This window comes from Vibrio cincinnatiensis (assembly GCF_022113815.1).
GTDB lineage: Bacteria > Pseudomonadota > Gammaproteobacteria > Enterobacterales > Vibrionaceae > Vibrio > Vibrio cincinnatiensis_A.
Map to the genome: position 1 here is coordinate 1 of NZ_SGOM01000009.1, position 115343 is coordinate 115343.

109 protein-coding genes and 1 riboswitch (1 of these 110 running past the window's edge) are annotated in these 115343 nt (G+C 44.7%); of the genes, 56 read left to right on the plus strand and 53 right to left on the minus strand.

What is annotated here, in order from left to right; all coding sequences use genetic code 11:
- Window positions 1–348: 348 nt before the first annotated feature.
- Genes hemG through EXA13_RS11905 form a run of 3 tightly spaced genes read right to left on the minus strand, consistent with a single transcriptional unit; the run spans window position 349 to window position 2996 of the window.
- Window positions 349–861, minus strand: coding sequence for a menaquinone-dependent protoporphyrinogen IX dehydrogenase (hemG, locus tag EXA13_RS11895; RefSeq protein WP_238133477.1), 513 nt, complete (start codon window positions 859–861; stop codon window positions 349–351).
- Between the two features lie 22 nt (window positions 862–883).
- The gene (locus EXA13_RS11900) at window positions 884–2341 is read right to left on the minus strand and encodes a TrkH family potassium uptake protein (RefSeq protein ID WP_238133371.1); all 1458 of its coding nucleotides are present in this window, start codon (window positions 2339–2341) and stop codon (window positions 884–886) included.
- A gap of 31 nt (window positions 2342–2372) precedes the next feature.
- The gene (locus tag EXA13_RS11905) at window positions 2373–2996 is read right to left on the minus strand and encodes a YigZ family protein (protein WP_238133372.1); all 624 of its coding nucleotides are present in this window, start codon (window positions 2994–2996) and stop codon (window positions 2373–2375) included.
- A 218-nt stretch (window positions 2997–3214) separates the two neighbouring features.
- On the opposite strand from EXA13_RS11905, the gene fadB reads away from it, so the two are divergent.
- Both fadB and fadA read left to right on the plus strand, forming a co-directional pair.
- A complete protein-coding gene (gene fadB / locus EXA13_RS11910; RefSeq protein ID WP_238133373.1) occupies window positions 3215–5386 on the plus strand; it encodes a fatty acid oxidation complex subunit alpha FadB in 2172 nt (723 codons plus the stop codon).
- A gap of 29 nt (window positions 5387–5415) precedes the next feature.
- Window positions 5416–6579 carry an acetyl-CoA C-acyltransferase FadA gene (fadA, locus tag EXA13_RS11915; protein ID WP_238133374.1) on the plus strand — a complete coding sequence of 388 codons (1164 nt, stop codon included), beginning with the start codon at window positions 5416–5418 and terminating at the stop codon, window positions 6577–6579.
- A 42-nt stretch (window positions 6580–6621) separates the two neighbouring features.
- Here the strand turns inward: fadA and punR are convergent, their stop codons facing one another.
- Window positions 6622–7527 carry a DNA-binding transcriptional activator PunR gene (punR, locus tag EXA13_RS11920; protein WP_238133375.1) on the minus strand — a complete coding sequence of 302 codons (906 nt, stop codon included), beginning with the start codon at window positions 7525–7527 and terminating at the stop codon, window positions 6622–6624.
- A gap of 155 nt (window positions 7528–7682) precedes the next feature.
- On the opposite strand from punR, the gene punC reads away from it, so the two are divergent.
- Window positions 7683–8885: a purine nucleoside transporter PunC gene (punC, locus tag EXA13_RS11925; protein ID WP_238133376.1), complete on the plus strand. Its 1203-nt coding sequence runs from the start codon at window positions 7683–7685 to the stop codon at window positions 8883–8885.
- A 51-nt stretch (window positions 8886–8936) separates the two neighbouring features.
- Here the strand turns inward: punC and glmU are convergent, their stop codons facing one another.
- From glmU to rpmH, 20 genes are all read right to left on the minus strand, one after another.
- On the minus strand, window positions 8937–10295 hold the full coding sequence (gene glmU, locus EXA13_RS11930; RefSeq protein WP_238133377.1) for a bifunctional UDP-N-acetylglucosamine diphosphorylase/glucosamine-1-phosphate N-acetyltransferase GlmU: 1359 nt from the start codon (window positions 10293–10295) through the stop codon (window positions 8937–8939).
- Between the two features lie 142 nt (window positions 10296–10437).
- Window positions 10438–10863 carry a F0F1 ATP synthase subunit epsilon gene (locus EXA13_RS11935; protein ID WP_238133378.1) on the minus strand — a complete coding sequence of 142 codons (426 nt, stop codon included), beginning with the start codon at window positions 10861–10863 and terminating at the stop codon, window positions 10438–10440.
- A gap of 24 nt (window positions 10864–10887) precedes the next feature.
- Window positions 10888–12291 (minus strand): F0F1 ATP synthase subunit beta, encoded by a 1404-nt coding sequence (gene atpD, locus EXA13_RS11940; RefSeq protein WP_238133379.1) that lies wholly within the window; start codon window positions 12289–12291, stop codon window positions 10888–10890.
- A 31-nt stretch (window positions 12292–12322) separates the two neighbouring features.
- On the minus strand, window positions 12323–13186 hold the full coding sequence (atpG, locus tag EXA13_RS11945) for a F0F1 ATP synthase subunit gamma (RefSeq protein ID WP_238133380.1): 864 nt from the start codon (window positions 13184–13186) through the stop codon (window positions 12323–12325).
- A 34-nt stretch (window positions 13187–13220) separates the two neighbouring features.
- A complete protein-coding gene (atpA, locus tag EXA13_RS11950) occupies window positions 13221–14762 on the minus strand; it encodes a F0F1 ATP synthase subunit alpha (protein ID WP_238133381.1) in 1542 nt (513 codons plus the stop codon).
- Window positions 14763–14779: 17 nt separating this feature from the next.
- Complete coding sequence (locus EXA13_RS11955; protein WP_238133382.1) at window positions 14780–15310, minus strand: F0F1 ATP synthase subunit delta; 531 nt, start codon at window positions 15308–15310, stop codon at window positions 14780–14782.
- 14 nt (window positions 15311–15324) lie between these two features.
- Window positions 15325–15795 carry a F0F1 ATP synthase subunit B gene (gene atpF / locus EXA13_RS11960; protein WP_099610295.1) on the minus strand — a complete coding sequence of 157 codons (471 nt, stop codon included), beginning with the start codon at window positions 15793–15795 and terminating at the stop codon, window positions 15325–15327.
- Between the two features lie 70 nt (window positions 15796–15865).
- The gene (gene atpE / locus EXA13_RS11965; protein WP_071178281.1) at window positions 15866–16081 is read right to left on the minus strand and encodes a F0F1 ATP synthase subunit C; all 216 of its coding nucleotides are present in this window, start codon (window positions 16079–16081) and stop codon (window positions 15866–15868) included.
- A gap of 44 nt (window positions 16082–16125) precedes the next feature.
- Window positions 16126–16950, minus strand: coding sequence for a F0F1 ATP synthase subunit A (gene atpB, locus EXA13_RS11970; RefSeq protein WP_238133383.1), 825 nt, complete (start codon window positions 16948–16950; stop codon window positions 16126–16128).
- Window positions 16943–17347, minus strand: a complete 405-nt coding sequence (locus tag EXA13_RS11975) for an ATP synthase subunit I (RefSeq protein WP_238133384.1) — start codon at window positions 17345–17347, stop codon at window positions 16943–16945. Before EXA13_RS11975 ends, atpB begins: the two co-directional genes overlap by 8 nt.
- Window positions 17348–17505: 158 nt before the next feature.
- A complete protein-coding gene (locus EXA13_RS11980; protein WP_238133385.1) occupies window positions 17506–18402 on the minus strand; it encodes a ParB/RepB/Spo0J family partition protein in 897 nt (298 codons plus the stop codon).
- Window positions 18403–18425: 23 nt separating this feature from the next.
- On the minus strand, window positions 18426–19199 hold the full coding sequence (locus EXA13_RS11985; protein ID WP_238133386.1) for a ParA family protein: 774 nt from the start codon (window positions 19197–19199) through the stop codon (window positions 18426–18428).
- A gap of 14 nt (window positions 19200–19213) precedes the next feature.
- Window positions 19214–19846: a 16S rRNA (guanine(527)-N(7))-methyltransferase RsmG gene (gene rsmG / locus EXA13_RS11990; protein ID WP_238133387.1), complete on the minus strand. Its 633-nt coding sequence runs from the start codon at window positions 19844–19846 to the stop codon at window positions 19214–19216.
- A complete protein-coding gene (gene mnmG, locus EXA13_RS11995) occupies window positions 19846–21741 on the minus strand; it encodes a tRNA uridine-5-carboxymethylaminomethyl(34) synthesis enzyme MnmG (RefSeq protein ID WP_238133388.1) in 1896 nt (631 codons plus the stop codon). The genes rsmG and mnmG overlap by 1 nt, the downstream gene beginning before the upstream one ends.
- Window positions 21742–22171: 430 nt before the next feature.
- On the minus strand, window positions 22172–22609 hold the full coding sequence (gene mioC / locus EXA13_RS12000; RefSeq protein ID WP_238133389.1) for an FMN-binding protein MioC: 438 nt from the start codon (window positions 22607–22609) through the stop codon (window positions 22172–22174).
- A gap of 10 nt (window positions 22610–22619) precedes the next feature.
- Window positions 22620–23981, minus strand: coding sequence for a tRNA uridine-5-carboxymethylaminomethyl(34) synthesis GTPase MnmE (gene mnmE / locus EXA13_RS12005; RefSeq protein WP_238133390.1), 1362 nt, complete (start codon window positions 23979–23981; stop codon window positions 22620–22622).
- 94 nt (window positions 23982–24075) lie between these two features.
- A complete protein-coding gene (yidC, locus tag EXA13_RS12010; protein ID WP_238133391.1) occupies window positions 24076–25698 on the minus strand; it encodes a membrane protein insertase YidC in 1623 nt (540 codons plus the stop codon).
- A gap of 2 nt (window positions 25699–25700) precedes the next feature.
- Window positions 25701–25958 (minus strand): membrane protein insertion efficiency factor YidD, encoded by a 258-nt coding sequence (gene yidD, locus EXA13_RS12015; RefSeq protein ID WP_099610305.1) that lies wholly within the window; start codon window positions 25956–25958, stop codon window positions 25701–25703.
- The gene (rnpA, locus tag EXA13_RS12020) at window positions 25925–26248 is read right to left on the minus strand and encodes a ribonuclease P protein component (RefSeq protein ID WP_161455716.1); all 324 of its coding nucleotides are present in this window, start codon (window positions 26246–26248) and stop codon (window positions 25925–25927) included. The genes yidD and rnpA overlap by 34 nt, the downstream gene beginning before the upstream one ends.
- A 46-nt stretch (window positions 26249–26294) precedes the next feature.
- On the minus strand, window positions 26295–26432 hold the full coding sequence (rpmH, locus tag EXA13_RS12025; protein WP_072670256.1) for a 50S ribosomal protein L34: 138 nt from the start codon (window positions 26430–26432) through the stop codon (window positions 26295–26297).
- A 581-nt stretch (window positions 26433–27013) separates the two neighbouring features.
- Between rpmH and dnaA the strand changes: the two genes are divergently transcribed.
- From dnaA to gyrB, 4 genes are all read left to right on the plus strand, one after another.
- Complete coding sequence (gene dnaA, locus EXA13_RS12030) at window positions 27014–28417, plus strand: chromosomal replication initiator protein DnaA (RefSeq protein ID WP_238133392.1); 1404 nt, start codon at window positions 27014–27016, stop codon at window positions 28415–28417.
- Window positions 28418–28493: 76 nt separating this feature from the next.
- On the plus strand, window positions 28494–29594 hold the full coding sequence (gene dnaN / locus EXA13_RS12035) for a DNA polymerase III subunit beta (RefSeq protein WP_238133393.1): 1101 nt from the start codon (window positions 28494–28496) through the stop codon (window positions 29592–29594).
- A gap of 19 nt (window positions 29595–29613) precedes the next feature.
- Window positions 29614–30693, plus strand: coding sequence for a DNA replication/repair protein RecF (recF, locus tag EXA13_RS12040; RefSeq protein WP_238133394.1), 1080 nt, complete (start codon window positions 29614–29616; stop codon window positions 30691–30693).
- 18 nt (window positions 30694–30711) lie between these two features.
- Window positions 30712–33129 carry a DNA topoisomerase (ATP-hydrolyzing) subunit B gene (gene gyrB, locus EXA13_RS12045; RefSeq protein ID WP_238133395.1) on the plus strand — a complete coding sequence of 806 codons (2418 nt, stop codon included), beginning with the start codon at window positions 30712–30714 and terminating at the stop codon, window positions 33127–33129.
- On the opposite strand, the gene EXA13_RS12050 is transcribed toward gyrB, so the two are convergent.
- On the minus strand, window positions 33126–33284 hold the full coding sequence (locus EXA13_RS12050) for a hypothetical protein (protein WP_238133396.1): 159 nt from the start codon (window positions 33282–33284) through the stop codon (window positions 33126–33128). The two genes, gyrB and EXA13_RS12050, sit on opposite strands and share 4 nt — an antisense overlap.
- A gap of 183 nt (window positions 33285–33467) precedes the next feature.
- Between EXA13_RS12050 and EXA13_RS12055 the strand changes: the two genes are divergently transcribed.
- Together EXA13_RS12055 and EXA13_RS12060 are read left to right on the plus strand one after the other, a co-directional pair.
- A complete protein-coding gene (locus tag EXA13_RS12055) occupies window positions 33468–33893 on the plus strand; it encodes a GreA/GreB family elongation factor (RefSeq protein ID WP_238133397.1) in 426 nt (141 codons plus the stop codon).
- A 413-nt stretch (window positions 33894–34306) separates the two neighbouring features.
- Complete coding sequence (locus EXA13_RS12060) at window positions 34307–34744, plus strand: Hsp20 family protein (RefSeq protein WP_238133398.1); 438 nt, start codon at window positions 34307–34309, stop codon at window positions 34742–34744.
- Window positions 34745–34804: 60 nt separating this feature from the next.
- Here the strand turns inward: EXA13_RS12060 and EXA13_RS12065 are convergent, their stop codons facing one another.
- Window positions 34805–36055: a valine--pyruvate transaminase gene (locus EXA13_RS12065; RefSeq protein WP_238133399.1), complete on the minus strand. Its 1251-nt coding sequence runs from the start codon at window positions 36053–36055 to the stop codon at window positions 34805–34807.
- 222 nt (window positions 36056–36277) lie between these two features.
- Window positions 36278–38368: an alpha-amylase gene (locus EXA13_RS12070; RefSeq protein WP_238133400.1), complete on the minus strand. Its 2091-nt coding sequence runs from the start codon at window positions 38366–38368 to the stop codon at window positions 36278–36280.
- Window positions 38369–38711: 343 nt separating this feature from the next.
- Here EXA13_RS12070 and crcB point away from each other — a divergent pair, with 343 nt between their 5' ends.
- The 7 genes from crcB (at window position 38712) to thiH (ending at window position 45460) form a co-directional block, all read left to right on the plus strand.
- A complete protein-coding gene (gene crcB, locus EXA13_RS12075) occupies window positions 38712–39095 on the plus strand; it encodes a fluoride efflux transporter CrcB (RefSeq protein ID WP_238133401.1) in 384 nt (127 codons plus the stop codon).
- 52 nt (window positions 39096–39147) lie between these two features.
- Window positions 39148–39246: riboswitch (TPP riboswitch) on the plus strand.
- A gap of 107 nt (window positions 39247–39353) precedes the next feature.
- Complete coding sequence (gene thiC / locus EXA13_RS12080; RefSeq protein WP_238133402.1) at window positions 39354–41288, plus strand: phosphomethylpyrimidine synthase ThiC; 1935 nt, start codon at window positions 39354–39356, stop codon at window positions 41286–41288.
- Between the two features lie 4 nt (window positions 41289–41292).
- Window positions 41293–42528 (plus strand): thiamine phosphate synthase, encoded by a 1236-nt coding sequence (locus EXA13_RS12085; RefSeq protein WP_238133403.1) that lies wholly within the window; start codon window positions 41293–41295, stop codon window positions 42526–42528.
- Complete coding sequence (locus tag EXA13_RS12090; protein WP_238133404.1) at window positions 42515–43309, plus strand: HesA/MoeB/ThiF family protein; 795 nt, start codon at window positions 42515–42517, stop codon at window positions 43307–43309. The genes EXA13_RS12085 and EXA13_RS12090 overlap by 14 nt, the downstream gene beginning before the upstream one ends.
- Window positions 43306–43512, plus strand: a complete 207-nt coding sequence (thiS, locus tag EXA13_RS12095) for a sulfur carrier protein ThiS (protein WP_078926820.1) — start codon at window positions 43306–43308, stop codon at window positions 43510–43512. Before EXA13_RS12090 ends, thiS begins: the two co-directional genes overlap by 4 nt.
- 5 nt (window positions 43513–43517) lie before the next feature.
- On the plus strand, window positions 43518–44285 hold the full coding sequence (locus EXA13_RS12100; protein WP_158117045.1) for a thiazole synthase: 768 nt from the start codon (window positions 43518–43520) through the stop codon (window positions 44283–44285).
- Window positions 44285–45460 carry a 2-iminoacetate synthase ThiH gene (gene thiH / locus EXA13_RS12105; protein WP_238133478.1) on the plus strand — a complete coding sequence of 392 codons (1176 nt, stop codon included), beginning with the start codon at window positions 44285–44287 and terminating at the stop codon, window positions 45458–45460. Before EXA13_RS12100 ends, thiH begins: the two co-directional genes overlap by 1 nt.
- Before the next feature lie 190 nt (window positions 45461–45650).
- Here the strand turns inward: thiH and EXA13_RS12110 are convergent, their stop codons facing one another.
- Together EXA13_RS12110 and EXA13_RS12115 are read right to left on the minus strand one after the other, a co-directional pair.
- Window positions 45651–47441 (minus strand): aminopeptidase P family protein, encoded by a 1791-nt coding sequence (locus tag EXA13_RS12110; protein WP_238133405.1) that lies wholly within the window; start codon window positions 47439–47441, stop codon window positions 45651–45653.
- Window positions 47442–47730: 289 nt separating this feature from the next.
- Window positions 47731–48672, minus strand: coding sequence for a LysR family transcriptional regulator (locus EXA13_RS12115; RefSeq protein WP_238133406.1), 942 nt, complete (start codon window positions 48670–48672; stop codon window positions 47731–47733).
- A gap of 116 nt (window positions 48673–48788) precedes the next feature.
- Between EXA13_RS12115 and EXA13_RS12120 the strand changes: the two genes are divergently transcribed.
- Both EXA13_RS12120 and EXA13_RS12125 read left to right on the plus strand, forming a co-directional pair.
- Entirely contained in the window at window positions 48789–49985 is a 1197-nt protein-coding gene (locus tag EXA13_RS12120; RefSeq protein WP_238133407.1) for a multidrug effflux MFS transporter, read from the plus strand.
- Window positions 49986–50076: 91 nt separating this feature from the next.
- Window positions 50077–50358: a hypothetical protein gene (locus tag EXA13_RS12125; protein ID WP_238133408.1), complete on the plus strand. Its 282-nt coding sequence runs from the start codon at window positions 50077–50079 to the stop codon at window positions 50356–50358.
- Between the two features lie 56 nt (window positions 50359–50414).
- Here EXA13_RS12125 and asnC read toward each other — a convergent pair whose 3' ends face one another.
- On the minus strand, window positions 50415–50879 hold the full coding sequence (asnC, locus tag EXA13_RS12130) for a transcriptional regulator AsnC (protein WP_238133409.1): 465 nt from the start codon (window positions 50877–50879) through the stop codon (window positions 50415–50417).
- A gap of 220 nt (window positions 50880–51099) precedes the next feature.
- On the opposite strand from asnC, the gene EXA13_RS12135 reads away from it, so the two are divergent.
- Together EXA13_RS12135 and EXA13_RS12140 are read left to right on the plus strand one after the other, a co-directional pair.
- Window positions 51100–51876, plus strand: a complete 777-nt coding sequence (locus EXA13_RS12135) for a class I SAM-dependent methyltransferase (protein WP_238133410.1) — start codon at window positions 51100–51102, stop codon at window positions 51874–51876.
- A gap of 105 nt (window positions 51877–51981) precedes the next feature.
- Window positions 51982–52374, plus strand: coding sequence for a hypothetical protein (locus EXA13_RS12140; RefSeq protein WP_238133411.1), 393 nt, complete (start codon window positions 51982–51984; stop codon window positions 52372–52374).
- Between the two features lie 11 nt (window positions 52375–52385).
- Here the strand turns inward: EXA13_RS12140 and EXA13_RS12145 are convergent, their stop codons facing one another.
- Both EXA13_RS12145 and uspA read right to left on the minus strand, forming a co-directional pair.
- On the minus strand, window positions 52386–53279 hold the full coding sequence (locus tag EXA13_RS12145; RefSeq protein ID WP_238095872.1) for a carboxylate/amino acid/amine transporter: 894 nt from the start codon (window positions 53277–53279) through the stop codon (window positions 52386–52388).
- A gap of 55 nt (window positions 53280–53334) precedes the next feature.
- A complete protein-coding gene (uspA, locus tag EXA13_RS12150) occupies window positions 53335–53760 on the minus strand; it encodes a universal stress protein UspA (protein WP_238095932.1) in 426 nt (141 codons plus the stop codon).
- A gap of 161 nt (window positions 53761–53921) precedes the next feature.
- Between uspA and ftnA the strand changes: the two genes are divergently transcribed.
- The 3 genes from ftnA (at window position 53922) to EXA13_RS12165 (ending at window position 56138) form a co-directional block, all read left to right on the plus strand.
- The gene (ftnA, locus tag EXA13_RS12155) at window positions 53922–54449 is read left to right on the plus strand and encodes a non-heme ferritin (protein ID WP_238095874.1); all 528 of its coding nucleotides are present in this window, start codon (window positions 53922–53924) and stop codon (window positions 54447–54449) included.
- A 74-nt stretch (window positions 54450–54523) separates the two neighbouring features.
- Complete coding sequence (gene uspB / locus EXA13_RS12160; protein ID WP_238133412.1) at window positions 54524–54847, plus strand: universal stress protein UspB; 324 nt, start codon at window positions 54524–54526, stop codon at window positions 54845–54847.
- 103 nt (window positions 54848–54950) lie between these two features.
- Entirely contained in the window at window positions 54951–56138 is a 1188-nt protein-coding gene (locus tag EXA13_RS12165) for an NAD(P)/FAD-dependent oxidoreductase (RefSeq protein ID WP_238115864.1), read from the plus strand.
- A gap of 24 nt (window positions 56139–56162) precedes the next feature.
- Here EXA13_RS12165 and yjfF read toward each other — a convergent pair whose 3' ends face one another.
- From yjfF to EXA13_RS12200, 7 genes are all read right to left on the minus strand, one after another.
- The gene (gene yjfF / locus EXA13_RS12170) at window positions 56163–57164 is read right to left on the minus strand and encodes a galactofuranose ABC transporter, permease protein YjfF (protein ID WP_238115863.1); all 1002 of its coding nucleotides are present in this window, start codon (window positions 57162–57164) and stop codon (window positions 56163–56165) included.
- Window positions 57151–58179, minus strand: coding sequence for a galactofuranose ABC transporter, ATP-binding protein YtfT (ytfT, locus tag EXA13_RS12175; protein ID WP_238133413.1), 1029 nt, complete (start codon window positions 58177–58179; stop codon window positions 57151–57153). Before ytfT ends, yjfF begins: the two co-directional genes overlap by 14 nt.
- Before the next feature lie 10 nt (window positions 58180–58189).
- A complete protein-coding gene (gene ytfR / locus EXA13_RS12180) occupies window positions 58190–59695 on the minus strand; it encodes a galactofuranose ABC transporter, ATP-binding protein YtfR (protein ID WP_238133414.1) in 1506 nt (501 codons plus the stop codon).
- A 69-nt stretch (window positions 59696–59764) separates the two neighbouring features.
- Entirely contained in the window at window positions 59765–60727 is a 963-nt protein-coding gene (gene ytfQ / locus EXA13_RS12185) for a galactofuranose ABC transporter, galactofuranose-binding protein YtfQ (protein WP_238115859.1), read from the minus strand.
- A 339-nt stretch (window positions 60728–61066) separates the two neighbouring features.
- A complete protein-coding gene (araH, locus tag EXA13_RS12190) occupies window positions 61067–62053 on the minus strand; it encodes an L-arabinose ABC transporter permease AraH (protein WP_275949255.1) in 987 nt (328 codons plus the stop codon).
- A gap of 20 nt (window positions 62054–62073) precedes the next feature.
- Window positions 62074–63588, minus strand: coding sequence for an L-arabinose ABC transporter ATP-binding protein AraG (gene araG / locus EXA13_RS12195; RefSeq protein ID WP_238115858.1), 1515 nt, complete (start codon window positions 63586–63588; stop codon window positions 62074–62076).
- Window positions 63589–63646: 58 nt separating this feature from the next.
- Window positions 63647–64645, minus strand: coding sequence for an arabinose ABC transporter substrate-binding protein (locus EXA13_RS12200; RefSeq protein ID WP_238133415.1), 999 nt, complete (start codon window positions 64643–64645; stop codon window positions 63647–63649).
- Window positions 64646–65003: 358 nt separating this feature from the next.
- On the opposite strand from EXA13_RS12200, the gene EXA13_RS12205 reads away from it, so the two are divergent.
- The 12 genes from EXA13_RS12205 (at window position 65004) to tatC (ending at window position 76751) form a co-directional block, all read left to right on the plus strand.
- Entirely contained in the window at window positions 65004–66698 is a 1695-nt protein-coding gene (locus EXA13_RS12205) for a ribulokinase (RefSeq protein ID WP_238133416.1), read from the plus strand.
- Window position 66699: 1 nt separating this feature from the next.
- Window positions 66700–67479: an L-ribulose-5-phosphate 4-epimerase gene (locus tag EXA13_RS12210; RefSeq protein ID WP_238115855.1), complete on the plus strand. Its 780-nt coding sequence runs from the start codon at window positions 66700–66702 to the stop codon at window positions 67477–67479.
- Window positions 67463–68965: an L-arabinose isomerase gene (gene araA / locus EXA13_RS12215; RefSeq protein ID WP_238133417.1), complete on the plus strand. Its 1503-nt coding sequence runs from the start codon at window positions 67463–67465 to the stop codon at window positions 68963–68965. The genes EXA13_RS12210 and araA overlap by 17 nt, the downstream gene beginning before the upstream one ends.
- A 54-nt stretch (window positions 68966–69019) precedes the next feature.
- A complete protein-coding gene (locus tag EXA13_RS12220; protein WP_238133418.1) occupies window positions 69020–69550 on the plus strand; it encodes a hypothetical protein in 531 nt (176 codons plus the stop codon).
- On the plus strand, window positions 69547–70461 hold the full coding sequence (gene araC / locus EXA13_RS12225; protein WP_238133419.1) for an arabinose operon transcriptional regulator AraC: 915 nt from the start codon (window positions 69547–69549) through the stop codon (window positions 70459–70461). Before EXA13_RS12220 ends, araC begins: the two co-directional genes overlap by 4 nt.
- A 153-nt stretch (window positions 70462–70614) precedes the next feature.
- On the plus strand, window positions 70615–72147 hold the full coding sequence (gene rmuC / locus EXA13_RS12230) for a DNA recombination protein RmuC (RefSeq protein WP_238133479.1): 1533 nt from the start codon (window positions 70615–70617) through the stop codon (window positions 72145–72147).
- Window positions 72148–72196: 49 nt separating this feature from the next.
- Window positions 72197–72976: a bifunctional demethylmenaquinone methyltransferase/2-methoxy-6-polyprenyl-1,4-benzoquinol methylase UbiE gene (gene ubiE, locus EXA13_RS12235; protein ID WP_238133420.1), complete on the plus strand. Its 780-nt coding sequence runs from the start codon at window positions 72197–72199 to the stop codon at window positions 72974–72976.
- Window positions 72977–72985: 9 nt separating this feature from the next.
- Window positions 72986–73591 carry a ubiquinone biosynthesis accessory factor UbiJ gene (locus EXA13_RS12240; RefSeq protein ID WP_238133421.1) on the plus strand — a complete coding sequence of 202 codons (606 nt, stop codon included), beginning with the start codon at window positions 72986–72988 and terminating at the stop codon, window positions 73589–73591.
- Window positions 73588–75219, plus strand: a complete 1632-nt coding sequence (gene ubiB / locus EXA13_RS12245; protein ID WP_238133422.1) for a ubiquinone biosynthesis regulatory protein kinase UbiB — start codon at window positions 73588–73590, stop codon at window positions 75217–75219. Before EXA13_RS12240 ends, ubiB begins: the two co-directional genes overlap by 4 nt.
- A gap of 56 nt (window positions 75220–75275) precedes the next feature.
- Entirely contained in the window at window positions 75276–75518 is a 243-nt protein-coding gene (gene tatA / locus EXA13_RS12250; protein WP_238133423.1) for a Sec-independent protein translocase subunit TatA, read from the plus strand.
- Between the two features lie 3 nt (window positions 75519–75521).
- Window positions 75522–75929 carry a Sec-independent protein translocase protein TatB gene (gene tatB, locus EXA13_RS12255; RefSeq protein ID WP_238133424.1) on the plus strand — a complete coding sequence of 136 codons (408 nt, stop codon included), beginning with the start codon at window positions 75522–75524 and terminating at the stop codon, window positions 75927–75929.
- Window positions 75930–76001: 72 nt separating this feature from the next.
- Window positions 76002–76751, plus strand: a complete 750-nt coding sequence (gene tatC / locus EXA13_RS12260; RefSeq protein ID WP_238133425.1) for a twin-arginine translocase subunit TatC — start codon at window positions 76002–76004, stop codon at window positions 76749–76751.
- 27 nt (window positions 76752–76778) lie between these two features.
- Here tatC and EXA13_RS12265 read toward each other — a convergent pair whose 3' ends face one another.
- Window positions 76779–77540 carry a TatD family hydrolase gene (locus EXA13_RS12265; protein ID WP_238133426.1) on the minus strand — a complete coding sequence of 254 codons (762 nt, stop codon included), beginning with the start codon at window positions 77538–77540 and terminating at the stop codon, window positions 76779–76781.
- A gap of 195 nt (window positions 77541–77735) precedes the next feature.
- On the opposite strand from EXA13_RS12265, the gene hemB reads away from it, so the two are divergent.
- A complete protein-coding gene (gene hemB, locus EXA13_RS12270; protein WP_238133427.1) occupies window positions 77736–78782 on the plus strand; it encodes a porphobilinogen synthase in 1047 nt (348 codons plus the stop codon).
- A 776-nt stretch (window positions 78783–79558) separates the two neighbouring features.
- Window positions 79559–82348, plus strand: coding sequence for a DNA polymerase I (gene polA / locus EXA13_RS12275; RefSeq protein WP_238133428.1), 2790 nt, complete (start codon window positions 79559–79561; stop codon window positions 82346–82348).
- A 661-nt stretch (window positions 82349–83009) separates the two neighbouring features.
- Here the strand turns inward: polA and yihA are convergent.
- On the minus strand, window positions 83010–83666 hold the full coding sequence (yihA, locus tag EXA13_RS12280) for a ribosome biogenesis GTP-binding protein YihA/YsxC (protein ID WP_238133429.1): 657 nt from the start codon (window positions 83664–83666) through the stop codon (window positions 83010–83012).
- A gap of 142 nt (window positions 83667–83808) precedes the next feature.
- On the opposite strand from yihA, the gene EXA13_RS12285 reads away from it, so the two are divergent.
- The 5 genes from EXA13_RS12285 to hemN all read left to right on the plus strand — a co-directional run bounded on the left by EXA13_RS12285 (window position 83809) and on the right by hemN (window position 87863).
- The gene (locus EXA13_RS12285; protein WP_238133430.1) at window positions 83809–84426 is read left to right on the plus strand and encodes a c-type cytochrome; all 618 of its coding nucleotides are present in this window, start codon (window positions 83809–83811) and stop codon (window positions 84424–84426) included.
- Window positions 84427–84636: 210 nt separating this feature from the next.
- Entirely contained in the window at window positions 84637–85275 is a 639-nt protein-coding gene (locus EXA13_RS12290; RefSeq protein ID WP_238133431.1) for a class I SAM-dependent methyltransferase, read from the plus strand.
- On the plus strand, window positions 85275–85838 hold the full coding sequence (gene yihI / locus EXA13_RS12295; RefSeq protein WP_238133432.1) for a Der GTPase-activating protein YihI: 564 nt from the start codon (window positions 85275–85277) through the stop codon (window positions 85836–85838). Before EXA13_RS12290 ends, yihI begins: the two co-directional genes overlap by 1 nt.
- Window positions 85839–85847: 9 nt before the next feature.
- Window positions 85848–86336, plus strand: a complete 489-nt coding sequence (locus EXA13_RS12300) for a DUF2489 domain-containing protein (RefSeq protein WP_238133433.1) — start codon at window positions 85848–85850, stop codon at window positions 86334–86336.
- 138 nt (window positions 86337–86474) lie between these two features.
- A complete protein-coding gene (hemN, locus tag EXA13_RS12305) occupies window positions 86475–87863 on the plus strand; it encodes an oxygen-independent coproporphyrinogen III oxidase (protein WP_238133434.1) in 1389 nt (462 codons plus the stop codon).
- Window positions 87864–87943: 80 nt separating this feature from the next.
- On the opposite strand, the gene EXA13_RS12310 is transcribed toward hemN, so the two are convergent.
- From EXA13_RS12310 to hemC, 4 genes are read right to left on the minus strand one after another with little or no spacing between them, the layout of a single operon-like run.
- Window positions 87944–89134: a heme biosynthesis protein HemY gene (locus EXA13_RS12310; protein ID WP_238133435.1), complete on the minus strand. Its 1191-nt coding sequence runs from the start codon at window positions 89132–89134 to the stop codon at window positions 87944–87946.
- Window positions 89131–90348: a uroporphyrinogen-III C-methyltransferase gene (locus tag EXA13_RS12315; protein ID WP_238133436.1), complete on the minus strand. Its 1218-nt coding sequence runs from the start codon at window positions 90346–90348 to the stop codon at window positions 89131–89133. Before EXA13_RS12315 ends, EXA13_RS12310 begins: the two co-directional genes overlap by 4 nt.
- Before the next feature lie 15 nt (window positions 90349–90363).
- A complete protein-coding gene (locus EXA13_RS12320; RefSeq protein WP_238133437.1) occupies window positions 90364–91092 on the minus strand; it encodes a uroporphyrinogen-III synthase in 729 nt (242 codons plus the stop codon).
- Between the two features lie 3 nt (window positions 91093–91095).
- The gene (gene hemC, locus EXA13_RS12325; protein WP_238133438.1) at window positions 91096–92034 is read right to left on the minus strand and encodes a hydroxymethylbilane synthase; all 939 of its coding nucleotides are present in this window, start codon (window positions 92032–92034) and stop codon (window positions 91096–91098) included.
- A gap of 428 nt (window positions 92035–92462) precedes the next feature.
- Between hemC and EXA13_RS12330 the strand changes: the two genes are divergently transcribed.
- Complete coding sequence (locus EXA13_RS12330; RefSeq protein ID WP_238133439.1) at window positions 92463–94994, plus strand: class I adenylate cyclase; 2532 nt, start codon at window positions 92463–92465, stop codon at window positions 94992–94994.
- A 67-nt stretch (window positions 94995–95061) separates the two neighbouring features.
- Here the strand turns inward: EXA13_RS12330 and cyaY are convergent, their stop codons facing one another.
- Window positions 95062–95376 (minus strand): iron donor protein CyaY, encoded by a 315-nt coding sequence (gene cyaY / locus EXA13_RS12335; protein WP_238133440.1) that lies wholly within the window; start codon window positions 95374–95376, stop codon window positions 95062–95064.
- Between the two features lie 75 nt (window positions 95377–95451).
- Here cyaY and lptM point away from each other — a divergent pair, with 75 nt between their 5' ends.
- The 7 genes from lptM to EXA13_RS12370 all read left to right on the plus strand — a co-directional run bounded on the left by lptM (window position 95452) and on the right by EXA13_RS12370 (window position 102652).
- The gene (gene lptM, locus EXA13_RS16990) at window positions 95452–95568 is read left to right on the plus strand and encodes an LPS translocon maturation chaperone LptM (protein ID WP_407834605.1); all 117 of its coding nucleotides are present in this window, start codon (window positions 95452–95454) and stop codon (window positions 95566–95568) included.
- A gap of 30 nt (window positions 95569–95598) precedes the next feature.
- Entirely contained in the window at window positions 95599–96852 is a 1254-nt protein-coding gene (gene lysA, locus EXA13_RS12345) for a diaminopimelate decarboxylase (protein ID WP_238133442.1), read from the plus strand.
- Window positions 96853–96863: 11 nt separating this feature from the next.
- Window positions 96864–97694, plus strand: a complete 831-nt coding sequence (gene dapF, locus EXA13_RS12350; protein ID WP_238133443.1) for a diaminopimelate epimerase — start codon at window positions 96864–96866, stop codon at window positions 97692–97694.
- A gap of 14 nt (window positions 97695–97708) precedes the next feature.
- A complete protein-coding gene (locus EXA13_RS12355; protein ID WP_238133444.1) occupies window positions 97709–98413 on the plus strand; it encodes a DUF484 family protein in 705 nt (234 codons plus the stop codon).
- Window positions 98385–99314, plus strand: a complete 930-nt coding sequence (gene xerC, locus EXA13_RS12360; RefSeq protein WP_238133480.1) for a tyrosine recombinase XerC — start codon at window positions 98385–98387, stop codon at window positions 99312–99314. Before EXA13_RS12355 ends, xerC begins: the two co-directional genes overlap by 29 nt.
- Before the next feature lie 2 nt (window positions 99315–99316).
- Complete coding sequence (gene yigB / locus EXA13_RS12365) at window positions 99317–100036, plus strand: 5-amino-6-(5-phospho-D-ribitylamino)uracil phosphatase YigB (RefSeq protein WP_238133445.1); 720 nt, start codon at window positions 99317–99319, stop codon at window positions 100034–100036.
- 102 nt (window positions 100037–100138) lie between these two features.
- The gene (locus EXA13_RS12370) at window positions 100139–102652 is read left to right on the plus strand and encodes a bifunctional diguanylate cyclase/phosphodiesterase (protein ID WP_238133446.1); all 2514 of its coding nucleotides are present in this window, start codon (window positions 100139–100141) and stop codon (window positions 102650–102652) included.
- Here the strand turns inward: EXA13_RS12370 and EXA13_RS12375 are convergent.
- The 4 genes from EXA13_RS12375 to EXA13_RS12390 form a co-directional block, all read right to left on the minus strand.
- Window positions 102640–103239 carry a tRNA-uridine aminocarboxypropyltransferase gene (locus EXA13_RS12375; RefSeq protein ID WP_238133447.1) on the minus strand — a complete coding sequence of 200 codons (600 nt, stop codon included), beginning with the start codon at window positions 103237–103239 and terminating at the stop codon, window positions 102640–102642. The two genes, EXA13_RS12370 and EXA13_RS12375, sit on opposite strands and share 13 nt — an antisense overlap.
- Complete coding sequence (locus EXA13_RS12380) at window positions 103239–104768, minus strand: COG3650 family protein (protein WP_238133448.1); 1530 nt, start codon at window positions 104766–104768, stop codon at window positions 103239–103241. The genes EXA13_RS12375 and EXA13_RS12380 overlap by 1 nt, the downstream gene beginning before the upstream one ends.
- Before the next feature lie 251 nt (window positions 104769–105019).
- Window positions 105020–105865, minus strand: a complete 846-nt coding sequence (locus tag EXA13_RS12385; RefSeq protein ID WP_238133449.1) for a Cof-type HAD-IIB family hydrolase — start codon at window positions 105863–105865, stop codon at window positions 105020–105022.
- A gap of 109 nt (window positions 105866–105974) precedes the next feature.
- Entirely contained in the window at window positions 105975–106955 is a 981-nt protein-coding gene (locus tag EXA13_RS12390) for an alpha/beta fold hydrolase (RefSeq protein ID WP_238133450.1), read from the minus strand.
- Between the two features lie 254 nt (window positions 106956–107209).
- Here EXA13_RS12390 and EXA13_RS12395 point away from each other — a divergent pair, with 254 nt between their 5' ends.
- A complete protein-coding gene (locus tag EXA13_RS12395) occupies window positions 107210–108436 on the plus strand; it encodes an EAL and HDOD domain-containing protein (RefSeq protein ID WP_238133451.1) in 1227 nt (408 codons plus the stop codon).
- A gap of 90 nt (window positions 108437–108526) precedes the next feature.
- Here the strand turns inward: EXA13_RS12395 and EXA13_RS12400 are convergent, their stop codons facing one another.
- Window positions 108527–108997: a Dps family protein gene (locus EXA13_RS12400; RefSeq protein ID WP_238133452.1), complete on the minus strand. Its 471-nt coding sequence runs from the start codon at window positions 108995–108997 to the stop codon at window positions 108527–108529.
- 234 nt (window positions 108998–109231) lie between these two features.
- On the opposite strand from EXA13_RS12400, the gene EXA13_RS12405 reads away from it, so the two are divergent.
- On the plus strand, window positions 109232–110245 hold the full coding sequence (locus tag EXA13_RS12405; RefSeq protein ID WP_238133453.1) for an acyltransferase: 1014 nt from the start codon (window positions 109232–109234) through the stop codon (window positions 110243–110245).
- On the opposite strand, the gene EXA13_RS12410 is transcribed toward EXA13_RS12405, so the two are convergent.
- Window positions 110242–110577 carry a DUF2500 domain-containing protein gene (locus EXA13_RS12410; RefSeq protein ID WP_238133454.1) on the minus strand — a complete coding sequence of 112 codons (336 nt, stop codon included), beginning with the start codon at window positions 110575–110577 and terminating at the stop codon, window positions 110242–110244. The genes EXA13_RS12405 and EXA13_RS12410 overlap by 4 nt on opposite strands.
- 219 nt (window positions 110578–110796) lie before the next feature.
- Between EXA13_RS12410 and EXA13_RS12415 the strand changes: the two genes are divergently transcribed.
- Window positions 110797–111174 carry a DUF4145 domain-containing protein gene (locus tag EXA13_RS12415; protein WP_238133455.1) on the plus strand — a complete coding sequence of 126 codons (378 nt, stop codon included), beginning with the start codon at window positions 110797–110799 and terminating at the stop codon, window positions 111172–111174.
- Window positions 111175–112088: 914 nt separating this feature from the next.
- Window positions 112089–112709 (plus strand): lysoplasmalogenase, encoded by a 621-nt coding sequence (locus EXA13_RS12420; protein ID WP_269136936.1) that lies wholly within the window; start codon window positions 112089–112091, stop codon window positions 112707–112709.
- A gap of 59 nt (window positions 112710–112768) precedes the next feature.
- Here the strand turns inward: EXA13_RS12420 and rsmD are convergent, their stop codons facing one another.
- On the minus strand, window positions 112769–113368 hold the full coding sequence (rsmD, locus tag EXA13_RS12425) for a 16S rRNA (guanine(966)-N(2))-methyltransferase RsmD (protein WP_238133482.1): 600 nt from the start codon (window positions 113366–113368) through the stop codon (window positions 112769–112771).
- Between the two features lie 202 nt (window positions 113369–113570).
- On the opposite strand from rsmD, the gene ftsY reads away from it, so the two are divergent.
- The gene (gene ftsY / locus EXA13_RS12430; RefSeq protein WP_238133456.1) at window positions 113571–114734 is read left to right on the plus strand and encodes a signal recognition particle-docking protein FtsY; all 1164 of its coding nucleotides are present in this window, start codon (window positions 113571–113573) and stop codon (window positions 114732–114734) included.
- A gap of 88 nt (window positions 114735–114822) precedes the next feature.
- Window positions 114823–115343, plus strand: the 5' portion of a protein-coding gene (gene ftsE, locus EXA13_RS12435; protein ID WP_238133457.1) for a cell division ATP-binding protein FtsE. The gene runs 154 nt beyond the window's last position; the window shows 521 of its 675 coding nt (coding positions 1–521); it begins with the start codon at window positions 114823–114825; its stop codon lies off the right edge, out of view.

Genomic DNA, 115343 nt, shown 5'->3' on the forward strand with positions numbered 1-115343 from the left:
CAGTTCATCGATAAATCTTTTTGATTATCATCAACGAGTGCCCACACAGATTGATTGGTTTAAATTGTTAAAGAGCGTTCTTACCGCTTGGCTTACACCGTATCGGAAGAGGCGGTAATTTTAGCGAGATAAACGTCGGTGTCAAACACTTTTTTACGTTTATTTTTGAGGTGTTACCCTTTTAAAATTACCAACTGTTTCGGTGAGCACTGAGGCGCTTTCCCGTGACAGCGAGGCGGCATTATAGAGATCAACATCACATTGGCAAGTGTTTTTTTCTCTTTTTTTTCGGGTTAATACTGATCGGTGAAAAAACCAACACACCCCAACTAAAACCACTTCTTTTTTTTACATTTTTGCAAATTTATCACTAAATAAAGTGACTTTATCCCAGTTCGTGTATTCCACTTCTTTTGATATATCGGTTTCTCCGCCCGTTAACTTCATAATGAAGCGAATCATTATTTTGTCAAAAAAGCGATAGCGTGGGTAGTAAAGAGCCCCAGCAAACACACCGATTAAGTTAGGATGCCAAACCGATTTTTTCAAAAAAGTTTGAACATAAACACTGCCTTCTGGCGTATCTTTCTTTTGTTCTTCTTTACGGGCGGTCAAATTCACACAGATAAAGGCGGTCTTAACCTGTTTTAACTCCGTTGAATGTCGCTCGATAAACTCATACAGTTTTTGATGAAGATGCCCATATCGAATAGAGGCACCAATCAATACTTTGTCATAAGCCAATACATCCACAGAGTCGCATTGGTGAAGGTCTCGAATATCACAGTTCGTTTGGTTAAGTTTTTTTGCAATAAAGCGGAGTATCTTTTGTGTTTGTCCTTCCCTTGAGGAATACAACATCAATATTTTCACGAGATCATCCTCAGTTACGCCAAAAGGTTGGCGTTAACAATATTAGCAAGGTGAAAATCTCTAGCCGTCCAAATAGCATGGAAACGACTAAGATCCATTTAGCAGCATCATTGATATCACCAAAGTGGGCAGCGACTTCACCTAAACCAGGTCCTAAATTATTAAGTGTTGCCGCAATGGCAGAAAAGGCACTCAACTCGTCCATCCCTGTAAAAATCAACGCCAGCATACATACGACAAAAACCAGTGCATAGGCTGAGAAAAAACCCCACACCGCATCCACAACACGCTGTGGCAATGCACTATCGCCTAATTTAATGGGATAGATAGCTCTTGGGTGCACGAGTCGTTTCATTTCTCGAGCACCTTGCAAGGTAAGTAAAAAAACTCGAATGACTTTCATCCCCCCTCCGGTAGAGCCAGCACATCCACCGATGAATGAAGAAAAGAGCAACAGAACAGGTAAAAAGAGTGGCCACTCTGAAAAACTGGTGGTTGTGAATCCTGCGGTGGTTGATATGGATACGGTTTGAAAAAGAGTAACGTCAAATGCTTCATACAGAGAATCATAAGTATGATGTTTTAATATCACTAAAAAACAAATCATAAATAACAAGCTTTGAATCACGAGGAAAGCTCGGAATTCTCTATCTGCCCAATAGTATTTAGGATGAACGCCCCCACTAGTAAAAGCGGCATAGTGCAAGGTGAAGTTACAAGCAGAAATCAGCAGGAAAATAACGGTGATTAAATTTATCGCATAACTATCAAAATAGCCCATGCTTGCATCATGGGTTGAAAAACCGCCAATCGCTATGGTTGAGAAGCTGTGACAAATAGCATCAAACAGAGTCATTCCCGCAAACCAAAAAGCTGCAGCACAAGCAATGGTTAAGCTTAAATAGATGTACCAGAGTGCTTTCGCGGTTTCAGCAATCCTTGGTGTAACTTTATTATCTTTTACTGGCCCCGGAATTTCAGCGCGATAAAGCTGCATACCTCCGATCCCTAATACCGGAAGAATAGCAACGGCCAAAACGATAATCCCCATCCCACCAAACCATTGTAAAAATTGACGGTAAAATAAAATGGCTTTCGGTAAGTGATCTAAACCAACAATAACCGTAGCCCCCGTCGTGGTTAAAGCTGAGAATGATTCAAAAAAAGCATCAGGCACTGACACATTGGGATTATCAGCTAATAAAAAAGGAAGGGCACCTGCGCTACCAATAACCGTCCAGAATAAGACGACTATCAGAAAACCATCTCGGACTTTGAGTTCATGCTTATAACGCCGGTTAGGAAACCACAACAAAGCGCCCAAAAGTAGTAAAACAAAAAAGGTGGAGACAAAAGGAACCCCCGCTCCATCCCCATAGATCAAAGCGACCGTTGCGGGTATCAGCATAGACACACTAAATAGGGCAAGTAGTAACCCTACGATTCGAATAATAGAACGAAATTGCATGACAAAATAACGAAGCTTGGCTTCTGACTTCCTAAGTATGTTCTATGTGGGTAACAAGAATTTTTGCACTGCTCTTGTTCGTGATATTTTGGCTAAAAGCATCCACTTCTATACAAGGTAATTCAATAACAATCTGTACCGTTCCTCCATATTGAGCCTCGACTTGTACCGCATCATACTGCCCCATGACGGACTGAGCCAGCGCAAGTAAACTGTAGTCTAGCGTTAGCGATAATTGTGTGGTGATTTTTTTTTCATTTATTTGAAGCAGCTTAAGAGCTTGCTGAACACCACCGCCATACGCCTTCACAAGCCCACCCGTTCCTAAACGAATGCCCCCGTAATACCGAGTGACAACCGCGGTGATTTCTCCTACACCAGACCCTGAAAGCTGCGCCAACATCGGTTTTCCCGCCGTTCCTGATGGTTCACCGTCATCACTAAACCCCCAAAGGGTTGAGTTTTCTGGGCGCCCCGCAATAAAAGCCGAACAATTGTGCCTCGCGTCTGCATGCCGCTCTTTTATCTCAGCAATAAAAGCTTTAGCGGCTTCAACACTGGGAGTATGAGCTAAATATGTGATAAAGCGGCTTTTCTTGATTTCTTCTTCAAACAAAACTGGGGCCGCTGGAATCGAATAGGGCTGAAGATTCATCTCTTAATCATTAATGGTAAAAGGACGACCAGTGTATCACGAACCCCAAAAAAGGTGCTTAGGATTGATGATGAGCGCACAATGTTAAACACTTGTTTAAAAAATGTATTGAAAATAATTTATCTGCGGTACACACTAACTCTACTGGTCTAACCAGAATATGAATACAACAAAAACTCTCACACACAATCACCGATTGTATGTCACGGAGATAGACAATGATTTACCAAGCCAAAACCCTACAGGTAAAAGAATTACAGGATGGTATCGTAGAGTTAAGTTTTTGCTCTCCTGAGTCCGTCAACAAGCTTGATCTTGCAACACTAACTTCATTGAATGAAGCATTGGATGTCCTACATGCCCACTCTGGTCTCAAAGGCCTCATTCTCACATCAGATAAGTCAGCCTTTATTGTCGGCGCAGACATTACTGAATTTTTAGGTTTATTCGACTTGCCTGATGAAGAACTGGATCAATGGCTATGTTTTGCGAATAACATCTTTAATAAACTCGAAGATCTGCCCGTTCCCACTCTATCAGCACTGACTGGTTTTACTCTTGGCGGTGGTTGTGAGTGCGTCCTTGCAACCGATTTTCGTATTGGCGATCACACAACCAGTATTGGGCTGCCTGAAACGAAACTTGGCATTATGCCAGGGTTTGGAGGTACGGTTCGGTTACCCCGTTTAATTGGTGCCGATAGCGCAATGGAAGTGATTACCCAAGGCAAAGCCTGTCGAGCAGAAGACGCGCTAAAACTCGGTTTACTCGATGCTATTGTTGATAGCACTCAATTGCATAATTCTGCACTGACGACCATCAAGCAAGCCATAAATGAAAAAATAGACTGGCTTGAACGCCGTAAGCAAAAAACCGCTTCGCTGACATTAAGTAAAATTGAAGCCATGATGAGTTTTACTATGGCCAAAGGGCTCGTTGCTCAAGTTGCGGGAAAACATTACCCCGCCCCCATGACCGCCGTTATCGCAATAGAACAGGCTGCACGCTGTGATCGGGATGAAGCATTAGCGATTGAACGTCAACATTTTATTAAGCTTGCTAAATCTACAGAAGCCAAGGCATTGGTTGGGCTATTCCTTAATGACCAACATATAAAAGGGTTAGCTAAACAGTCTGCCAAATCTGCCAGCAAAGAGACGCAACGTGCAGCAGTTTTAGGAGCAGGGATTATGGGGGGAGGAATTGCTTATCAATCAGCAACCAAAGGGGTACCAGTGTTGATGAAAGACATTGCCCAACACTCTCTCGATTTAGGCATGACTGAAGCATCTAAACTACTAAATAAGCAACTGGAACGCGGTAAGATCAATGGTTTTAAAATGGCCGGAATACTCGCCTCTATCACACCAAGCTTGCATTATGCAGGAATAGAGCAAGCAGATATCATTGTTGAAGCCGTTGTCGAAAACCCCAAAGTAAAAGCGGCGGTTCTGAGTGAAGTCGAACGCCAAGTCTCTGATGATACAATCATCACCTCCAATACCTCGACTATTCCAATCAATCAACTCGCACTCTCACTCAAACGCCCTGAAAACTTCTGTGGTATGCACTTTTTTAACCCCGTCCATCGCATGCCACTCGTAGAAATTATTCGAGGAGCAAAAACCTCTGACGATACCATTAATCGTGTTGTTGCTTATGCAGCTAAAATGGGGAAATCCCCCATCGTCGTGAACGACTGCCCTGGTTTTTTTGTTAACCGCGTTTTATTCCCCTACTTCGGTGGGTTTAGTCTACTGCTCCGGGATGGCGGCGATTTTACTCAAATAGATAACGTGATGGAGCGTCAATTTGGGTGGCCAATGGGACCGGCTTACCTGTTAGATGTTGTCGGCCTTGATACCGCACATCATGCTCAAGCCGTCATGGCAGAAGGTTTCCCTGAGCGCATGGGTAAACAAGACCGCGATGTCATTGATGTGCTATATGAAGCGAATAAATTTGGTCAAAAAAATGGTCAAGGCTTCTACAGCTACAGCATGGATAAAAAAGGGAAACCGAAAAAGATATTCTCTGAATCGATTTTACCTCTCTTAACTGACGTCTGTGCAAATAAACAAGAATTTGACGCGCAAACCGTGATTGAGCGAATGATGATTCCTATGATCAATGAAGTTGTACTTTGTCTACAAGAAGGAATCATTGCTTCACCACAAGAAGCCGATATGGCTCTCGTCTATGGGTTAGGTTTCCCTCCATTCCGTGGTGGCGTGTTCCGGTATCTAGATACGTTAGGTTTAGATAACTACATCACGATGGCGAAACAACATCAGCATCTAGGGGCTATGTATCATGTGCCATCACTACTGCTGGATATGGCTGAAAAAGGGCAATCTTTTTACCCCACTCAAAAGCCTATTTCGCTCTAACCCCGTAAGCATGGAAAAGGAATAACAAAATGAATAATGTTGTGATTGTTGATTGCCTTCGTACCCCAATGGGTCGCTCCAAAGGCGGGGCTTTTCGCCACCAGAGAGCCGAAGATCTCTCAGCACATTTAATGAAAGGAATTTTAGCGCGCAATCCACAAGTGAATCCCCAAGAGATCGAAGATATTTATTGGGGGTGTGTACAACAAACGCTCGAACAAGGCTTTAACATTGCACGTAATGCCGCATTGCTAGCGGGTTTGCCTATTAACATTGGGGCCGTCACCGTCAACCGATTATGTGGTTCATCCATGCAAGCACTGCACGATGCCACTCGTGCCATTATGGTTGGAGATGCTGATATTTGCTTAGTCGGCGGAGTTGAGCACATGGGACATGTTCCCATGAACCATGGTGTTGATTTTCATCCTAAGCTATCCAAACAGGTTGCTAAAGCTGCCGGTATGATGGGTTTAACCGCAGAAATGCTGGGGAAAATGCATGGTATTAGCCGCGAGCAGCAAGATGCTTTTTCCGTCCGTTCTCATCAGCGCGCACAAGCCGCAACCCTAGAAGGGCGGTTTAAAAATGAGATATTGCCGACTGAAGGCCACGCCGCCGATGGAACACTCTTTACCTTAGATTACGATGAAGTCATTCGCCCGGAAACAACCGTTGAAGGGTTAGCTCAACTGCGCCCAGTTTTTGATCCAGCTAATGGCACGGTTACGGCGGGTTCATCTTCTGCACTTTCAGATGGCGCTTCAGCGATGTTGGTGATGAGCGAAGCGAAAGCAAAAGCGCTTGGATTAACCATTCGCGCCAAAGTGAAATCGATGGCAGTCGCTGGTTGTGATCCTTCCATCATGGGTTACGGCCCCGTTCCTGCAACTCAAAAAGCTCTGAAACGTGCGGGGCTCACCATGAATGAGATTGACTTGGTTGAATTGAATGAAGCGTTTGCTGCTCAATCATTGCCTTGTGCTAAAGATCTTGGTTTGGCGGAGGTATTGGATGAAAAAGTTAACCTTAATGGAGGGGCCATTGCCCTAGGCCATCCACTCGGTTGCTCTGGAACTCGTATTTCCACAACCTTAATTAATTTGATGGAAGCCAATAAGGCAAAATATGGCCTTGCTACTATGTGTATAGGCCTTGGCCAAGGCATTGCTACTATTTTTGAACGCCCATAAATACGCCAAAGAGCCAGCTAAGCTGGCTCTTAATTTTGTAGCCTATAAGGTTTGTAACCAATCTTGATGTAATTGCTCACTATCCCCCAAGTAATTGACCATCCATTCGATCAATTTATGATTATCATCTTTTCTCCACACTAAACAGCATTGACTCAATGGCGCATTATCTGGCAAATTTTTTTCAACTAACTGACCTGAAGCCAGCAACGGTTGTGCCATATGGCTAGGCATAAATCCAACCCCTAACCCTTGTTTTAAACACTCTTTAGCGCTGTACCAGTTCGGTAGCAGTAAACGTCTTTGTTTTGGATAATGCCCGGTATGGCGCTTTGGCAAAACGCTGGAGGTATCATCCAAACAAATAGCAGGATACTGACTGACAAACGCTTCGGTTAATACATCGACTTGAGCACAAGGATGCGTCGGAGCCATCACAAAAACCCAATCTAACATCCCCATATCACGGACTTCAAAGTCGCCGCCAACGGGTACTGCAGATGTTGCGCCGATGACAATGTCCGCTCGTCCTTGTGCAATCGCTTCCCAAGAACCATTAAATACTTCCATATTGATCTGTAGCTCAGCAAAATCAAACGTTTGGTAGAAATCCTCCACCAATGGCTTTATACGTTCTAATTTCACCACATTATCAAGAGTCAACTTAAGCGTTCTTTGCCAGCCATGCGCAGCCCGTTTCGTTTGTGCTTTAATTTCTTCCATTTGTCGTAATAGTTGCCGAGCTTCCACCATAAACAGCTCCCCCGCGCTGGTCAGTTCAACCTTTCTGGGTAAGCGGCGGAATAAAATTACCCCAAGCTCAGTTTCCACTTGGCGAACACTATAGCTGATCGCAGAAGGAACTTTATGCAAAACCTCTGCAGCAGCGGTAAAACTGCCTAACCGAGCCACCGTATCTAGCATTTCTAATGATGTTTTTGAAAACATAGCCCCTCTATCAATCAAATATTTTGCACGATAACTAATAATTTTCGCGTTTCATTTAAGTAATAATAAAAAATACAATGAATACCCTTATATAGCCTAGCTATCAATAAAAGATACAAAGAAAAAATGAATTAATTTTTTTGATGGAAATAAAAATGAATATCTCACCTTTACAACTGTTTTATCTTTCTGCGCTTTCCATGCTCGGTTTCATTGCTACCGATATGTATCTACCAGCCTTTAAAGTGATGGAGCATGATTTTGCAACAGGCCCAGAACAAATCGCCCTTTCTCTGACGGTTTTTTTAATGGGAATGGCTATCGGACAACTACTATGGGGGCTTGCATCAGATAAGTTCGGCCATCGTAATACACTGATTGTTGGGTTATCTGTCTTCACCTTCGCTTCTTGCGGGCTTGCTTTTAGCGAACAGGTCTGGCAACTGCTCGGGTTACGCTTTATTCAAGCCATCGGTGTCTGTGCTCCAGCCGTTATCTGGCAAGCGATGGTGATCAAACGCTACCCAAGCCATATCAGCCAACAGATTTTCGCTACCATTATGCCGCTAGTCGCCCTCTCTCCCGCGTTGGCACCTCAATTAGGTGTGTTACTTACTCACCACCTCGGCTGGCATAGTATCTTTATCGTACTAACAATGTTGGGAATTACGTTAATAGTTAGTACTCGCTTACAAGAAAATGTCATCGCAGAAACAAAAACAACTTCCATTACACAAGACATAAAGTTTTTATTCAGTTGCCGAGCTTATTTAGGCAATGTATTGATGTTCGCTTGTGCTTCAGCCGCTTTCTTTGCTTATTTAACCGGTATGCCAGAAATCATGGCTCAGCTTGGTTATGAGGCGAAAGATATTGGAATGAGCTTCATTCCACAGACCATCGCTTTTATGGTGGGTGGATACCTAGGTAAACGTTATGTGAATAAATATGGGGATGCTCAAGTACTCAAGCAGCTTCTGGCTCTGTTTACGGTTTCAACTGTCTGTATTTTTGTCGCATCACAATGGGAATTAGCCTCGATATGGCCTATTCTTGCGCCCTTTTGCTTAATTGCCGTCGCGAATGGAGCGCTCTATCCCATTGTCGTTAATCGCGCTCTCTCCAGTGCAAAACAGAGCCCAGCAACCGCTGCAGGGCTACAAAATAGCTTACAAATCTGTGCTGCAAGCTTAGCGAGTGCACTCGTAGCAACCCTTGCGAGTCAAGCGCAAATGGTGACCGGAATCGCCATTATGATCTGTATGTTTGGACTATGGGTTGGTTATATTGTTGCGAATAAACACTTGAGCCAACATTTTACAACACCCGATAATTCTCGTGTTGTACAAGATAAATAGCCTTAGATAGAAAAATAGCCAGCGTAATGCTGGCTATTTTTACAAAACCATTTATTTTTTTACTGGCCGTTGCCAACCTGTAATTTTCTTTTCTTTCGCACGAGTAATGACTAACTCACCTTGAGCAACATTTTTCGTTAGTGTGGTTCCAGCTCCAATCGTCGCTCCGTCGTCAATGGTAACTGGCGCAACTAATTGGCTGTCAGAGCCGACAAACACATCATCCCCAATAATGGTTTTAAATTTGTTTGCGCCATCATAGTTGCACGTGATCACACCTGCACCGATATTCACTCGCTGACCAATTTCGGCGTCGCCAAGATAGGTTAAATGGTTCGCCTTTGAACCTTCACCTAAACGAGCATTCTTCATCTCAACGAAATTACCGACGTGGGTATCATTATGTAATTCCGCTCCAGGACGTAAGCGAGTAAATGGCCCAACAGTACAGTTTTCTCCGACACATGCCCCTTCAATCACGCTATAAGGACGAATAACCGTATTGTCATCAATTTCACAGTCTTTCAAAATAGCCCCGGCACCAATGACAACATTATTCCCAATCGAAACCTGACCTTCGATTAATACATTCACGTCAATTTCAACGTCAGTACCACACTGTAATTCGCCTCGGAGATCAAAACGCGCGGGATCACGTAACATCACTCCTTGCTCAAGCAGCTTATTGGCTTGACCCGCTTGAAAAGCTCGTTCTAAGCGAGCTAATTGAATACGATCATTAACCCCTTCCACCTCAATTGAGCTTACAGGATGGACGGCTTCAACTGCGCGGCCTTCATCATGAGCTGCCGCAATTACATCCGTCAGATAATACTCACCTTGAGCATTGTTATTATTCAGCCCAGCTAACCAACGTTTTAAATCACCGCCCGTTGCAACCATTACCCCAGTATTGATTTCTTTGATGAGCTTTTGCTCTTCTGTTGCATCTTTTTGCTCAACGATCGCTACAACCGGACCATTTTTACGAACAATACGCCCGTAACCCGTTGGGTTATCTAATACAACCGTCAATAAAGCAATACCTCCCGTGGGCTGTGCTTCCAACAAACTTTCGATGGTTTGCTCTGAAATAAGCGGAACATCACCATATAAGATCAAGATTTTTTCATCATCTCGAAAATGCTCAGACGCTTGATCAACCGCATGCCCTGTTCCCAATTGCTCAGCTTGCAGTACCCAATTCACAGGTTCTTCGGCTAATGCATGCTGCATTTGCTCACCACCGTGGCCGTAAACCAGATGAATATTATGAGCTCCTAAGCCATGGCAGGTATCAATAACATGCTTGGCCATGGGTTTACCTGCCAGTGTATGCAGCACTTTAGGAATATTGGAGTGCATACGCGTGCCTTTGCCTGCGGCGAGAATCACTGCGCTAAATTTCATGAGTTACCTATGACGTTGTAAAATATGAGCCGCATTTTAGCGGCTAACACCGAGCGTGTTAATTTATTGGTATAAATTTCTGATAAAAAATAAGCAAAAAGGCGACCAAAGGCCGCCTTTTACTATTACGTACTGAAGATTATCAGCGACGCTTTCTTGTCAGCTCAATTACTCGTAGCTGAGCAATCGCTTTAGCCAGTTCACTGGATGCTTGTGCAAAGTTCACATCCCCATGATTTTCATTCAGCATTTCTTCTGCCGCACGTTTTGCTTCTGCTGCTTTCGCTTCATCTAGCTCTTCCGCACGAATAGCCGTATCTGCCAAAATCGTTACATCATTGGGTTGGACTTCAAGTATGCCACCAGAAAGGTAGATAATTTCTTCCTCTCCTTTTATGGTAACAATACGCACCATGCCCGGTCTGATGAAAGTCAGTAAGGGCATATGACCCGCTAAAACACCTAAATCTCCGCTTTCACCCGAGACTTGAATAGTGCGTGCTAAGCCAGAAAAAATCCGCTTTTCAGCACTGACTACATCCAAGTTAAAGGTTACTGATGCTGTCATAAAGCCTCCTTGGAGATTTGAGCGTTATAGCTTTTTGGCATTCTCAATCGCATCGTCAATCGTACCGCAGTACATAAACGCTTGCTCAGGAATGTCGTCATAATCGCCGGCTAATAAGCCTTTAAAGCCACGTAAAGTTTCTTTAAGTGGTACGTAAATACCCGGGTCACCCGTAAAGACTTCGGCTACGTGGTAAGGCTGAGTTAAGAAACGCTCAATCTTACGAGCACGAGCAACTAATTGCTTATCTGATTCAGACAGTTCGTCCATACCGAGAATAGCAATGATGTCTTTCAGCTCTTTATAACGCTGTAGCGTGGACTGAACGCCACGAGCGACATCGTAATGCTCTTGACCCACAACAAGAGGATCCAACATACGAGAGGTAGAATCCAGTGGGTCAACCGCTGGGTATAGACCCATTGCGGCGATGTTACGGTTAAGTACAACCGTTGCATCCAAGTGAGCAAAGGTGGTTGCCGGTGATGGGTCAGTCAAGTCATCCGCAGGAACGTATACGGCCTGAACCGATGTAATCGAACCCGTTTTGGTTGAAGTGATACGTTCTTGTAGAACCCCCATCTCTTCCGCTAGCGTTGGTTGGTAACCTACAGCAGAAGGCATACGACCAAGCAGTGCTGATACTTCTGTTCCCGCTAGGGTATAACGATAGATGTTATCGATAAACAGCAGTACGTCACGGCCTTCATCACGGAATTTTTCCGCCATAGTCAAACCCGTCAAAGCAACACGTAGACGGTTACCTGGTGGCTCGTTCATCTGACCATACACCATGGCCACTTTTGACTCTTCAGGCTTTTCAATGTTAACAACACCAGCTTCCTGCATTTCATGGTAGAAGTCGTTACCCTCACGAGTACGTTCCCCAACCCCAGCAAATACAGAAAGGCCTGAGTGTTGTAGCGCGATGTTGTTGATAAGCTCCATCATGTTAACGGTCTTACCAACACCAGCACCACCAAATAGACCGATTTTACCGCCTTTGGCAAATGGGCAGATTAAGTCGATGACTTTAACGCCCGTTTCAAGCAGTTCAGTTACACTTGATTGCTCTTCATAGCTTGGAGCGGCACGGTGGATAGAATAAATATCTTCTGCACCGATTTCTCCACGCTCATCAATCGCATCACCTAATACGTTCATGATACGACCAAGGGTTTTCATCCCTACTGGTACTGATATTGGAGCGCCAGTATTTTCTACTGCCATTCCACGACGTAAACCATCTGAGCTACCCATCACGATACAGCGTACAATGCCGCCGCCTAGCTGCTGCTGAACTTCAAGAACAAGACGTTCTTTTGAGTCCTGAACATTCAGTGCATCATAAACACTAGGCACCGAGCTCTGTGGAAACTCTACGTCGACTACCGCACCGATGATCTGTACGATCTTACCTGTAGCCATCGTTAATCCTCTAGTCTGTTAATTACCTTTGTTAAACCGCCGCAGCGCCGCCAACAATCTCTGATAACTCTTGGGTAATCGCCGTTTGACGGGCTTTGTTATACACCAGTTCTAAGTCATCAATCAGATTACCAGCGTTATCTGATGCTGCTCTCATTGCTACCATCCGAGCAGACATTTCACACGCTAAGTTCTCAACTACCGCCTGATAGACCTGTGCTTCGATATAGCGAGTCATCAGTGTGTTAAGAAGTTTTTTCTGATCAGATTCAAACATATAACTCCAAGCATGCTTAAATTCTGATTCATCTTGCGTTTTCGGCAAAGGCAACAATTGATCCATCTTTGGTTGTTGAGTCATCGAGTTAATAAACTCGTTGAATACTAGATACAAACGGTCGATTTCACCTTTCTGATACTTGGTTAGCATCACACTGATAGAACCGATTAAATCGTCTAACTCAGGTTCGTCGCCGACCCCAGTTTTTTGTGCAACGATTTTTGCACCTATACTGCGAAAATAAGAGCTTCCCTTACTTCCGATCACCGCGATATCAATCTCACTACCACGATTTGAATACTCATTCATATGAGCAAGGGCTTTTTTAAACATGTTAATGTTTAAACCGCCACACAAACCACGATCGGTTGAAACGATGATATACCCAACACGTTTAGCTTCACGTTCTTCTAAGTAAGGATGTTTATACTCCAAAGTACCGTTTGCTAAATGACCAATGACTTTACGAATTATTTTTGAATATGGACGAGGCCCTTCCATCGCATCTTGAGTTCGACGCATTTTAGAAGCCGCAACCATTTCCATTGCTTTAGTAATCTTTTGAGTGCTTTTCACACTCCCAATCTTACTGCGAATCTCTTTTGTATTGGCCATCGTTACTCTCCGTTAATTACAATTTTGGTTGTAATTACCAAGTCTGAGTTGCTTTGAAATCTTCCACCAATTTTTTCAATTTGGCTTCGATGTCATCGTTATAAGCACCAGTCTTGTCAATTTCCGCTTTGAACTCAGCGTATTGAGAATGAGCATACGACAGAAGTGAAGATTCAAAATCCAACACTTTATTCAATTCAATATCGTTCAAGTAACCGCGTTCAGCTGCAAAAATAACCAAGGCCTGATCAAAGACCGACATCGGTGTATACTGCTTTTGCTTCATCAATTCTGTTACTTTCTGACCATGATTAAGCTGACGTTTTGTCGCTTCATCCAAATCAGAAGCAAACTGAGCAAACGCCGCCAATTCACGGTAAGCAGCAAGAGCGGTACGAATACCACCAGACAGCTTTTTGATGATCTTAGTCTGCGCAGCACCACCTACCCGAGAAACAGAGATACCTGGGTCAACCGCTGGGCGAACCCCTGCGTTAAACAGTTCTGTTTGTAGGAAGATCTGACCATCTGTAATCGAAATTACGTTAGTCGGTACGAAAGCAGAAACGTCACCAGCTTGAGTTTCAATGATAGGTAGAGCGGTTAAAGACCCCGTTTTACCTTTCACTTCACCTTGAGTAAAACGCTCTACATACTCTTCGCTAACGCGAGCTGCACGCTCAAGTAAACGTGAGTGGAGGTAGAATACGTCACCTGGGAAAGCTTCACGACCTGGTGGACGACGTAGCAGTAGTGATATTTGACGATAAGCCACCGCTTGTTTTGATAAATCATCATAAACAATCAGTGCATCTTCACCACGATCACGGAAGTATTCACCCATCGCACAACCAGAATAAGGTGCGAGGTATTGTAGCGCAGCAGATTCAGACGCAGATGCCACTACAACAATCGTATTTTTCAATGCGTCATGTTCTTCTAATTTACGTACTACGTTGGCAATCGTTGACGCTTTTTGGCCAATCGCAACATAAATAGAAAAGATACCAGAGTTTTTCTGGTTAATGATTGCATCAATCGCGAGTGCGGTTTTACCGGTTTGACGGTCACCGATAATCAACTCACGTTGACCACGGCCGATAGGAATCATTGCATCAACCGACTTATAGCCAGTTTGAACAGGTTGATCGACAGATTTACGGTCGATAACCCCTGGTGCAATCACTTCTACAGGAGACGTTAATTTTGCGTCAATTGGGCCTTTACCATCAATCGGTTCACCCAAGGTATTCACCACACGACCAAGAAGCTCAGGACCTACGGGAACTTCTAGAATACGCCCGGTTCCGGTCACTTTCATGCCTTCACTTAGGTCAGCATATGGGCCCATTACAACGGCACCAACAGAGTCACGCTCCAAGTTCAGTGCGAGTGCGTAACGCCCACCCGGTAATTCAATCATTTCACCTTGCATCACGTCCGCTAGGCCGTGGATACGGATGATACCATCGCTTACCGATACGATAGTACCTTCATTGCGAGCATCAGAAACAACGTTGAAACCTTCAATTCGCTTTCTGATGATTTCGCTGATTTCCGTGGAATTAAGTTGCATTGCTCCAATTCCCCTAATTAAGACTTCATCATGTCTTTCAGACGATTAATACGACCCAGTAACGAGTTGTCGAGGATACTATCCCCTACTCGAATAACGGCTCCGCCAATAAGATTGCTGTCAATTTGGCAATTCAGCTTCACTTTACAGTCATAGCGTTTTTCTAAGTTACTGGTTAAAGTTTCAACCTGTTCATCGCTTAACTCATAAGAGGTCACTACATTCACTTCTTTTGTACCGGAAGATTCTGTAGCCAACTTTTGAAACTGCTGAGATATATCACCGAGCACCGTCATACGACGGTTTTCCATCAACACCAATAGAAAGTTACACATGGGCTGATCGAACTGCCCGCCTGCGACATCTGCATACACCTGAACTAATTGCTCTGGTTGTAAGCTAAATGCAGCTGACGATAATTCAGGTACCAACGACATTGTTTTCGCCAGTTCAAGCATTGCTGACCATTGATCAACCACACCGTGTTCACTGGCGTAACTAAATGCAGCCTTAGCGTATGGACGAGCAATCGTTGTCAAATCCGACATACAAATGCCCTCCGTTATAGCTTCGCAGATATACTATCAAGTATGTCTTGGTTAGCGGCCTGATCGACGGTGCGTTGAACAATTTTCTCAGCTGCCAGTAAAGCCAGAGAAGACACTTCTTTTTGCAGCTCATTACGAGCACGCATCATTTGCGCTTCTAATTCTGCTTTACCCTGGGCCAAGATATGTTCACGCTCTTGCGCCGCTTCTTGACGAGCTTCGTCTAAAATTTGAGCTTTGCGTTTATTGGCTTGCTCAATGATGACTAGCGCCTCTTGTTTTGCACTTTTTAGCTGATCTGCTGCATTACTTTTAGCCAGATTTAAGGCTTTATCAGCACGCTCAGCAGAAGCTAAGCCGTCAGCAATTTTTTTCTGACGTTCTTCGATGGCTCTCATCAAAGGAGGCCATACATACTTCATGCAGAACCAAACAAAAATTAAAAATGCGATTGTTTGGCCCAACAGAGTTGCATTGATATTCACACTAACTCTCCTTTATTTTGCTTCTGTTTACCCAATCATCTTTGCGCTTGGGTGACACAAAAAGGACTAGTTATGCAAACAACATGTACATTGCGATACCTACACCAATCATAGGAACCGCATCAAGAAGACCTGCGATGATAAACATGTTGGTTTGTAGAATTGGAGCCATTTCTGGTTGACGAGCAACAGACTCAAGGAATTTGCCGCCTAGGATTGCAAAGCCAATACCAGTCGCTAGAGCACACATACCAAGTAGTAGAGCAACAACGAAATAAGTTTCCATAATAAAAGTATCTCCAGGTTTATTGGGTTGTTTAAATTAAGAGTTTAATGAGAGTCATTACTTGCCATACTGAGATACACGATCGTCAGCATCATAAAAATAAAGGCTTGTAGAGTAATAATCAAAATATGGAAGATGGCCCAAATGACATGAGCGATAACACCTAAGCCACCCAGTACGACACCAGCACCGTAAGTGATTGCGATCAGAATGAAGATCAGCTCACCTGCGTACATGTTACCGTACAAACGTAACGAAAGAGATATCGGTTTTGCCAATAATGACACCGTCTCAAGAACTAAGTTGAAAGGAATTAACGCCCAATGGTTAATTGGATGTAGAGTAAACTCCTTCACAAATCCCTTGAATCCTTTGTATTTGATGTAATAAGCGATAACTAACAGTAACACGCCTATTGCCAGCGACAGAGTTATATTCAAGTTCACCGTAGGGAGAAGTTTGAAATAATCTACGCCTGCCAATTTCATAGCTTCAGGGACATAATCCACAGGCACTAAATCCATTAGGTTCATCAGGAAAATCCAGACGAAAATGGTTAATGCCAAGGGTGCGACCAACTTATCCTTGCCATGAAAAGTTCCTTTGACTAACTCATCGACCTGCTCTACGAGCATTTCGACGAAGCATTGCCATTTACCTGGAACTCCCGTGGTTGCATTTTTCCCAACACGATAAAACAACCACAAAAACAGCACGCCTAGACCCACTGAGATCAATAACGCATCCCAGTTTAACGTCCAAAATCCAGCATCCGCACAACCGTGGTTTGTGGTGATGTTACCATCGACCAAACAAACTTGAGCGCTTGAGAGGTGGTGCTGAATATATTCCTTCGGAGTATCAGCCATGGTGGTTCCCATTTTTTGCGGTAAGTAGTATTGGTGCTATCCAGAACACCAGTAAAGTTAATTTGTAACCGGACATCATGGCACCAGGGTGATGCATATCAGTTAAATTAAAAATCAACACAAACATGGTAATGGTTAACACCAGCTTCAAAGCCCACCCCACAACAATAAAACCAAGCAAAACGTTGCCGTTTGCATCGGGTTTAGGGAGGAAGGCAAACAGTGTATAGACATAGTTACCAATCACGGCAATCGCTCCACCTTTTAAGATAAAACGAGCCTGATTGGGGCCCCAGTACATATACGTAATGCCTCCGATCAGCAGTAAGAAAACAAGCTGAAGGTGAACAATTCGAAATGCCGCCTTTGCCTGCCGACTTTGCCCTGCTATAAACATCAAAAGCACCTGTTTTCTGTATCACTCACCCAGTTATATAAAGTTAAAAAAACATTACAACTCGGTGAAAAAAGCTTCGAAATTATATATATGTATCGTAAAAACTCAACTTAAAGCGGGTGAACCAAGCCACAGAAAAGAGATTCTGTGAGCTATATTCACTGTACAATCGTATCTAATTGTTTCAGCAAATGAGTCAGTTGTTCTTGATCAGAAAAATCAATGACAACTCGCCCTTTTCCACTCGCTTGCAATTGTATCGCCATAGGCGTTTTTAGTCGCTCAGCAATAGCGGTTAATTGTTGCTCTACTTCTTCAGCTAGGTCTGGTTTTTGTGGTTCTTTTTTCTCTTCATTATTTAACCAACGCTTTACCAGAGCTTCCGCCTGACGGACGGTTAAATGCTTTTTAACCATTACGTCTGCACAGGTGATCTGTTGCTCAGCCGGTAAGGCTAATAATGTGCGCGCATGGCCCATTTCAAGTTGCTTACTTTCAACCAACCGTTTGACCTCATCATGTAACTGATTAAGGCGTAAAAGGTTACTGACGGTGGCTCGTGATTTACCAATCACATCAGCGACTTGCTGGTGAGTCAGTTTAAATTCATCTTGTAGCCGTTCTAACGCTTGAGCTTCTTCAATAACGTTTAGATCTTCACGCTGAATATTTTCGATCAAAGCCATGGCGATAGCTGCACGATCGTCCACGCGTTTGATCAAACAAGGAACTTGCTTTAATCCGGCTTGTTTGGCTGCTCGCCAGCGGCGTTCACCAGCGATAATTTCAAAACCACCAAACTCTAACGGCCTCACCACAATGGGTTGAATGATGCCTTGAGAGTGAATCGAGGCGGCAAGCTCCTCAAGTGCTTCTGGCGACATATCTTTACGCGGCTGATAAATACCGGGCTTAAGGCTGGTGATGGTCAGTTCAGTCAATTCCCCATCCGCAGACATCGCTTGGCTATGTGAAGCGACTTGCTGCTTTTCTCTCGCCATAGAACTGGTAGCAAGTAAAGCATCTAACCCTTTTCCTAAGCCACGTTTAGACATGTAAGATTATTCCTTTTTCGGTGTTATGCGGGGATTTCTTCACGGCGTAACATCTCGCCAGCCAAGGCGAGATAAGCTTTAGCTCCCGCTGAGTACTTATCATAATACATTGCTGGCTTACCATAACTAGGCGCTTCAGCAAGACGAACATTACGAGGAATGACAGTGCGGTAAACTTTGTTACCGAAGTGTTTTTTTAATTGATCGGAAACTTCATTCGCTAGTCGGTTACGGGGATCATACATGGTACGTAATAAACCTTCGATCTTCAGGTTATCATTCACCACAGCCGCTAACTTACTAATGGTATCCATTAAGGCAGTTAATCCCTCTAACGCAAAGTACTCACATTGCATTGGCACCAGTACCGAATCAGCTGCTGCCATCGCATTGATTGTAAGTAGATTTAAAGAGGGCGGGCAATCAATAAAGATGAAATCATAGTTATCACGAACTGCCGCGAGGGCGTTTTTCAAGCGCACTTCCCGAGCAAAGACTTCCATTAATTTAATCTCAGCGGCAGTGACATCGCCATTGGCAGCGATTAAATCGTAATGGCCGGATGTTTTACGACATACCACATCTTCAAAAGGAGCTTCTTCAACCAGTAGCTCATATGCCGTTGCGTCAACTTGGTACTTATCGACTCCACTGGCCATTGTGGCATTGCCTTGTGGATCAAGATCGACAACCAATACCTTACGTTTAGTCGCAGCCATAGAAGCGGCTAAATTGATACAGGTTGTTGTTTTACCCACGCCACCTTTCTGGTTGGCGATTGCTACAATTTTACCCACGGTATGCCTCGCTATTATTCCTTGCGCGATAAGATTACAAGATGACGCTCACCTTCCAACTCTGGAACATTCAAAGCTTTGATGTCGGTCACATTACACCATTCTGGAAGTAGAGTTACTTCTTCTTCCGGACGCTGACCTTTCAGCGCTAAAAAGCGCCCCTGTTCAGCACAAGGCAAGTGTTGGCACCACTCTACCATATCCAGCATAGAAGCAAAGGCTCGGCTAAGAACGCCATCAAAGCCTTGCTCTGGTTGGTATTCTTCAACTCGACTTTGTACAGGAGTCACATTACAGATCGTCAGCTCATGCATCACTTGTTTGATAAAACGAATTCGTTTCCCCAAACTATCAAGTAAAACAAAGTGTTTATCTGGATTCATGATAGCCAATGGAATGCCTGGTAATCCTGGCCCCGTTCCAACATCGATAAAACGTACCCCCACTAAGTGTGGGCTTACCACTATACTATCAAGGATATGTTTCACCAACATATCCATTGGGTCTCGAACGGAGGTTAAGTTATACGCTTTATTCCATTTATTCAGTAACTCGACGAAACCGACCAATTGTTCTCGTTGATGCTCAGAAACAATAAGATCTGTTTGCGCAATAAGCGTATCGAGCCTGATTCGTAATGGATTCATTACTCAGCCTCTCCCTTTTTCAACCAACCATGCTTTTTAAGATGCACCAACAAAATAGAAATGGCTGCCGGGGTAATGCCTGAAATACGCGAGGCAATACCAACCGTTTCAGGCTTAGAGGCATTCAGTTTAAGCACCACTTCATTGGATAAACCTTTAACGGTTTTATAGTCCAGTTCAACCGGTAATTTGGTATGTTCATGACGTAAGGATTTTTCAATTTCATCTTGCTGACGTTGAATATACCCTTCGTATTTAACCTGTATTTCCACTTGCTCAGCCGCTTGAGGATCTTCTAACGCAGGAGCAAAGGCAGGAAGAGACGTTAACCGCTCATAAGTCATTTCTGGGCGACGCAGTAGATCTTCACCACTGGCTTCACGAGACATCGGTGTTTTCAATAACGCATTCAGCGCATCCACATCTTTCGACTGAGGATTCATCCACGTTTCAGTTAAACGCTGGCGCTCTTTGTGCATATTATCCACTTTCTGATTGAAGCGAGCCCAGCGCTCTTCACTGATCAGCCCCAGTTCATGGGCTTTTTCGGTTAGACGTAAATCGGCGTTATCTTCGCGGAGCAGTAAGCGATATTCAGCACGAGAGGTGAACATACGGTAAGGTTCTTTTGTCCCCATGGTAGAAAGATCGTCGATTAATACGCCCATATAGGCTTGATCTCGACGAGGGCTCCAGCCTTCCTTCTCTTGGCTGTACAAGCTGGCATTTAATCCAGCCATTAAACCTTGCGCAGCCGCTTCTTCATAGCCCGTGGTGCCGTTGATCTGTCCCGCAAAGAACAAACCATGCACAAATTTGGTTTCATAGGTCTGTTTTAAATCTCGAGGATCGAAGAAATCGTACTCAATTGCATAACCAGGGCGAACAATATGGGCATTTTCAAACCCTTTCATTGAACGAACAATTTGTACTTGAACATCAAAAGGCAAGCTAGTCGAGATACCATTTGGATACAGTTCGGTGGTGGTTAAACCTTCAGGTTCGATAAAAATTTGATGGCTATTTTTATCAGCAAAACGCATCACTTTATCTTCAATCGAAGGACAATAACGAGGGCCAATGCCTTCAATCACACCCGCATACATTGGGCTACGATCCAAATTATTGCGGATCACATCATGCGTTTTCTCATTCGTGTGTGTGATGAAACAAGGAATCTGGCGTGGATGGTGCTCACGTTTCCCCATGAATGAGAACACAGGTGTTGGATTATCACCATGTTGCGCTTCCAGTACGGAGAAATCAACGCTATTGGCATCGATACGTGGTGGCGTACCTGTTTTCAGACGATCCACTCGAAATGGTAGTTCACGCAAGCGTTGTGCTAATGCGATCGATGGAGGATCCCCAGCACGTCCCCCTGAAAAGTTTTCTAATCCAATATGGATCTTGCCACCAAGGAAGGTGCCAACGGTTAACACCACTGATTTAGCGTGGAATTTGAGGCCCATTTGAGTGACCACACCACGCACATGATCGTTTTCAACGATAAGATCATCTGCTGCTTGCTGAAATAGCGTCAGGTTCGGGGTATTTTCCAATGTATGACGAACATACGCTTTGTAAAGCGCACGATCCGCCTGAGCACGAGTGGCTCGAACTGCAGGGCCTTTGGAAGCATTAAGTGTTCTAAATTGAATACCTGCATGGTCAATAGCCTCAGCCATTAATCCACCCATTGCATCCACTTCTTTCACTAAATGTCCTTTGCCGATTCCCCCAATTGCAGGGTTACAGGACATCTGCCCTAATGTGTCAATATTATGGGTAAGAAGTAACGTACGTTGGCCCGTACGAGCGGCTGCGAGAGCGGCTTCCGTTCCTGCATGACCGCCACCAACCACAATGACGTCAAATGTTTCGTGATAAAGCATGAACGACCTCAGGTATTCATTGAGATAAACAAAAGAGCCGTATTCTACCTTCTTTCCAACAGCGAGAAAATCGGTTTTATGCTTTTTTCAGGAAAGCGATAAATCAATTATATAAAGAAAGATCTTATATAGAGATCTTCTGTTAGATCTATTATTACTGAGCACGATCTCTGTGGATAACTGATAAATGATCAATAAGATCATGCGGCTGAATAGGATCAGAACATGTGATCATCAACTGATCAAGCAGAGGATTTGCTGGGATCAAAAAGGGGAGTTATACACAAACAAAATAATGATCAAAGTTATTCTATGAATAACTATAGGTTAATCACCGGATAAAAGGGTAGTTATACACAAGAGTTTTGGTGGAAGAAAAGAAAAAAGCGGCCTAAGCCGCTTAAAAGAAAGGAGGGAAAAAGGAAAAGCGTTACTGAATACGCTCAATAAATGTATTAAGCCAGTTCTCTAAAGCTTCTTCAGGTACCGGATGTTGCTGAACATCAATGGTAAAACAGTCAGCAAGTGGCGTTGCACCAATATCAGCGAATAAATCGTGTGCGTGTTTACCCGCGGCACAAAAAGTATCATAGCTTGAGTCACCCAATGCAATCACAGCATACCGGAGCTGTTGAGTATTGGGCGGCGTTTGCTGCAAAGCAGCAATAAAAGGCTGGATGTTATCTGGGTAATCGCCAGCACCATGGGTGGATGTGACAATAATCCAAATACCTTGAGCTGGAATTTCCGACAATACGGGATGGTTATGGACATGGTTTTCAAGTTCAGCGTGCTGTAAAACATCACTGATGTGATCCCCTACATATTCAGCTCCGCCTAATGTACTACCTGTAATTATATGGATCATATCGTTCACTCTACTTCCCAATACAAAATGAAGAAAAAATTCGTCCGAGTAGATCATCGGAGCTGAATTCACCCGTAATTTCATTTAAGTGTTGTTGGGCAATGCGTAGTTCTTCTGCCAGAATTTCTCCTGCCATATAACCTTCCAGTTGCTGTTGCCCAATCATAAGGTGCTCTGCGGCGCGCTCGAGTGCATCTAGATGGCGTCGACGAGCCATAAAGCCGCCTTCTTGGTTTCCGGTAAAGCCCATGCATTCTTTTAGATGAGTTCGCAGAGCCTCAATACCTTGACCTGTTTTGGCTGAAAGACGAATCAAGGTGGGCTGATTTACGTGGCAAATCCCCAGTGGTTCACCGGTTTGATCAACTTTATTTCTGATCACTGTCATGCCCATATGATCGGGAAGCCGATCAACAAAATCAGGCCAGATATCTTTGGGATCGGTGGCCGCCGTCGTGGTGCCATCGACCATAAAGAGCACTCGATCGGCTTGTTTGATTTCCTCCCAAGCCCGTTCGATACCGATTCTTTCGACTTCATCCGAAGCTTCTCGTAGCCCGGCTGTATCGATAATATGAAGGGGCATACCATCAATATGGATGTGTTCGCGGAGTACATCACGTGTTGTACCTGCGATATCTGTCACAATGGCGGATTCTTTACCAGATAAGGCATTAAGTAGGCTGGATTTGCCTGCGTTAGGACGTCCTGCTATCACGACTTTCATCCCTTCACGCATAATGGCACCTTGATTGGCTTCCTTACGGACTGCATCTAGGTTATCGATAATGGCTTGTAAATCGCCAGAAACCTTACCATCGGCTAAAAAATCGATTTCTTCTTCAGGAAAATCGATGGCGGCTTCAACATAAATTCGTAGATGAATTAAGGACTCGACAAGGGTATGAATGCGTTGAGAGAATCGCCCTTGTAGAGATTGTAGCGCTGATTTTGCCGCTTGCTCTGAGCTAGCATCTATCAGGTCAGCAATGGCTTCGGCTTGAGTTAAATCCAATTTATCGTTTAAGAATGCACGTTCAGAAAACTCACCAGGGCGAGCAGGGCGAATACCTGGAATGGTGAGAATACGCTTGATGAGCATATCCATGACAACTGGGCCACCGTGGCCTTGCAGCTCAAGTACATCTTCACCGGTAAAGGAATGTGGATTAGGAAAATAAAGGGCAATGCCTTGGTCAAGCTCCACACCATCACTATCTTTAAAGGGCAAATATTCCGCGTAGCGAGGTTTGAGCTTTCTTCCTGTAACCTCTATGGCGACTTGCGCCGCTTGAGGGCCAGAAACGCGGATAATGCCAACGCCGCCACGCCCAAGAGCGGTAGCTTGCGCGACAATCGTATCGGTGGTCATAACATTACCTATTTGTTCATTCACTGATGATTATTGTAATCAGCAGATAGTAAAAAGGCGACCAAAAGGTCGCCTTGATGGATGAGGTTTGTACTTACTTAGAGTGTAAGCCCCGTTTCTCAAGTGACTTATAGATCAGCGTTTGCTGAATCAAGGTCACGATATTCGATACCAACCAGTATAAAACAAGGCCGGATGGGAAGAACAAGAAGAAGAAAGTAAACATGACTGGCATAAAGGTCATGATCTTCTGCTGCATCGGATCAGTCACCGTATTCGGGCTCATCTTCTGAATCAGGAACATACTTGCACCCATTAATAGCGGTAGAATGTAGTATGGGTCCTGAGCTGAAAGGTCATGAATCCAGCCAAAGAATGGCGAATGGCGCAGTTCAACGGATTCCATCAATGCCCAGTATAAGGCGATGAAAATCGGCATTTGTAGAACGATCGGTAGGCAGCCACCTAGAGGGTTTACCTTCTCTTTCTTATACAATTCCATCATTTCTTGGCTCATGCGTTGACGATCATCGCCGATACGCTCACGCATAGCTTGCAGTTTAGGTTGCAGCATGCGCATTTTAGCCATTGATGTATATTGCGCTTTAGTGAGAGGGTACATTGCACCACGAACAATAAAGGTTAGACAGATAATCGCTACCCCCCAGTTACTCACAAATCCTTGAATAAAGGAAAGCAGAGAATGCAGAGGTTTTGCGATAAACCATAACCAGCCGTAATCCACAACTAGATCAAGGTTTGGTGCTGTGGCTGCCATCTCATTTTGGAGTTTTGGGCCTACCCATAAGCTGGTTTTAAATTGTGCAGCATTGCCATCAGCGATGGTTTTATTGGGAATACGGACACCAATATCACCGAGGTTACCAATGACACGAGAATAAAGGTTGGTGCCGGGTTCATTACGAGGAATCCACGCAGTAGCAAAGTAATGCTGAATCATTGCCGCCCATCCTTCACCGTTAGGAAGAGGAAGGGATAGGTTACGTTCTTGCATATCTTTAAAACTGTATTTCTTATAACGCGTATCTTCCGTAGAGTAAGCGCCGCCACGATAAGTTGGCATCGCAAGGTTACCACTAGAATCCAGAAGATTTTGACGAAGGTGTGCATATACACCGAGCGTGGCGTTGTTACCTGAGTGGTTGACGACATCAAAGATGACGTCAACAGCATAGTTATCACGCTTAACCACAAATGTTTTGCTGTATTCAATGCCATTAGCTTGGTAAGTCATTGGAATACGCAATTCATCTTGTCCATCGGCCAACTCAAATCGATCGGCACTGACATGGTAAGTTGGGCGGCTATTGCTGCTTAAATCGATGCCTTGAGGGCCGATCAAACCACTTTGTGCAATAAATTGATGATCGGGCTCATTCTTCAAGAGTACGAAAGGTTGGTCAGAATCTAACTCATCAGAATACTGGTTGAGTTTAGCACTGACGATGTCCCCACCGACCGTATCGATGGACAGAGTCAGTACATCCGTGGTCACAGTAATCGTTTTTGCTGAAGCATTAGAGTGCGAAGGTGCAGGGTCGAATTCGTCAGCAAAAGAAGGTGTTGGTTCGTTACTGTTGGCTTGAGCCTGTTCAATCGCGGGTTGAGCTGGATTCTTTGTTGTTTGCCATTGCTGGAAAAGTAAGAAAGAAACGAGCGCTAAAGCGATTAACAGGATATTACGTTGAGAATCCATCGTTATTTATCTCTGTCTAGTTTTTTGACTGGTGGAACGGGGTCATATCCCCCTTCGTTCAAAGGGTGGCATTTTAATAGACGTTTGCCGGATAACCAACACCCTTTTATAAAACCGTGAGCTCTCAATGCTTCTATCGCATAAGTTGAGCAAGTCGGCGTAAATCGACAGCGAGGGCCGATAAGCGGACTTATTATCCATTGGTAAAGTTTAACTAAGCCAATGGTTAACCACGTGAAGGGCGAGATAGGCGATGCCATAATTTGTCGAACAAAGTAAACAATTCTTCATTGCTTAAATCTTGCGCGCTCTTTTTAGCGATCACAACAAAATCTTTGTTAGCTAGGCGATGTTGTGTGAGGCGGAAACTTTCACGAGCGAGACGTTTGAAGCGATTACGACCCACCGCCGTTTTAATTTGCTTCTTTGGGACAGCCAATCCTAAACGAGGATGAGAGAGATTATTATCGCGGGCAATGATAGTAAAATGAGGAGAGCCAGCACGATGCGCTTGCTGGAAGACGTTTTTATAATGTTCGGGAGTTAACAGACGTAACTCCCGATTGAACGCGTACGTATTCAAAATAATTCAGTAATTATTTTGACAGGCGCTTACGGCCTTTTGCACGACGTGCATTGATTACTTTACGACCGTTCGCAGTCGCCATGCGTGCACGGAAACCGTGAGTACGCTTGCGCTTTAGAACTGAAGGTTGAAAAGTGCGTTTAGACATTGTTATTACCTTTACTGATCAGTAGTTTTAGGTTCTTAAGTTAACCCGGCGTGGGTGCTTGTCTTCGAAAAGACGCCGACGCCTCTCAACAAAGAGGCGGAATTGTAATCACACTCACAAAAAGTGTCAATGACTTGGGTAGGGTAACTGATAGTTAATATTGTCGTTAACGGGTCAGCACTACCTATTCTTTTTTCGGTCGGGCGATTATACGGAGTCTTCATGAAATCTCAAGGATCGTTCATTGATCTCTTTGTTAAAGTTAATGAGAGCAAGTTTTAGTAAGGGAGATCCTGAGTTAAGATCACAGCTTATACCGTAATACCCATAGCTTATAAACCAGAGAAAAGGATAAAAAAGAGAATTTCTTTTTTGGGGATAACTGAGGGAGATCATTGAATATGTGGATCACTATGTGGGTAAATAGCGAAATAAAGGGGAGGATCTTGGTAAATCCCGGTTATAGTTGTGAATAACTCCGATCTTATTCAATACTTTGTGGATCAATCGCTGGCGATCTTACTTATCAACAGGTAGAATTGCCGATCTTTACTAGCCATTAATTTTAGAGTGAGGGAACCGTGTCATCTTCGCTTTGGTTGCAATGCTTGCAACAGCTTCAAGAAGAGCTACCAGCCGCAGAATTCAGCATGTGGGTTCGTCCGTTACAAGCGGAGCTCAATGACAATACTCTCACTTTATTTGCACCCAATCGGTTTGTGCTAGATTGGGTGCGAGATAAATACATCAACAATATCAACCGTTCGTTGACAGAATATTGTGGTCACAATGCGCCGAGTTTACGTTTTGAAATCGGCAGTCGTCGAATGGCAGCACCAAAACCTGCCCCTGTTAGAACTGCTGCGGATGTTGCAGCGGAGTCTTCCGCGCCCGCTCAGCTTGCACAACGCAAGCCTGTGCATAAAACATGGGATGATGACAATGTCGCTGCAGATATTAACCACCGTTCTAACGTCAACCCTAAGCATAAGTTTAATAATTTTGTGGAAGGTAAATCGAACCAGTTGGGATTAGCTGCTGCGCGTCAAGTGGCCGATAATCCCGGGGCGGCGTATAACCCGCTCTTTTTATACGGCGGAACGGGGTTGGGTAAAACCCACTTATTGCATGCGGTAGGGAATGCGATTGTTGATAACAAACCGAATGCTAAAGTGGTGTACATGCATTCGGAGCGTTTTGTGCAAGATATGGTGAAAGCCTTACAAAATAACGCGATTGAAGAATTCAAACGTTATTATCGTAGTGTTGATGCGCTATTAATTGATGATATCCAATTCTTTGCCAATAAAGAGCGGTCACAAGAAGAGTTTTTCCATACCTTTAATGCCTTGTTGGAAGGTAACCAACAGATTATCCTCACTTCGGATCGCTATCCGAAAGAGATCAACGGGGTTGAAGATCGTCTTAAATCACGCTTTGGTTGGGGGTTAACGGTTGCCATTGAGCCGCCTGAGTTGGAAACCCGGGTCGCAATTTTGATGAAAAAAGCCGAAGATCATCAAATTCATCTACCGGATGAAGTCGCCTTTTTTATTGCAAAACGTTTACGCTCTAACGTTCGTGAATTGGAAGGTGCATTGAACCGAGTCATCGCAAATGCCAACTTTACTGGTCGCCCAATTACCATTGATTTTGTCCGTGAAGCGCTGCGCGATCTACTTGCTCTACAAGAAAAATTGGTCACTATTGATAATATTCAGAAAACGGTTGCTGAGTACTACAAAATAAAAGTGGCTGATCTCCTTTCTAAACGTCGTTCTCGTTCGGTAGCTCGTCCTCGGCAATTAGCGATGGCGTTATCCAAAGAGTTGACCAACCATAGCTTACCAGAAATTGGTGATGCTTTTGGGGGGCGAGACCATACTACTGTACTGCACGCATGTCGAAAAATTGAACAGTTACGAGAAGAGAGCCATGACATTAAAGAAGATTACTCGAATTTGATTCGAACACTTTCTTCTTAATTTCTTCATCTGTTCGTATGATGTGATGTATGATTTTTACCCTGTTTATTCCCTATCGTTAGGTTAAGAGCACACTATGAAATTTACCATTGAACGCAGTCACTTTATTAAATCGTTACAACAGGTGTCTGGTACGCTTGGTGGGCGGGCTACCTTGCCGATTTTGGGAAATTTATTACTCAGTGTAGATAGTAATCAATTATCGATGACGGCGACGGATCTTGAGGTTGAGCTGATTAGCCGAGTTTCTCTTGAAGGCGATTTTGAAGCTGGGAGTATCACCGTTCCTGCCCGTAAATTCCTAGATATCTGTCGTGGTTTACCCGATGACGCCGTGATTACGGTATTACTGGAAGGGGATCGAGTTCAAGTGCGCTCTGGACGTAGCCGCTTTTCTTTGGCGACCTTACCGGCCAGTGATTTTCCGAATATTGAAGATTGGCAGAGTGAAGTGGAAATTTCACTCACTCAAGCAGAATTGCGTGGTTTGGTGGATAAAACCCAGTTTTCTATGGCGAACCAAGATGTTCGCTACTACTTGAACGGGATGTTGCTAGAAATTGATGGCCAGACTCTCCGTTCTGTTGCCACCGATGGTCACCGGATGGCTGTGTCACAAACCACGCTTGAGCAAGAATTTGCTAACAAACAGATTATTGTGCCTCGTAAGGGCATCTTAGAATTAGTCAAGCTACTGGATGCACCTGAGCAGCCGGTGGTGTTACAAATTGGCGCTTCCAACTTACGAGCTGAAGTGAATAACTTTGTTTTTACCTCTAAGCTAGTGGATGGCCGCTTTCCTGATTATCGCCGAGTCTTACCACAAAGTACCAATAAAACATTATTGGCGGGTTGCGATGAACTTCGCCAGGCTTTTTCTCGTGCGGCGATATTATCGAATGAAAAATTCCGAGGTGTTCGGGTAAATTTAGCGGATCAGCAAATGCGTATTACCGCCAATAACCCAGAGCAAGAAGAAGCGGAAGAAATGCTGGATGTTGATTTTACTGGTGAAGCCATTGAAATTGGCTTTAACGTTAGCTATGTGTTGGATGTTCTCAATACCTTGCGTTGTCATCAGGTGCGAATGTCAATGTCTGATGCTAATGCCAGTGCTTTAATCGAAAATGTCGATGATGACAGCGCCATGTATGTGGTGATGCCGATTCGTCTATAGAGAGCTTTTTGCCTTTATTATGCCTCTGACTCGCTTGGTTATTCAGCAATTTCGTAATATTAAAGCCTGTGATATCGCCTTATCATCAGGCTTTAACTTTCTTATTGGCCCGAACGGCAGTGGCAAAACCAGCGTTCTTGAAGCAATTTATTTATTGGGGCATGGGCGATCATTTAAGAGTGCATTAACCGGACGAGTGATTCAGCACGACAGCCCTGAACTGTTTGTGCATGGCCGTTTTTTGAACCCGGATCAATTTGAGCTACCCATTGGCATTAATAAGCAGCGTGATGGCTCAACAGAGGTTAAAATAGGCGGTCAGTCTGGACAAAAATTAGCACAACTGGCTCAGGTATTACCTTTGCAGTTGATACATCCAGAAGGGTTTGAATTATTAACCGATGGCCCTAAACAGCGGCGGGCCTTTATTGATTGGGGGGTTTTTCACTCCCAGCCGGCTTTTTTTGAGGCATGGGGGCGTTTTAAACGTCTGAATAAACAGCGTAATGCTTTATTGAAAACCGCCCGCAGTTATAAAGAGATAAGTTATTGGGATCAAGAGCTGGCTCAATTGGCTGAACATATTGATGCATGGCGTCAAACCTATGTCGACCAAATGAAAGTTGTGGCCGAAACCTTGTGCCAACATTTTTTGCCAGAGTTTGAGATAAGCCTGACTTATTATCGAGGTTGGGAAAAACAGACCGCCTATAAAGAGATTTTGCAAAATCACTTTGAACGCGATCAACTGCTTGGTTATACCTTCAGTGGTCCAAATAAAGCGGATTTAAAAATGAAAGTGAACGGAACACCGGTAGAGGATGTTCTTTCACGTGGCCAGCTTAAGTTGATGGTTTGTGCACTGCGTGTCGCACAAGGTCAACATTTAACCGAGCTGACCGGGAAGCAATGCATCTACCTGATTGATGATTTTGCTTCCGAACTCGATAGCCAGCGTCGTAAGCGTCTTGCAGATTGCTTAAAAGCGACGGGGGCTCAAGTGTTTGTAAGTTCTATTACTGAAAGCCAAGTTGCTGACATGATCATGCCGAATAGCAAGATGTTTCATGTGGAACATGGCACAATAGGGCAAGGATAATTACTGAGAGAGTAACTCATGTCGAATAATTACGATTCATCGAGTATTAAGGTACTGAAGGGTCTAGACGCCGTGCGTAAGCGTCCAGGTATGTACATCGGCGACACAGATGATGGCACCGGTTTGCATCACATGGTTTTTGAGGTGGTGGATAACTCAATAGATGAAGCGTTAGCGGGTTACTGTAAAGATATCGTCGTTACCATACATGAAGATAACTCAGTATCGGTCAGTGATGATGGTCGTGGTATTCCTACCGAAATTCACACGGAAGAAAACGTTTCTGCAGCAGAAGTTATCATGACGGTTCTGCATGCTGGTGGTAAATTTGATGACAACTCTTATAAAGTCTCTGGTGGTTTACACGGCGTGGGGGTTTCGGTCGTCAACGCCCTTTCTGAAAAAGTACTTTTAACCATTCATCGTGGTGGAAAAACGCACACTCAAACGTACCGTCACGGGGTTCCTCAAGCTCCGTTAGCGGTGGTCGGAGATACCGATCGCACCGGAACAACCTTACGTTTTTGGCCGAGTGCAGAAACTTTCACCAATATCGAATTCCACTATGAAATTCTGGCTAAGCGCTTACGCGAACTCTCTTTCTTAAATTCAGGGGTTTCGATTCGTCTGCAAGATGAGCGAGAAGCGGACAAACAAGATCACTTCATGTATGAAGGTGGTATTCAAGCATTTGTGACTCACCTTAACCGCAATAAAACGCCCATTCATGACAAAGTGTTCCACTTTAATCATGAGCGTGAAGATGGCATCTGTGTTGAAGTCGCCATGCAGTGGAACGATGGCTTCCAAGAAAACATCTACTGTTTTACCAACAATATCCCTCAACGCGATGGGGGAACACACTTAGCGGGGTTCCGTGCCGCGTTAACGCGTACTCTTAATACCTATATGGAAAAAGAAGGGTATAGCAAAAAAGCGAAAACCTCGACATCGGGTGATGATGCTCGTGAAGGATTAACAGCGGTTGTCTCGGTTAAAGTACCTGATCCTAAATTCTCTAGCCAAACCAAAGATAAATTGGTGTCTTCTGAAGTGAAAGCGGCGGTGGAATCGGCAATGGGTGAAAAACTCAACGATTTCTTAGCTGAGCATCCTTCTGAAGCTAAAACCGTGTGTAGTAAAATTATTGATGCGGCACGAGCACGTGAAGCCGCCCGTAAAGCCCGTGAAATGACCCGTCGTAAAGGGGCGTTAGATCTGGCTGGTTTACCGGGTAAGCTGGCGGATTGCCAAGAAAAAGACCCTGCGCTCTCTGAACTGTATATTGTGGAAGGAGACTCAGCGGGCGGTTCAGCCAAACAAGGCCGTAACCGTAAGAATCAGGCGATTCTACCGCTGAAAGGTAAAATTCTGAACGTCGAGAAAGCTCGTTTCGATAAAATGCTCTCTTCTCAAGAGGTCGCTACTCTGATTACTGCGCTGGGTTGTGGAATTGGTCGTGATGAATATAACCCAGATAAATTGCGTTACCATAACATCATCATCATGACCGATGCGGACGTCGATGGCTCTCACATCCGTACTTTGCTGTTGACCTTCTTCTATCGTCAAATGCCAGAATTGATTGAACGGGGTTATATCTATATTGCTCAGCCACCACTGTATAAAGTGAAAAAAGGCAAGCAAGAGCAGTATATTAAAGATGAAGAAGCAATGACCCAGTATCAAATTGCTCTGGCGCTAGATAATGCTTCACTGCATGTCAATGACCATGCTCCAGCCTTGGCGGGTGAGCCGTTAGAGAAACTGGTTCAACAATACAATGCTGCAATCAAGCTCGTTGAGCGCATGAGTCGCCGCTATCCTTATGCCATGATTAACGAGTTTACCTATATGCCTCGTTTGACTGAGGATCAATGCCAAGATAAAGCTTTGGTTGAGGAATGGACTGAACGTTTAGTGAATCAGCTCAATGCAAAAGAAGTTGGAGCCAGCCAATATCAGTTTGAAATTGAGCATAATGCTGAACTTGGCGTTTACTCACCTAAAATTATCGTGCGTACTCATGGCGTGACTTACGATTACCTGATTAGCATCGATCTACTTAACTCAAAAGAATATGGCCGTCTGGCGGACCTCTTTGAAGCCTTAGATGGCTTATTAGAAGAAGGGGCCTATATTCAACGTGGTGAGCGGACTCAACTCGTATCTAGTTTCTCTTCTGCGCTAGAGTGGCTCATTAAAGAATCTCGTCGTGGTCTTGCTGTACAGCGCTATAAAGGGTTGGGTGAGATGAACCCTGATCAATTGTGGGAAACCACTATGGATCCTGACTCTCGTCGTATGATGCAAGTTACAATTGACGATGCTGTGGGAGCCGATGAGCTATTCACCACCCTGATGGGCGATCAAGTCGAACCGCGTCGTGCCTTTATTGAAAGTAATGCACTCAGAGTGGCAAACCTTGATATCTAGTTTTTAATCATTAAAGATGATTTAAGCAGCGCTTTGGCGCTGCTTTTTTTGTCATTAAAAACATTAAAATAAAGATTTTTATCTGGTTTATCTACAATATTGGCTTTAATGGCCAACATTATGTGGGATTTTACGATTAACTGAGGTTTATTCATAAAAGACGCCATTTCCTTTTGATCCACCCTTTTGCTTTCTTTTTTTTAATCGCTATAGTCAACAGAGTTCATTTTTTAGAGGTGATGGTGGTGGTTACTTTCCTGGTTTAAACCGAGGGCTGGGTGCTCTCGGGGAACGCTCGATATGAGTCCTTAATTCAGAGGGAGGGAGTAGAGATCACTATGTTTTATCGTTTTTATCTATCATGGCTTCATGCGTTACGAATGTGGTGGCTCACCAGTGAGTTTGTTACCTATCAATCACCCATGATTTTACTGCAATTGCTGGATCGGCAGGAGAAATATAACCACACTATTTGTTGCAATAGTGCCCGTATTGGTTTGGGGGATACTGTTCATCTTGTTGATTCAAAACATTATTATCCCTTTCAAGTTACCTTAGTTCCAGATCATCGTTGCGACCGTTCTGTGGGGTATATTGCAGTGGATTCGTATTTAGGTTCGGCGTTATTTGGCCGAGCTGAACAGGATTCACTTGAATTGACTATTTTAGGTCAACGACGCCATTTCACTATCACTCAAGTGACCCGTAAATCTAATTTGTCAGCACGTGCCGATTTCACGTGTGGCTGTTTACTTTGTCAGTAGATAAGGAGAAACATTACATGAGTAAGAAAGACATGAAAAAACCGCAATTGAGCTTAAAGGAAAAGCGTAAATTGAAGCAGGAGAAAATGGTAGACAACAGTGTAGAAAAAGCACGTAAAAGCCGTAAATAAGCGTTCATGATCGAATTATAAAGTGCCTAAGCCTAATCTTACGATTAGGCTTTTTGCTCTTATAAAACTAAAAAAAATATTTTTTCCTCTTGAAAGTTATTTTATCGGCCTTATATCAGTAAATGAAGAGGATGCCGCTAGGGCCTCTGTTTTGAAATGACATACGCTCGCTAAGAGGTGTGTGTTTCAACCACTAACCCTTTGATGAGCTTAGTTCATAGGAATAAGTATCATCACTTAACGACCATCGTTAAGACTATTGCTTAAAATGAGGATAGGATTATGAGAACTGTAGACTTCACTCCTTTATACCGTAACGCGATTGGCTTTGACCGTTTATTAAATATGATGGAAGCGGGCGCCGCGAAAAATGCTCAAGGAGGATACCCTCCTTATAACATTGAGCAACAAGAAGAAAATAAATACCGTATTACTATGGCTGTGGCTGGCTTTGCCGAGCAAGAGCTTGAAATTACTCAGCAAGAAAATACTTTAATTGTTCGTGGTGAACGTGCAGAAGAAGAAAGTAAAAACTACATCTACCAAGGCATTGCTGAGCGTAACTTTGAACGTAAATTCCAATTGGCCGATTATGTCAAAGTAATGGGCGCAGCCTTGGAAAACGGCTTATTGCATGTTGATTTAGAACGAGAAATTCCGCAAGCCATGCAGCCTCGTAAAATCGAGATTAACGGAAATCGCTTAATCGAAAATAATTAAGAGGGTTAGTTTGCTTAGCCCTTAAAAGAGTGAAGAGCGCCATAGCGGCGCTCTTTGTGTTTATCCCTGCTGATAAGCGCGTTCAATCTCTTCAGCGATGATTGCAATCCCTTTTTGCATCGCTTGATCTTCTTGTACATAGTTCATGCGTAGGCATTGATGGGCATGTTGCCACTCTTGTTGCTGACCAATAAAGAAATATTCTCCCGGAACGATTAAAACGCCACGTGCTTTCAAACGTTGGTACAACTCAAGCGTTGTTATTGGCAGCTCATCAAACCATAGCCACAAAAAGATAGCGCCTTCTGGTTTATGGATACGAAAACGAGAGTCGGTAATAGCTTGCTGCAGCAGTTCAACCGCTCTTTGAGATTTTTGCTGGTAGAAAGGCTTAATGATCTCACGGCTTAGACGCAGTAAATCCCCGTGTTCAATCATATGATGTGCTATCGCTGGGCCAAGGCTTCCCGGAGCTAAGCTAATAATACCATTCATATTGGTCAGTGCCTGAGTAATGGCTTCACTGGCAATAATGATTCCACAGCGTACGCCCGGCAGGCCGAGTTTCGATAAGCTCATGCATAAAATCGTGTTCTCATTCCAAAATGGTTCAACATCGGTAAAGATGATATTGGGAAAGGGGAGACCATAGGCATTATCAATGATCAGTGGAATCCCATTTTCTTGCGCCAACTGGTCTAATTGACGAATTTCATCATCGGTCAGGACATTTCCGGTTGGGTTGGTTGGGCGAGAGGCGCAGATTGCAGCAATTGAATCATCCACCTTGAGCTGTTCAAAATCGATGTGGTATTTGAACATGCCATCTGCCAGCGTCTCTATTTCTGGTCGATAAGAGATAAAAATATCTTCATTGATTCCAGCATCGCCATAACCGATGTATTCGGGAGCCAGTGGGAGCAGAATTTTCTTATGGGTACCATCCGGTTGTTGGCCTGCGAATAAGTTAAAAAGATAGAAAAAGCCGCTTTGGCTGCCGTTGGTCAGGCTGATATTTTTTTCACTGATTGCCCATCCATAGGTTTCTTTTAATCGTTTTGCCAGTGCGCGGATAAATTTATCTTTTCCCTGTGGACCATCATAGTTGGTTAGGGCTGAGAGTAGCTCACCATTAGTGAGCATGGTGGCACTGGTTTGATGAAAGTAATCAAGCATGGCTGGGATCGCGGCTGGGTTGCCACCACCGAGCATGATGGCTCCAGGAGTACGCAGGCCATCATTTAAGTCATCCATGAGTTGGGTTATGCCTGAGTATTGATTAAATTTTTCACCAAATTTAGAGAATTCCATGTGCTGTAATACCTGATTGTGATTGCTTATGATTATTTTTCTATCATTGACGAGCATGGCTACGTGAATGGATGATATTGACCATACCGCAATGTACAGGTGAGGCAAAGAGTGAAATGTAAGGAATGAACAAAACGGGAATAAAATCAGGGTGGGTGCATGTGTTCTAAATAAAAAAGGGAAGCATTTGGCTTCCCTTACGGTTGTTACGATGCAACGAAGTTATTCACCCGTATACACAATCAAAACTTTGTCATCTTGGTATCGACGTTCAAAGGCATAATATCCCTCTTGTTGACGAGTAATATGCTTACCTTGTGCTACTGCGGGGTGGCGTTGGCGGAATTCTCCCAGTTTTTGCCAATGGCTGAGTAATTCTAAGCGCTCACCTTCAATTGCATCCCATGGCATATCAGAGCGAGTACCTTGGTGGGAGTCAGAACCTGTTGGCCCAAAATCACGGGCGATTTCATCACCGTAGTAGATCTGTACTGCACCGGGCGCTAGCATTAATGCGTTTGCTGCTCGTTTCTGATCATCAATACTGCGGCTACGAGAGGCCCAGAATAGCGCGGTATCATGAGAGGAGAGGTAGCTGAGTACGTTGAATTCAGGATCGTTGTTGATGCTCTCAGCATAGCGTTTATAGTCTCGCTCAAGGTGGGCAAAGCATTTGAGGGCTTTTGGAGCTACATCAGATTGGAATTCAAAGTTAATGATGGAATTAAACCCATTATCAAAGTAAGGACTTTTCACGACACTGTGTGCCCAAACTTCACCTGTCATCCAAAATGGCAAGTCATCTAACGCTTTATCTGGATGGTTTTGTTTCCATTCAGCCAAAGCTTGACTCGCACTTGTTTTGAGCTGATCCCACGCTTCCATTTCAACGTGTTTCGCGGTATCTACGCGGAAACCATCAATACCGTATTCTCTGACCCAATCTGAGAGCCACGTGATTAAATGTTCACGAGGCGTTTTTAGTTCATCTTGTGCATGGGTTTCTTTGTTATGGAAAAAGTTGGGTAGCCCCGTTTTCTGGGTTGATTCCGTTTTGAGATCGGGCAGATAGTTTAATGACATGGTGATATCGTTATACCCAGGGGTATCATAGTTACCGATGTCAGTTCGAATCCAATCTTTACCCCACCATTTTTCCCAAGCTTGGCTGTCTCGGTAGCTGATGTAGTCATTAAAGCTGTGCCAACTCTGTCCTGATTTTGGCTGCCAATCTGTCCATTTTTCCCCAAGAATTTTCTTCGCTTCTTTATCATCAAGATAAAGTTTACCAAACCCAAATTCTTGCATATCTGCAAGAGTGGCATAGCCAGTGTGGTTCATGACCACATCCCAAATAATGCGAATGCCTTTTTGGTGTGCGGTATCAACAAAGGTGCGTAGCTCTTCTTCGGTACCCATATTGGCATCAAGTTTGGTCCAGTCTTGGTGGTAATAACCGTGATAACCATAGTGTTTGAAATCACCTTTATCACCGCCACCAACCCAACCGTGGATCTGTTCTAGTGGTGAAGTAATCCAAATCGCATTCACTCCTAACGACTCGATATAATCAAGTTTCTTTGTTAAACCGGCTAAATCACCGCCGTGGAAGGTCGCTATCTCTTGCTGATTATCTTTGCTACGTCCATAACTGTGGTCATTTTCTGGGTTGCCATTATAAAAACGGTCCGTCATGACAAAATAGACAATCGCATTATCCCAGCTAAAAGGCGCGAGTGGTGCCGCTTCTACCTCTTCAAGCAATAAAAGACCTTGGCTAGCGGATCCTGGTTGCAGCGTGATATGACCATCACTGACCGTGGTTGTTTGTCCGGTGAGCGCATCACGCACAACACTACCGTTGGTAAAGGTTTGACTCACATTGATCGTTTTTGGCACATCACTAGCAATCGGGCAGGTTGAGGTAAAGTTTGAGGTTGAACTGGTTTTGGGTTTGATTTTAACCGTCAGTTGATTGGTTTTCGGGTTAAGTTCAAATTGATAGGTATTGGCTTTAAAAATGCGAATAGGGATGGCGGAATCTTGTGCGCAATTATCCACTTTCAATGGTTGGTTAAATTTAATTCGCTCATCTTCACTTAACGCAAAATGGGTTCCACAGGTTTGGGCGGCATCCGAGATAGAAAGGGTATAGCTCCCTTTATCAATCCGCTGTTCGGCAATGAGTAAACCTTGAGCATTAGGCTTGAAAGCGGTTTGTTGATCATTAATGGTCAGTAACAATGCTTCTTCTGGAAGCTGACTACAGGCACTGATCATCCCAATAGAAAGTGCAAGAATGGTTTTTTTCATGATGTCCTTCTCCCGAATGAAATAGTTTCTTTATAGCAAAACTGACCCTACACAATCCGAGCGGTTGACCACTTAGCAAATGATTATTACCTCTACAAAAAGTAATCGTGTTCACAAAAATAGAAAGAGCAGGAGGTGGCGGTTATTTTGTTGAAAAATTGAATATAGGAGGGTTATGAGCTTATTTGTATAATATGGTATTAAAAGTGACTCGGGTAACTTTTCAAAAAATTCCTTATCTTCTACCTCAATCCTAGTAAAGGTAAAGCTAACTTTACCGATAACGTGCTTCTTTTCCGATGTGGTAAAGCGGTACAATGCGTAAAACATTAGAGGAGGGAACATGGGACAGTTATCTATTTTAGGGTTGATCGCGATCGGGGGGGCAATCGGTGCCTGTTCTCGTTATGCGGTATCTGAATGGTGTGTGACATTGTTTGGACGCTCTTTTCCTTACGGAACATTGACGGTGAACGTGGTGGGCTCTTTAATTATGGGGTTACTGATCGCCGCAATTGAGAATGAGTGGCTTGCTCCTTACCCTTGGCGACAAATCATCGGCTTGGGTTTTCTCGGTGCATTAACGACATTTTCTACTTTCTCGATGGATAACGTACTGATGATGCAACAAGGGGCTTTCTTCAAAATGGGATTTAATGTTGTACTCAATGTCATGTTAAGCATTTCTGCCGCTTGGTGCGGTTATCATTGGTTACTCCGTAGCTGATTAAAAATCATCCTTTTTCTCTTGGTTAACGTTTCGCTCTTCTCTATAATGGCACAACTTGTCGGAGTGCCATAAGGCTGAGACCGTTAATTCGGGATCCGTTGAACCTGATCAGGCTAGAACCTGCGAAGGGAACAAGAGAAGACAATCTGGATGTCTATCTATCCTTCTATTCATCCATCTCCTATTTGTCATCCCCTCTTGTGTCGCATCTTTCCGCCAAGCATTTATCCCTAATTGTTAACCAAGGAAAATGCTATGTCGATTCGTAAACAAGCGAGACTGGAAGCTAAACAGTTTATTGAAACCCTCTCGGTACAACCGTATCCCAATTCGAAAAAAGTGTATGTCACCGGTTCTCGGCAGGATATTCGTGTTCCCATGCGTGAGATTTCACTGGCTGATAGCCTGATTGGTGGCACAAAACAAGCGCCGATTTTTTCCAGCAATGCCCCTATTCCTGTCTATGACACTTCTGGTGTATATACCGATCCCGATTATGTGGTTGATTTACAAAAAGGTTTACCTAAGCTACGCGAAACATGGATTGAAGAACGGCAAGATACGGAAATCTTGCCTGAAATGAGTTCACACTTTGCTCGTGAACGTTTAGCCGATGAAACCCTTGATGAACTGCGTTATGGGAATTTACCCGAAATTCGCCGTGCGAAAACAGGGCAACGAGTGACTCAGCTTCACTATGCACGGCAAGGGATCATTACGCCAGAGATGGAGTTTATCGCTTTACGTGAGAATATGGGACGTCGTCACTATCAGGACGAACAACTGAACCGTCAACATCCCGGACAAAATTTTGGTGCCTATTTACCCAAAGAGATAACCCCTGAGTTTGTTCGTCAGGAAGTGGCTGAAGGGCGAGCCATCATTCCGTGTAATATTAACCACCCAGAATCGGAGCCGATGATTATTGGCCGCAACTTTCTGGTGAAAGTGAACGCCAATATTGGTAACTCTTCTGTTAGCTCTTCGATTGAAGAAGAAGTAGAAAAGCTAGTGTGGTCGACTCGCTGGGGAGGCGATACGGTGATGGACCTCTCCACCGGGCGAAATATTCATGAAACTCGGGAGTGGATTTTACGCAATAGTCCGGTTCCAATTGGTACGGTGCCTATGTATCAAGCCTTAGAAAAAGTGAATGGGATTGCTGAAAATCTGACTTGGCAAGTCATGCGCGATACCTTGCTTGAACAAGCCGAGCAAGGGGTGGATTACTTTACCATTCATGCTGGGGTGTTATTACGCTATGTCCCAATGACCGCCAAACGGGTAACAGGAATTGTCTCTCGTGGTGGTTCCATCATCGCTAAATGGTGCTTGGCACATCATCAAGAAAACTTCCTCTATACTCATTTTCGAGAAATCTGTGCAATCTGTGCTCAATACGATGTTGCGTTATCGCTGGGAGATGGGCTGCGTCCCGGGTCGATTGCCGATGCCAATGATGAAGCACAATTTGCCGAGTTACATACCCTAGGTGAACTGACAAAAATTGCTTGGGAATATGATGTTCAGGTGATGATCGAAGGGCCGGGACATGTGCCGATGCATATGATTAAAGCCAATATGGATGAGCAGCTTGAGCATTGCCATGAAGCGCCATTTTATACCCTTGGTCCTTTAACCACGGATATTGCACCGGGCTATGACCACATTACTTCTGGTATTGGGGCGGCGATGATCGGTTGGTTTGGGTGTGCCATGCTCTGTTATGTTACTCCCAAAGAACACTTAGGCTTACCCAATAAAGAAGATGTTAAAACGGGTTTAATTACCTACAAGCTTGCCGCCCATGCCGCTGATTTAGCGAAAGGCCATCCCGGTGCGCAGCTCCGTGATAATGCGTTATCGAAAGCTCGTTTTGAGTTCCGTTGGGAAGACCAGTTTAACTTGTCACTTGATCCCGTAACGGCCAAAGCCTTCCATGATGAAACTTTACCGCAAGAATCGGGCAAAGTGGCTCACTTTTGTTCTATGTGTGGCCCTAAATTTTGTTCAATGAAAATCTCTCAAGAGGTACGGGAATACGCCAATAATCCGCAGCAGGTTGCGGCTGATCAAGCCATTTCCGTCACCCTGTTGGATGATCCATTACAAGGCATGGCGAAAAAATCACAGGAATTTCGTGCGGCGGGATCAGAGTTATACCATCCTGCTGTTAGCACTGAGGAGTAAGCTTGTGAAGTTACTGATCCCCTCGCATTGTATTGCGCTGACGGGAGAGGTGCAGCAAGTTTTACGGCTTGCTCAGCAACAAGGATTTGCGATTGAATCAGTGGTGTTGGGTGTAAGCCCAACGCCATCGTTGCAGCTTGTTGCTGATACCACTTCCTCTTTCTCTTGCGATCTCTTTGCTCATATTGATCAACCCCAAGGTGAGAATGAGCGTGTGATACGGTATTTTTCATCCACATCAAACCCAGAAGTGGACGAGAATAGCATTACTATTGGTGGCCATGTCCAAGGTAAAGTCGCTGATTTTTGGCAACAAGAAGGGGTTCACTATGGGCTCACCTCTGTTTCGGTTTTGGAGCCGCCACAAGCGTGGCGACACCTTGCTTGGTTAATGGCGGCATTGAGTTTGGATTTCCCTCTGCATGATGCTTTGACACTTGCGCGAGCTGCATTAAAGGTTTCACGTGAAACATGGCCGACCGAGTATCAAGATTTTCCGGTTCCTTATTTATTTTCTGCCAACGCCTTCCGAACACTCGCATTTCCACCATTACAGAAGGAGAGCTTAGGGCTATACCCTGTGGTGGATGATGTTGGTTGGGTTGATAGGTTACTGCAACTTGGGGTTAAAACCGTTCAGTTGAGAATTAAACATCCTCAGCAAGTGGACTTAGAACCGCAAATCATCCAAGCCATTACATTAGGGCGGCAGTATCAGGCGCAAGTGTTTATTAATGACTATTGGCAATTGGCGATAAAACATGGCGCATTTGGCGTCCATCTTGGGCAAGAGGATTTACAAACGGCCGATATTCAAGCGCTTGCCAAGGCTGATATTCGCTTAGGGCTATCCAGCCATGGCTACTTTGAATTGCTTTATGCTCAGCAGTTTCAGCCCAGCTATATTGCCCTTGGGCATATCTTTCCCACAACCACGAAACAAATGCCTTCTAAACCACAAGGCTTAGTTCGTTTGGCTTTGTATCAACAGTTACTCAACACCCTGCCTTATGGGGAAAAGCAAGGCATGCCAAGTGTTGCGATTGGGGGCATTGATTTGAGTAATATCCAGTCCGTTGTGAATTGTGGTGTTACCAGTGTCGCTGTGGTGCGCGCGGTGACTCAAGCCGCTGATACCCAGTTAGCGGTTCAACAGTTACAAGCGAGTTTCTCCCAAAACTTAAATTTGATGCTTGGAGCAGTGAGTCATCCATCGGAGGTCACGGATGTTATCGGATAAACAATTTTTGCGTTATCAGCGACAAATTTGCTTAAACGAAGTGGGTGAGCAAGGACAAGCGTATTTGCTTAACCGCAGCGTATTACTGATTGGGTGTGGTGGATTAGGAAATGCCGCGGCACTCTATCTGGCTGCTGCGGGTGTGGGTAAATTAGTTCTGGCGGATGATGATCTTGTTGAAGAGTCAAATCTGGCTCGGCAAATCGGTTTTAGAACGCCGCAGATCGGAATGGCGAAAGTCTCAGCATTGGCAGAGTCTTTGTCACAATTAAATCCTGAATGCAAAATTCGGACAGTGAATCGGCGGATGGATAAATCGTTATTAACCTTAGAGGTGGCGTTAGCCGATGTTGTGTTGGATTGCAGTGATAATTTTTTGACTCGTCATAGCATCAACCAAGTGTGCTATGAGCAAGGTGTCCCATTGATTTCAGGCTCTGCCATTGGTTGGCAAGGGCAGCTCATTGGCTTTGATTTTACTCAGCCAAATTCAGGCTGTTATGCCTGTTTTGCTCCACAAGAGCAGCAAATGAGTCAACGCTGTTCTGATAGCGGAGTGATGGGGCCTGTGGTGGGAACGATAGGTAACTTACAAGCGTTATTGGCATTACAGGCGTTAATGAAGATGGATAACGTTCCTTTTTCTCAGTTCCACCAGTTTGATGGACGGCATTTGAGTTGGCAGCAGTGGCTGCTCACGCCTGACCCCGATTGTTCCATTTGTTCATCACACCTAAATCATCGAGCATCCGCTCATGTTCAGCAAAAGGAGGGCTTATGACGGTGGTGATTACCATTAACCAGCAGCCACAGCAGGTGGCTCAAGGGCGAACGTTGCAGCAAATACAAGAGGAGTTGCAACTTCCCACCCTAGGCTGTGTTTTTGCCATTAATGACAACATTATTCCTAAAGGATTATGGGCAAAAACCTATTTGAATGACGGTGACCAAATCTCTCTTTTTCAAGCCATAGCAGGAGGCTAATAAACATGTTGAGCATAGCAGGAAAAACCTTTCAATCTCGCTTACTGACTGGTACGGGTAAGTTTGCAAATAGCCATGTTATGGCTCAAGCGATCCAAGCGAGTGAATCACAACTGGTGACGATGGCATTAAAAAGGGTCGATTTAAAAAGCCGTGAAGATGACATTCTTGCGCCGCTGATTCAGGCGGGTGTCAATTTACTGCCCAATACTTCAGGAGCAAAAACTGCACGTGAGGCGATTTATGCCGCGCAACTGGCTCGTGAAGCTTTGGAAACGAACTGGTTGAAATTAGAAATTCATCCCGATCCTAAATATCTGATGCCCGATCCCATTGAAACACTGCAAGCAGCAGAGCAACTGGTTAAGCAGGGGTTTACAGTGCTGCCGTATTGTCATGCTGACCCCGTGCTCTGTAAACGGTTAGAAGAAGTGGGGTGCGCAGCAGTAATGCCGCTTGCTGCTCCCATTGGCAGTAACCAAGGGTTAATCAGCAAACGCTTTTTGGAAATCATTATCGAGCAGGCGCAAGTACCGGTCATTATTGATGCCGGTATTGGTGCGCCTTCGGACGCGCTATTAGCGATGGAAATGGGGGCGGATGCCGTGCTGGTCAATACGGCCATTGCTACCGCGGCAAATCCCGTCTTGATGGCAAAAGCGTTTAAGCAAGCGGTTGAGACTGGGCGGTTAGCCTATCAAGCAGGGGTTGCTGGGCAAAAGTTACAGGCCGTGGCTTCCAGTCCATTCACCGCTTTTTTGGATGAAGAATGATGAGCTTTATTGAACGATTTAACCAACTGGATTGGGATGACATCAAGCTCTCTTTACAGAGTAAAACCCGTGTAGATGTTGAACGTGCACTGTCAAAATCGGTTAGAAACTTAGCCGATTTTCAGGCATTAATTTCTCCTGCGGCAGAGCCTTATCTAGAGCAGATGGCGCAGCTTTCTTATGCCGTAACCCGTCAACGCTTTGGTCATACCATGTCGTTGTATGTGCCGCTTTATCTCTCGAATTTGTGTTCTAACGCGTGTACCTACTGTGGATTTTCGATGGAAAATCGCATTAAACGTAAAACGTTGAACGAACAAGAAATAACGCAGGAGATAGCAGCGATTAAGGCGATGCGGTTTGATAGTGTTTTATTGGTCACGGGGGAGCATGAAACCAAAGTTGGCATGCACTATTTCCGGCAAATGCTTCCGCTCATTAAACCTCATTTTCATTATTTGGCCATGGAAGTGCAGCCGTTAGAGCAACAAGATTATGCTGAACTAAAAACACTCGGTTTAGATGCGGTCATGGTATATCAAGAAACCTATCATCCCTCGACTTACGCTGAGCATCATTTACGTGGCAAGAAGATGGATTTTGAGTTTCGCTTAACCACGCCAGATCGGCTTGCCAAGGCGGGGATGGATAAAATTGGGTTAGGGGCATTGATTGGGTTAGAAGATTGGCGAACCGATGCGTTTTATGTCGCGGCTCATCTCGACTATCTGGAGAAAACCTACTGGAAAAGTCGTTATTCGATTTCATTCCCTCGCTTACGCCCCTGTACGGGAGGTTTGCAGCCTAAATCGATTATGTCAGATAAGCAGTTAATCCAATTAATTTGTGCTTTCCGCTTATTCAGTCCGCAAGTGGAACTCTCTCTTTCTACCCGTGAATCGGCTAAGTTTCGTGATCATGCGGCATTATTGGGTATTACCAGTATGTCTGCAGCATCGAAAACTCAGCCCGGTGGTTATGCCGATCCTAAGGTTGAGCTAGAACAATTTGCGATCAGTGATGAGCGTAGCGCAGTAGAAGTTGAATCGGCGATTAAAGCGAATGGATTAGCTGCGGTGTGGCATGATTGGCATGAGGTCTATTCCGGTGTTTCACGTGAAACAAACGGCTCTACTATTTCATCTTCATCTTCATCGTTATCATATAGAGATTAGAGATAGAGTCAGCCATAGAGAGTAAACCATTACAATCATCGGCGATAGACGATAGATAATAAATGTGAAAAGAAAAAACAGAGGGGACAATTGCGTCGACCTCTGTTTTTATTTATATATTTATATCGGTTTCACTTCGAGTCATTCCATTACAGATTCTCGCTCGATGACTTATTGGCTGATTTGGAGACTAACGATGTGAAATGGGGTGTGTCGCTTTTTCCAACCATGCTTTCACTTCTCCGGTAACCAGTGGGCCAACCTCTTGCCAAACTTGTTGGTGATACTGATTTAACCAAGCGAGTTCTGGTTTAGTTAAGCGATTGACATCAATAGCTCGGGTATCAATTGGGCAGCGAGTGAGAGATTCAAATCCGAGCATAGGGTGGTCACCTTGCGTTGTTATCTCAACCACCAATTCAAGGTTTTCAATACGAATACCAAATTGCTCTGCGCGATAATATCCAGGCTCATTTGAGAGCACCATACCCGGACGCAGCGCTACAGGGTTATACACTTTACTGATCCGCTGTGGACCTTCATGAACGCTGAGGAAGTGACCAACACCGTGTCCGGTACCATGGTCGTAATCGTATCCTTCAGCCCATAAATGTTGACGAGCCAGCACATCCAGTTGGTGGCCACAAGTCCCATGTGGAAAGCGAGCGCGAGCTAGGGCGATGTGTCCTTTGAGAACCAAGGTAAATTGACGCTTCATTTCTTCGCTTGGTTCGCCGATGGCGATCGTGCGAGTGATATCGGTGGTGCCATCTAAATACTGACCGCCAGAATCGACCAAGTATAAGCTGTTATTATTGAGCAGCCCCGGCTCGGGTTGATTTTGATGGTTATAGTGACACATGGCTGCATTACTACCCGCCGCTGAGATAGTGTCAAAACTGAGATCGACGAGAGTGGGGTCTTCTGCCCGAAACGCATGTAATTTCTCTGCCAGCTGTGCCTCGTTATGGAATTTTCCGGCCGAGACTTCGCTGTCTAACCAGCAAAGAAATTTTGCCATTGCAACACCATCTCTAATATGGCACGCTTTCATGCCCGCGATTTCGGTTGCATTTTTGGCCGCTTTACTCAGTAAGCAAGGGTCCGCTTCATTAATCAGCTCGGCGCCCGCATTTTGTAGTACAAGCGTAAACCAAGCATTACTGGTGCTAGGATCGAGCATCACTCGCTGTCCTACCAATGTTTCTAGTTTGGCTTGGAGCTGTTCTGGTGGTAAAACTCGAACACCGGTGCCGACATGTTCGGCAAATCCGCTGACGATTCGATTGCTTTCTAAGAAGAAATCGACACTGGCATCATCATAAATGATGGCATGTGAAAGCAGAACGGGCAGGCATGCGACATCGAGCCCACGGATATTGAGTAACCAGCAGATAGAATCGAGCTCAGTCAGAATGGCACAGTTTGCTTTCTTTTCTCGCAAAATTTCAGCAATCGTCTGTCGTTTGGTTTGGCTATTGATTCCAACATATTCTTCATCCATTAAACGCATGTCCGAAACCATGGGAACGGGGCGATCTTGCCATAATTGATCAATGGGGTTTTCGGTCAGAGCCACTAGTTGTAACTCACCCGCTAAGGTTTGCTGGGCGCTTTGTAGCCAACTCGCTCGGTGCATGCGCGGGTCATAGCCGACTTTGCTGCCTGCAGGAAGGTGGCTAACGAGCCAGTGCAAATAAGGGGATTCAATGAAATGTTGATAGCTAAAGAGTTCGCTTGATACCTGTTTAGTGACTTGAACCGTATAGCGCCCATCAACAAAGATTGCGGCTTTATCGGCTGTCACGACAGCGGCACCAGCAGAGCCTGTAAAACCTGTTAGCCACTGTAATCGCTCATTATGAGCTGGGATGTACTCTCCCAAATATTCATCTTCGTGGGGGATAATGAGGGCATCTAAGTGTTGTTGCGCTAACCAATCACGAAGTTTGGCCATGCGTTGAGTGTAGGGGTGTGACATGGAGGTTTCCTTGTTAACGGTCCTTGATGATATTGCGATTTTATAAGCTACTCCTTTTCACTAAGGCGTGCAAATGTCCTCCTTTTTTATACCCTTCCTACTTAAAGCTGCAGGGGGGTGGCTACGTTCGTTCACCCCAATCACATAGCCTGTCTATGCTCATGGGGATTCACTCACTTGCCGCCTACCTGCAACTCCAAGTTGTTTGGGTATAGGTGCTGCTGGTTGTTAACTTTCTGCGCAACGATAATGGCTGTTTTCCTTATTAAGATTAAGATCGGTGTTTAAATCAACGTAAATGCAGTGTTTTACGCTGAATGATCTGCCGTAGCCAAGTTAAGGCGGGATCATTTTCTCGGTCTCGATGCCAAAAAAGTGTGTAAGCCATCGGTGGAAATTGTAGTGGTAAGGGCAAGACCACCAAGTCCATTTGACGAGCGACTAAGTGGGTAAAGTGGCTCGGCGCAGTAAACACAAAATCCGTATAAGTACAAAGGCTGGCTGCACTATTAAAATCAGGCACGGTAATAGCGATATCTCTTTCATGGCCTAAATCGGCCAATCGGTAATCCAATAACCAGCGATCGTTACCATCACAACGAACTTGGACATGACGCAAAGCTAGGTAGCTCTCTAAGTTCCAAGTTTGGTTAAGGACGGGATGATTTTTTCGGACCACACACATCTGAGTATCTCGGTATACCTCCTGCTCACATATGTCACTCGGAGGTTGCATCGTCAGTTTTGCATCATGAATATCAATGTCTTTTCCGGTGATACCTAAATCAAGTTCTCCAAGCTGCAATTTTTTGAACGTTTGTTCACTCCAAGTGTGAGTGCTGATATTGAGATTGGGCCCTTGGCTAAAAATCGCGGGTAAAAAGTGCGGCAAAATTAGCGGATAGACACTTTCTACTGCTGCGATATGAAATCGGTATTCACTCGTTTGAGGGGAGAATTGTTCTGGTTGAGTAATCAGTTCTAATTGATTGACTAAGATATCGAGTTTAGGTTTGAGGAACAGCATTTTAGGCGTGGCTCTTAGGCCATGAGAGCTACGGATGAATAGGGGATCTGAAAATTGTTCGCGCAGTTTCGCCAGCGATTTGCTCACCGCCGACTGGCTTAAACAAAGTCGCTGAGCCGTACGGGTGACACTTAATTCCTCACCCAGCACTTTTAGGCATACTAATAAATTGAGATCAATACGTGCCAGCTTTTCTATATTCATGCTGTTTTTCCAATTAGGAATAATGAGCATGATTATATGCCATTTTTATTCATATCAAGATAACTCTATGATCTCCCCTTAAACGTTGAAATAAAAAATGGGTAAAGTGAGTGAAGGTGAATAAACAGGTGAGTGAGCGTTGGCAGCAGATGGGATTACTCGTCTTATTGGTTTTATTTAGCCCGCTGGCGATTGATATTTATCTACCGGCATTACCACAAATTGCTCAATCGTTTCACGTGGAACATGCATTTGCACAAGATACGATAACTTGGTTTTTGTTTGCGATGGGCATCGGGCAACTCTTTGCTGGTCCGTTAGCCGACAAACTTGGACGTCGAACGGTTGCATTAGGAGGGATAGGCATCTATGCATTGAGCGCTTTATTGGCGTGGAGCGCACAAAATATTGAATGGATGTTGATGGCTCGTCTGCTACAAGGCTTAGGTGCATGTGCAACATCGGTAGCAGCCTTTGCAACCGTTCGCGATCGCTTCGGCCCTGAGCGAAGCGGCAAAATGATCAGCTATTTAAATGGTGCTATCTGCTTTATTCCTGCCTTAGCCCCGATTCTGGGAAGCTGGCTCACACAGCAATTTGGTTGGCGAGCAAATTTCAGTTTTATGGCGGGCTTTGCCGTTACCGTGGGGTTGTTGATGTGGTTACGTATGAAAGAAACCAACCCGAGTGCAGAAAAACAGGCGGTGTTTAAACTGGCTCGTTACTGGGCGGTACTGAAAACACCCTCTTTCTTATTTCATGCCTCACTATGCTTGCTTGCGATGGCAGTCATTCTGGCTTATGTGACTTCTGCGCCTTTAGTACTGATGGAGCAGTTAGGGCTCACCATGAATCAATTTACCTTTTGGTTTGGACTGAATGCGTTGGTGAATATTGTGGCTTGCCTATCGGCTCCCCGAATTATGGAAAGGGTGGGGACTCATCGTACATTGGTGCTGGGCATTAGTGCTTTGCTGGCTGCTGGTAGCTTGATGATAGCATTATCACACATACCAACGGCCTTGGCCTTTATGTTACCGATTTTCCTATCTTCGATAGGTTTTGCTTGGATACTAGGAGCCGCGGCGGGCAAAGCGCTAGCGCCATTTGGAGACAAAGCAGGAACCGCAGCAGCCCTATTGGGGTTGTTTCAAATGAGTGGCTCTGGTGCATTGGTGGGCACACTGCAACGATTGAGTTTTGAACCACAAATGTTGATTGCTTTGCATATGTGGTTAGTGGCTCCCGGTCTACTTATTCTCTTTTCTAAAGCAGGTCGTCGCTGGCATCAATGGGCATTCCATTCCTCATAAAATAGACGATGTTAGCTATTTTCTAATCGGTTTAAGGCGTGTATATTGTCCACTCTTACATTTTTGAATGATATTTTGGAATTACGATACGATGTCAATGACCACTTATGAAATGGCTCGCATTTGGGAACAGCTTGATGAGTCACCTGAGAAGGTGATGTTTGGCAAGTTACTTAATGAACTGGGCAACCAAAGTAGTGAACGTATTCGTAGTGCTGCCAAACAAGTGCCCGTGCCAGTGTTACGCGACTTGGTCTACCAGTTTCAACAAGTGATTGAATCTAGAAAGCATGAGCAAGTTGAACAAATGGCTCAAGACCTTGCTGCACAAGGTATTTCAGCTGAAGATTTATTGAAATTTCTCAATAAATAATCGCACATTTGATTTTGATAGCATGAAACCCCAACGTTAGTTTGGGGTTTATTTTTTTAAGGGTTTACGTTGCGATTGATGGGATTTTGCAGCGAAATCAGGGTTTCAGTCGATTGTACTTCATCAATGGCTTGTAGCTTATCAATCAACACGTACTGTAGCTCTTCAATGGATTTACACATCAACTTGACGAAAATATTGTATGCACCGGTCGTGTAATAAGCCTCAACGACTTCTTCTAACGCGTTAAGCTTGGCGAGTGCTGAGTGGTAATCACGCGCGGCATTAAGATTGATGCCGATAAAACAGCAAACGTCATACCCCAGTTTTTTGGTATTTACCACGACTTCTGTGCGCTGAATAATATCGGCCGCTTTCATTTTCTCAATTCGCACATGTATGGTTGCAGGGCTGACATTGAATTGCTTCGCCATTTCCGCATAGGGCGTTCGGGCGTCATCCATTAATATTTTTAATATGGCGCGATCCAGATCGTCCAATTTTGTTGAAGCTGCTTGCATGGTTAGTCCTGAGCGATAGGCTGATAAATAAAGTATTGAGACGAAATCTCATGCTCATTAGATAACATGAATACTTCCCTCTGCCAAGGCATCGTTTATGCCAATGAAAACCCCGTTCAAGCCATCCACACTCATTTTGGAGTCGAGCAATATATCGCTGTCAGAATGAAAATCCGCTACACTAGCGCTCGTTTTTATATCCCGCTTTGGAGAGCCTCTTTTGCAGCTACAGTTACTATGTGAAGCCCCTGAACGCGCTGAACAATTGGCGTTGATTGCCCAACGTTGGCAATTAACGCACTGTGAAAGCAGTCTGTTTTCTTTAGTCTTGACTGCTGAACGGTTAGAGCTGCGTAAAGTTGACGAACCGAAGCTAGGGGCTATTTATGTCGATTGGGTCAATGGCGCGGTGGCCCATCGACGAAAATTTGGTGGCGGTAAAGGTCAAGCGATAGCAAAGGCCGCTGGGCTAAATAAAGGAAAACTCCCTAGCGTGTTAGATGCAACGGCTGGGTTGGGGCGTGATGCTTTTGTGCTGGCTTCACTGGGGTGTCACGTACAGATGGTGGAGCGACACCCTGTGGTTGCTGCTCTGCTGGATGATGGTTTACAACGAGCCAAACAAGACAGTGAAATTGGCGGATGGGTGAGTGAACGAGTGACCTTGTTGCATGCCTCAAGCCATGATGCACTGCAAAAGTTAGCGGCTGATGAGCGTTTCTGTCAGCCAGACGTGGTGTATCTTGACCCAATGTATCCCCACCCAGAAAATAAGAAAAAAACGGCTTTAGTGAAAAAAGAGATGCGAGTTTTTCAATCGTTAGTTGGTGCGGATAATGATGCTGATGGTTTACTTGCTCCCGCCTTACAGCTTGCCAGTAAACGTGTCGTAGTAAAACGGCCTGATTATGCACCATGGTTAGCAGAGCAAAAACCCAGTATGGCGATTGAAACCAAAAAGAACCGATTTGATGTTTATGTGATTGCTGCAATGTAAGAGCAAAACCCGTAACGGAGAATGGAAATCTCGCTTGCCATTCCCGTGCGATCAAGCTATATCTAACTAAGAATTATTCCTATTGTTATTTATGGTTGCCTTTTTATGGTCAAGCGTTTATGTAAGCTCAACCGTCATGATATCCGCACATCAATGGGTGAGATCCAACAATGGGTGATAGAACCAAAGTATGTCTGTGGTGCTTGTGCTCGTAGTTCGTCAGATAAGAGTCACTTATGTAAACCACAAGCATTAAAAACGCAAAGCCCTCAGCGCCCGACGACGTCGTTATCAGCTACCGCACCGAGGATAGATACGCCGTCATTAATCTTGACGAAAAAAACGCGGAAGAAGCAGAAAAAATACCAGAAAAAGCTGGCGAAGGTTTTAAAAAAGCAACGCAAGCTAATGAAAAAGCAGCAAGCCTTACAAAGGCAGTTTACTGAGCTCAATTTAACCCTGCCGATAGAGGAGCTCAATTTAGCCCAGTTTCACTAATCCTTGGTAGCTTAGGGTTGACGATGTGTTTTATGACGATAATGGTGTTCAACCCGCCGTTTAACCCAGGTTTCATTGAGCCAGAGTGATAACAAGATAATCCCACCTCCCACAGATAAACGCAGCAAATCGACGTCTCGGTTCCAAATGACAATATTGATGATTAACCCAGCCGGAACCAGTGCGTTATTCATAATGGCTAAAGCCCCTGCGTTGACCTGACAAGCCCCTTTATTCCACGCAAAATAGCCCAAACCCGAAGCAATCAAACCAAGGTAGAATAGTATTCCCCATTGTAAGGTACTGTTTGGTAACTGTTGGGGGTTACCCAGCAAGAGAAAAGCGATGCTGGCCACCAGAAATGCACCAAGATAGAAATAGCCAAATAACGCATGTTGAGGGAGTGAGAGGGGTTCTTTTTCCATCACGTACTTATAGCCGACCTGACCAATAGCAAAGCAAAGGTTCGCCCCTTGGACGACCATAAAACCGAGAAAAAAGTGCTCATTAATACCTGAAAACTTAATCCATATTGCGCCGATCACCGCAATGGCTGCCGTGACTAAGTACCAAGGAGAGAAATGCCCTTTGAGGAAGTCGTACAATAAAGTGACATAAATCGGTGTTAATACGGTAAACAGTAAAACTTCGGGAACCGATAGCAGCAAAAAAGATTGGTAATAGAAGCAATACATCAGCCCTAATTGAATACCGCCAATGGCCATGAGTTTGGCCATCAACGCCTTAGGAACTTGCTTAATTTGTAGAAAAGGTAAAAAGACGACGCAAGCAAGAGCGACTCGCATCCAAACCGCAAACCAAGCATCAACCTGACCCGCGAGATAAACGCCGATCAGGCTGAAGGAAAAAGCCCATAATAGAGTAACTGCAGATAAGTAAATCATAATACTGGTCTGTGAATGAAAATTTTCTGCAGTCTAGCGGACTTTTTGCTTATCGTCAGTCGTTGAGTGGTACAACCAACATATCAACAGGTGAGCAGTTAATCAGTTGACGAGTTGATGAAAGAATTTTGCTCCAAAAATCCTGATGGTGCCCACAGACGACAAGGTCGATATTAAACTCATTAATGGTTTCACACAGTTCGTTGCTCAAATCACCGCTTCCCACGAGTGTATGGTGGATGGGGTAATTGGCATAATTGGCGAGTTCTTGTAACTGTTTTTGTGAACTCTCCATTGAATGGTGTTGAGTTTCTGCCAAATTGATATCAATAAGACCGGTATAAAGTTCTGCATAATTCACATCAATGTGGATAAAAGAGATCTCTGCATTGAGTGGTTTGGCGAGAGCCACCGCTTTATCGATCAAAATTTTGCTGTCTTCAGAAAGGTCGACTGCAACTAAAATATGTTGATAACTCATCATGCTATCTCCTTATCGATAACTGATTATAGATTAGCATTTCAATCAGCGCTTTTTTGCCAGCGTGATCTCATATCCATGGTGACTTGCCATGGTCGGATAACAATAGTGAAAGATCGTGATATAGTGAAAGTCGTTATATTAATCACTTGGAGTCACCAATGCTATCACCTGCGATGGTTGATCAATTGAATGATCAAATTAACCTCGAATTTTTTTCATCCAATCTATACTTACAAATGAGTGCTTGGTGTGAAGATAAAGGATTTGAAGGAGCGGCTGAGTTTCTACGTGCTCATGCAGTTGAAGAAATGCAACATATGCAGCGTTTATTTACGTATGTGAGTGAAACAGGTGCCATGCCTCTTATTGGCTCTATCGCAGCTCCTAAACACGATTTTGCAAGCTTAGGAGAAGTGTTTCGTGAAACGTATGAGCATGAGCAGATGATTACCCAACAGATTAATAAATTGGCTCATGTGGCATTCACATCACAAGATTACTCAACCTTTAACTTCCTTCAATGGTATGTCGCAGAACAGCACGAAGAAGAGAAGTTGTTTAAAGGGATTCTAGATAAGCTAGAACTGGTCGGTGAAGATGGAAAAGCGTTGTTCTTTATTGATAAAGATCTAGCGGCATTGGCAAAAGCAGGCTCATCTTCAGTAATGGATGCCCCCGCTGAATAATTTCAGCAAAAAGATGGACTAACACAAACGTCTTTTTCTCTGGGCATACTTACCAAAGATGTAGGGAGGAAAAGATGATCAGTGGAGATACGATTCTTTTAGCACTTATGGTGGTGACGGGAATTAATATTGCTCGATATCTAACCGCACTTCGTTCGCTTATCTACATTATGCGTGAAGCTCACCCTTTGCTTTATCAGCAAGTGGATGGCGGCGGTTTTTTTACCACTCATGGTAATGTCACCAAGCAAGTTCGTCTTTATCATTATCTAAAGAGCAAAGAATATCACCATCATCATGACCCGGTCTTTACTGGGAAGTGTGACCGAGTTCGGGAGCTATTTGTGCTGTGTTGTGCTTTGGTTACATTGACCTCTTTGGTTGCTTTTCTGCTTTGAAAGGCCGATTGGCAAGGTGATCGTTTACCGTTAGAATATTGAGCCTAGTGAGTAAGGATGTGCTGGTCGCACATCCTTTTTTTATTGCAGTTGAGTGTCGGTCATGAATGAAAAAGTAGACGTAGTGGTGATTGGAGCGGGGGCCGCGGGGCTAATGTGCGCAGCGCAAGCCGCTAAGCGTGGGCGTCGAGTGCTGCTGGTTGATCACGCCAAAAAGCCGGGCCGAAAAATTTTAATATCAGGGGGCGGTCGCTGCAATTTCACTAATTACGATGTCTCTGCGGCCAATTATTTATGCCGAAATCCTCATTTTGTAAAGTCAGCTTTATCGCAATACACCAACTGGGATTTTATATCCCTGGTCAGTAAATATGGTATTGAGTTTGAAGAGCGTGAACATGGGCAACTGTTCTGCCTCGATTCTGCCAAAGAGATCGTTCACTTGCTACTGGCCGAGTGCAACCACTCCAATTTGACTCAGCGCTATCAGGTAGAGATTCAAAAGATAGCAAAAACCGAGTCGGGTTTTTTCCTCAACACCTCGCAAGGCGATATTGAGTGTCAATCGCTGGTTGTCGCAACGGGGGGGCTTTCAATGCCAAAACTTGGGGCGACCCCTTTTGGCTATAAAATTGCAGAACAATTTTCATTACCGATATTACCAACCTGTGCCGGGTTGGTGCCTTTTACTTTACATGTCGCAGATAAAGAAGCTTTAGCTGAACTTTCCGGTATAGCGGTATCGGTTGAGATTCAGGCTCAATGTGGTAAAAGTTTTAAAGAAGCGCTGTTATTTACTCATCGCGGTTTATCTGGGCCTGCGGTGTTGCAAATCTCGTCTTATTGGCAACCCGGCCAAGCGATTCGGATCAATTTATTGCCTAATCTTGATGTCGAAGCATGGCTGACAACAGCACGAGAAGAGCACCCTAATCAAACTCTGAAAACCACTTTAGCTCGGGTATTACCGAAGCGGTTAGTGGAGGTGTTACTAGAGCGCCAGCTCTTTGTCGATAAACCGCTTAAACAGTTTTCAACTAAAGCGCTGTTGAGTGTGGGAGAGGCGCTTGAGCAATGGACTCTTGTACCGAATGGCACAGAAGGCTATCGTACCGCAGAAGTGACACTCGGAGGTGTAGATACGGATGTTCTGTCATCGAAAACCATGGAATGCAAAACTGTCCCTGGGTTATTTTTTATCGGCGAAGTGATGGATGTTACAGGCTGGCTCGGTGGCTATAACTTCCAATGGGCATGGTCGAGTGGTTTTGTGGCCGGGCAGTGGGTATAACTTCTCAGTTATACCCAGCTGGGGTTAATCATGAATGGGATGCGGGCTGATTCGAGAGGTATTCACCTCTTTGCGTCGCTCGCTCATGATGATAAGCAGGCGTTGTAAGGCGATAAAGCTGAACAGCAGAATGCCAACAATAATTTTGGTCCACCAAGAGCTTAATGTGCCATCAAAAGTAATGTAAGTTTGAATCAGCCCTTGGATCAGTACTCCAAATAATGAACCAAAAACGGTACCCACACCTCCTGAAAGCAGCGTGCCACCAATGACGACGGCGGCAATTGCATCCAACTCAACACCAACCGCAGCCAGCGGATAGCCCGCCGAAGTATAAATCGAGAAGACAATGCCGGCACAGGTAGCAAGAAAGGTCGATAACATGTAGATCCCAATGGTGGTTCGTTTGACTGGAATGCCCATCAGTGCCGCAGATGAAGCATTGCCACCAATGGCGTAAACGTTATTACCAAACCGAGTGCGATGTGCCAGTAGCATACCAAGGACGACAATAACCAACATGATGACAGCGATTAAACTGAGCCGACCACCCCCAACGATGTGCCAAGTACTGCGTGATAGCTCACGGTAAATTGGGTGTTCAATCGGAATGGATTGCTCAGAGATAAGGAAGCTGACACCCCGCAAGAAAAACATGCCTGCGAGAGTGACAATAAAGGCGGGAATTTTTAATGTATCGATTATCCAGCCCATTAAGCCGCCAAACAGAGCCCCCATCACTAATGCAATCGCCATTGCAAAGTAAGGTGAAATTCCCCAGTGACCAATAAGTGTTGCCAGTAAAACACCGGTAAATGCCACTACGGATCCTACTGATAAATCGATCCCTCCCGAGAGAATAACAAAGGTCATGCCGACGGCTAAAATACCGAGAAAGGCATTATCTGTCAGAATATTACAAATCACGCGGGTACTGAGAAAGGCGGGAAATTCCACCATACAGTAAGCATAGCCAAGTAAAAAAACGCAGATGGTAATCAATAGAGGAAAATTACGCTTTAGCATGGTTGAGCCTCCTCTTCAGTAGCTGAATAACCGCAGGGGACTGCAAAATAAGAACAGTCAGTACGACGACAGATTTAACGATATGATTCCATTGAGGCTGATAGCCAGAGAGCAGAATACCGGTGTTGATGCTTTGAATAATAAAGGCCCCAACCAGAGCTAATAGTAGGTTAAATCGGCCGCCCATCAGAGAGGTTCCGCCAATCACAACGGCAAGAATCGCATCCATTTCTAGCCACAACCCCGCGTTATTCGCATCCGCACCTCTAATATCAGCCGCAATAATAATGCCTGCGATGGCGGCCATTAAACCACTGAGAATATAGACGGACATGACTATTAGAGGGGTATGAATCCCAGCATTTTTAGCCGCTTTGATATTAATACCAACCGATTCAATAAATAGCCCCAAGGCCGTTTTTTTGGTGAGAGCCCAAACCGCAAACATCGAAACAGCAAGCAGTATAATGGGCGTTGGTAGATAAAAGAGTGAGCCACTGCCAAACCAAGCCAGCGTATCATTGGTAAAGGTGATGATCTGCCCTTCGGTAATTAACTGTGCAATGCCTCGCCCTGCAACCATAAGGATTAGGGTGGCAACAATCGGCTGAATTTTACATATCGCTACCAGAAAACCATTCCATAATCCGCACAGAACCCCAGAGAGTAAAGCACAAAGTAGAATCGTTGTAGGAGCATAACCTTGTTGTGCCATGCTAGCCATAACCGCACCACTGATGGCCATCACGGCTCCAACGGATAAATCAATACCGCCTGTTGCGATAACCAGTGTCATCCCAATCGTCAGTATGGCTACGGGAGCACCTCGGTTAAAGATATCAATGACACTTCCGAACAAACGACCATCTTGGATATGAATGGAAAAAAAGTGATCACCAATGAGAGCATTGATCACAAATAAAAGCAGCAGTGCAGAAAATTGAGGGGTTCCTTTCGGTAGTGACCACTTACTGATTATCGAATGATTGGATGTCGAGGGATTGAGTAGATTCATGACAGCGTCCTTAATTTGCAATTGCTTGCATAATGGCGGGAACCGAGAGTTGCTCTGTGGGGATCTCTGCCACCTGTTTACGGTCACGTAAGACAATCACGCGATCCGCGTAACCCACCAGTTCTTCTAGTTCGGAAGAGATCACCAGCAAAGCCAGTCCGTTTGCACACAAGCTTTCAATCAAACGAATGATTTCAGCATGAGCCCCTACATCGATCCCCCGGGTCGGTTCATCAAGAATCAGAAACTTGGGTTTGGTGAGGAGCCAGCGAGCCAGTAATACTTTTTGCTGATTCCCTCCAGAAAGAAATTCGATCGGTTGTTCAATGGTTGGCGTTTTGATGTCCAGTTGCTGGACAAAGCGGAGCGATATCGCTTCTTGTTCTTTTCGGGGGATCGGCTTAAACCAGCCTCGTTGTGCTTGCAGAGCCAGAATGATATTTTCCCGTACCGAAGCTGCCCCTATGATACCGTCGGTTTTTCGATCCTCAGGGCAGTAACCAAACCCCAGACGTGAAGCTTGTCGGGCAGAATGAACCTGAACTGGGCGACCTTTGAGCAGGCATTGGCCTGAGTCACTTGGTTCAATACCAAAAATGACTTGCGCCGTTTCCGTCCGGCCTGAGCCCAATAACCCTGCTAGCCCAACGATTTCTCCGGCATGTACTTTAAGGTTAAAAGGCGTAAGGGTTCCTTTTTTACCATAGTCGGAAAACTGAACAACAGGCTCATCACTCCGTTTGGTTTTTCCAGCACGGTGCAAGGCGGTCTCATCTAAATCGCGGCCTAGCATCATTTTAACTAATTCTATTTTAGGCAGCGTTTGGGTGACTCGGGTGCCGACTAATTTTCCATTACGTAATACGGTAATTCGATCACTCACTTCATAAACTTGGTCGAGAAAGTGAGTGATGAAGATCAAACTCACTCCCTGTTTTTTTAAGTCGAGCATGATGTTAAATAACATCTTCACTTCATTACCATCTAAGCTGGCTGTAGGCTCATCAAGGATCAATATCTTGGCCGACATGGAGATGGCGCGAGCAATCGCAATAATTTGTTGAATGGCTACCGAGAAGTTGTTGAGCGGCTCAGTGACATCAATATTGAGGCCATAACTGGCTACAATTTTTTGTGCTTGTTGTGCCATGGTTCGGCGGTCGACCAAACCCCATTTACGCGGTTCATTACCGATAAAAAGGTTATCCATGACAGACATATTGGGCAGTAGATTGACCTCCTGATAGACTGTCCCAATCCCCAGTTTTTGAGCGTGAGCTGTACTTTGTGGTGAAATTAACTGGCCTTCTAAATAGATGCTTCCTTCATCGCGCTGATATACTCCGGTGAGGGTTTTTACGAGTGTGGATTTTCCTGCGCCATTTTCCCCGAGCAGTGCCATGATCTCACCTTTGTTTAGGCTAAAATCGACATCTTGTAGAGCTTTCACGCCAGGAAAAAATTTACTGATCCCTTTGGCATCGAGCACAACGTGCTGTTCATTGGCTAAAGACATAATCGCTCCTGATAATGCCCTTCCAAGCCGCCGCTAATGAGGCGTCGAGAAAGGGCAAGAAATAATGGATTAATAACCGAGGTCTTTTTTCATTTCTAACTGCGCTTGAGCATCATCAGGTTGGAATAATTTTGATTCAGTCACGATCTTTTTCGGTGGCGTGGTTCCACTGTTTTTCATCGCAATTAAAGCATCAAAAGCAGGGCCTGCCATATTTGGAGTAAGCTCAACCGTCGCATTCGCTTCTCCATTTATCATGGCTTTAAATATATCGGGTACCGCATCAATAGAGACAATTAAAATATCACTTCCTGGTTTTAATCCAGCCTCTTTAATGGCTTGAATGGCACCAATTGCCATGTCATCATTGTGGGCAAAGACGGCACAAATATTCTTACCGCTATTTTCAGCTTTAATAAAACTTTCCATGACTTCTTTACCTTTACTCCGAGTAAAGTCGCCGGATTGAGTTCGAACAATTTGTACATTATCGGCTTGGCTAATGGCATCACTAAAGCCTTGTTTGCGATCGATAGCCACACTTGCTCCAACCGTACCTTGCAGCTCAACGACGTTACAGTGTTTACCCTGAACTTTATCGATTAACCAGTTACCGGCCACCGCCCCTTCTAAGACGTTATCTGCGGTAATGGCCGTGGTATAGAGGGAGTCGTCATCCACGGTGATCCCTCGGTCAAGTAAGAAGACTGGTATGCCATAGTCTTTTGCTTCTTCCAGCACGGGGCCCCAACCGGTTTGTACTACGGGGGCTATAAAGATTGCATCAACCCCTTGTGCGATGAAAGACCGAACCGCTTTAATTTGGTTCTCTTGTTTCTGTTGAGCATCTGAAATTTTCAGAGTAATTCCGCGTTTTTCCGCTTCCACTTTGGAGACGGCCGTTTCTGCTGCTCGCCAACCTGATTCAGAACCAATTTGTGAAAAACCAACAGTGAGTGTTTTTGCCATCAGTGGGCCAGACATTAAAATGGCAGCACTGACTGCTGTTGCTAAGGAGAGTTTTTTTAACATGATGTATTCCCTATCTTGTTTGCCTTATTTTGTTTCACTCTCAGTTTAAAAGTATGGTTATAAAACCTGTTGGCGAACGGTATTAATTTTACGCCACAGGAGGGGGTGAGAGTGGATAAATAATAGGGTGGACAAAATTTGCTCGGGTAGAGGTTAATCACATAAAATTTTATGTAGCAATAATGTCCATTTTAATAGCATTTAATTAAATATTAATTAACGTTTTGAATGAATGTGGAGAGAAGAATGAATTACCCACAATAAAATGGGTAATTCATTTTAAATAACTTCGCTTATTGATAAATAATAAAAAGAAGCGGAGTAAAGAGTAAAAATTAATTATTGGTTTTTCTGTTTATAACGGTCAAAGATAACGGCGGCGAGTAAGATAGCACCTCGAACTACGTATTGAGCAAATGGCGACATGTTCAATAGGTTCATGGCATTTTCCACCGTGCCTAAAATTAACACCCCAGCGATAACATAAGAGACTTTACCAATTCCACCTTTCAGCGATACTCCACCCAGTACACAAGCAGAAATCACGACTAACTCAAAACCGACGGAGGTCATGGGTTGGCCACTGGTCATTCGTGCAGCAAGAATGACACCGGCTAGGGCGGAGATAAAGCCTGAGATAGTGAAGATCAGCATTTTGGTTTTAACGACGTTGACCCCAGCTAGACGTGCGGCTTCTTCGTTTCCACCAATGGCCAGTGTGTTACGTCCATAAACGGTACGGTTGAGTAAAAACGCAAACACAGCGAAGGTGATGATGGTTAACCAAATCGGGGTTGGAACACCGAGTAAAGAGGAGTTACCTAGAGCGAAGAAGCTCTCTTCGGTAATTCCCACCGCTTTACCATCAGAAATGATATAGCCTAACCCTCGGGCAATTTGCATGGTTGCTAAGGTGGTAATCAAGGCGTTAATTTGTAGTTTAGCAATCACGAACCCGTTGAGTAGCCCAAAGACAACACCAGAGAGTAACCCCGCCCCAATGCCAAGGACGACGCTGCTGGTTGCGTTAATGGCAACCGCAGTAACGACTCCGGAGCAGGCGATAACGGAGGCGACCGAAAGGTCAAGATCGCCACATGCGAGGCAGAACAGCATGGCGCATGCCACCATACCACTCATGGAAATGGCTAACCCTAACCCTTTCATATTGATGAAGGTGGCAAAGTAGGGGACAAAAAGACTACAGAGTAAGAACAGCCCAGCAAAGACCATCAGCATGCCAAATCGGTCCCAAATTTTGGCAAGATTAAATCCACTCGGTTTCTGTTCGGAATTCACCATTTTAGTTGAACTGGATAGAGACATAATGTTATTCCTTTAAGTATTTAAGCCGCCGCTTTATCTTTGCCTAACATGGCCAAACGAAGGGCTGTTTGCTCTTTAAATTCATCACGTTGTAATTCACCTGATATCGCGCCATCTTTCATAACCAGAAGGCGATCAGAAATTCCCAACACTTCGGGTAAATCGCTGGAAACGACTAGGACAGTGACGCCATTTTCTGCCAGCTTAAAAATCAGTTCATAAATTTCAGACTTTGCACCCACGTCAATGCCACGGGTGGGCTCATCTAACAAAATCACACTCATATCGGTCGATAACCAACGACCAAGAATGACTTTTTGTTGGTTTCCTCCAGAAAGCTTGCCAATGGGTTGGGCGAGTGAAGCCGATTTAACGTTCAGGGCTTGGTGTTGATATTGGGCATTTTTCGCTTCCCAACTAAAATCAATCAAACTGCCGAGTTTGAGGTGCCAAGGACGGGCACTGATATTGGTATTTTCAGCAACCGACAAAATGGGGACAATACCATCGCTTTTACGATCTTCCGGACAAAGGGTGATGCCCGCTCTGATGGCATCACTGGGTTTGCGCACATGAATTCGAACATCGTGTAGATACAGTTCACCGGCGGTCGGTTTTTCTGCACCAAAAATCAGTCGAGTCAATTCGGTACGCCCGGCTCCGACCAGACCAAACAAACCGAGAATTTCTCCTTGGCGAATATCGAGTGAAACCGGGGCTGAAAGGCCTGGGCCTTGAAAGTTTTCTATCCGTAAGCCACTTTTCCCCAGCTCTCGTGGGCGGTAGTTATAGATATCGTTAATTTCACGGCCAACCATTAATTCGACTAATCGTTCATGGGTGAGTTGTGAGAGGTCGTCAAAGGTTTGTACATGAGTACCATCTTTAAAGATGGTGATGGCGTCGCACAGTTCGAAGATCTCTTCCATACGGTGTGAGACGTAAAGAATAATTTTACCGTCATCACGCAGTTCTCGGATGACTTTGAATAAGTTTTTAATTTCCCGTTGCGAGAGGCTACTGGTTGGTTCATCGAAGGCAATGATTTGTGCATTACGGCTCAGTGCTTTCGCAATTTCCACCATTTGCCATTGGCCAATAGAAAACTCTTTGAGTGGACGTGAGGGGTCAAAATCCTCTCCTAAGCGTAATAATTGTTCTTTGGCTCGGTGATTTAAGGTCTCTGTATCCACTCGGCCATTTTTGGTCGGTAGCTGGCCTAGATAAATGTTTTCCGCCACGCTTAATTCAGGAACCAAGTTGAGTTCTTGGTAAATAATGGCGATGCCTTGTTCCAGCGCTTCATTGGTTGAAGAAAACACGACATTCTCACCATTAATCACCATTCGCCCATCCGTGGGTTGGTATAGCCCGCTTAAGGTTTTGAGCAAGGTGGATTTGCCTGCCCCATTTTCACCCATTAAGGCATGGATGCTGCCAGCATTGGCGCGAAAGCTGATATTGTCGAGCGCTTTCACCCCCGGAAAGTGCTTAGAAATGTTGTGAAATTCAAGGTAAGAGGAGGTCATCGACATAACATTGTCTCCGTGTCATTGAGTGGGTGACGGTCAAGTGCCGCCACCCTAAGTAGACTTACAGTCCTTTTTTCTCTAGTTCTTGTTTGAAGTTGTCACGAGTGATGAGTACCACATCGGTGACTTCAACAAATTTACTGGGTTCAACGTCATCATTTATCCAGTGATAGAGAGAAGCGATACTCTTATAACCATGAATATCAGGGCTTGGTAGTAAAGAGCCATAGAAGCCAGTGGCCTGGGATTTCGCCAGTTCGTTGACCGCATCAACCCCATTGATACCAATGCCGATGATGTTTTGAGCTGTAAAGCCTTGTCCTTCAGTCGCTCGAACGCCACCTAATACTGTATTGTCATTCATGCCAACAATGAGCCACTGCTTCACCATCGGATATTGAACTAACAATGAGTTAGCTGCATCCAATGCGCCGGGAATATCATTGGTTTTAGTTGGAACACGGTAGATTTGACCTGCAGGGAAGCCTGCCGCTTTTAGCGCAGAGATTGAACCATCAACACGGCGACGCGCTGTATCTAGTTCATCGGCAGTAATCGCCATGACACCCGTGGTGGTGACATCCCAGCCCCGTTTTTGCATTTCTTTGTACAACTCTTGGCCTTGGCGTTCGCCAATGGCGGTTGCCGCCATCATCACTAAAGGCACATCCGTCATGGGCTCGCCTTTCGCATTGAGGAATTGGTCATCCACAGTCACGACTTTCAGATCGTAGCTTTTGGCTTTTGCCATAATGGCAGGCCCCAATTTAGGGTCAGGAGTACAGATGACAAAACCTTTAGCTCCTTGAGCGGCTAAAGTATCAATCGCATTGAGTGTTTTTTCGCCATCAGGTACGGCCATTTTAACCAAGTCAAAGCCCAGATCTTTTGCCGCCTTTTCGGCGAATGACCATTCTGTTTGGAACCAAGGCTCTTCGGGTTGCTTAACCAGATAGCCCAGTCTCATATCATCGTTTGAACCAAAAAAAGCGTTAGCAGAAGCACTTAATAAAGTGAGTCCAGATAAGACCGCAGTAGAGAGTAAGGTTTTTAGTTTCATTGTTATTCCATCCGCTGGTAGGGGTTTGTTTCGCTATCCATCTTTGTGTATCTCGATATAACTTGGAGTGACCAAAATCACACCAAAAAAATGTAGCGGTTTTGTCCATTTATTTGGCGAAACTGAACATGATGGTGATCTCAGTTATTCATGTTTTAACGGTTAATAGTGAAAGTAAGCATGAGTTTCACGCTTGAAAAATGGATTTAGTGAGGTTTTGAGTTTTGAAGCATTTATCTGACCATGAGCACGAAATGAATAGAGTGGCGTTTTTGTCCATATTTCTAGCAGGGTGGGTCATGGTTGAACGTCGGAGTGAGGGGTATAACAAAATAAAACTCACCGATATGGAGTTGTTATGGATCATTTCGCTACTCAACCTGCACATGTTATTGGTCTGGATTTTGGTTCAGACTCGGTGCGAGCTTTACTGGTGAACGCAATCAGCGGTGAAGAAGTCGCTTCTGGTGTCACTTATTATCCTCGTTGGATGCAAGGGCTGTATAACCAGCCGGAGCAATCCCAGTTTCGTCATCACCCCAAAGATTATATTGAAGCCATGACTCAGGCGGTACGTGAGGCTCTGGCGGACGTGCCTGATGATATCGCGCAGTCTGTCGTGGGCATTGGCGTTGATACGACCGGTTCTACTCCAGCACCTATTGATGCTGAGGGCAATGTATTAGCCCTGTTGCCCGAGTTTGAACACAACCCGCATGCTATGTTTATTTTATGGAAAGACCACACCTCAGTCTCAAAAGCAGAACGAATTAATGAGCTCGCCCATAGCGGTGAATTTACAGATTACACCAAGTTTATTGGGGGTATTTACTCTTCTGAGTGGTTCTGGGCGAAAGCGGCTTGGGTGAGTGAGCAAGATGAAGCCATCGCGAACCATGCTTACAGTTGGGTCGAACTGTGTGACTGGATTCCAGCGCTGTTAAGTGGCAATCAGCATCCCAAAACGCTGCGCCGTGGTATTTGTGCCGCAGGCCATAAAGCGATGTGGCATGAAAGCTGGGGTGGATTGCCTGATCAAGCGTTTCTTTCTGCAATTTCCCCGACTCTGGATGGGATTCGTGAGCGAATGTTTGATGAGGTGTATACCGCTGAGCAACGAGCGGGCAACTTATCTGCTGAGTGGGCGCAGAAATTAGGTTTGCCAGCAGGCATTGCTGTCGCCGTTGGAGAATTTGATTGTCATATGGGCGCAGTTGGCGCTGGCGCTGGGGCTCATGACTTAGTCAAAGTGATCGGTACTTCAACATGCGACATTTTGATGGTGGATGCAGAAAAAGTGGGGGATCGCACCATTCATGGCATTTGCGGTCAGGTGAAGGGCAGTGCATTGCCTAACCTTATGGCGCTGGAAGCGGGGCAGTCGGCTTTTGGTGATATTTATGCTTGGTTTAAACGTGTCTTGCTTTGGCCTCTGGAAAGCTTAGCCAAAGATTTGCCAGAAGCGGAGAAAGCTCGACAAGCATTGGATAAAGCCTTGATTCCGCTATTGACTCAAGCTGCTGAAGGGTACGACTTTAACGCTCATTCACCTTTAGCGATGGATTGGCATAACGGTCGACGTACGCCTTATGCCAACCAGCGCCTCAAAGGTGCTTTGACGGATCTCAATTTAGGTTCGACGGCTCCAGCCTTGTTTGCGGCTTTAGTGGAGTCGACGGCTCATGGTGCAAAAGCGATTGTTGATTGCTTTGTTGACCAAGGTATGGATGTGGAGCGAGTCATTGCGATTGGCGGCATTTCCCAAAAATCCTCCTATGTGATGCAGATGTGTGCCGATGTGATTGGGCGTGATATTGCCGTCGTTCATTCTGAGCAGTGTTGTGCATTGGGCGCGGCTATTTTTGCCGCCGTGGCGGCGGGTATCTATGACGATACACAGCAAGCCCAACAAGCCATGGCAAGCCCTATTCGTGAAGTGTATCAGCCAAATGATGCGGTGAAATCCATGCGTGCGAGTCGTTATCTCGGCTACCGTGAACTTGGCCAACATTTAGAACAAATGGCCGAATTCCATCAATCTCAGGAGCAATAATATGACAGCGCAAGCCGTAGGCAACTCGACCCATACACAGGCTCAGCGACTGCGTCAGCTACGTCATGAGGTGTGGCAAGCAAATTTAGATTTGCAGCGGCATAACCTGGTGACATTTACCTGGGGCAATGTCTCTGCCATTGACCGTGAGTCAGGGTTGGTGGTGATCAAGCCCAGTGGTGTCGCTTATGAAGATCTTTCGGCTGACAACATGGTCGTGGTTGATTTAGCCGGACAAGTCGTGGAGGGGGATTTGAATCCCTCTTCTGATACCGCCACCCATTTAGTGATGTATCGCACCTATCCGGAGATTGGTGGCGTGGTACATACCCATTCTCCGCACGCGACATCTTGGGCGCAAGCGGGTAAAGCCATTCCCGCTCTTGGTACCACGCATGCGGATTATTTTTACGGCAGTATTCCGTGTACCCGAGCGTTAACCAACGCTGAAATTGCCAGTGATTATGAACACAATACCGGTTTGGTTCTGGTCGAGACCATCGCAGAGCGCGATCCTATGGCCATTCCCGGCATCATCGTCAAAGAACACGGCCCTTTTAGTTGGGGAAGTGATGCGCATCAGGCTGTACACAATGCCGTCGTGATGGAAGTGGTCGCCGCGATGGCGTTGCAAACACTACAAATTAATCCAGCGGTTCAATACATCAATCAAGCTCTGCTCGATAAGCACTATCTGCGCAAACATGGCGCAAATGCGTATTACGGGCAATCAGCAGCGAACAAAAAATCATTAAGGGAAAGCGATGAAAGTATTCAATGATAAACACGTATGGTTTGTAACGGGTTCTCAACACTTATACGGGCCAAAAGTTTTGCAGCAAGTGGCGCAAGACAGTGCTCAGATCATAGCTGGGCTGAACAGCGCCAATGACATTTCTGTTCCGATGGTGGATAAAGGAACCGTAAAAACGGCTGATGAAATTCTTAACGTTTGTCGTGCGGCGAATAATGATCCGGACTGTTTGGGGCTTGTGTTGTGGATGCATACCTTCTCACCTGCAAAAATGTGGATCGCAGGTTTGTCACAGCTTAATAAACCTTTCTTACATTTACATACTCAGTTCAATGCGGCCCTACCGTGGGATTCGATCGACATGGACTTTATGAACCTCAACCAAAGTGCTCATGGTTGTCGTGAGTTTGGCTTTATCGGTACACGAATGGATATCGATCGCAAAGTGGTGGTTGGGCATTGGCAAAATCCACAAGTACATAAGCAAATAGACGATTGGTGCCGAGCCGCGGTGGGTGTGGCTGTTGGTCAACGTCTGAAAGTGGCTCGCTTTGGTGATAATATGCGCCAAGTTGCGGTAACGGAAGGGAATAAGGTTTCCGCACAAATCCAATTTGGCTACGAAGTGAATGCGTATGGCTTGGGTGAATTAACCGAAGCGGTTGAGTCAGTCTCTGATGCTGATGTGGCCTACCTGTTAGAGGAATACGCTTCACGGTATGAAATGAGTCCAACACTGCTGAGTGATGCGGCCACGCTAAAAATCATGCAGCGAGAAGCGCGTTTAGAAATGGGTATGGAGCGCTTTTTGACGGACGTTGGTGCCAGTGCTTTTACCAATACGTTTGAAAACTTGACGGGGCTAGGATCTTTACCTGGGTTGGCGACGCAACGCTTAATGGAAAAAGGCTTTGGTTATGGCGGTGAAGGTGACTGGAAAACCGCCGCGATGGTGCACATCATGAAGCAAATGGGCCAAGGTCGCCTAGGGGGAACTTCCTTTATGGAAGATTACACCTATCACTTTGGTGGCAATGATCAGGTGCTGGGGGCGCATATGTTGGAAGTGTGTCCGAGTATTGCTGCAGCCAAGCCAAAGTTAGAAATTCATCAACATACGATTGGGTTACGCTGTGAGGTTCCTCGTTTGCTGTTTAGCGGTCAAAAAGGGCCATCGCTGAATGTTTCCGTGATTGATCTCGGCAACCGCTTCCGTATGTTGGTGAACTGTTTGAATACAGTTGAGCCACCACAAAGCCTGCCACACCTTCCTGTCGCTCATGCATTATGGGAACCATTACCGAATTTGCAAACAGCGGCAGCGGCATGGATTCACGGTGGTGGCGCGCACCATAGTGCTTACAGTCAGTCTGTCAGTGTTGATATGCTAACGGATTACGCGGATATCTTAGGTATGGAAATGGTGCTGATTGACCAAGAAACGGAACTGCGTAAATTTAAGTCGGACCTTAAAATGCAAAGTGTTTACTATCGCTTAGCTTCCGGCGTATAACAAGGGGATTGCCCTCTGCATGGCAGAGGGCATGACCAAAAGAGGGAATGCATCGTGAAGGTAGAAGAGTCTTACTTGGCGGCAGGCTTCGATATTCATCATCAAGGGTGGACGCTGAAGGTGTCGGCTCACTCTCCCACAGAGTTTCAACTGCTGCATGGTCATGAATTATGTTATCAGGGCAAGTTGGAGTTGATTAATAACGGGGAATTGCTGGATGTTTCGCAGGCTGAATGGAAATTTCGTCACCGCCCTGATCGCATCGAGCAATGGTGCCAATGGCATCATACCGATAAGCTGTCGCTGAATATGAACTATTATTTTCATCAGCAAGCTCTGGTTATTGAATACTTAGCACGCAACAGCATTCCCACTCGATTAGATATCCGGCATGTGATTGAACCGTTTAACTCGGCTTTACAAGCATTCCCCTCGTCTTCTTCATCCCAAATGGATACGCAGAAAATAGATTGGCCGCGCTCACGTCATGGCCTTCCGAGCGACTTTATTCGTCAAGCTGCGAAAACCGATCTCTTTCGTGAAGCTTTTTCCGCCACTCAGTGGATCGTATTAGGAAAAGTGTGAACTCAAAAATCGCAATACTGGCTGGCTCCCCTTACACTAATGCAAGAGAAAAACTGGGTAACTGTTGGTCTATGCAAAATACCGATCCTCTTAAACCGGGGTATAATTTTGACGCTCATTTGGTCGCGGGGCTAACACCGATCATTGAAGGTGATGAGCTGGATTACACCATTGATCGACCCAATGGTATGAAAGGCTACATTATCAATTTCACCAGCAAAGGCGAGGGCACCATTTTTTCTGGTGAGCAGATGTTTCATGTGAAACCTGGCGACTTATTATTATTTCCACCGAGTGCTGCGCACTTTTATCATCGCAAGACGGACTCAGCCTCTTGGTTTCACCGCTGGGTTTATTTTCGTCCACGCGCTTTTTGGAATGATTGGCTCAGTTGGCAAGAAGAACACAACGGCGTTTACTTAACTCGTGGTTTGGATAGCCAGATTGTTGAGTACATTGAAAACCTATTTGTGGATATTGAATACACCGCCAAGTCAGACATGCCTTATCGTGACGATTTAGCCATTAATTTACTTGAGCAGTTATTGATTCGTTGTAAAACCGTGCAGCCAGATGTTGTCAGTAAGCCGCTTGACCCGAGAATCATTCAAGCGATCAACTACATGACGCAAAATCTCAATCAAGATTTTACCCTAGAAGAGATTGCCGCTCACACTTGCCTTTCTCCATCGCGGCTTGGACATCTGTTTCGAGAGCAGATGAAAATGACCATTACTCAGTGGCGAGATGATCAGCGGATCAGCCGGGCTAAGCAACTGTTGGTCACCACACATTATTCCGTTAACCATATTGGGCGTATTGTTGGTTATTCTGATCCGCTCTATTTTTCCCGAGTGTTTAAGCGTAAGGCGGGCGTGAGCCCGAAACAGTATCGAGAACAGATCACCTGATCATCGAAATCATCCGGTTTCTAGAGTGGGCGTTGTTCCAACGAATCTTTTTTGATCTTGGTTTCGTGAGGAATAATGACGCGAAGAACTGGACATTTATCCAGTGTCACCCTACCATTTTCAGTCATGATCATCATCAGCGAATCTTTGACTATGCAATGGATTATTGAACACTCTTCCCTTCTTATTGGTATGTTAGCCGCTGCTGGGCTTTCTGGTGTTACGATCGCTGGGTGGATGAAGCAAAAAATGCGGCTACAGGTTGAATTGCTCCAGCAGCAATTAACCAGTGAAACGCATTGGCATGCTCAACAAACTGCTCAATTACAACACTCTTTGCAGCAAGCTCAACAAGAGCTGGATGAACTAGATCAGCAACGAGATAAAGCCGAATTCGAATTAAAACAAGCGCATGGCAAAGTGATGGCGGTGATGGAAAAGCTGCGTTATTTCGAAGCCATTAAGCAAGAACGCCAGCAGTATGCTGAGCAACTTAACCAGATGCGTGATTTGAAAACGCAACTTGAAGTGCAACTGCATGAGCAGCAGGCAAGGCATGAGCAACAACTGGCTGCAAGCCAAGACAAATTACAGTTATTAGAGCGGGCAGAAGAGCGGTTAAAGCAGCAGTTTGAGCAGCTCGCAAACCAAGTGTTTGAGCATAAGACGGCGAAAGTGGATGTGCAAAACAAACAGAGCTTGGAAGGTTTGCTTTCGCCGCTTAAAGAGCAGTTGGAAGGGTTTAAAAAACAAGTCAATGACAGCTTTAATCAGGAAGCCAAAGAACGTCACACCTTAGTGCATGAGTTGCGTAACTTGCAGCAGTTAAATGAACAGATGGCCAAAGAGGCATTGAACTTAACTCAAGCGTTGAAAGGGGACAATAAGCAGCAAGGGAACTGGGGCGAAGTGGTGCTTGCGCGAGTCTTGGCTGAATCGGGTTTACGAGAAGGGCATGAATATCAGACGCAAGTCAGCTTGCAAAATGAAGCGGGTAAGCGGTATCAACCCGATGTGATTGTTCATTTACCTCATGATAAACAGGTGGTGATTGACTCGAAAATGGCCTTAGTCGCTTATGAGCGCTACTTTCATGCCGAGACTGACCCCGAACGAGATCAAGCATTGCGAGATCACTTACTCGCTTTGCGTAACCACATCAAAGGGTTAAGCCAAAAAGATTATCATCAACTCAAGGGCTTACACTGTTTAGATTATGTACTGATGTTTATCCCGGTTGAACCTGCTTTTCAGGTCGCCATCCAAGCGGATCCAAGCTTAGTGAAAGATGCAATGGAACAGAATATTATTTTGGTTAGCCCAACCACTTTATTGGTTGCACTGCGCACCATTGATAATCTATGGCGTAATGAACGTCAGAACCAGAACGCTCAAATTATCGCGGAACGAGCCAGTAAGTTATACGATAAGCTGCGTTTATTTGTGGACGATATGCAAGGGCTGGGTGGGGCATTGGATCGTGCGAATCAAAATTATCAAGCTGCGATGAATAAATTAGCGACAGGACGAGGCAATGCCATTCGCCAAGCTGAAAGTTTTAAGCAGCTAGGGGTTGAAGTCAAACGCTCGATAGCCAGTGAATGGATAGAAAAGTCACAGCGTGAGTCGGATACCGAATTTGCCCCTTTAGTAGAAAGACATCCCGCTGAGGATAAAGTAAACTAACCGCCCGCAGTTGCAGTTTTCGGTGTATGGCTGCCTAAGAGGAACGAGAATGACGGATATCAGCGCACAAACAAACCCAGTAGAAGATAATGAAACCACCCATTTTGGGTTTTCCACCGTTGCTAAAGATGAAAAAGTCACAAAAGTGGCACAGGTTTTTCACTCTGTGGCGGCCAAATACGACATTATGAACGATTTAATGTCAGGGGGGATTCACCGTCTATGGAAGCGATTCACTATTGATTGTGCAGGCGCTCGCCCTGGCCAACGTATCCTTGATTTAGGTGGCGGGACGGGGGACCTTACCGCAAAATTCTCTCGTATTGTGGGAGACAAAGGGCATGTCATTCTGGCGGATATTAACAATTCGATGCTGAATGTTGGGCGGGATAAATTGCGTGATCACGGTGTGATCGGCAATGTCCATTATGTTCAAGCTAACGCAGAAGAACTGCCTTTCCCTGATAACTATTTCGATTGCATTACCATCAGTTTTTGCCTGCGCAATGTAACCGACAAAGATAAAGCCTTGCGGTCGATGTTTCGTGTCTTAAAGCCGGGTGGACGTTTGTTGGTATTGGAATTTTCTAAACCCGTTTTAGACCCCCTCTCTAAAGTTTATGATGCTTATTCCTTCCATATCTTACCGAAAATGGGCCAATTGATTGCCAATGATGCAGACAGTTATCGTTATTTAGCTGAATCCATTCGCATGCATCCCGATCAAGAAACGTTAAAAGGGATGATGGAAGAGGCGGGATTTGAGCAAACCCGTTATTACAACCTCACTGGTGGTATTGTTGCTCTGCATCGTGGTTATAAATTTTAAGGGTGACTTATGCCGTTTCAGCCACTGATCACTGCGGTGATGGAAACCGCACTGAATACCTTCATTCAGGACGACCCAGAACTGGGGCGTCGACTGGCTCGCTTGAAAGGGCAAGTGATTCAGCTCCATATCAAAGAACTTAATCAAACCTTCACTTTTGTGTTTAGCCAACAAATTGATGTGTTGGCGCAATATGAAGGAAAAGCTGATTGCTACCTATCTGTTCACCTTTCGGTATTACCTGAGTTGCGTGAACAGGCCAATATTACTCAGTTGATTAAGCAAGATCGCTTAATGGTGCAAGGGGATATTCAGCTCGCACAAAAATTTGCTCAATTGATGAAAGATTGTCAGCCAGATTTAGAAGAGTGGCTCTCTCGAGTCACAGGGGATGTGGTTGCTCATACTCTGGTGCAAGGCGCTAAAAAGATGGGCCGTTTGGTGAATGACGGTGTGGATAAGCAGCAACATCATTGGGCCCAAATTTTAACGGAAGAGTGGCGTCTTGCTCCTCCACCGTTAGAAGTGGCTTATTTTTGTGATCAAGTGGATGACGTAACCAGTCAGGCAGCGCGAGTGGAAGCTAGATTGAATCGGTTACTGGAAAAAGTATGACTCTGGCAGAACTTAAACGCTTGTACCGCATCATAAAAGTACAACTGGAATACGGTTTAGATGAATTGTTACCTGAGCATCAGCTCACTAAAGCGCCGATCTTAGCTCGTAAATCTCTGTTTTGGATCCGTAATCAGCATCGGGATAAGCCATTAGGAGAGCGATTACGGCTCGCCCTGCAAGAACTGGGGCCGGTATGGATAAAGTTTGGGCAGATGATGTCTACTCGTCGCGATCTCTTTCCTCCTCATATCGCGGATCAATTAGCATTACTGCAAGATAAAGTCGCTCCTTTTGATGGTAAGCGGGCAAAACAGCAGATGGAAAAAGCATTGGGAGGGGCACTGGAAACGTGGTTTGATGATTTTGATATTCAGCCGCTCGCCTCAGCCTCCATTGCGCAAGTACATACGGCAAAGCTTAAGTCGAATGGGCGAGAAATTGTATTGAAGGTCATTCGCCCAGATATTCGCCCGGTCATCGATGCGGATATTAAACTGATGTACCGTTTAGCTCGAATCATCGCCAAAGCGACGGATGAAGCTCGTCGGCTCAAACCGGTTGAAGTGGTTCGTGACTATGAGAAAACCTTGCTTGATGAATTGGATCTCCGTCGAGAAGCCGCCAATGCTATTCAGCTCAGACGCAATTTTGAGCAGAGCGAAGAACTCTATGTTCCGGAAGTGATTCCTGACTTTAGTAATCAAACTGTCATGGTTTCTGAGCGAATATATGGCATTCAAGTTTCCGACCTAGCCACATTGCACGCCAATGGGACGAACATGAAATTACTGGCTGAACGCGGTGTCAGTGTTTTCTTTACTCAAGTATTTCGAGACAGTTTTTTCCATGCAGATATGCACCCGGGGAATGTTTTTGTTAACCCCCAGCATCCAGAAAATCCGCAATGGATTGGGTTAGATTGTGGCATTGTGGGCACCTTGAATGCGGAAGATAAGCGCTATTTAGCGGAAAACTTCTTAGCTTTCTTTAACCGAGATTATCGTAAAGTTGCCCAATTGCATGTGGATTCCGGTTGGGTGCCGCATGATACCAATATTGATGAATTTGAAGTGGCGATTCGCATTGTTTGTGAACCGATTTTTGCTAAACCTTTGTGTGAAATCTCATTTGGTCACGTATTACTGAATCTGTTTAATACCGCAAGGCGTTTTCAGATGGAAGTTCAACCTCAGTTGGTTCTATTACAGAAAACATTGCTTTATGTGGAAGGATTAGGTCGTCAACTTTATCCTCAATTGGATTTATGGCAAACAGCGAAACCGTTTTTAGAGCAGTGGATGATGCAACAGGTTGGTCCACAAGCCGTGGTCCGTGCGGTAAAAGAAAAAGCTCCATTGTGGGCTGAAAAATTACCGGAATTGCCCGAGCTTCTCTATGATAGTTTAAAGCAAGGGAAAAACTTGAACATCCGGATGGAGCAGTTCTATCAAGGCTATCGAGCTTCAAAGCGGCAGCAATCCACTGGGCAGTTTTTATTTGGTGTTGGAGCAACTTTAGTCGTATGCTCAGCACTATTACTTACTCATTATCCATCACTCGCAGTAGGCAGTCTCTTTGCTGGCGCGGTCAGTTGGTGGTTAAGCTGGCGGGCTTACCGTCAATAAAGTAGATTATTTTTGATTATCAATCATTGTGTAACACATAACCCGAGGTAAAAAGCATGGGTGGTATCAGTATTTGGCAACTTCTTATTATTGCAGTTATCGTCGTCCTATTGTTTGGCACGAAAAAATTACGTGGCATCGGCAGTGACCTCGGTAGTGCAGTGAAAGGCTTTAAAAAAGCGATGTCAGAAGAAGAGACAACGAAACCAGAGCAAGATGCTGACTTTGAACAAAAAAACTTGCAACAAAAGAAAACTGAGTACTCCAGCGAGTCTCAAAAAGACAAAGAGCAGGCATAAATTGTGTTTGATATCGGTTTTTGGGAACTGATATTAATTTCGGTGGTAGCACTGGTGGTGCTTGGCCCAGAGCGGTTACCCCATGCTATTCGTAGTGTGGCGAAATTTGTTGCTGCGGCGAAAGGGATGGCAAACAGTGTAAAGGATGAGCTGGCTCATGAGCTGAAGGTTCAAGAGTTGCAGGAGCATTTACGCAAAGCTGAGCAGTTAGGAATGAAAAACTTATCACCAGAGCTACAAGATTCTGTGGATAAGTTAAAGCAGGCGGCACAAGATGTGCAACGTCCTTATGCTCCTACTGCTGATGCCGCGAAGAGTGATGTGTCCTCTGGCGAGATAAATGAGTCACAGCCATCATCCACTACGACGGTGGAGCCTGCAGTAAAAGCGGCGAAACATCACACCGATTAATTCAGAGATTGTATTTATAAAGAGTGATAGCTTGAAACTGTCACTCTTTTTTCAACATTTGTTGAGGTCAGAATGTCATCCGTCGAACAGACTCAGCCGTTAATTAGCCATTTGCTGGAATTGCGTGATCGTCTTTTACGCAGTATTGCAGCGGTGATTTTAGTCTTTATCGGCTTAATTTACTTTTCAAATCATATCTATGAGTTTGTCTCTCGGCCACTGGTCGAACGCTTACCGGAAGGGGCAACCATGATAGCCACCGATGTGGCTTCTCCCTTTTTTACCCCACTCAAGTTGACGTTAATTGCAGCGGTTTTTTTGTCGGTACCCTACATTCTTTATCAGGTCTGGGCTTTTGTTGCCCCTGGCTTATACAAGCATGAACGGCGGCTCATTTTTCCGCTACTCATGTCCAGTTCTCTGCTGTTTTATTGTGGCGTCGCTTTTGCTTATTTTGTGGTGTTTCCGCTGGTCTTTGGTTTTTTTACCGCGATTTCTTTAGGTGGGGTTGAGTTTGCGACTGACATTGCCAGCTATTTAGATTTTGTACTCGCATTATTTTTAGCTTTTGGTGTCGCGTTTGAAGTGCCTGTTGCGATTATTCTTCTGTGCTGGACAGGGGCGACAACCCCGAAAGCCTTAGCTGCAAAACGTCCGTATATTGTGGTTGCTGCTTTTGTCGTCGGGATGTTGCTCACTCCTCCAGATATCATTTCACAAACCTTGTTAGCGATTCCGATGTGCTTATTATTTGAAGTGGGGTTGTTTTTTGCTCGCTTCTACGGTCAAAGAGAGCGAGCTGAAGAGCAAGAGGTGGAATAAGTGAGGGTAAAGAAAAATCGGTTCAACCTATAGATTAAATAAACGTTTAGCATTTATTGTCGTCAGATCATTGACTTCTTGAAGCGAAATCTCCCGTAATTCAGCAATACGTTGAGCCACCAAGCGTGTATAGGCGGGTTCGTTTCGCTTTCCTCTATGCGGTACAGGGGCGAGATAAGGGCAGTCCGTTTCTAGTATCACATAGTCGAGATCTAAATGTGGGATAACCTTATCCATACCACCATTTTTAAAGGTACTCACGCCACCTAAACCAAGATGAAAGCCGAGGCCATTGATGGCTTGAGCTTGCATAACACTTCCGCCAAAGCAATGAAAAACGCCACGGAGTTGGCCATTTTGTTCTTGCTTGAGCAGCGCTAACGTTTCTTCAATCGAATCACGAGTATGGATAACCACTGGAAGGTTGAGATCTTTCGCCCATTTCAATTGAGTAATAAAGGCCATTTCTTGCTCTGCGCGGTAGGTTTTATCCCAGTAGAGATCGATGCCAATTTCTCCGACGGCGATAAAGTCCCGTTGGCCGAACCACGTTTCGATAGAGGCTAAGGTTTGTTCGACGTCACGATTTACATAGCAGGGATGGAGCCCCATCATTGAGTGGCATAGTGTGGGGTAAGCGGCTTCAGTGGCGAGCATGGGGGCAATAGAGTTGAGATCGATATTGGGCAGGAGTATGTGTTCAATCCCTTGCTCAATCGCACGTTGAATGACGAGATCTCTATCACGATCAAATTCGCTAGCGTAGATATGGGCATGGGTATCTATCATAGTTTTCACTTAAATAAGAAGATGTCATTCGGGATAAATAGTATACGTGAGTGCACGCAAGAGATCATTTTTTGTATTTTCATCGATTGATCCTAGCGTGTAATAGCCAGAGTGATATGATTTCAGCAATACTTCCAATCATGTCCGTTATCGCAATAGCTTGCAGGTTGGCGGGCTACCAATAAGGAGAGTCGAGTGTCAGTATCCATTCAAGGTCAGTTTCCTGGGCGTCGTTTACGCCGCGTGCGCAAACATGATTTTAGCCGTCGTTTAGTGGCAGAAAATCAACTATCGGTTAATGATTTGATTTATCCAATGTTTATTCTCATGGGTAAAGATCGTCGAGAGCCTGTAGAGTCAATGCCTGGTGTTGAACGTTTGTCCATCGACTTACTACTAGAAGAAGCGCAGTACTTGGCCAAGTTAGGTATTCCTGCCATTGCTCTCTTCCCTGTTGTGACTCAAGATGCCAAAAGCCTCGATGCATCGGAAGCTTATAATCCAGATGGTTTAGTGCAGCGAGCGGTTAAGCTGCTGAAAGAGCATGTGCCACAAATGGGGGTCATTACGGATGTGGCATTAGATCCATTCACCACTCATGGGCAAGATGGCATTATCGATGAAACCGGTTATGTCCTGAACGAAGAAACGACGGAAGTACTGGTTAAACAAGCGTTGTCCCATGCGGAAGCGGGCGCTGATGTTATTGCACCTTCCGATATGATGGATGGTCGTATTGGGCGGATTCGTCAAGCGTTAGAAGATGCGGGACATATTCATACGCAAATCATGGCTTATTCAGCGAAATACGCCTCTTGTTATTATGGGCCGTTTCGTGATGCGGTTGGCTCTGCCAATAATTTGAAAGGCGGTAACAAGAAAAATTACCAGATGGATCCGGCGAACAGTGATGAAGCCTTGCATGAAGTGGCGATGGACATCAATGAAGGCGCTGATATGGTGATGGTCAAGCCTGGAATGCCTTATTTGGATGTGGTACGACGAGTTAAAACAGAACTGCAAGTGCCGACATTTGCTTACCAAGTTTCGGGCGAATATGCGATGCATAAAGCAGCGATTGATCATGGTTGGTTAAAAGAGCGAGAAACGGTGATGGAATCGTTACTGTGTTTTAAACGTGCTGGGGCCGATGGCATTTTGACTTACTTTGCTAAGCAAGTGGCAGAATGGTTATTAGAAGAGCAGGCACAAGCCGTACAACATTTACGTGAAAATAAATGATTGAGTTCAATGATGAGAGGCTGACTATTTTTTCAACCAACCTCTCAGCTTGTTTACCCTTTTTTACGAATGTAATTAGCCAAAACATTTACCATTCGAATCTCTTTTTTATCAAATGATATTTTTTATCATTTAACTCTTGACTCTGTAATGATAATGATTATTATTAACCTCGTCTTAGGGAACAAACATCGTTAACTCATCGGTTGCTTTCTCTTCTTGAGGGGGACTTCAGGTTGTCGTTAGCAACAGAGAAAACGTGAATTTGTTCTTTTTGACACGACATTGCTCACATTGCTTCCAGTGTAATATTTAGCTTTATGGTAGGCTGATCATCGATTGAATGAGCTTTACCTGTTATCGCTAGGCGACATCTTAGGATGTCGCTTTTTTTATGCTTGCGACATATTTTTATGTTTCGGGTCTAAATCACCAAAAAAGCGCCATCCATTTCAGTTTCTTTTGGAGGATCTCGAACTGGGTAAAAGAGCATCGTGTATCTTTTCCACAGTTCATGATCGCAAAAGGATCATTGGTGTTTTTATCGATCTTGTTTAAATTACTTAAAAAACAGTATCTTAATTTTGATTCTTGTCTGTAGTAAGATTTATTTTGTTTATGTGGATAAAATGTATAAACAGACTTATCCACAGAATGGTGGTTCATTAAGCAGGATAAGAATGACATCGGCGGAGCTCGTTGTGTTGTCAGCATGGAAACCAATCGGTAGTCGTGGCATCCTAAGCACTTATTGTTGCTGATCGGATAACAAAACTATGGCTCGTATCCCTGATAATCCTCTTATTTTGATTGATGGCTCTTCCTACTTATACCGTGCATTCCATGCCTATCCTGGCACGATGAGCAATGGTGAAATCCCGACCAATGCCATTTATGGGGTAGTGAATATGGTACGAGCAATGATGCGCCAATTCGCTTCCGATCGCATTGCTGTTATTTTTGATGCGAAAGGTAAAACCTTCCGTGATGAAATGTATGATCAATATAAAGCAAACCGCCCTCCTATGCCGGATGATCTCCGTTGCCAGATTGAACCTTTACATCAAATTATCCGAGCGATGGGGTTACCCCTTCTTTCGATTGAAGGCGTTGAAGCGGATGATGTGATAGGGACGCTAGCTCATCAGGCATCGCAAGCGGGCATGCCTGTACTCATTAGTACCGGTGACAAAGATATGGCTCAGTTGGTTGACGAGCATATTACCTTGATCAATACCATGACCAATGTAGTGATGGATCGTGAAGGAGTGATCGAAAAATTTGGTATTCCGCCAGAACTGATCATCGATTATCTCGCTTTGATGGGCGATAAAGTGGATAACATTCCTGGCGTACCGGGTGTGGGTGAAAAAACAGCTACCGCCCTTTTACAAGGAATCGGTGGTTTAAGTGATTTGTATGACAACTTAGATAAAATCGCTGAATTAGGCTTCCGAGGTTCTAAAACCATGGCGAAAAAACTGGAAGAAAATCGTGCTAATGCTCAGCTTTCTTATCAGCTTGCGACAATTAAGCGCGATGTTGAACTGGCACACACACCGGCATCTTTACTCAAAACCACGCCAGACCGAGATGCCTTGATGGCGCTGTATGGCAAGCTTGCATTTAAATCATGGCTAACAGAGTTATTAGACGGTGGTAGTGGTGTCGTGGAAGCGGTAGAAAGAAGCGGCTCAGTGGTTGAACATTCACCATCCAGTATTGCCAGTGAATCTCCGGCAATAAAAATTGATCGTAGCCAATACGAAACCATTTTGGACGAGCAGAGTTTTTATCGATGGTTGGAAAAACTGAAACAGGCCGAAGTTTTTGCCTTTGATACCGAAACCGATAGCCTTGATTATATGGTCGCCAATTTAGTTGGGGTATCCTTTGCGGTTGCAGAGGGGGAGGCGGCTTATGTGCCTGTTGCGCATGATTATCTTGATGTGCCTCAGCAACTTGATCGTGATTGGGTTCTGGCTCAGTTAAAACCGCTATTGGAAGATGCTCAGCAAGCAAAAGTGGGGCAAAACTTAAAATACGATGCAAGTGTATTGGCGCGTTATCATATTACCATGCGTGGTATTGCCCACGATACCATGCTGGCTTCCTATGTTTATAACAGTGTGGGTGGCAAGCATGATATGGATAGCTTAGCGTTGCGTTTTCTACAGCATAGCTGCATTTCGTTTGAGCAGGTTGCGGGCAAAGGTAAAAATCAGCTGACCTTCAACCAAATAGAATTAGAGCAAGCTTCTCCTTATGCAGCAGAAGATGCCGATGTCACCTTACAGCTGCATCACCGTTTACAAACGTTATTAAACGCGGATGAAAAGCTCAACACAGTTTATCGTCAGATAGAAGTTCCATTGGTTCCGGTTCTTTCTCGTATGGAACGGACAGGCGTGTTCATTGATGACCAATTACTCGGTATCCAGTCACAAGAAATTTCACAACGCTTGGTTGAATTAGAGCGTAAAGCGTATGACATTGCTGGGCAAGAGTTTAACTTAAGCTCTCCGAAACAGCTGCAAACCATTTTATTTGAACAAATGAAATTACCTGTGGTGAAAAAAACACCGTCTGGTACGCCTTCGACCAATGAAGAAGTGTTGCAAGAATTAGCTCTGGATTATCCACTGCCTGCTGTGATTCTCGAATATCGTGGTTTAGCCAAGCTCAAATCCACTTATACCGATAAATTGCCAAAAATGATCAACCCTGAGACAGGGCGAGTTCACACCTCTTATCATCAAGCGGTCACGGCAACGGGGCGTTTATCTTCTACCGATCCAAACTTACAGAACATTCCAATTCGTAACCAAGAAGGGCGTCGTATTCGTCAGGCCTTTATTGCGCCATCGGGATGGAAAATTATGGCAGTCGACTATTCACAGATTGAACTACGGATTATGGCACATCTGTCGGGCGACAAAGCGTTGTTGGAAGCTTTCCAACAGGGCAAAGATATCCATGCTGCGACTGCTGCCGAAATATTGGGTATTAGTATTGATCAAGTCACGAGTGAAGAGCGTCGTCGGGCGAAAGCCGTCAACTTTGGGCTTATCTATGGTATGAGTGCTTTTGGATTAGCCAAACAGTTGGGAATTCCTCGTTTCGAAGCTCAACACTATATGGATAAATACTTTGAGCGTTATCCTGGCGTGATGCAATATATGGAAGAGACGCGTAGCACCGCCGCGGAGCAAGGTTATGTTGAAACCATTTTTGGGCGTCGTCTCCATCTACCGGAAATTAAATCGCGCAATGGGATGAGACGTAAGGCAGCTGAGCGAGCGGCAATTAACGCGCCGATGCAAGGCACGGCGGCTGATATTATAAAAAAAGCCATGCTACTGGTGGATAATTGGATTGAAGCAGAAGGTCAGGGACGCGTGAAGTTGCTGATGCAAGTACATGATGAACTGGTCTTTGAAGTGGAAGAGTCCGCTTTGTCCGAAATTGAAAGTAAAGTACAGAAATTAATGGAATCAGCGGCAACACTTAAGGTGCCTTTAGTTGCGGATACGGGGCATGGAAATAATTGGGATGAGGCACATTAAGCCTAAATAGCCCTTAAAACTCTCCAAATGTATGAGCCAGCGCACAGTCGCTGGCTTTTTTTTACAAATAAAAAAGTAAACGCGTTTCAAATGCTTATGTTATTTAACAAAAAATTAATGAAAAAAAACTACAAAAACAGTTTTCATTTCTGACCAATTGTTGTACATTTAATTCCGTAGGGTACAGAGGTAAGATGTTCTATCTTTCAGACCTTTTGTTTCACGTTATTGGATTAGGCTGATTCAGCCGCCCCAGTCACCTTTTGACTGGGGCGTTTTTTATTGGGCTTCCTTTCATTTTTCCTCGTTTTTCTTTCCTCAATAGATGTGCAATATCCTTCAATAAAGCTTTCGGTTGCTGATCAACACAAGATGGGCTCCACTGTCATTTTTGTAATTAAACACCAATCACATTTCTCATTTTTTCTAGAAAAAAACTAAGTGCTCTTTTTTGTGTTTTTAATTTAATTTATTGAATTTGCTTGAAATATTTTTTCAAGATAAAAAGCGGAGAGATAAAATTCGTGAGCTAGGGATGTTGTAATCTGGGCGAGTTTGGGGAATGCTAGAGGCATAATAATAATTACCTCCTATTTCTCTCCCGTTGCCCCACCAGGATGGTGGGGATTTTTATTTCTAGTGGAGTGTATTTACCTGAGCTTTATTCAGAAGGGGAATCTTGGCTCTCTGTTTGTTGTGCTGCGAGTTGCTGTAATTGTGGCGCAAACCAATGATCGAGTTTCTGACGCAGCGTATCGACACCAAGCCCATTTAATGATGAAAAGACATCAACGCTGACATCACCACCAAATGTTAGTGCTTGCTCTCTAATTTTCAGCAGTTGTGCTTTACGAGCCCCACTTTTTAGTTTGTCGGCTTTAGTGAGCAGCACCTGAACAGGAATTGCACATTCTACCGCCCAAATAATCAATTGTTGGTCGAGGTCTTTCATCGGATGGCGAATATCCATCAAAACGACTAACCCTTTTAGGCAAGTACGCTGTTGCAAATATTCCCCCAACGATTGTTGCCATTTTTTCTTCATTTCGAGCGGGACTTGGGCGAATCCATAACCAGGTAGGTCTACAATATGACAGCCATCGGTGACTTTAAATAGGTTAATGAGCTGAGTTCGACCGGGGGTTTTACTGGTTTTAGCTAAACTCTTTTGGTTTGTTAATCGGTTGAGAGCGCTGGATTTCCCAGCATTTGAGCGTCCTGCAAACGCAATTTCGATACCTTCATCTTCAGGAAGATGGCGAATATCTGGTGCACTGGTAATGAAATGCGTGTTTTGGTAATGAATTTTTACGCTCACGGTTCTGTTAACTCCATCTCGACTTTTTTGTAGTCAATTGATTACTTTTTTGTGAATTTGTGTAAAATAAATGTGCTCGGAACGAGATTGCTTATTGTACCATGAGTGGTACTGGAAGCTTGATAATTATAAATGGAATGTCATGAAGAAATTAGCGCTAATCTTGAGTATTTTAGCCAGCAGCTCTGTGTGGGCGCAAGGCAGTATTGAAGCAGGTCAAGCAAAGTCGGAAACCTGTGTTGCCTGCCACGGTGCTGATGGGAACGGTATAATGACTACCTATCCTAAAATTGCTGGCCAACATGTGACTTACCTAGAGAAACAGTTGAAAGATCTAAAACTGGGCATGGTAAGTAGCGGGAAGCAAGGGCGATATGACCCCGTCATGAGTGCGATGGCCATGCCATTGAGTGAACAAGATATGGCAGATCTTGCTGCGTATTATGCCTCTTTACCGATTTCAGAGAATGCGACACCAGAAGAGGTGGTTGAAGCCGGTAAGGTGTTATACAGCGCCGGTGATCTCTCTCGTGGTTTAACTGCGTGTATTGCTTGTCATGGGCCTCGAGGTAATGGAACGGAGCTTTCTGGCTTCCCCAAAATATCAGGTCAACATGCCGATTACATTAAGCTTCAGCTAGAAAAGTTTCGTGATGATAGCCGTAATAACGACATGAATGCCATGATGCGTGATGTTGCGAAAAAACTCACCGATGCTGATATTGATGTCCTTTCGAAATATGTTGGTGGTTTGCACTAACGTCCGGAGATGGTTCATTTTTGAATTAAATATCCAGTGATAACCCTTGCTCATCAGGCGCAGGGGTTGCACTGCCATTGTTCTTTTCTTGCCATGATTTCACATGTGTTGTCCTATTTTTTTCAATATTGATGAAATTTTAACCTTCTCCTCTCCACTCTATCGCTCATTTCTGGTATGTTGCGCATCCCCAAGTGGAGGAACGTTTGTATGCAAACTTGTACCTTATGTCACAGCCATCATGTTGAGGCTTATTTTGAAGATAAGCACCGCAACTATGTGCAATGTCAGGTGTGTCAATTGGTCTTTGTTCCTGCGGCCGAACGGTTGAGTGCAGAGCGTGAAAAAGCGTTCTATGATTTACATGAAAATAACCCTGATGATTTTGGGTATCGCCGCTTTTTATCACGGCTTTGTGAGCCGATGTTAGATAAACTGAACCCCCAATCTATCGGGTTAGATTTTGGTTGTGGTCCTGGGCCAACATTATCGCTTATGTTGGCAGAAGCGGGGCACAGTGTTGCATTGTATGATCACTTTTTCTATCCACAGAAAGAGGTGCTCAATACTTGCTATGATTTTATGACTGCCAGCGAAGTGATTGAACATTTGCATGATCCTTATACGGTCTGGCAGCAATGGCTGAATTTAGTTAAGCCGGGAGGCTGGATTGGTCTGATGACCAAACTGGTAAAAAACGTGGATGCGTTTGCTGGATGGCACTATAAAAATGATCTCACCCATGTGAGTTTTTTTAGTCGTGAAACCTTTCAGTTTCTGGCCGAGCGGGATAAGCTCGAACTTGAATTTATCGGTAGTGATGTAATTTTACTGAGGAAACCCCAGTAATGTCTCGAGAAAAGAAAACCAAAACAGGTATCAACGGTGACCTTGTTTTTGCTCGTAAACATAATCGTACAAATGCGGAAATTGAAGGCCGTGAACGCAAGAAACAGAAAAAGCGGAAAGGGTTAAAAAGTGGCAGCCGTCATTCTGATGGTAGTACTGCCAGTGAACGTGCGGTTGCTCAAGCGCGAGATCCTCGTTTAGGTAGTAAGAAAAAAATTCCACTCGTAGTTGAAACCAGCAAAAAGGCCAACAAACAAGCTCGCCGTTTAGATGCAGAGCAAGAATTGAAACAGTTGGAAAATGATGCACAGTTGAACGTCCTGCTTGACCGATTAGATAACGGTGAAAAGCTAGGTGCCGGTCTACAAAAATATGTTGATGAAAAACTGGATCGAATTGAAACCTTGATGAATCAACTTGGTTTATTGACCGATGAGCAAGAGGATGAAGGTGACATTGAAGAAGCTCACGCTCCGGCCAAACCAGTGCAGCGTAAACCCGCTTCGGATGATGAGTTATTAGCTCAGTTTGAAAAATTGGATCTAGACGAATACAAAGGATAAGACACGCACATGAATGTCACTTTATTCGCCGTTATTGGTGGTGCGCTGATTCTCGCTTTAGCGAGTTATGCCGCATACTTACTGTGGAAACTGAGGAAGCAGACTCAGTTACAGCAGCAACATCAAGCGTTAGCCATAGAAAAACGTAACGCGAATATTTTTGATAGCGTGAATACACTCTGTCTCGCAGGAATCCAAGGTCAGTGCGATTTGTCAGAAATTGCGATTCGCGTTTACTGCATTATGGATTATGTACAGGGTGCTCAGCGGGTTGATTTTGAACAAGAGTATCCAGCGTTGAGTGAGTTGTATCATATTGTCAAAGATATGCCGCGAGGTGAAGCTCGTCAGCAAATGATTAAGCAAGAGCGTATGCGACAAAATCTTACCCGACAAAAAGCGGAAGTTCGCTTAAATGATGCTATTGTTTCTGAACTCAAAGTACTACAAAAACGCGTGAAGCCGCTGAACCAGCAAATCCATATTCAAATGTTGTAATGGAGACTTACTCTAAAGAGGGAGTGATCCGGCTAGCAGTTTAGAATATTTTATCCGCAGATTGCTTTTTGCCACCCGACCTCATGTGCGTCGTGTGGCAAAATAGCGCGTTACAAATTCATAACGGAAAGAGTCACTATGTTGTCGCCAGTCGAACCCAGTCAACAAATCGTGTGGGATCAAGCCATTCTAGACAAGTACAACTACTCAGGGCCTCGTTACACTTCCTATCCAACAGCACTGGAATTTCATGAAGCGTTTACCATTGCTGAATACGATATGGCTTGTGCTCGTTATCCTGAACGACCGCTTTCTCTCTATATTCATATCCCGTTTTGTCATAAGCTTTGTTACTACTGTGGCTGTAATAAAATTATTACCCGCCATTCTCACAAAGCCGATGAATATCTTGATGTCCTTGAGCATGAAATTCGCCAGCGAGCTTCATTATTACAAAACCGCTTAGTCTCTCAATTGCATTTTGGTGGTGGTACGCCAACATTTCTGACCGATAAGCAAATCAGTCGCTTAATGAATTTGCTGCGTGAAGAATTTCAGTTTCAGCCAGAGGCTGAGATCAGCATTGAAGTTGATCCCCGTGAAATTGAGCTGTCGGTATTAGATCACCTCCATCATGAAGGCTTTAACCGGTTGAGTATTGGGGTTCAAGATTTTAATAAAGACGTTCAGAAGCTGGTGAATCGTGAGCAAGATGAGCAATTTATTATTGATTTAGTCGCACGAGCTAAAGAATTGGGTTTTCGTTCCACTAACCTTGATTTGATTTATGGCTTGCCTAAACAGACCGTGGCCAGCTTTCATCAAACATTAGAGCAAGTGGTACAAATGAAACCGGGGCGTTTGTCAGTCTTTAACTATGCCCATATGCCACAGCTCTTTGCGGCACAAAGAAAAATTAAGCAAGATGAATTACCTGTTGCCGAAGAAAAAATGGCAATTCTACAAGATAGTATTAATACGTTAACCGCGGCAGGCTATCAGTTTATTGGTATGGATCATTTTGCGCTGCCTGATGATGAATTAGCGATTGCTCAGCGTGAAGGCGTTTTGCATCGAAATTTTCAAGGTTATACCACACAAGGAAACTGTGATTTAGTGGGGTTTGGGGTGTCAGCGATTTCAATGGTTGGGGATGTGTACGCACAAAATCAGAAAGAGCTAAAACATTACTACCGCCAAGTGAATGAAATGCGACATGCTTTATGGAAGGGCGTCTCTCTTGATCAGGATGACTTACTGAGAAGGGAAGTTATCAAGCAGTTAATTTGTAATTTTAAACTCGATAAATCAGCGATTGAACAGCAGTTTTCGATTCAGTTTGATTGCTATTTTCAACCGGATTTATCGCTGCTAAAAACCTTCATTGATGATCAACTTGTGGAAGTGGATAAGCACTCCATCCAAGTTACATTGCGAGGCCGGTTACTAATTCGTAATATCTGTATGTGCTTTGATAAGTATTTACGCCAACGAGCGCGCCAGCAGCAGTTCTCTCGGGTTATATAATCTGGTTTCTTTAAATCGCCTCCCATCGTATTAGGCGGGAGGCGATTAATTTCCTTTCTTGGGTTAAAAAATCTAACCTGTTACTGTATTTTTGTATCTTCCAGCAGGGATAACGCTTTTCGGGTTACATCATGTGCGGCTTGTGGGCGATGTTGTTTATCTAAAGCTTCCGCTAAATAAGCGTAATCCGATAAATCTGGGCGAACAGATAGCGCTTTTTCGAGATGATGCTGCGCTTCTTCCCATTGTTGGTTACGTAGAAAAAGTTGGCCTAATGCACTGTGAATGTCAGCGTTATTGCCGTCTTGGCGTAATTGCTCTTGCAGTAAAACCATCACCGGATGGCGATCACTGATATTTAATTCTGGCAGTAGGGCATACAGTTCTGGTGCTGGGCGTTTTTTCAGCCCTTCTTTGATCAGTGTAAACGCTTGATGATCAGCTTTACGCTTAATGAGCTGCTCGATGAGTGTCACCATTATCGCCGGTTCATGCTTAAGCTTTTTGGGCAGTCCAGACCAGTGTGCCAATACACCTTCGCTTCCTTTTTGGCTTGCCACCGTCACGATTTGACCTTGTTGAGCTTTTAATGAGAGTTGTTCTGCTTCTGTGCGAGTGAGTTGTTGGGTTTTGACGAGCTTAGGAAGTAAATCAAGCAATGGCTGCCATTGCTCAAGTTGTAGATAAGCCTGTTTAAGCAGTTTAAGAATGATGAGATTGTCAGGGTAGTCAGCTTGTAATTGAGTGAGCGTGTGAAGGGCAGCAGACCAGTTTTGTTCACTTAGTTGTTGTTTGGCTCGGGTTAATTCCACCACTAGGGTCGCATCTTTTTGTTCCGCCGCTAAAGCCAAGTAGTGATCGCGTTTTTTAGTATTTCCCATGCCGTGAGCTGCTTCTGCGGCGACGAGATAACAAAGCTGTGGCATATCATGGTAGTTGGCCCAACGAGTGACCTTACTTTCGGCTTGTTTCCAATCACCTTCCAATAATTTCAGAATACCTTCATTGGTATAACGGCGTGAATGGCGTTGTTTACGAACACTGAACCAGTTCCATGTTGTGCTACTGGCTCGTAGCAGCTTTTTGACCAGATATTCTAGGAAAAATAGCCCAGCGAGGGCCGCAATAATAAAGATAACTAACGTGGTCACACTCATTTCAAGGGTGGTGTTAGCAATAGAAATCAGCACATAACCTTGTTGGCCTGCATATTGGGTTCCTGCAAATAACCCTAGCCCTAAAACGAGAAAGAGGAAAAGAAGACGAATCATTGAGTATCCTCCTTCGTGGTCATGGTGGAGACTGAGCGGCGTAAGCGATCTCGAATCACATCTGCCAGTGGTTGTTGGCTGGTGAGGGTTTGTGGGTAAGTGACTTCAATGTTTTGATCTGCCAGTGTGACGAGGCTTTGATTAAAGGTTTTTACCTGATTGTCTTGTAAGTTAAAGAACGTCTCTGACCATTGTTTTGCTGTGGTAAGGGCGGTGTGATACACCTCTTGTTGTTCACCATAAACTGCTTTGATAGCGGTTTCTAATTTCGCTTTGAGGTTTTCTCGCAGATAAAAATGCTGCTGGGGTGAAAGTAGGGGAACTGCCTGTCCGTCTCGGACACGGAAAGTAATAAAATTCTCACCAAATGCTTTTAATGAGGACATTAAATTACTTTGCCAATCGGTGATGTCTTTTGAAACAGAAGCTTGTTCGGCTTGTGCTGTTTCAGGAAGAATGGCGTTCGCCAGCGGCAGTTGGTCGACCCATTGCTGTAAGCTGATCAATTTTAAGACAAGCCCATCTTTATCGATGAAGGGAATAGCTTTAAGTTGGGTGATGTCATGGGCCATGGCTTTACGTAATGGCGTTAAGCTGGGATCATTGAGCTCAGCAATACGTTGATCGGCATTTTCCATCAGTAAAGTGGCACTTTCAGCGTCTTGCTCTAGAAATAATTTACGCCCTGCCAATTTCACCAGATAATCCGCTTCCGCGAGGAGCCAATCGTTAGGGCGGCGTCCTTTGATGTCCGCAACCGCTAATTGTAAACTTTCGATACTTTTATGTTGTTGATTAAGTTCAACTTCTGAGCGAGTGGCGATGTCTGTGGCAGTACGGATGACTTCTTGTTTTGCTGTATCGAGATCCGTTTGTAAGCCTTGGCGAGCTTGGTTAAGTTCTGTACGTAGTGTATCCAACTGAGCTTGATACAACGCTTGCTGCTGCTGAAAGTGCAACGTGAGTCCACCGCTGAATAAAATCGTTAAGACGATGGCGATAGTGGCTAATTTTGTTCCTCGCTGAGTCGAGGTGTTTGCCTGCGTTGGTTGAGATGACGGTTTGCGATTGTTACGCGATGGCGAAGCGGAGGAGGCCATTGTTTTCTGTTCCTGTTTTATAGTCTCAGCTTGAGACGAGGCATCAGCGGAAGCCGAGAGGAGGGATGCTGTTTTTTCAGGTTCCTGCTGTGGATTATTTTTTTTATCTGTCATGGCTAGAGTCCTGTGTTAAGGCTGGAGAGCCGCCACGAGATCGTGGTTTGCTGCACTTCCTGTTATCACGATATGTTGAAAGCCTAAAGCTTGTGCTTCTCGGCCAATGCGTTCACTGGGCACAAGTAGACGCTGTTGATAGGCCCAGGCTTGTGCATGGGCGGTCAATTGCGACATAAAAAACGTCAGTTGATGGAGGCTGGTGATCACCAAGGTATCCACCTTAGCTTGTTGCCAGAGTGGTAACGCCTCTTGCGCATGAAACGGCAGTTCAATACGACGATAGACTTCTCGACAACAGACTTGTGCTCCTCGCTGGGCCAGAGTGTGAGAAATCAGTTCTCGTCCACCATTGCCTCGTAGAATGACCATTCGTTTTTGATTAACTTCCTGCAAAACAGGCAGTTCCAAAAAATGCTCACTGTCGCTGATCTCTGGGTAGTGTACTGGTTGTTGGCATGCCTTGCTTAAAACTTGTGCGGTTTTTTGACCAATGGCAAGATAAATCGCATCCGTTGGCCAAGATAACCCTTGTGACTGCAGGTATTGCTGAGTCAGATTCACCGCAGGTTGACTTACCGCTATGATCATATCGAACTGAGCCAGCTCTGCACTGAGCTGTGTCAGTTCGCTGCCTTCAGCAATGGTAATTAATGGATGATGCAGTGCGTTATATCCCCGTTGAGTTAAGTTGTGGCAAAGTTCAATGCCATCTTCTCCGGGGCGGGTGACTAATATTGCCATGGCTTACTCGTGTTCAGCATACAACTTAGTTAAGATTTCCTGTGCTCCTTGTTCAAGCAGTTGATTGGCGAGTTCAATACCTAGCTGTTCTGCTTGTTGACGGGGGCCGCGAATTTCACCACGGATGATTTGTGAACCATCCGGTTCTCCCACCAAAGCTCTCAACCAAATGTTGTCACCTTCTAAAATGGTATAGCTACCAATAGGCACTTGGCATCCGCCCTGCAAGGTTAAGTTCATGGCTCGTTCACAGCGTACGCGAGTAGCCGTATCGGCATGATTGAGTGGCTCCAGCAGAGCCAGTAAGCGTTGATCGTCTAAGCGGCACTCAATACCGACGGCTCCTTGTCCAACGGCAGGAAGCGATTGTTCAGGTTCAAGAAAGCTGGCAATACGCTCTTCCAGTTTCAAACGCTTGAGCCCGGCGGCAGCCAGCACAATAGCATCAAACTCTCCGGCATCCAGTTTTGCTAATCGAGTGCCGACATTACCACGTAGATCTTTGATAACAATGTCTGGCCGTGCTTCTTTGATCTGACATTGACGGCGCAAGCTGCACGTGCCCACAACGGCACCATGAGGAAGTTCATCAAGGGATGAATAGTGGTTAGAGACAAAAGCATCTCGAGGATCCTCACGTTCACAAATGGTAACTAAGCCTAACCCTTCTGGAAAATCGACGGGAACATCCTTCATAGAGTGAACGGCTAAATCAGCGCGATTTTCAAGCATGGCTAATTCCAGCTCTTTGACAAATAGGCCTTTGCCACCAACTTTTGCAAGAGGGGTATCGAGCAAGACATCTCCACGGGTGACCATAGTAACCAGTTCCACTTCAAGCCCTGGATGCGCCGCTTGTAAGGCGTCTTTGACAAAATGAGCTTGCCATAAAGCGAGTGGGCTTTGACGAGTGGCGATACGAATTGGCGTTGTGGTGGTCATAATCATCCCATAAAAACAGTCAACAATATTGGCATCCTAACATTGTGGACGAGAAAGTATTACTACTAGATGGTCAGCAGGCGATTTTGTGATTAAATTGATGAATCTTCGCTAAAATAATGTGATTAATCTCTCGTTTGTGGGTGGATAAACTAGGAGAAAAGCGACCTTCGAGATAACACTAATTCTTTCTTTCGTTTCATTATGCCGATGAGTAAATAGGAGAAAAATCGCTCCGAATCACGCTGCCATGCTGCGAAAGTTAGCTAACATGCTGATTTCTTCATAGCGATACAACTTTAGTCGAGTGGCAAGGGCAGATTGCTTTACCAAATCTGATTAAAGTGTTAAATTGATCACGTTTTGTTGGCGCTTTCGCGTGAAACATAACCAAAGCGCGCATTAATGTTTCAACCAAGGAACCAACCTTGCAGGCTTACACAACGACCTTAATTCAACGATTAGATAATCTGAACCGGCAACGCACTGAGCGGGCGCTGGCGCTTATGGATTTACAAGGTCAGCGTGTTTTTCAACTGATTCCTGCACTTTTGCATTACAATCATCCGTTAATTCCAGGCTATTTAGATCAGCAAGTGCCCCATGGTATCCACTGTTTTGAGATGAATGCGATTCAACAGCAATTAGTCGAAGATACCGAACTGGCGTTAGGTCTGCCGCTTCACTCCCCCAAACAACCAATGATTTTAGGGCTCTACACCATGGGGAGCACATCATCGATTGGGCAAAGTTCATCCAGTGATTTAGATATTTGGGTGTGTGTACCAGCCACAATGGGCTGTGATGATCGAGAAAGTTTAAGTAATAAGTGTTTGCTGATTACCGATTGGGCAAAAAGCCAAGGTATTGAAGCTAACTTCTTTATTATGGATGAGCAGCGTTTTCGGCATAATCGCTCCGATAAAATGACCGGTGAAAACTGTGGTTCCTCCCAGCACCTCCTACTTTTAGATGAATTTTATCGCTCGGCGGTTCGTTTGGCCGGTAAGCGTTTACTATGGCAAATAGTGCCGCCAGAGATGGAAGAGTGTTACGACGAGTATGTTGATCAGCTGTGTGCCAATCAATACATTGACTGTTCTCAGTGGATCGACTTTGGTCGTTTAAATCGTATTCCAGCCGAAGAGTACTTTGGTGCCAATTTATGGCAATTGTATAAAAGTATCGATTCTCCCTATAAATCGGTACTTAAAGCCACCCTATTAGAAGCCTATTCGTGGGAGTACCCACATACTCAGCTCTTAAGTATTGATACCAAACGCCGTTTTTTTGCCCATGAGCCGGATTTGTATGGGATGGACGCGTATTACTTGATGCTTAAAAAAGTGACTCGCTACCTGCTTCAGATTGGCGATCATGCTCGTCTGGATCTCGTGCGTCGCTGTTTTTATCTGAAAACCCATGAAAAATTATCACGTGAACCTCAAGCTGATTCGGTAGCGTGGCGACGTGAAGCGTTGGGGCATATGGTGCATGAATGGAAATGGGATTCGACGTTGTTGCAAGAATTAGATAACCGTCGCCATTGGAAAGTAGAGCAAGTCAAAATTGTGCATCATGCCTTACTTGACGCTTTAATGCTGAGTTATCGCAACCTGATTCAATTTGCCCGCCGTCATGATATTACTTCGGCTATCAGCCCGCAGGATATCTCGATATTAGCGCGTAAGCTGTATGCGGCGTTTGAGGTTCTGCCGGGTAAGGTCACCTTATTAAATCCACAAATTTCACCGGATCTGCATGAAGCGGATTTAACGTTTATTGAGGTTCCGACTGGGCGTGTGAACCCTTCGGGCTGGTATCTCTATAAACAGCCTCCAGTTGCAAAACGAATGTTCAGTCAGCGTTATTTAGAGCGTAACGAATATTTGAGTAAATTGGTGGCTTGGGCCTTTTTTAATGGGTTGATTACGGAGTCGACGAATTTACATTCGGTGGTTCGTGGTGCGCACTTAGACATTGATAAGTTTTATCAGATGGTGAGTGATTTACGTAATACTTTCTCTCTTCATAAACGTCGCCCAACCATGATGGCGCTGGCCAGCCCTTGTGAAATTAGCCAACTAGCGATGTTTATTAACTTTGAAAATGATCCGACTGTGCAACTGGCCGGAAAATCGTTAAAAGTGGATTTAAAAACGCTGGATATTTTCAGCTTTGGCTGTGAGCAACAGTGTTTGGTTGGCAGTGTCGATTTGGTTTATCGTAATTCATGGCAAGAAGTACGAACCCTTCATTTTAAAGGGGAAACCGCAATCTTGGATGCGTTAAAGACCATCTTAGGTAAAATGCATCAAGACGCTTTACCACCAGAATCGGTCGATGTGTTTTGTTATAGCAAAAACTTACGCGGTGTTATGCGTAATCTGATCTATCAGCTCTTAGCCGAGTGTATTGATTTACGCCTTAAACCGGTTGAACAAGAAAAACGTCGCCGCTTTAAAGCATTACGAATCGGTAAACAGATGTACGGGCTGTTTTTTGAACGGCGAGGCGTTTCGGTACAACGGTTGGAAAATTCAGTCGATTTTTATCGCAGTATCTCCAGTAATAAGCTGAAAGGTTCACCACTGCTGATGTTAGATAGAGAGCAGGATTACCAATTGCCAGAAGTGGTGGATGGGTTTGCCAGTGAAGGGCTTGTTCAGTTCTTTTTCGAAGATACCGAAAAAGGCTTTAATATTTATGTGTTAGATGAAGCGAACCGGATAGAGGTGTATCACCAGTTTAGTGGTGAAAAAGATGAGATGATCGCTAGTGTGAATAGTTTCTACACTTCGGTGCGGGATGATAACCAAATCGCCTCTAAACTGATTAATTTTAACTTGCCACAATATTATCAGATCATTCACCCAGAAGAGGGAGAAAGCTATGTGGTGCCTTACCGTAATGATTCCTCGCTGTATTCTCGCCCGTCTAAAGCTGTGAATGGATATTAAGTCGATGGGCACTAAAAAGAGCACCACTGTGCTCTTTTGTTGATCATGATGGGGTAATCGGCTTCAGTTATTGCCAATCGATTGCTTCTCCGGCGTGTTTTCCGCATTCTTGCTTTACCATCTCCAGCAGTTCGACTCCGGTTTTAGAGCAAATCCACTGCTCATTTTTCCACTGGAAATGAAACCCGCCAGATTTTGATGCCAGCCAAATTTCTTTCATGGGTTCTTGGCGGTTAATAATAATTTGGCTGCGGTCATCAAACTCTAACGTCATGACGTTACCGGATGTTTCATAATCAATGTCGGCTCCCGCCTCATCAATGGCTTGTTCAATGAGTTGCATCTGGCTATCCGCTTGCTGATGAAATTCAGTTTCGTTCATCTTATCTATCCTATTGCTTTTCTTGATTGTGGTGCGATTATAGGAGGCATTGATTCAATAATCACGATATGCAAAATGAAAAAGTCCGTCACCGCACTGTTTTTGTTGTCTGTACTCGCCTTAGCGGGGTGTGGACAAACTGGCCCATTGTACCTGCCTGATGATGCTCAGCAGAGTGAACAAAGTCAGTAGATTTAAGCAATTAGATTAAGGGAAAGAATTTTGGATTACTTCAATTATCAGGAAGATGGTCAACTGTGGGCAGAAGACGTAGCGTTGTCAGATTTGGCTGAGCAATACGGTACCCCGCTTTATGTTTACTCCAGAGCTACACTGGAAAGGCATTGGCATGCCTTTGATCACTCTGTGGCAGGGCACCCGCATCTGGTCTGTTATGCCGTCAAAGCCAACTCCAACTTAGGGGTGCTCAATACCTTAGCTCGGTTAGGATCGGGATTTGATATTGTTTCTGGTGGTGAGCTGGAACGTGTTATTGCCGCTGGGGGCGATCCCAGTAAAGTGGTCTTTTCTGGGGTGGGGAAAACAGCCCAAGAGATGCAACGAGCATTAACACTAAAAATTAAGTGTTTTAATGTTGAATCTGAGCCAGAGCTCGCGCGGCTGAATGAAGTAGCGGGAGAGCTGGGTGTCAAAGCGCCCGTTTCTTTGCGTATTAATCCTGATGTGGATGCAAAAACACACCCTTATATTTCTACGGGGTTACGTGATAATAAATTTGGTATTGCGTTTGAACGTGCGCCGGATGTTTACCGTTTAGCGCAACGTTTACCCAATATTGATGTGCGTGGTATCGACTGCCATATCGGATCACAGCTGACAGAAATTACGCCGTTTATTGATGCCGTCGATCGCTTACTGGCTTTAATTGATTCACTGCAAGCCGAAGGTATCACGATTCAACATCTTGATGTCGGCGGTGGGCTTGGCGTTGTTTACCAAGATGAGCAACCCCCTCAACCATCAGACTATGCTAAAGCACTATTGGCGCGTTTAGCGAATCATCAGCATTTAGAGTTGATTTTTGAACCTGGACGAGCGATTGCCGCCAATGCGGGGGTGTTACTCACACGGGTTGAGTTTCTTAAACATACCGAACATAAAAACTTTGCCATTATTGATGCTGCGATGAATGATTTAATGCGCCCAGCTCTGTATCAAGCTTGGCAAAATATCGTGCCTGTTTCACCTCGTACAGGAGAGGCGGTTGCTTATGATTTGGTTGGGCCTGTGTGTGAAACTGGTGACTTTTTAGGAAAAGATCGTTGCTTAGTGTTAGAGCAAGGCGATCTGTTAGCGGTACGCTCGGCAGGCGCTTATGGCTTTGCGATGTCATCCAACTACAATACCCGTACTCGCGCGGCAGAGGTGATGGTGGATGGTGACAAAACCTACCTCGTTCGTCAGCGTGAACCTCTTTCCAGCCTATGGGCATTGGAAAGTCTTTTGCCAGAGTAAAGTGATTTCTTATGCATTTCCATTTTTCTAAAATGCACGGTTTGGGTAATGATTTTATGGTCGTTGACTGCATTACCCAGAACGTTTTCTTCTCTCCAGAGCTGATTCGGCGTTTGGCGAATCGTCATACTGGGGTTGGTTTTGATCAACTGTTGGTAGTGGAAGCTCCGTATGATCCTGAAACGGATTTCCACTACCGCATTTTCAATGCGGATGGCAGTGAAGTTGAACAGTGCGGTAATGGTGCGCGTTGTTTCGCCCGCTTTGTGCGTATGAAAGGGTTGACCAATAAATATCAACTCAGTGTTAGCACCAAAAAAGGCAAAATTATTCTTTCTATCGAGGAAGATGATCAAATTACGGTCAATATGGGTGAACCGGAGTTTGAACCGAGCAAGATTCCATTTCGCGCCAAACAGGCAGAAAAAACGTACATCATGCGTGTTGATGAGCAAACCTTATTTTGTGGAGCGGTCAGCATGGGGAACCCACATGTTGTTACGGTTGTTGAGGATGTGACGACAGCAGATGTTCAAACGTTAGGGCCTTTGCTGGAATCTCATGAGCGTTTTCCTGAACGGGTTAATGCGGGTTTTATGCAAGTGATCGATCGTCAACACATTAAACTTCGTGTTTATGAACGAGGCTCAGGTGAGACTCAAGCATGTGGCAGTGGGGCTTGTGCAGCGGTTGCGGTTGGTATTGCCCAAGGTCTTTTAGATAATACTGTAACCGTTCAATTGCCCGGTGGTCATTTAGAGATCCGCTGGCAAGGCCCGGGTAAACCTCTGTATATGACCGGGCCTGCTACTCATGTGTTTGATGGTCAATTATCTTGCTAAATTAAGGATGTGTTTTGTTACAACAACAGGCTGATGCTCTGACCGCTGAAGTGGTGGCCGAGTATTTACGAGATCACCCTGATTTTTTTCTCCACTACCCTCAGTTGGTTGAATCATTATCATTGCCTCGTTCCGATGCGGGAGCGGTTTCCCTTGTCCATATCCAGATGGCTCGACAACGGCAACGTATTGAGGAATTAGAAGAAGAAATCACCACTTTGATGTCGCTCGCAGCGAATAATGATCGAACCTTCCATGAATTTATGGAGTTGCAAGAAAAAGTGTTGCAGTGTGGCTGCTTGCGTGAGGTTTTTCGAGCTATTGAAGGCACGGCGCAACGGCTTGGGTTAACGGCCTATGTGCGTTTGATTGGCTCGCCGATGAGTGAGTATGCAATGACACAAGAGCAATGGCAGCGCTTTGCCACTAATCACTTTAATGGTAAGTCTGCTTATTTAGGGCGTTTACGACAGGCTGATCGTCAACAATTGTTTGGTGAGCATAACTTAACGCCAGAAATGGGGTCTTATGTGATTCTTCCGCTAGGCGCTTCTCCACCACAAGGGATTTTGGCCTTTGCAAGCCGTGATGGTGGGCATTTTCAACCTTGTATGGATACCTTATTTTTGCGTCATTTAGCACTGGTGCTGTCTCATTTAATCGACTTACTCCCTTGGCAACGTTATGAGCATGAACGAATCCATTCCCCCTCTGCCTAGTGGGTTAACTCAGCCGTTACTGCGCTTCTATGAATATTTACGCAGTGAGAAAGGGCTGAGTCTCCACACTCAACGTAATTATCAGCAGCAGTTACAGGCGATGGCCTCGCATTTAAACCAAATGGGGATCACTCAGTGGCAGCAAGTGGATGCGGCTTGGGTGCGTCAGCTTGCCAGTAAAGGCATGCGTGAGGGAATGAAAGCCAGTAGCCTGGCAACGCGTCTTTCTTCTCTGCGCAGTTTTTTCGATTTCCTGATTCTACGAGGTGAATTAGCAGCTAATCCTGCTAAAGGGGTATCAGCACCCAGAAAGCAGCGTCCGTTACCGAAGAATTTAGATGTGGATGAAATGGCTCAACTGTTAGAGGTTGAGGCGGATGATCCACTCTCCATTCGTGATCGTGCCATTATGGAGCTCATGTATGGTGCAGGGTTACGGTTAGCAGAATTGGTGGCGATTAATCTTAAAGACATCAGTTTTAGCCGTGGCGAAATTCGTGTGATCGGTAAAGGGAACAAAGAGCGTAAAGCTCCGTTTTCAGGTCAGGCTAAAGAATGGGTCAGTAAATGGTTAACGGTACGTTCAGCCTTGCTAAAAGGGGATGAACCCGCTCTGTTTATTTCCAAATTAGGTGGGCGTATTTCTCATCGTAATGTACAAAAACGATTGGCAGAATGGGGACAGAAACAGTCGGTTGCTAGCCATATCAGCCCTCATAAACTGCGCCACTCTTTTGCTACTCATATGTTGGAATCGAGCAATAATTTGCGTGCCGTTCAGGAATTACTGGGGCATGAGAATATTTCGACGACACAAATCTATACCCATCTTGATTTTCAGCATCTTGCTCAGGTGTATGATCAAGCTCATCCACGAGCCAGAAAAAAAACCAAGGAGTAGGGATGCATTTTTATCGTCAGCTACAACCGATTCAAGCGATGACCTTTGATTTGGATGACACGTTATACGATAACCACCCAGTAATCCGGCATTTAGAGCAACAAATTGCGCAGTGGCTCTATCAGCATCACCCCGTGACAGTCACTCAATCCATGGCATGGTGGAATCAGTTAAAGTGGCAGTTGGCTCGCGAAGACCCTTGGTTAAATCATGATGTAACACTATGGCGTTTTGAACAGATCAGACAAGGTTTACACCGGTTAGGTTATTCACCAAGCCAAGCTAAGCAAGCCGCCGAAGAGACCATCGAAGAAGTCTTACGACTCAGAAATTTAGTCACTGTCCCGCCATTAACTCACCAAGTGTTACGGTCGCTTGCGCAGAAAGTCCCTTTGCTGGCAATAACGAATGGCAACGTGGATGTTGAGCAGATTGGTCTGAGTCGCTATTTTCAATGGGTTCTCAAGGCGGGTCCCGATGGACGAGCGAAACCTTATCCCGATCTCTTTTGTAAGGCGCGTCAGTTCTTGCAACTTCCTGCTTCAGCCATTTTGCATGTGGGCGATCACTTAGTGACGGATGTACAAGGAGCCAAGGAAAATGGGTTCCAAGCTTGTTGGTATAATGATCAAGGTCACACATTGCGTGCAAATTGTGATGCAAAAGTTTTGCCGGATGTTGAGGTCAACAGTCTCTCACAACTAAGTGCACTGATTTATTGAATAAAGATTGTGATTTTTCAAGATAATCATTAACGTAGTTTGCAGATGGTATACGGTTTTATGCCGAGTGATGGCATAGTTGCAAGATGAGTTACAGGAAGTATGTTTACGACGTCTTTATTCCTTTCTGAGCATCAGTCGCTAAGTGACATAACATGGGATGTCGCCTCGTCTGATCCCGGCAATAAACTAATTCAACTTATTTCCAGTCAGCCGGTGGAAAAAGTGCAGGCGTTAGCGGATCAGCTACTTGCCCGATACCCTGATGCCCAACTGGTTGGTTTTAGTGCCAACCAAATGATTCACCAAGGTGAAATTTGCCATGTAGGCACTTTGATTATTGTTAGCCATTTCGCTCATAGCCAGCTTACCAGTGCCGTTCAAATCAACACTGCGTCAGGCAAACAAGATACTGAGCAACTACTCGATAGCCTTTCTCTACAATCTAATACCCAATGTTTACTCTGTTTTGTCGCTCAAATGAAAATGGATGATCAGGAACGCTTTCGAGCCTTTAATTATTTGGCTCCGGGGGTTCAGGTTGCAGGAGGGGCAGCAACCGCAACTCAGCATGGTGTTTGGGTCTTACACGGCCGACAATTTTATGATGATGCAATGGTCTGTGTCGCAATTCATGGGGATAACTTGAATGTACAAACGGGAGCTTATACCGAATGGAATCCACTCGGACGTAGTTTTCGTGTCACGGCCGCTCAAGGCAAAACGGTATGGCGGCTGGATGATATACCTATCCGTCAGGTGTATAACCGTTATTTAGGGGACGGCCAGCACGTTCCATTAGAAATGCTGCATAACTTTCCGTTAATCAAAGGTGAGCTAGCGCTGCAAGATGTGTACGTTCCGCTGTATGAGGAGGAAAGTGGCTTAGTCTTTAATGAGGCTTTATCGGTGGGTGATGAAGTGCGTTTCTGTTTTGACCATCCATCATTAACGCTTGAGCAAGTGCAATTAGGCGCGGAGCAACTGCGTCTTTTTCAGCCAGAACAGATCTTTGTTTATAACTGTACCTCTCGGTTAGATTTTATCGAAGACAACCAAGAGTTGCTGCCGTTTCAGTCGGTGGCGTTAACCTCCGGAGGGTATTGCTCAGGAGAACTATGGCACGATGGGCAGTTACAGCGAGTGTTGCACCACAGCATGACCTATTTTGCCATCCGTGAAGGCGCGCCCAGTCAAGAGCAGCGTCCTCCCTTTAATTATGTTCGCCATGATGAGTTAGCTCCCCTATTTAGCCTTATTCGTAATGCCTTAGACGATTTGGATGAGATGAACCACGATCTGTCCCAGAAGATCCAAGATCAAGCCTCTTTGCTGACGGCAAGCTATCGAGTGGATCGTCGCACAGGGCTACCAAACCGTGTTGTCTTGCGTGAAAAATTATTGCGTATGGCGACCAATGAGCATTTATTGGCTTTAAAGCTGACTAACTTTAACCAAATTAACGAAAAATATGGTTATCAGGTTGGAGATAAATTACTGCTAGATTTAACGGGGCATTTTCAAAGCTACCTCGCTGAACGCCTTCCCGAGAAGAATTCTCTCTATGCGATTGGGGTTGGCGAATGGGCTGCGATACTGACGGTGGATATTGAGGAAGAAGCCATTCATCGTACCTTTTCCCAATTTGTTGAGCAGCTTGAGCATGTCAATTTTGAACCATTTGGTTTACCCGAAATTGATTATGTGTCGGTTTCCCTTTGCGCTGGGTTAGTCAGTCGTAAAGAGTTTCCAGAGCTGGATGCTGATGATTTATTGCTTCGTGCGATTGAAGCGAGGCGACATGCTTTTCAGCGTAATCGTCATTTTTGTAGCGCCACTCATTTACGAACGCATGATCAGCTACGTCAACAGCGGCTGGTGTGGTTATCGTGTGTTAGCCGAGCGGTATTGGATGATAACGTATTGGTTTATGCGCAGCCGATAGTACATGCGCACAGCCACCAGCTCGCTTCTTACGAATGCTTAGTTAGGATTGAAGATGAGGGAGAAATCATTTTACCCGGGCGATTCTTACCCATTATCGAAGGGAGTCACCTTTATACTCGCTTAAGTCGGCAGATGATACATCGCACTTTTGAGCTAATGCGAGATCGTCACGAAGACTTTTCGATTAACTTGTCTCCGCAAGATTTGATGAGTGAAAGAACACTACAGTGTCTTGAAAGTGCGATTCAATCTTTGGCAAATCCAGCTCGAGTCGGGTTAGAAGTGCTAGAAAATGAGCAAATCAAAGACTATGGCCACATGATTGAGGTCTGTGAACATTTTCGCCGCTTAGGGGTGAGAATTATTGTGGATGATTTTGGTAGTGGTTATTCAAACATTGATGAAATCATCAAGCTAGAACCTCAAGTGATTAAACTGGATGGTAGTTTAATTCGAAATATCGACCAAGATATGAAACAGCGAAAAATTGCCCAGCAATTGGTGAAATTATGTCAGGTGTTAAATGCCAAAACTGTGGCTGAATTTGTACACAACGAGACGGTGTGCCAGATCAGTGAAGATATGGGGGTCGATTATTTGCAAGGTTTTTACCTAGGTCAGCCGCAGAGTTTATGTTCTTTGCTGGATATTCCACGTCAATCAAGGTGATCAGCCAGTGCGTGCCCACTTTTATCGGCTTGCAGGGTACGCATAAAGCGGTTGAGAAAAGCGTTTAGCTGCTGTGCATTCTCTGATTCGTCCAGTGAGTTGAGTAAAGCTGCCCCCACTTCTAACGTGCATAAGTGTCCCGCTTGTTGGTGACGTCTTAGCTGATAGCATGATTCACCTTGTACGTTGATGTTCACATGGGGCACGGTTAACCAAGGGCTTTTACGCAACATCTTCTTGGCTTCCTGCCACGTACCATCGAGTACGATAAAATGCATTTTCTTGCCCATCGCTTGTGCATTTTGATGTTCGAGTGCCACGGGAACACTTTGTTCACTGGGATAGACTAATACAGAATGATAATCAGGTTCTGCCATTCGCTGTAATAGCGCTGTGGGAGGCAATGTTCGTTGCCAAGTAAACGCTGCGCAGTTAGGCAGTGATTGGACTAACCACTGCCCAGTGTTGGTTGCTCGTTGGTATTCATTTTCATGGGTGAGCAGTGATAAAAACAACGCACTGGATAGCTGAGGTATCGCTGAACATAAGCATTGGTGGCGAAGGCCACAGCTTGGGCAAGGTTGCATTAGAGTTTGACTCCAGTTCGAGGTGATAACCCATCAGCAAACAAACTTATACCACTGATTTCACTGGCGTGAGCTGTCTTCGCTTTTTTGATACTTACCGGATAACTGATGCCATTGTATTGCAGTTGGTGTGCTGTCATCGCTTGATCTGTATTGATAGGAAGCATCAGATCCTGCCAGCCATGCTGTGATGCTTTTCCTAGCCGGAAGGGCGTCTGTACCCCATTGATTCGGCTATTAAACTGCCACTCTCCATTTTTGTGCTCAAAAATGAGCAAAGTACATTGTGTGTCATGGCACCAATCGAGCTGTACTAGCAACTCTGGGTGTTGATTGCCATTTAAATCATATTTCAACCAACGGTAATGCGTCTGAGTCGGGCTGGTTTTATGCAGTGCAAAATATCGGCGTACGGCTTGGTCCACGTCTTCATCGTACTCATCGCGGGAGGGAATGTGCTGCACAGTTTCACTCAGCGTTATTTTTTCTGTTACTGGAGGTTGGTTCACCTGCTTGGCTTGGAAAAGGGTAATGCCATTATTGCTGATGGGGTAGACCACGTTGCCCACTTTTTCTTTGTCTGCATGCAGTTGATAACCATGCCGAGTGAACACTCGCTCAGAGAGTAAATATTGCTGCTGATGCAAAGTCATAACCACTTGAATTTGATCTGGGTTGAGCTGCTGCCAGAAGCCTTTTTCAACTAATTCTCGTTCGCCATTTAAATACCGGTAGCGGGTGGTTGCACTGTGATCGGAGTTAAGTTCTAACGTTACGCCAAAGCCTTGCTGCTTTGTTGCGCTGGCAAAGTAGGTGCCTACCCACTCTTGTGTCGTATCGAGGTTGCTGAGTATGGCACAGCCTTGGTAGGTCTCATCGTTAAGGGTTAGCACAGAACGCCAACTGTATAAATTCTGGCTCATGCCATCGACGCATGATGCTCTTTCCAGTTGTAGATGTCCTTGCTCAAACTGATCCGTTCGGTGGTTTGCAGAACGTTGGCTGCTTTGAATTGTCAGTACCTGTTTATGGCCACCTAGTGGTTGAAATTCTAGTCCTTGCGGTGAAAATTGTATTGACCAAAATGGCTCATTGCCAAATGCACGGGTGGGGCTAGTGGGGTGTTGACACCCTTTATTATTCTCAGCACTTAATTGATTCACCTGCTGAACGACAAACCGGGCCATGTAGTCGGCATTAAATCCTGTTTGGCTTGGAGGAAGCAGATAACCAATCATTTCCCCATAGAGAATTTGATAAGGGGATTGATTGAGTTTCAGGGCTTGTTGGGTCTGTTCTGGCGTCCAGTCTAACCAATATTGCTGGTTACTTCCGCAGGGCGTGAAAGAGCGAACCTCAGGTCCAACAACGACTTCCCCTCGCATAATAAAGGTTTGGGGAACGACGGTTGCTGGATTATCCAGCGTGGCATTTACCGGCACGATTTGGTTTTCGGTCGGCTGGGATGATGAACACGCTTGTAGGGCGAGTAGTGCTAGGATGGCCGCTGGGATTTTCAGCTGCTTCATGGTATCTCTTCCTCGTGACAAAAAACGCAACGAACTTCAGGGCATTATGGCATATCGTTGGTTTAAAACAGAACCTACGGCCAGTTCTATTGACACTTTACGGACAGAAAAGGTTTCCCTTGGGAAGAAGTTCTCAATTATGGACTTTAAGAGGGTGGATATGGTGAAGAGAGAGTTTGGAGGGGTATAGCAAAACGCCCCAAGCAACGTTCAGCTTAACGGATGGGGCGATAACCGAAAATGGTCGCAGCTTATGAGTGGCTTACCGATAGCGGTAGGTGATCTTGTAGATAGTGAGCGACTGCATCATCGGCATGACTGCCAATCACTTCGTTATTGGGTAACGCTCGTAGCACTTTTTCATGTGCTGTTTGCATAACTAAGCCTTTACCTGCCATGGTGAGCATTTCAACATCATTCATTCCATCACCAAATGCGATACAGTCAGCCAGTGATAGCCCTAATGACTCGGCCACAACTTGCAAAGCCTCCCCTTTCGAAACACCAGCTCCCATGACTTCTAAACACCACGGTGTAGAAAAGGCAACACTAACTTGGCCGGCAAAGCGTTGGTTGATCAGCGTTTCAATATGTACGAGCTGCTCGTGATCTTTGCTTTGATTGGTAAAGAAAATTTTTGCGACTCCGTCGGTGGGCGCATGATCCACATCGAAAACCTGATAGGTAAAACCGGAATCTTTATGGAAATTGCGGAGCACTTCATCTTCACGATTCAGTAGCCATTCATCATTACGGTACATATGAATGTAGATGGAATCATCCCCTTTAACCTGATCAATGATTGCTTGAACTTGTTCAGAAGGAACGTTCTTACTGTACATTTCTTGATTGTTTTGGTCATGCACTCTCGCTCCATTAGCCGTGATCATATAGGCTGGAATTCCTGCGATTTCTCGAATTCCCGCGACATCGACATGATGGCGACCTGTCGCAAAAACGAAAGTAAAGCCTTGTTGATGAAGATCGTTGAGTGTCTGTTTTGAAAATGCACTTAGTTGATGATTGGGTGCTAACAATGTGCCATCCAGATCGGAAGCTACAATACGAAATGGTACCGTTTTTTGTTCAGTGGTCATATAACCCTCGTTGTCGCAGGTAAAGTCGCCAAGTAAACGATCTTGGCCAAATAGTGTAAGGGATAATCCGCGAGAAAAAGAGGGTAAAACTCTGGCAGCGCTTTTTCCTCTATTTCGAAGATTGCGAATTAAAGTGAGCGAATAGGGCATCTAATGCCTGATTTCGGTAGCAATCACTCTCAAACAGTAACTCATGCTTTGCTCCATGAATCAGCTGAATTCGGCTATTCGTGTTGGTTTGAGCGAGCTGGGTGATAAAACGAGTTTGAGAAGCATTGCTGACGATCGTATCGCATTCGGCCTGAAGCAGTAAGGTCGGAATGGTCAACTGACGGGTGTCTTGTAAGCACTGCCTAGTGGCTTTTAATCCTTGCCATACCCAGCGAGTACTTGGCCCTCCTAATTTAAGCGCGGGTTTTTGCTCATATAATTCACGAAACCATCGGTAGCGAACCTCGCTATGAGTGAGCGGATTAATGGCAAATGGTTTGGCATAGTAAGGGCCATAACCGGGAGCATAGTGAGGTGTACGGTAGCGGTAAGTGAGCATCCGAGAGAGTGGCTCTGCAATGGCACGTAACTGCCAAGGCATCTGAATACCAAACATTGGAGCGCTTAACACAACGGCATCAAAAGCATGATCCGCATGAGTTTGTAGGTAACGAGTAGCGATAGCCCCTCCCATGGAATGGGCCAATAGATAACGTTGTGCATAGCGCTGTAACTGAAAATGGGAGACCAAGGCCGCTAAATCACGGACGTAATCATCAAAGGTATCGACATGACCTATTTCTTTGTCCTTGAGTAGTCGATCCGATAAGCCTTGCCCTCGGTGATCAAATGAGTAAACGTCATACCCTTGCTGAAAGAGATCATAAAATAGTTCTTGATATTTCCATACCGATTCTAGCCGACCATTCACCACTACGATGGCTTTGGTATGTTGTGGTGAGGTCATCGCACACCAATACAATTGCGTGTTGTCCCATGCTGGGTAGTACGCTTGATGACGGCTCTGCTGCCACCATGGGGTAATGGTTTGTGACATGACTTGTGGAAAGTGGGTTTCTTGGCTGTATGTGTGTGGCATGAATTGGTCTGATCTTCTGACTAAGTTTGGCTCTCAGCGCGATGCTGAACTTCGTTAGAATAAGCGAGTTGCCGAAAATTGCAACGAATAGAGAATCGAGGCTGTGAGATCCCTGAATTGATATTGATTGAAGTTAAGAATTGGCGAAAAATAACCAGAGTTTGGTTTAGTGTTGAGGTATCGGTAAGGTATGATAGGCACAGCGTAAGATCTGAGAGTAATAGGGGTATAAAACAACCATGTTTGAGGGGGCGATGTATACCACCTATGTTGCAAGGCAACCGATTTTTAATGCTAAAAAGCATACACTCGGTTATGAACTATTGTTTCGTGATGGAGAGCGTAATGCGTTTCCTGGCCAAATCGATTCTGATCGTGCAACGTATCGCTTAATTGTTGAAAACTTTCTCGCTGTAGGTACCAACCCTTCGATTGAATACTCCCGTTGTTTTATTAACTTTCCCTATAAAAGCTTATTACGACGCTTGCCACTGACGCTGCCTAAAGAGCAAATTGTGGTGGAAGTGCTTGAAACTTGCCCACCCAGTGATGAATTGTTTGCTGTCATTCAAGACTTAAGCACGCGTGGTTACCTTATCGCATTAGATGACTTTGTTTACAGCCCGGATTGGGAACGTTTCCTACCTTATGTGCATATTGTTAAACTCGATATTATTGCCATGGGGATTGAGCAAGCATGTCACATTGTGGAGCAGAGACTTGCAGCGGGCAGTAAGCGACGATTTTTAGCCGAGAAGGTTGAGACACAAGAACAGTTTGATATGGCCCGCCGTGCGGGCTTTAGTTTCTTTCAAGGGTATTTTTTTAGTAAACCTCAAATTATTAAACAGCGTTATCTCAGCCCAGAACAATTGATTTCGATGCAACTATTTCAAGAGGTGTGTCGTCCCTCTGTCGACTTTGAGCGAGTTGAACAGATTATTTCGCAAGATCTTGCCTTGTCTTATAAATTGTTGCGTTTTGTGAACCGCTTGTCGCCTCGGCTGGCTGTGCCCATTTCCTCTTTTCGCCAAGCTTTGGTCTATCTTGGGCAAGATCAACTGAAGATTTTTGTCTCTTTGGCTGTCGCGTCTTACGTTTCGGTCAAAAAGCCACAAGAGCTTTATAATTTATCTCTGCAACGGGCGCAATTTTGTCAGCTAATGTCTAAGCGAAGACCGTTTAATGAACATAAAGAACAGGCATTCTTAATTGGGTTGTTTTCCGTACTGGACGCTTTACTCGATACGTCATTGGATCATTTGCTTGAGCAGTTACCAGTGGCTCAAGCAATCAAACAAGCACTGAATAAGCGAGAAGGCCCATTTGGTGAATTGCTCAGCCTTGAAGAGTGTTTTGAAAAGGCAGATTGGCAAGGGGTTGAAAACCATTGTCATACTTTAGGTATCGGTGTGGATGAGGTGACGCAAGAGCTCAATGCAGCGCAACGGTGGAGTCAAGAAGTGAGACGTAACCATTAAGCGGAGGGCGGCTGACGGTAAAGAGCCTGTCTTTGGGGAGCTTATACCGCCAGCCTAATGATTAATGATCATTAATCAGTGAAGATGGATTTATTGCAGCCAAGCATTTAGCATCCAAACCAGTTTTTCTTGTTCACGGATATAGTCACTCATTTGAGCACTTGTCCCTTCATCACCCACTTCTGCTGCTAGTGATAAAATAGTTCGTTGCTGAGCAATCAATGAACTAAAGCCATCTAACAAGCCTTGCATGGTGCTTTGGCCATCGGTGGCATTGGTATGTTCTTTAATTTCTGTGGTTGCTAGGTAACTGCTGAAACTGTGCAGGGGTTGTGCACTCAAGGTTAAAATACGTTCAGCCAGTTCATCAATTTTTACTTGTAAGTCGGTATAAATCTCTTCGAATTTGGCATGCAATTCGAAGAATTCTTTACCTTTAATGTTCCAGTGATAACCACGAGTATTCATATAAAATACTTGATAGTTAGCCAATAAACGGTTCAACGATTGAGCGAGTTGTTGGCTTTGGTTGTTGTCTAGGCCGATCAGATTAGTTTTCATACACTCACCTCATTTAAGATTTAAGTTTTTTAAATTAAGTGGATTTCTTTGAAATCGTGTAAACATCATATGCCTGTCATTGTCGACTTTAAAGGGGGTTATGTGCATTGTTTCAATAGGCAATAACTATTAATCTTTGTCACAGAGTAAGAGTTGACGTTGGGCTGGCGATGTTTTTACACAAAGGCCAGTGAGATGGGGTATGGTCGCAGAAGACAAATAAGAGAAAGATTCATGACAAAGCGCGTAATTTTTTTTGACTTACTCCGCTGTGTGGCAGCGTTTGCGGTGATTTCCATCCATGTTCTCGCTCCTTATCGCTACGGATTAGGAGTGATCCCCGATAGCCAATGGATGACAGCAGTAACCATCAATAGTGTGAGCCGCTGGGCTGTACCCGTATTTATTCTAATTTCGGGGGCTTTGATGCTCAGTGATCCACGACCTTTTCAGTGGCGTTATTACCTTCAGCGGCGGCTAGGTAAAGTCTTTATCCCCTTCTTCATTTGGTCGTGTTTCTATGCTTACCTTTCTGGTTGGAGTGCCCGTGGTTTTGACCTTGCTACGGTTTGGCGAACCTTAGTCGCCTTGCCTGAACATGAAACCTATTACCATCTGGGTTTTTTCTATTATTTTATTCCACTGTATTTCATCATTCCTTGCTTACATTGGCTGGTTCAGCGAGTTGATGATGGGTTCTGGTATGTATGGGTGGGAGCGTGGTTGCTAACTACATGGCTGTATTTGTGTGGGATTGATGGTATTTGGAGCCAGCAGTGGTGGCTATTTAGTGGATATTTACCTTTAGGCTACCTACTGTATCAAAAGTTACCCATTAATAAATTTACCGTTTCCGTGGCTATTGGGCTTGGCATCGCCGCACTAGGAATCACCGCGTATTCAGTGATTCAGCTTAGTTTGCAAGAGGCCAGTTATACTGTCGGTCGCTGGTTATCTTATAAAACCCTTAATGTGGTTTTGGCGGCGGTGATGGTTTTTGTCGTTTGTCGAGCTTGGGCTGAGAAACTTCCGTTTGTTCTTAAGACGTTTGTGCGTTTGATCAGTCAGCACAGTTTAGGGATTTATTTATTACACCCTATTTTTCTTTGGCCGATGAAAACTTACGGTTGGTATCAAGGTGATCCACTTTGGGTTATCCCTCTGTGGGTTATTATCAGTGGCGGTGGCGCCTTAGCTATCAGTTATTTGCTCTCTCGTAGTGCCAAAACACGGTGGCTTCTCCCTTAGCGTGTTAATGCAAAATGGAGGAATTTTCGCCCTTGGTAAGTGAGTTCGCCTTGATCTCCCGGGTTTAAGGCATGGAAATAGTGAGGGCCAACTTGGAACTCTCTTTTCGGGCCTAGTGCTCCTTTTTGAACATAGATCCAGTATTCTTGATTTTCTTGGTCTGGTAACGGGTGTGATATTTCGATGATTTGCTTGTCTAAAATTGTGACGATGGCTCGACGTTGTGGAGCTTTTTCACCTTGCATATGACGACGAAAAAATTGGCTAAATAGCCATAATCCGACAATGAGTAAACTGATTAAGCTAATCAATAGTAATAATAGTGGGGACATGGCTTACTCCAACTTGAAGGTTGTAGAAAATCGTTAGCCGTATCTTATGGGCAGTTTGCTGAAATAATCTGTATAAGTTGTCATTATATGACGATATTTTTCGGTTGATCTCACATTTCTCTGTTGATCTTAGGGTTTAATTGGCAAGAAAGTAGCACTTATCTTAATGGGTGGGTGAAAATACCTTAATAGCGTGAGTCGTTAAGCAAGGAGGCAGCAATGTCAGAGATAGAACAAGTCGTATTACGAACGCGAAGACTAGAAACCTTGCTTCGTCAGCAATATCATGCCCAAGGAAAGGGATTACACCAACTGATCTCAAGCTGTGAAGAGCGGTTACCCCACGATATTATCGCAAAGTTAAGATACGTGGCGACTATTCGGAATAAAATTGTGCATGAAGATCATTACCACTTAGAAGATAGGAAGGCATTTTTTAACGTGTGTTGTGAGTGCGAAAAAGTTCTGACGCCTCGCAGCAGCCGTTTTGTATGGCGAGCTGCCCTTACTTTGGTTGCGCTGATGACATTAGCGGCAATGCTTTTTTATTATATTCATTGGGATGAAGTATCAAAGTACCTTCCTAATTCCCTGTAAATCTTGGGGAAGCATGACGGGTGAATGAATCTGTCGATCGTGATAATAAATAAACAAAAAAGGACGCTTTTGCGTCCTTTTTTGTTTATTTACAGCAAATTAGTAAAGTAACGGCAGTGTCATTAAGCCTACGATTACTGCAATCATTACCAATCCCTGTTTTTGAGATGAAGAAATCATAACACTGCTCCTCTGTTTGTTGTCTCATCCTGTTTTGTCAGAATAACACTACTTTATCGCAGTGATCAAGAGGATCGGACTTAAGTCCTTAAAAAATACATTTTGTAGTCGATAATTGTGAGGTTCTGCTAGAGTAAACTATTGATTATGAGCTGTTTATCTCTTGTTCTTTTTGCGTAATTTCAATGCGGTTTTTATTTAACTGGTTGATTTTATTTGGTTTGTTTTGGTTAATTTAATGTTTATAACTTGCCATTATTTGGGTTTTGACCAATGGCTTGGGTGGGTTGTCATTTTTTAGTAAATTCCCATTTTTTAAGAAAATAATCGTTGAATTTCATTCGATCTCATTTTTATTTCTGGTCAGATCAGTTGGTTTTGTTTTTATTGTTGTTTTTATTTTTATTATTCGGTTATTTAGGTATGAGTATTTAAAATTACTACAATATATTTTTAACTTATTGTTTTTTAAGTTTTATTTTTATTTTTATTTTTATTTTTATTGTGTTTTTCTTTGTTTTTGCCATTTTTTGTGTGTTTAAAACGGTGTTTTTAATGATTTTTCTTGTTTTTGCTCTGTTTTGATGGGGAGGTGGGTAAGATATGGTGTGGTGGGGGAATAAAGGAATAGGAGCGATGTAGATTCGCAATCCAGATCCAATTTTTGCAGTTCGTTTCTGGACTTCATCGGTGACAAGCCTACACTGGCGGCAGATTTCACAAGAGGTATCGGCATGTGGAGCTGGATTTCTGTCGCCTTATCGGGGTTTATCAGCATTTCTGCGTTTGAAAACCATAAAATAAAGCAAGCGTTGTTGTTTAAAAATATGACTTCCGCATTATTGCTTATCATGCTTGTCGAGCGAGTTCCCACTTGGCCGACCCCGACAATTTGGGTGGCGCTGGGGCTGATGGTTACTATGTTTGCCGATAGCCTGCATCTACTCGATAAATGGCCAAAAGTCTGTTTTTTTGCATTTTTATCGGCGCAGCTTTGTTATAGCAAAGCATTTTGGATCCAGATCCCCGGAACTATCGTGTGGTGGCTACCCGCCCTGTTGTTGGCGACCAGTGTTGTGGCTTTTTTTCTATTATTACCTCAACTCGATACGTTGATCTTCCCTGTGACCATCATGGGGGGGGTTCTTGTTCAGTTAGCGTGGGCCTCTGGGGAAGTGTGGCTTAAGTTGCCTTCGTGGGGGTCATTAGTGGGTTTTTTGGGGAGCCTGATTCTTATCTTATCCGCTTTATTATTGGCGATTCATGATTATCGGCGTTCTTTACCTTATGGCCAGTATTGGATTTCGGGTAGCTATTGGTTGGCACAAGCTCTCATCGTGGCATCTGTACTTTAACCTTTGTTTACCCAATCACACTTTATCTTGGTGATTGGGCGTGTATTTTGCTTTCAGCTTTATCTCGTGTTACGGATAAAAAGGCGGTAACAGACTTGTCCTGCAATCTTCTCTCTATGTAATTGCCAAGATTCGGGGAAGGTCGTCAGCATTAACTCTTTTTCACTTTCGACGTAAATGAGCGCCTGTTCGGCTAACCAACCTTTCTCTTCTAGCAAGGCGATAGTTTGCTCCAGTAATCCCTGACGAAAAGGAGGGTCAATAAAGACAATGTCAAAAGGGTGTCCGTTTTGTTGAAGATAGGCGACCGCATCGGTATTAATGGCATGAATATTGGTTGCCTTTAAGGTTGCGATGTTGTGGTTGAGCTGGGCATAAGCGGTTGGATTTAACTCCAGCATGGTGACTTGCTCGGCTTGTCGAGAGGCACATTCGAAGCCTAGCCCTCCAGAGCCTGCAAAAATATCCAGACAGCTTGCATGAGCAATATCCTGTGCTAACCAGTTAAACAAGGTTTCCTTTACCCGATCCGTGGTTGGGCGGAGCCCTTGGGCATCATGAACGGGGAGTTTCCGTCCCCGCCAAAGGCCACTAATAATACGAACATGGCCGCTTGGTGAGCGTTTTTGTGATAGGGTTTGCTGGCGAGGTTTTCGCATAGATTTTTTGACCGCTAAATAAGTGTTATTATAGCCAATCTGCTGGTTTCTTAGCGAAAAGCAGAAAGCAGGATTAAATAGAGTGACAAAGTCTACCAAGTGAAGCAAAAAATTTTCACTGCTTTGTCATTTTTCTTTCTCTGGCCCGCAATAATTCGGTTAGAGAAACATTATCGCTTAGTCAGACTCAGGATATTCCCAAATGACGGAAAAAAAGAAGCGTGGCTTATTGTCATGGCTCGGTTTTGGTGATGAACAGCCGAATCAGAATGTATCAACCCCATCAGAAACAGAAGCGACATCGCCCAGCGAATTGACCGAAGAGCCGTTGCCTACCGAGGTTGAAAGTGGTGAAAGGGAAGAACAAACTCTATTAGCCGAAGCCGAAGCCGAAGCCGAAGCCGAAGCGCCAACTCCACGTGTTCAAGAACAAGAAAAACCAACAGAAAGCTTCTTTGTGCGCTTAAAGCGTAGCCTTAGCCGGACGAAAACCAACATTGGTTCTGGTTTTTTTGGGTTGTTTAAGGGCAAAACCATTGATGGCGATCTGTTTGAGGAGTTAGAAGAGCAACTCTTGATGGCCGATGTTGGGATGGAAACCACCCTAAAAATCATTGCCAATTTGACAGAAAAAGCAACGCGTCAGCAATTACGGGATGGTGAAGCACTTTATGCATTACTTAAGCAAGAAATGGCTGAGATTCTGACACAAGTCGATCAACCTTTGGTGATCGATAAGCAAGCAACACCGTATGTCATCTTGATGGTTGGCGTGAATGGTGTCGGAAAAACGACAACCATTGGTAAACTGGCGAAACAGTTCCAAGCTCAAGGCAAGAAAGTCATGTTAGCGGCTGGGGATACCTTCCGGGCAGCCGCTGTGGAACAACTGCAAGTGTGGGGCGAACGCAACCAAGTGCCTGTGATTGCTCAACATACAGGAGCGGATAGTGCTTCTGTGATTTATGATGCCATCGAAGCGGCAAAAGCTCGTGGTGTTGATGTGGTGATCGCAGATACTGCAGGGCGTTTACAAAATAAAGCAAACTTGATGGAAGAGCTGAAAAAAATTGTCCGAGTCATGAAGAAGATCGATCCTCAAGCACCGCATGAAATCATGCTGACATTAGATGCAGGGACTGGGCAGAATGCGATTAGCCAAGCGAAGCTCTTCAGTGAAGCAGCCCCATTAACAGGTATCACTCTGACTAAATTAGATGGAACGGCAAAAGGTGGTGTGATCTTTGCTATTGCCGATCAATTCACGATTCCTATCCGTTATATCGGTGTTGGGGAAGGGATAGATGATTTACGCCCATTCTCAACCCAAGAATTTATTGATGCTTTATTTAGTCGAGATGAATAATACGCAGCGAGAATTTTAGCAGTAACTTTAACCTTAGCATGCGAGCAATCACGATGATGTTCTCATGTGCTTAATAGGGGAATAACGGGTGATTAAGTTTCAACAAGTCAGTAAAGCCTATCGAGGTGGTCGCCAAGCGCTTCAGAAAGTTGATTTTCATTTGCGTCGAGGAGAAATGGCTTTTTTAGGTGGCCATTCAGGCGCAGGGAAAAGTACCTTACTGAAATTGATTTGTGCAATTGAGCGGCCAACCGATGGTAAAGTCAGCTTTAATGGGCACGATATCACCCGTATTCCGAATAAAGACATTCCCTTCCTACGGCGTAATATTGGTATTGTTTTTCAAGATCATCGACTGCTGATGGATCGTTCAGTTTTTGATAATGTGGCACTTCCGATGCGCATTGAATCTATCTCAGAGCAAGATGTGAAACGGCGCGTCTCTGCGGCTTTAGATAAAACCGGTTTACTCGATAAAGCTCGCTGCTTACCCAGCCAGTTATCAGGTGGAGAACAGCAACGTGTGGGGATTGCCCGAGCGGTAGTTAACCGACCAACCTTATTGCTGGCTGATGAGCCGACCGGAAACTTAGATCCTGAGTTATCGAA

Excerpts from the sequence above, each read along its gene's own strand:
- polA (WP_238133428.1), top strand. The coding sequence starts at position 79,559 with ATGGCTCGTATCCCTGATAATCCTCTTATTTTGATTGATGGCTCTTCC.
- thiC (WP_238133402.1), top strand. The coding sequence starts at position 39,354 with ATGTCGATTCGTAAACAAGCGAGACTGGAAGCTAAACAGTTTATTGAA.
- EXA13_RS12100 (WP_158117045.1), top strand. The coding sequence starts at position 43,518 with ATGTTGAGCATAGCAGGAAAAACCTTTCAATCTCGCTTACTGACTGGT.
- EXA13_RS12090 (WP_238133404.1), top strand. The coding sequence starts at position 42,515 with ATGTTATCGGATAAACAATTTTTGCGTTATCAGCGACAAATTTGCTTA.
- yidD (WP_099610305.1), bottom strand. The coding sequence starts at position 25,958 with ATGGCATCGCCTATCTCGCCCTTCACGTGGTTAACCATTGGCTTAGTT.
- atpB (WP_238133383.1), bottom strand. The coding sequence starts at position 16,950 with ATGGCTGATACTCCGAAGGAATATATTCAGCACCACCTCTCAAGCGCT.
- mioC (WP_238133389.1), bottom strand. The coding sequence starts at position 22,609 with ATGATCCATATAATTACAGGTAGTACATTAGGCGGAGCTGAATATGTA.
- EXA13_RS11905 (WP_238133372.1), bottom strand. The coding sequence starts at position 2,996 with ATGAATCTTCAGCCCTATTCGATTCCAGCGGCCCCAGTTTTGTTTGAA.
- yihI (WP_238133432.1), top strand. The coding sequence starts at position 85,275 with ATGTCTCGAGAAAAGAAAACCAAAACAGGTATCAACGGTGACCTTGTT.
- EXA13_RS12320 (WP_238133437.1), bottom strand. The coding sequence starts at position 91,092 with ATGGCAATATTAGTCACCCGCCCCGGAGAAGATGGCATTGAACTTTGC.
- EXA13_RS12205 (WP_238133416.1), top strand. The coding sequence starts at position 65,004 with ATGGATCATTTCGCTACTCAACCTGCACATGTTATTGGTCTGGATTTT.
- EXA13_RS12110 (WP_238133405.1), bottom strand. The coding sequence starts at position 47,441 with ATGTCACACCCCTACACTCAACGCATGGCCAAACTTCGTGATTGGTTA.
- uspB (WP_238133412.1), top strand. The coding sequence starts at position 54,524 with ATGATCAGTGGAGATACGATTCTTTTAGCACTTATGGTGGTGACGGGA.
- EXA13_RS12300 (WP_238133433.1), top strand. The coding sequence starts at position 85,848 with ATGAATGTCACTTTATTCGCCGTTATTGGTGGTGCGCTGATTCTCGCT.
- araH (WP_275949255.1), bottom strand. The coding sequence starts at position 62,053 with ATGTCTCTATCCAGTTCAACTAAAATGGTGAATTCCGAACAGAAACCG.
- recF (WP_238133394.1), top strand. The coding sequence starts at position 29,614 with ATGCCTCTGACTCGCTTGGTTATTCAGCAATTTCGTAATATTAAAGCC.
- xerC (WP_238133480.1), top strand. The coding sequence starts at position 98,385 with ATGAACGAATCCATTCCCCCTCTGCCTAGTGGGTTAACTCAGCCGTTA.
- hemN (WP_238133434.1), top strand. The coding sequence starts at position 86,475 with ATGTTGTCGCCAGTCGAACCCAGTCAACAAATCGTGTGGGATCAAGCC.
- punR (WP_238133375.1), bottom strand. The coding sequence starts at position 7,527 with ATGTTTTCAAAAACATCATTAGAAATGCTAGATACGGTGGCTCGGTTA.
- dapF (WP_238133443.1), top strand. The coding sequence starts at position 96,864 with ATGCATTTCCATTTTTCTAAAATGCACGGTTTGGGTAATGATTTTATG.
- EXA13_RS11975 (WP_238133384.1), bottom strand. The coding sequence starts at position 17,347 with ATGTTTATAGCAGGGCAAAGTCGGCAGGCAAAGGCGGCATTTCGAATT.
- dnaN (WP_238133393.1), top strand. The coding sequence starts at position 28,494 with ATGAAATTTACCATTGAACGCAGTCACTTTATTAAATCGTTACAACAG.
- gyrB (WP_238133395.1), top strand. The coding sequence starts at position 30,712 with ATGTCGAATAATTACGATTCATCGAGTATTAAGGTACTGAAGGGTCTA.
- ftnA (WP_238095874.1), top strand. The coding sequence starts at position 53,922 with ATGCTATCACCTGCGATGGTTGATCAATTGAATGATCAAATTAACCTC.
- EXA13_RS12050 (WP_238133396.1), bottom strand. The coding sequence starts at position 33,284 with ATGAATAAACCTCAGTTAATCGTAAAATCCCACATAATGTTGGCCATT.
- EXA13_RS12385 (WP_238133449.1), bottom strand. The coding sequence starts at position 105,865 with ATGACCACTGAACAAAAAACGGTACCATTTCGTATTGTAGCTTCCGAT.
- atpA (WP_238133381.1), bottom strand. The coding sequence starts at position 14,762 with ATGCAACTTAATTCCACGGAAATCAGCGAAATCATCAGAAAGCGAATT.
- EXA13_RS12410 (WP_238133454.1), bottom strand. The coding sequence starts at position 110,577 with ATGTCCCCACTATTATTACTATTGATTAGCTTAATCAGTTTACTCATT.
- EXA13_RS12125 (WP_238133408.1), top strand. The coding sequence starts at position 50,077 with ATGTCAATGACCACTTATGAAATGGCTCGCATTTGGGAACAGCTTGAT.
- ubiB (WP_238133422.1), top strand. The coding sequence starts at position 73,588 with ATGACTCTGGCAGAACTTAAACGCTTGTACCGCATCATAAAAGTACAA.
- EXA13_RS12165 (WP_238115864.1), top strand. The coding sequence starts at position 54,951 with ATGAATGAAAAAGTAGACGTAGTGGTGATTGGAGCGGGGGCCGCGGGG.
- EXA13_RS11935 (WP_238133378.1), bottom strand. The coding sequence starts at position 10,863 with ATGACAGCATCAGTAACCTTTAACTTGGATGTAGTCAGTGCTGAAAAG.
- cyaY (WP_238133440.1), bottom strand. The coding sequence starts at position 95,376 with ATGAACGAAACTGAATTTCATCAGCAAGCGGATAGCCAGATGCAACTC.
- rmuC (WP_238133479.1), top strand. The coding sequence starts at position 70,615 with ATGCAATGGATTATTGAACACTCTTCCCTTCTTATTGGTATGTTAGCC.
- ytfQ (WP_238115859.1), bottom strand. The coding sequence starts at position 60,727 with ATGTTAAAAAAACTCTCCTTAGCAACAGCAGTCAGTGCTGCCATTTTA.
- araG (WP_238115858.1), bottom strand. The coding sequence starts at position 63,588 with ATGTCGATGACCTCCTCTTACCTTGAATTTCACAACATTTCTAAGCAC.
- EXA13_RS11900 (WP_238133371.1), bottom strand. The coding sequence starts at position 2,341 with ATGCAATTTCGTTCTATTATTCGAATCGTAGGGTTACTACTTGCCCTA.
- EXA13_RS12420 (WP_269136936.1), top strand. The coding sequence starts at position 112,089 with ATGTGGAGCTGGATTTCTGTCGCCTTATCGGGGTTTATCAGCATTTCT.
- yigB (WP_238133445.1), top strand. The coding sequence starts at position 99,317 with ATGCATTTTTATCGTCAGCTACAACCGATTCAAGCGATGACCTTTGAT.
- araA (WP_238133417.1), top strand. The coding sequence starts at position 67,463 with ATGAAAGTATTCAATGATAAACACGTATGGTTTGTAACGGGTTCTCAA.
- EXA13_RS12375 (WP_238133447.1), bottom strand. The coding sequence starts at position 103,239 with ATGCAACCTTGCCCAAGCTGTGGCCTTCGCCACCAATGCTTATGTTCA.
- hemG (WP_238133477.1), bottom strand. The coding sequence starts at position 861 with ATGTTGTATTCCTCAAGGGAAGGACAAACACAAAAGATACTCCGCTTT.
- ubiE (WP_238133420.1), top strand. The coding sequence starts at position 72,197 with ATGACGGATATCAGCGCACAAACAAACCCAGTAGAAGATAATGAAACC.
- fadB (WP_238133373.1), top strand. The coding sequence starts at position 3,215 with ATGATTTACCAAGCCAAAACCCTACAGGTAAAAGAATTACAGGATGGT.
- EXA13_RS12145 (WP_238095872.1), bottom strand. The coding sequence starts at position 53,279 with ATGATTTACTTATCTGCAGTTACTCTATTATGGGCTTTTTCCTTCAGC.
- EXA13_RS12390 (WP_238133450.1), bottom strand. The coding sequence starts at position 106,955 with ATGCCACACACATACAGCCAAGAAACCCACTTTCCACAAGTCATGTCA.
- ytfR (WP_238133414.1), bottom strand. The coding sequence starts at position 59,695 with ATGTCTTTAGCCAATGAACAGCACGTTGTGCTCGATGCCAAAGGGATC.
- rsmD (WP_238133482.1), bottom strand. The coding sequence starts at position 113,368 with ATGCGAAAACCTCGCCAGCAAACCCTATCACAAAAACGCTCACCAAGC.
- asnC (WP_238133409.1), bottom strand. The coding sequence starts at position 50,879 with ATGCAAGCAGCTTCAACAAAATTGGACGATCTGGATCGCGCCATATTA.
- mnmG (WP_238133388.1), bottom strand. The coding sequence starts at position 21,741 with ATGCTTTATCACGAAACATTTGACGTCATTGTGGTTGGTGGCGGTCAT.
- EXA13_RS12200 (WP_238133415.1), bottom strand. The coding sequence starts at position 64,645 with ATGAAACTAAAAACCTTACTCTCTACTGCGGTCTTATCTGGACTCACT.
- EXA13_RS12055 (WP_238133397.1), top strand. The coding sequence starts at position 33,468 with ATGTTTTATCGTTTTTATCTATCATGGCTTCATGCGTTACGAATGTGG.
- atpD (WP_238133379.1), bottom strand. The coding sequence starts at position 12,291 with ATGGCTACAGGTAAGATCGTACAGATCATCGGTGCGGTAGTCGACGTA.
- punC (WP_238133376.1), top strand. The coding sequence starts at position 7,683 with ATGAATATCTCACCTTTACAACTGTTTTATCTTTCTGCGCTTTCCATG.
- EXA13_RS12115 (WP_238133406.1), bottom strand. The coding sequence starts at position 48,672 with ATGAATATAGAAAAGCTGGCACGTATTGATCTCAATTTATTAGTATGC.
- thiS (WP_078926820.1), top strand. The coding sequence starts at position 43,306 with ATGACGGTGGTGATTACCATTAACCAGCAGCCACAGCAGGTGGCTCAA.
- EXA13_RS12395 (WP_238133451.1), top strand. The coding sequence starts at position 107,210 with ATGTATACCACCTATGTTGCAAGGCAACCGATTTTTAATGCTAAAAAG.
- thiH (WP_238133478.1), top strand. The coding sequence starts at position 44,285 with ATGAGCTTTATTGAACGATTTAACCAACTGGATTGGGATGACATCAAG.
- EXA13_RS12415 (WP_238133455.1), top strand. The coding sequence starts at position 110,797 with ATGTCAGAGATAGAACAAGTCGTATTACGAACGCGAAGACTAGAAACC.
- atpG (WP_238133380.1), bottom strand. The coding sequence starts at position 13,186 with ATGGCCAATACAAAAGAGATTCGCAGTAAGATTGGGAGTGTGAAAAGC.
- EXA13_RS12310 (WP_238133435.1), bottom strand. The coding sequence starts at position 89,134 with ATGATTCGTCTTCTTTTCCTCTTTCTCGTTTTAGGGCTAGGGTTATTT.
- EXA13_RS12240 (WP_238133421.1), top strand. The coding sequence starts at position 72,986 with ATGCCGTTTCAGCCACTGATCACTGCGGTGATGGAAACCGCACTGAAT.
- lptM (WP_407834605.1), top strand. The coding sequence starts at position 95,452 with ATGAAAAAGTCCGTCACCGCACTGTTTTTGTTGTCTGTACTCGCCTTA.
- EXA13_RS12070 (WP_238133400.1), bottom strand. The coding sequence starts at position 38,368 with ATGAAAAAAACCATTCTTGCACTTTCTATTGGGATGATCAGTGCCTGT.
- EXA13_RS12400 (WP_238133452.1), bottom strand. The coding sequence starts at position 108,997 with ATGAAAACTAATCTGATCGGCCTAGACAACAACCAAAGCCAACAACTC.
- uspA (WP_238095932.1), bottom strand. The coding sequence starts at position 53,760 with ATGAGTTATCAACATATTTTAGTTGCAGTCGACCTTTCTGAAGACAGC.
- fadA (WP_238133374.1), top strand. The coding sequence starts at position 5,416 with ATGAATAATGTTGTGATTGTTGATTGCCTTCGTACCCCAATGGGTCGC.
- tatC (WP_238133425.1), top strand. The coding sequence starts at position 76,002 with ATGTCATCCGTCGAACAGACTCAGCCGTTAATTAGCCATTTGCTGGAA.
- EXA13_RS12265 (WP_238133426.1), bottom strand. The coding sequence starts at position 77,540 with ATGATAGATACCCATGCCCATATCTACGCTAGCGAATTTGATCGTGAT.
- EXA13_RS12065 (WP_238133399.1), bottom strand. The coding sequence starts at position 36,055 with ATGGAATTCTCTAAATTTGGTGAAAAATTTAATCAATACTCAGGCATA.
- EXA13_RS12380 (WP_238133448.1), bottom strand. The coding sequence starts at position 104,768 with ATGAAGCAGCTGAAAATCCCAGCGGCCATCCTAGCACTACTCGCCCTA.
- glmU (WP_238133377.1), bottom strand. The coding sequence starts at position 10,295 with ATGAAATTTAGCGCAGTGATTCTCGCCGCAGGCAAAGGCACGCGTATG.
- EXA13_RS12210 (WP_238115855.1), top strand. The coding sequence starts at position 66,700 with ATGACAGCGCAAGCCGTAGGCAACTCGACCCATACACAGGCTCAGCGA.
- EXA13_RS12315 (WP_238133436.1), bottom strand. The coding sequence starts at position 90,348 with ATGACAGATAAAAAAAATAATCCACAGCAGGAACCTGAAAAAACAGCA.
- yidC (WP_238133391.1), bottom strand. The coding sequence starts at position 25,698 with ATGGATTCTCAACGTAATATCCTGTTAATCGCTTTAGCGCTCGTTTCT.
- crcB (WP_238133401.1), top strand. The coding sequence starts at position 38,712 with ATGGGACAGTTATCTATTTTAGGGTTGATCGCGATCGGGGGGGCAATC.
- EXA13_RS12060 (WP_238133398.1), top strand. The coding sequence starts at position 34,307 with ATGAGAACTGTAGACTTCACTCCTTTATACCGTAACGCGATTGGCTTT.
- hemC (WP_238133438.1), bottom strand. The coding sequence starts at position 92,034 with ATGACCACCACAACGCCAATTCGTATCGCCACTCGTCAAAGCCCACTC.
- EXA13_RS11980 (WP_238133385.1), bottom strand. The coding sequence starts at position 18,402 with ATGTCTAAACGTGGCTTAGGAAAAGGGTTAGATGCTTTACTTGCTACC.
- ftsY (WP_238133456.1), top strand. The coding sequence starts at position 113,571 with ATGACGGAAAAAAAGAAGCGTGGCTTATTGTCATGGCTCGGTTTTGGT.
- EXA13_RS12370 (WP_238133446.1), top strand. The coding sequence starts at position 100,139 with ATGTTTACGACGTCTTTATTCCTTTCTGAGCATCAGTCGCTAAGTGAC.
- atpE (WP_071178281.1), bottom strand. The coding sequence starts at position 16,081 with ATGGAAACTTATTTCGTTGTTGCTCTACTACTTGGTATGTGTGCTCTA.
- yjfF (WP_238115863.1), bottom strand. The coding sequence starts at position 57,164 with ATGCTAAAGCGTAATTTTCCTCTATTGATTACCATCTGCGTTTTTTTA.
- rpmH (WP_072670256.1), bottom strand. The coding sequence starts at position 26,432 with ATGTCTAAACGCACTTTTCAACCTTCAGTTCTAAAGCGCAAGCGTACT.
- EXA13_RS12405 (WP_238133453.1), top strand. The coding sequence starts at position 109,232 with ATGACAAAGCGCGTAATTTTTTTTGACTTACTCCGCTGTGTGGCAGCG.
- tatA (WP_238133423.1), top strand. The coding sequence starts at position 75,276 with ATGGGTGGTATCAGTATTTGGCAACTTCTTATTATTGCAGTTATCGTC.
- EXA13_RS12140 (WP_238133411.1), top strand. The coding sequence starts at position 51,982 with ATGGTCAAGCGTTTATGTAAGCTCAACCGTCATGATATCCGCACATCA.
- EXA13_RS12290 (WP_238133431.1), top strand. The coding sequence starts at position 84,637 with ATGCAAACTTGTACCTTATGTCACAGCCATCATGTTGAGGCTTATTTT.
- EXA13_RS12285 (WP_238133430.1), top strand. The coding sequence starts at position 83,809 with ATGAAGAAATTAGCGCTAATCTTGAGTATTTTAGCCAGCAGCTCTGTG.
- rsmG (WP_238133387.1), bottom strand. The coding sequence starts at position 19,846 with ATGAATCCATTACGAATCAGGCTCGATACGCTTATTGCGCAAACAGAT.
- ytfT (WP_238133413.1), bottom strand. The coding sequence starts at position 58,179 with ATGAATCTACTCAATCCCTCGACATCCAATCATTCGATAATCAGTAAG.
- EXA13_RS11955 (WP_238133382.1), bottom strand. The coding sequence starts at position 15,310 with ATGTCGGATTTGACAACGATTGCTCGTCCATACGCTAAGGCTGCATTT.
- mnmE (WP_238133390.1), bottom strand. The coding sequence starts at position 23,981 with ATGACCACCGATACGATTGTCGCGCAAGCTACCGCTCTTGGGCGTGGC.